The sequence below is a fragment of the Shimia sp. genome (assembly GCF_049116215.1).
Taxonomy (GTDB): domain Bacteria; phylum Pseudomonadota; class Alphaproteobacteria; order Rhodobacterales; family Rhodobacteraceae; genus Shimia.
Genome location: NZ_JAGDZB010000004.1, coordinates 171,873 through 269,082, shown reverse-complemented (window position 1 = coordinate 269,082; position 97,210 = coordinate 171,873). Strand labels below are relative to the sequence as shown.

The 97,210-nt window shown below is 57.6% G+C and carries 93 protein-coding genes (1 of these 93 running past the window's edge); 40 read left to right on the top strand and 53 right to left on the bottom strand.

The features are described from left to right. Nucleotides 1–65: 65 nt before the first annotated feature. On the bottom strand, nucleotides 66–1,364 hold the full coding sequence (locus tag JXR15_RS14700) for a 3-deoxy-D-manno-octulosonic acid transferase (RefSeq protein ID WP_422053958.1): 1,299 nt from the start codon (nucleotides 1,362–1,364) through the stop codon (nucleotides 66–68). 190 nt (nucleotides 1,365–1,554) lie between these two features. Between JXR15_RS14700 and JXR15_RS14695 the strand changes: the two genes are divergently transcribed. Continuing rightward, nucleotides 1,555–4,002: a response regulator gene (locus tag JXR15_RS14695; RefSeq protein ID WP_422053957.1), complete on the top strand. Its 2,448-nt coding sequence runs from the start codon at nucleotides 1,555–1,557 to the stop codon at nucleotides 4,000–4,002. Nucleotides 4,003–4,057: 55 nt separating this feature from the next. Here JXR15_RS14695 and JXR15_RS14690 read toward each other — a convergent pair whose 3' ends face one another. From JXR15_RS14690 to JXR15_RS14680, 3 genes are read right to left on the bottom strand one after another with little or no spacing between them, the layout of a single operon-like run. Then, a complete protein-coding gene (locus JXR15_RS14690) occupies nucleotides 4,058–5,224 on the bottom strand; it encodes a M20 aminoacylase family protein (RefSeq protein WP_422053956.1) in 1,167 nt (388 codons plus the stop codon). 27 nt (nucleotides 5,225–5,251) lie between these two features. Next, the gene (locus tag JXR15_RS14685) at nucleotides 5,252–6,415 is read right to left on the bottom strand and encodes a M20 aminoacylase family protein (protein ID WP_422053955.1); all 1,164 of its coding nucleotides are present in this window, start codon (nucleotides 6,413–6,415) and stop codon (nucleotides 5,252–5,254) included. 22 nt (nucleotides 6,416–6,437) lie between these two features. After that, nucleotides 6,438–7,613: a M20 aminoacylase family protein gene (locus tag JXR15_RS14680; protein ID WP_422053954.1), complete on the bottom strand. Its 1,176-nt coding sequence runs from the start codon at nucleotides 7,611–7,613 to the stop codon at nucleotides 6,438–6,440. Between the two features lie 194 nt (nucleotides 7,614–7,807). Here JXR15_RS14680 and JXR15_RS14675 point away from each other — a divergent pair, with 194 nt between their 5' ends. From JXR15_RS14675 to JXR15_RS14665, 3 genes are read left to right on the top strand one after another with little or no spacing between them, the layout of a single operon-like run. Further along, a complete protein-coding gene (locus JXR15_RS14675; protein ID WP_422053953.1) occupies nucleotides 7,808–9,574 on the top strand; it encodes a sensor histidine kinase in 1,767 nt (588 codons plus the stop codon). After that, on the top strand, nucleotides 9,571–10,797 hold the full coding sequence (locus JXR15_RS14670) for a sigma-54-dependent transcriptional regulator (RefSeq protein ID WP_422053952.1): 1,227 nt from the start codon (nucleotides 9,571–9,573) through the stop codon (nucleotides 10,795–10,797). The genes JXR15_RS14675 and JXR15_RS14670 overlap by 4 nt, the downstream gene beginning before the upstream one ends. Next, a complete protein-coding gene (locus JXR15_RS14665) occupies nucleotides 10,794–11,969 on the top strand; it encodes an MFS transporter (RefSeq protein ID WP_422053951.1) in 1,176 nt (391 codons plus the stop codon). Before JXR15_RS14670 ends, JXR15_RS14665 begins: the two co-directional genes overlap by 4 nt. An 18-nt stretch (nucleotides 11,970–11,987) precedes the next feature. On the opposite strand, the gene JXR15_RS14660 is transcribed toward JXR15_RS14665, so the two are convergent. Both JXR15_RS14660 and JXR15_RS14655 read right to left on the bottom strand, forming a co-directional pair. Beyond that, the gene (locus JXR15_RS14660; RefSeq protein ID WP_422053950.1) at nucleotides 11,988–13,892 is read right to left on the bottom strand and encodes a DUF3604 domain-containing protein; all 1,905 of its coding nucleotides are present in this window, start codon (nucleotides 13,890–13,892) and stop codon (nucleotides 11,988–11,990) included. A 223-nt stretch (nucleotides 13,893–14,115) separates the two neighbouring features. Continuing rightward, nucleotides 14,116–14,577, bottom strand: coding sequence for an Lrp/AsnC family transcriptional regulator (locus JXR15_RS14655; protein ID WP_164644732.1), 462 nt, complete (start codon nucleotides 14,575–14,577; stop codon nucleotides 14,116–14,118). 141 nt (nucleotides 14,578–14,718) lie between these two features. Between JXR15_RS14655 and JXR15_RS14650 the strand changes: the two genes are divergently transcribed. From JXR15_RS14650 to JXR15_RS14630, 5 genes are all read left to right on the top strand, one after another. Then, nucleotides 14,719–15,042 carry a DUF2849 domain-containing protein gene (locus JXR15_RS14650; RefSeq protein WP_299427570.1) on the top strand — a complete coding sequence of 108 codons (324 nt, stop codon included), beginning with the start codon at nucleotides 14,719–14,721 and terminating at the stop codon, nucleotides 15,040–15,042. A gap of 35 nt (nucleotides 15,043–15,077) precedes the next feature. Continuing rightward, nucleotides 15,078–16,745, top strand: a complete 1,668-nt coding sequence (locus JXR15_RS14645; protein WP_422053949.1) for a nitrite/sulfite reductase — start codon at nucleotides 15,078–15,080, stop codon at nucleotides 16,743–16,745. Then, nucleotides 16,735–17,532 (top strand): phosphoadenylyl-sulfate reductase, encoded by a 798-nt coding sequence (locus JXR15_RS14640; protein ID WP_422053948.1) that lies wholly within the window; start codon nucleotides 16,735–16,737, stop codon nucleotides 17,530–17,532. The genes JXR15_RS14645 and JXR15_RS14640 overlap by 11 nt, the downstream gene beginning before the upstream one ends. Further along, nucleotides 17,529–17,936, top strand: a complete 408-nt coding sequence (locus tag JXR15_RS14635; RefSeq protein ID WP_422053947.1) for a DUF934 domain-containing protein — start codon at nucleotides 17,529–17,531, stop codon at nucleotides 17,934–17,936. The genes JXR15_RS14640 and JXR15_RS14635 overlap by 4 nt, the downstream gene beginning before the upstream one ends. Before the next feature lie 117 nt (nucleotides 17,937–18,053). Next, entirely contained in the window at nucleotides 18,054–18,902 is an 849-nt protein-coding gene (locus JXR15_RS14630) for a ferredoxin--NADP reductase (protein ID WP_422053946.1), read from the top strand. A gap of 75 nt (nucleotides 18,903–18,977) precedes the next feature. Here the strand turns inward: JXR15_RS14630 and JXR15_RS14625 are convergent, their stop codons facing one another. Beyond that, nucleotides 18,978–19,646 carry a translation initiation factor 3 gene (locus tag JXR15_RS14625; protein ID WP_422053945.1) on the bottom strand — a complete coding sequence of 223 codons (669 nt, stop codon included), beginning with the start codon at nucleotides 19,644–19,646 and terminating at the stop codon, nucleotides 18,978–18,980. Nucleotides 19,647–19,841: 195 nt separating this feature from the next. On the opposite strand from JXR15_RS14625, the gene infC reads away from it, so the two are divergent. After that, on the top strand, nucleotides 19,842–20,387 hold the full coding sequence (gene infC / locus JXR15_RS14620; protein WP_366140702.1) for a translation initiation factor IF-3: 546 nt from the start codon (nucleotides 19,842–19,844) through the stop codon (nucleotides 20,385–20,387). 124 nt (nucleotides 20,388–20,511) lie between these two features. On the opposite strand, the gene JXR15_RS14615 is transcribed toward infC, so the two are convergent. The 7 genes from JXR15_RS14615 to JXR15_RS14585 form a co-directional block, all read right to left on the bottom strand. Further along, the gene (locus JXR15_RS14615; RefSeq protein WP_422053944.1) at nucleotides 20,512–21,300 is read right to left on the bottom strand and encodes an FAD binding domain-containing protein; all 789 of its coding nucleotides are present in this window, start codon (nucleotides 21,298–21,300) and stop codon (nucleotides 20,512–20,514) included. 14 nt (nucleotides 21,301–21,314) lie between these two features. Further along, nucleotides 21,315–23,678, bottom strand: coding sequence for a xanthine dehydrogenase family protein molybdopterin-binding subunit (locus tag JXR15_RS14610; protein WP_422053943.1), 2,364 nt, complete (start codon nucleotides 23,676–23,678; stop codon nucleotides 21,315–21,317). A 99-nt stretch (nucleotides 23,679–23,777) separates the two neighbouring features. Continuing rightward, a complete protein-coding gene (locus tag JXR15_RS14605; RefSeq protein ID WP_422053942.1) occupies nucleotides 23,778–24,263 on the bottom strand; it encodes a (2Fe-2S)-binding protein in 486 nt (161 codons plus the stop codon). A gap of 140 nt (nucleotides 24,264–24,403) precedes the next feature. After that, nucleotides 24,404–25,390 carry a molybdopterin-binding protein gene (locus tag JXR15_RS14600; protein WP_422053941.1) on the bottom strand — a complete coding sequence of 329 codons (987 nt, stop codon included), beginning with the start codon at nucleotides 25,388–25,390 and terminating at the stop codon, nucleotides 24,404–24,406. Continuing rightward, complete coding sequence (locus JXR15_RS14595) at nucleotides 25,387–26,355, bottom strand: XdhC family protein (protein WP_422053940.1); 969 nt, start codon at nucleotides 26,353–26,355, stop codon at nucleotides 25,387–25,389. Before JXR15_RS14595 ends, JXR15_RS14600 begins: the two co-directional genes overlap by 4 nt. An 89-nt stretch (nucleotides 26,356–26,444) precedes the next feature. After that, entirely contained in the window at nucleotides 26,445–27,701 is a 1,257-nt protein-coding gene (locus JXR15_RS14590) for a vWA domain-containing protein (protein ID WP_422053939.1), read from the bottom strand. A gap of 60 nt (nucleotides 27,702–27,761) precedes the next feature. Next, a complete protein-coding gene (locus JXR15_RS14585; protein WP_422053938.1) occupies nucleotides 27,762–28,670 on the bottom strand; it encodes an AAA family ATPase in 909 nt (302 codons plus the stop codon). Between the two features lie 206 nt (nucleotides 28,671–28,876). On the opposite strand from JXR15_RS14585, the gene JXR15_RS14580 reads away from it, so the two are divergent. From JXR15_RS14580 to JXR15_RS14470, 23 genes are all read left to right on the top strand, one after another. Next, the gene (locus JXR15_RS14580) at nucleotides 28,877–29,821 is read left to right on the top strand and encodes a phosphoadenosine phosphosulfate reductase (RefSeq protein ID WP_422053937.1); all 945 of its coding nucleotides are present in this window, start codon (nucleotides 28,877–28,879) and stop codon (nucleotides 29,819–29,821) included. Between the two features lie 72 nt (nucleotides 29,822–29,893). Beyond that, entirely contained in the window at nucleotides 29,894–30,937 is a 1,044-nt protein-coding gene (gene pyrC, locus JXR15_RS14575; protein ID WP_422053936.1) for a dihydroorotase, read from the top strand. A gap of 27 nt (nucleotides 30,938–30,964) precedes the next feature. Then, the gene (locus JXR15_RS14570) at nucleotides 30,965–31,645 is read left to right on the top strand and encodes an orotate phosphoribosyltransferase (RefSeq protein WP_422053935.1); all 681 of its coding nucleotides are present in this window, start codon (nucleotides 30,965–30,967) and stop codon (nucleotides 31,643–31,645) included. Nucleotides 31,646–31,837: 192 nt separating this feature from the next. Further along, nucleotides 31,838–33,325: a replicative DNA helicase gene (locus JXR15_RS14565; protein WP_422053934.1), complete on the top strand. Its 1,488-nt coding sequence runs from the start codon at nucleotides 31,838–31,840 to the stop codon at nucleotides 33,323–33,325. A 214-nt stretch (nucleotides 33,326–33,539) separates the two neighbouring features. Beyond that, a complete protein-coding gene (gene alr, locus JXR15_RS14560; protein ID WP_422053933.1) occupies nucleotides 33,540–34,577 on the top strand; it encodes an alanine racemase in 1,038 nt (345 codons plus the stop codon). A gap of 38 nt (nucleotides 34,578–34,615) precedes the next feature. Then, nucleotides 34,616–35,359: an MlaE family ABC transporter permease gene (locus tag JXR15_RS14555; protein WP_422053964.1), complete on the top strand. Its 744-nt coding sequence runs from the start codon at nucleotides 34,616–34,618 to the stop codon at nucleotides 35,357–35,359. Beyond that, entirely contained in the window at nucleotides 35,356–36,102 is a 747-nt protein-coding gene (locus JXR15_RS14550) for an ABC transporter ATP-binding protein (RefSeq protein WP_422053932.1), read from the top strand. The genes JXR15_RS14555 and JXR15_RS14550 overlap by 4 nt, the downstream gene beginning before the upstream one ends. Before the next feature lie 114 nt (nucleotides 36,103–36,216). Then, on the top strand, nucleotides 36,217–38,619 hold the full coding sequence (locus tag JXR15_RS14545; RefSeq protein ID WP_422053931.1) for a calcium-binding protein: 2,403 nt from the start codon (nucleotides 36,217–36,219) through the stop codon (nucleotides 38,617–38,619). Between the two features lie 7 nt (nucleotides 38,620–38,626). Continuing rightward, nucleotides 38,627–40,750, top strand: a complete 2,124-nt coding sequence (locus JXR15_RS14540; RefSeq protein WP_422053930.1) for an ATP-binding cassette domain-containing protein — start codon at nucleotides 38,627–38,629, stop codon at nucleotides 40,748–40,750. Nucleotides 40,751–40,767: 17 nt separating this feature from the next. Beyond that, nucleotides 40,768–42,063, top strand: coding sequence for an HlyD family efflux transporter periplasmic adaptor subunit (locus JXR15_RS14535; RefSeq protein ID WP_422053929.1), 1,296 nt, complete (start codon nucleotides 40,768–40,770; stop codon nucleotides 42,061–42,063). Between the two features lie 234 nt (nucleotides 42,064–42,297). After that, the gene (locus JXR15_RS14530) at nucleotides 42,298–42,732 is read left to right on the top strand and encodes a paraquat-inducible protein A (protein WP_422053928.1); all 435 of its coding nucleotides are present in this window, start codon (nucleotides 42,298–42,300) and stop codon (nucleotides 42,730–42,732) included. A gap of 17 nt (nucleotides 42,733–42,749) precedes the next feature. Further along, nucleotides 42,750–44,117: a DNA repair protein RadA gene (gene radA / locus JXR15_RS14525; RefSeq protein WP_422053927.1), complete on the top strand. Its 1,368-nt coding sequence runs from the start codon at nucleotides 42,750–42,752 to the stop codon at nucleotides 44,115–44,117. A 59-nt stretch (nucleotides 44,118–44,176) separates the two neighbouring features. Beyond that, nucleotides 44,177–44,731 carry a CvpA family protein gene (locus JXR15_RS14520; RefSeq protein ID WP_422053926.1) on the top strand — a complete coding sequence of 185 codons (555 nt, stop codon included), beginning with the start codon at nucleotides 44,177–44,179 and terminating at the stop codon, nucleotides 44,729–44,731. Nucleotides 44,732–44,866: 135 nt separating this feature from the next. Next, entirely contained in the window at nucleotides 44,867–46,129 is a 1,263-nt protein-coding gene (locus tag JXR15_RS14515) for a TAXI family TRAP transporter solute-binding subunit (protein ID WP_422053925.1), read from the top strand. Between the two features lie 22 nt (nucleotides 46,130–46,151). Beyond that, nucleotides 46,152–46,427, top strand: coding sequence for a GlsB/YeaQ/YmgE family stress response membrane protein (locus JXR15_RS14510; protein ID WP_422053924.1), 276 nt, complete (start codon nucleotides 46,152–46,154; stop codon nucleotides 46,425–46,427). A gap of 251 nt (nucleotides 46,428–46,678) precedes the next feature. Further along, on the top strand, nucleotides 46,679–48,208 hold the full coding sequence (gene purF / locus JXR15_RS14505; protein WP_422053923.1) for an amidophosphoribosyltransferase: 1,530 nt from the start codon (nucleotides 46,679–46,681) through the stop codon (nucleotides 48,206–48,208). Between the two features lie 4 nt (nucleotides 48,209–48,212). Continuing rightward, nucleotides 48,213–48,776, top strand: a complete 564-nt coding sequence (locus JXR15_RS14500; protein ID WP_422053922.1) for a DUF2199 domain-containing protein — start codon at nucleotides 48,213–48,215, stop codon at nucleotides 48,774–48,776. Nucleotides 48,777–48,914: 138 nt separating this feature from the next. Continuing rightward, nucleotides 48,915–49,172, top strand: a complete 258-nt coding sequence (locus JXR15_RS14495) for a hypothetical protein (RefSeq protein ID WP_422053921.1) — start codon at nucleotides 48,915–48,917, stop codon at nucleotides 49,170–49,172. Nucleotides 49,173–49,274: 102 nt separating this feature from the next. Next, a complete protein-coding gene (locus tag JXR15_RS14490; RefSeq protein WP_422053920.1) occupies nucleotides 49,275–49,949 on the top strand; it encodes an SDR family NAD(P)-dependent oxidoreductase in 675 nt (224 codons plus the stop codon). A gap of 62 nt (nucleotides 49,950–50,011) precedes the next feature. Next, entirely contained in the window at nucleotides 50,012–50,959 is a 948-nt protein-coding gene (locus JXR15_RS14485; RefSeq protein WP_422053919.1) for a hypothetical protein, read from the top strand. A 68-nt stretch (nucleotides 50,960–51,027) separates the two neighbouring features. Further along, nucleotides 51,028–51,810: a 5'/3'-nucleotidase SurE gene (gene surE, locus JXR15_RS14480; protein ID WP_422053918.1), complete on the top strand. Its 783-nt coding sequence runs from the start codon at nucleotides 51,028–51,030 to the stop codon at nucleotides 51,808–51,810. Next, nucleotides 51,807–52,463, top strand: a complete 657-nt coding sequence (locus JXR15_RS14475) for a protein-L-isoaspartate(D-aspartate) O-methyltransferase (RefSeq protein WP_422053917.1) — start codon at nucleotides 51,807–51,809, stop codon at nucleotides 52,461–52,463. The genes surE and JXR15_RS14475 overlap by 4 nt, the downstream gene beginning before the upstream one ends. A 126-nt stretch (nucleotides 52,464–52,589) precedes the next feature. Then, nucleotides 52,590–53,795 carry a LysM peptidoglycan-binding domain-containing protein gene (locus tag JXR15_RS14470; RefSeq protein ID WP_422053916.1) on the top strand — a complete coding sequence of 402 codons (1,206 nt, stop codon included), beginning with the start codon at nucleotides 52,590–52,592 and terminating at the stop codon, nucleotides 53,793–53,795. A gap of 18 nt (nucleotides 53,796–53,813) precedes the next feature. On the opposite strand, the gene JXR15_RS14465 is transcribed toward JXR15_RS14470, so the two are convergent. The 4 genes from JXR15_RS14465 to JXR15_RS14450 form a co-directional block, all read right to left on the bottom strand. Next, nucleotides 53,814–54,656, bottom strand: coding sequence for an ATP-binding protein (locus JXR15_RS14465; RefSeq protein ID WP_422053915.1), 843 nt, complete (start codon nucleotides 54,654–54,656; stop codon nucleotides 53,814–53,816). A gap of 116 nt (nucleotides 54,657–54,772) precedes the next feature. Beyond that, a complete protein-coding gene (gene tatC, locus JXR15_RS14460) occupies nucleotides 54,773–55,699 on the bottom strand; it encodes a twin-arginine translocase subunit TatC (protein ID WP_299427457.1) in 927 nt (308 codons plus the stop codon). Beyond that, on the bottom strand, nucleotides 55,696–56,223 hold the full coding sequence (gene tatB / locus JXR15_RS14455; protein ID WP_422053914.1) for a Sec-independent protein translocase protein TatB: 528 nt from the start codon (nucleotides 56,221–56,223) through the stop codon (nucleotides 55,696–55,698). Before tatB ends, tatC begins: the two co-directional genes overlap by 4 nt. A gap of 16 nt (nucleotides 56,224–56,239) precedes the next feature. Beyond that, entirely contained in the window at nucleotides 56,240–56,455 is a 216-nt protein-coding gene (locus JXR15_RS14450) for a twin-arginine translocase TatA/TatE family subunit (RefSeq protein WP_422053913.1), read from the bottom strand. A gap of 189 nt (nucleotides 56,456–56,644) precedes the next feature. Between JXR15_RS14450 and JXR15_RS14445 the strand changes: the two genes are divergently transcribed. Further along, on the top strand, nucleotides 56,645–57,316 hold the full coding sequence (locus JXR15_RS14445) for a helix-turn-helix transcriptional regulator (protein WP_422053912.1): 672 nt from the start codon (nucleotides 56,645–56,647) through the stop codon (nucleotides 57,314–57,316). Nucleotides 57,317–57,322: 6 nt separating this feature from the next. Here JXR15_RS14445 and JXR15_RS14440 read toward each other — a convergent pair whose 3' ends face one another. The 4 genes from JXR15_RS14440 to JXR15_RS14425 all read right to left on the bottom strand — a co-directional run bounded on the left by JXR15_RS14440 (nucleotide 57,323) and on the right by JXR15_RS14425 (nucleotide 61,902). Further along, a complete protein-coding gene (locus tag JXR15_RS14440) occupies nucleotides 57,323–58,420 on the bottom strand; it encodes an ABC transporter ATP-binding protein (protein ID WP_422053911.1) in 1,098 nt (365 codons plus the stop codon). Between the two features lie 52 nt (nucleotides 58,421–58,472). Further along, on the bottom strand, nucleotides 58,473–59,858 hold the full coding sequence (locus JXR15_RS14435; protein ID WP_422053910.1) for a sodium:proline symporter: 1,386 nt from the start codon (nucleotides 59,856–59,858) through the stop codon (nucleotides 58,473–58,475). 91 nt (nucleotides 59,859–59,949) lie between these two features. Beyond that, the gene (locus JXR15_RS14430) at nucleotides 59,950–61,104 is read right to left on the bottom strand and encodes a hypothetical protein (RefSeq protein ID WP_422053909.1); all 1,155 of its coding nucleotides are present in this window, start codon (nucleotides 61,102–61,104) and stop codon (nucleotides 59,950–59,952) included. A gap of 18 nt (nucleotides 61,105–61,122) precedes the next feature. Continuing rightward, on the bottom strand, nucleotides 61,123–61,902 hold the full coding sequence (locus JXR15_RS14425) for an SDR family oxidoreductase (RefSeq protein ID WP_422053908.1): 780 nt from the start codon (nucleotides 61,900–61,902) through the stop codon (nucleotides 61,123–61,125). A 148-nt stretch (nucleotides 61,903–62,050) separates the two neighbouring features. Here JXR15_RS14425 and JXR15_RS14420 point away from each other — a divergent pair, with 148 nt between their 5' ends. From JXR15_RS14420 to JXR15_RS14395, 6 genes are all read left to right on the top strand, one after another. Beyond that, the gene (locus JXR15_RS14420; protein ID WP_422053907.1) at nucleotides 62,051–63,073 is read left to right on the top strand and encodes a Hint domain-containing protein; all 1,023 of its coding nucleotides are present in this window, start codon (nucleotides 62,051–62,053) and stop codon (nucleotides 63,071–63,073) included. Between the two features lie 52 nt (nucleotides 63,074–63,125). Further along, nucleotides 63,126–64,733: a peptide chain release factor 3 gene (locus JXR15_RS14415; RefSeq protein ID WP_422053906.1), complete on the top strand. Its 1,608-nt coding sequence runs from the start codon at nucleotides 63,126–63,128 to the stop codon at nucleotides 64,731–64,733. A 47-nt stretch (nucleotides 64,734–64,780) separates the two neighbouring features. Continuing rightward, nucleotides 64,781–65,536 (top strand): hypothetical protein, encoded by a 756-nt coding sequence (locus JXR15_RS14410; protein ID WP_422053905.1) that lies wholly within the window; start codon nucleotides 64,781–64,783, stop codon nucleotides 65,534–65,536. Then, nucleotides 65,533–66,486, top strand: coding sequence for a glycosyltransferase family 2 protein (locus JXR15_RS14405; protein WP_422053904.1), 954 nt, complete (start codon nucleotides 65,533–65,535; stop codon nucleotides 66,484–66,486). The genes JXR15_RS14410 and JXR15_RS14405 overlap by 4 nt, the downstream gene beginning before the upstream one ends. A 168-nt stretch (nucleotides 66,487–66,654) precedes the next feature. After that, on the top strand, nucleotides 66,655–68,106 hold the full coding sequence (locus JXR15_RS14400) for a DEAD/DEAH box helicase (RefSeq protein WP_422053903.1): 1,452 nt from the start codon (nucleotides 66,655–66,657) through the stop codon (nucleotides 68,104–68,106). After that, a complete protein-coding gene (locus JXR15_RS14395; RefSeq protein ID WP_422053902.1) occupies nucleotides 68,103–68,330 on the top strand; it encodes a DUF2798 domain-containing protein in 228 nt (75 codons plus the stop codon). The genes JXR15_RS14400 and JXR15_RS14395 overlap by 4 nt, the downstream gene beginning before the upstream one ends. Nucleotides 68,331–68,384: 54 nt before the next feature. Here the strand turns inward: JXR15_RS14395 and JXR15_RS14390 are convergent, their stop codons facing one another. The 31 genes from JXR15_RS14390 to JXR15_RS14240 form a co-directional block, all read right to left on the bottom strand. After that, entirely contained in the window at nucleotides 68,385–70,049 is a 1,665-nt protein-coding gene (locus JXR15_RS14390; RefSeq protein WP_422053901.1) for a ribonuclease J, read from the bottom strand. Further along, the gene (locus JXR15_RS14385) at nucleotides 70,046–70,822 is read right to left on the bottom strand and encodes a type III pantothenate kinase (RefSeq protein WP_299427415.1); all 777 of its coding nucleotides are present in this window, start codon (nucleotides 70,820–70,822) and stop codon (nucleotides 70,046–70,048) included. The genes JXR15_RS14390 and JXR15_RS14385 overlap by 4 nt, the downstream gene beginning before the upstream one ends. A gap of 24 nt (nucleotides 70,823–70,846) precedes the next feature. Further along, nucleotides 70,847–71,599: a biotin--[acetyl-CoA-carboxylase] ligase gene (locus tag JXR15_RS14380; RefSeq protein ID WP_422053900.1), complete on the bottom strand. Its 753-nt coding sequence runs from the start codon at nucleotides 71,597–71,599 to the stop codon at nucleotides 70,847–70,849. A gap of 82 nt (nucleotides 71,600–71,681) precedes the next feature. Next, the gene (gene nuoN / locus JXR15_RS14375) at nucleotides 71,682–73,124 is read right to left on the bottom strand and encodes an NADH-quinone oxidoreductase subunit NuoN (protein ID WP_422053899.1); all 1,443 of its coding nucleotides are present in this window, start codon (nucleotides 73,122–73,124) and stop codon (nucleotides 71,682–71,684) included. Between the two features lie 14 nt (nucleotides 73,125–73,138). Continuing rightward, on the bottom strand, nucleotides 73,139–74,683 hold the full coding sequence (locus JXR15_RS14370) for an NADH-quinone oxidoreductase subunit M (protein ID WP_422053898.1): 1,545 nt from the start codon (nucleotides 74,681–74,683) through the stop codon (nucleotides 73,139–73,141). Continuing rightward, complete coding sequence (gene nuoL, locus JXR15_RS14365; protein ID WP_422053897.1) at nucleotides 74,683–76,788, bottom strand: NADH-quinone oxidoreductase subunit L; 2,106 nt, start codon at nucleotides 76,786–76,788, stop codon at nucleotides 74,683–74,685. Before nuoL ends, JXR15_RS14370 begins: the two co-directional genes overlap by 1 nt. Before the next feature lie 6 nt (nucleotides 76,789–76,794). After that, entirely contained in the window at nucleotides 76,795–77,100 is a 306-nt protein-coding gene (gene nuoK / locus JXR15_RS14360; protein WP_422053896.1) for an NADH-quinone oxidoreductase subunit NuoK, read from the bottom strand. 38 nt (nucleotides 77,101–77,138) lie between these two features. After that, a complete protein-coding gene (locus JXR15_RS14355) occupies nucleotides 77,139–77,747 on the bottom strand; it encodes an NADH-quinone oxidoreductase subunit J (RefSeq protein ID WP_422053895.1) in 609 nt (202 codons plus the stop codon). Continuing rightward, a complete protein-coding gene (locus tag JXR15_RS14350) occupies nucleotides 77,744–78,151 on the bottom strand; it encodes a carboxymuconolactone decarboxylase family protein (RefSeq protein WP_422053894.1) in 408 nt (135 codons plus the stop codon). The genes JXR15_RS14355 and JXR15_RS14350 overlap by 4 nt, the downstream gene beginning before the upstream one ends. Before the next feature lie 17 nt (nucleotides 78,152–78,168). Continuing rightward, nucleotides 78,169–78,663 (bottom strand): NADH-quinone oxidoreductase subunit NuoI, encoded by a 495-nt coding sequence (gene nuoI / locus JXR15_RS14345; protein ID WP_294117382.1) that lies wholly within the window; start codon nucleotides 78,661–78,663, stop codon nucleotides 78,169–78,171. A gap of 1 nt (nucleotide 78,664) precedes the next feature. Then, complete coding sequence (nuoH, locus tag JXR15_RS14340) at nucleotides 78,665–79,705, bottom strand: NADH-quinone oxidoreductase subunit NuoH (protein ID WP_422053893.1); 1,041 nt, start codon at nucleotides 79,703–79,705, stop codon at nucleotides 78,665–78,667. Between the two features lie 6 nt (nucleotides 79,706–79,711). Next, nucleotides 79,712–80,128: a hypothetical protein gene (locus JXR15_RS14335; protein ID WP_422053892.1), complete on the bottom strand. Its 417-nt coding sequence runs from the start codon at nucleotides 80,126–80,128 to the stop codon at nucleotides 79,712–79,714. Between the two features lie 9 nt (nucleotides 80,129–80,137). Next, nucleotides 80,138–82,150 carry an NADH-quinone oxidoreductase subunit NuoG gene (gene nuoG, locus JXR15_RS14330; RefSeq protein WP_422053891.1) on the bottom strand — a complete coding sequence of 671 codons (2,013 nt, stop codon included), beginning with the start codon at nucleotides 82,148–82,150 and terminating at the stop codon, nucleotides 80,138–80,140. A 3-nt stretch (nucleotides 82,151–82,153) separates the two neighbouring features. Next, a complete protein-coding gene (locus JXR15_RS14325) occupies nucleotides 82,154–82,558 on the bottom strand; it encodes a DUF5333 domain-containing protein (RefSeq protein WP_422053890.1) in 405 nt (134 codons plus the stop codon). 103 nt (nucleotides 82,559–82,661) lie between these two features. Then, nucleotides 82,662–83,045 (bottom strand): hypothetical protein, encoded by a 384-nt coding sequence (locus JXR15_RS14320; RefSeq protein ID WP_422053889.1) that lies wholly within the window; start codon nucleotides 83,043–83,045, stop codon nucleotides 82,662–82,664. 9 nt (nucleotides 83,046–83,054) lie between these two features. Beyond that, entirely contained in the window at nucleotides 83,055–84,353 is a 1,299-nt protein-coding gene (gene nuoF, locus JXR15_RS14315; protein ID WP_299427383.1) for an NADH-quinone oxidoreductase subunit NuoF, read from the bottom strand. 4 nt (nucleotides 84,354–84,357) lie between these two features. Then, a complete protein-coding gene (locus JXR15_RS14310) occupies nucleotides 84,358–84,585 on the bottom strand; it encodes a DUF5337 domain-containing protein (protein ID WP_422053888.1) in 228 nt (75 codons plus the stop codon). Between the two features lie 3 nt (nucleotides 84,586–84,588). Further along, nucleotides 84,589–85,743 carry an NADH-quinone oxidoreductase subunit E gene (locus JXR15_RS14305; RefSeq protein WP_422053887.1) on the bottom strand — a complete coding sequence of 385 codons (1,155 nt, stop codon included), beginning with the start codon at nucleotides 85,741–85,743 and terminating at the stop codon, nucleotides 84,589–84,591. Further along, the gene (locus JXR15_RS14300; RefSeq protein WP_422053886.1) at nucleotides 85,743–86,012 is read right to left on the bottom strand and encodes a hypothetical protein; all 270 of its coding nucleotides are present in this window, start codon (nucleotides 86,010–86,012) and stop codon (nucleotides 85,743–85,745) included. The genes JXR15_RS14305 and JXR15_RS14300 overlap by 1 nt, the downstream gene beginning before the upstream one ends. Further along, nucleotides 86,009–87,232 carry an NADH-quinone oxidoreductase subunit D gene (locus JXR15_RS14295; protein ID WP_422053963.1) on the bottom strand — a complete coding sequence of 408 codons (1,224 nt, stop codon included), beginning with the start codon at nucleotides 87,230–87,232 and terminating at the stop codon, nucleotides 86,009–86,011. The genes JXR15_RS14300 and JXR15_RS14295 overlap by 4 nt, the downstream gene beginning before the upstream one ends. Further along, nucleotides 87,232–87,837 (bottom strand): NADH-quinone oxidoreductase subunit C, encoded by a 606-nt coding sequence (locus JXR15_RS14290; protein WP_422053885.1) that lies wholly within the window; start codon nucleotides 87,835–87,837, stop codon nucleotides 87,232–87,234. The genes JXR15_RS14295 and JXR15_RS14290 overlap by 1 nt, the downstream gene beginning before the upstream one ends. Continuing rightward, nucleotides 87,834–88,367, bottom strand: coding sequence for a NuoB/complex I 20 kDa subunit family protein (locus JXR15_RS14285; protein ID WP_164644800.1), 534 nt, complete (start codon nucleotides 88,365–88,367; stop codon nucleotides 87,834–87,836). The genes JXR15_RS14290 and JXR15_RS14285 overlap by 4 nt, the downstream gene beginning before the upstream one ends. Beyond that, nucleotides 88,358–88,723 carry an NADH-quinone oxidoreductase subunit A gene (locus tag JXR15_RS14280; protein WP_283427194.1) on the bottom strand — a complete coding sequence of 122 codons (366 nt, stop codon included), beginning with the start codon at nucleotides 88,721–88,723 and terminating at the stop codon, nucleotides 88,358–88,360. Before JXR15_RS14280 ends, JXR15_RS14285 begins: the two co-directional genes overlap by 10 nt. A gap of 390 nt (nucleotides 88,724–89,113) precedes the next feature. Beyond that, complete coding sequence (locus JXR15_RS14275; protein ID WP_422053884.1) at nucleotides 89,114–89,899, bottom strand: crotonase/enoyl-CoA hydratase family protein; 786 nt, start codon at nucleotides 89,897–89,899, stop codon at nucleotides 89,114–89,116. Continuing rightward, nucleotides 89,896–90,774, bottom strand: a complete 879-nt coding sequence (locus JXR15_RS14270) for a hydroxymethylglutaryl-CoA lyase (protein WP_422053883.1) — start codon at nucleotides 90,772–90,774, stop codon at nucleotides 89,896–89,898. The genes JXR15_RS14275 and JXR15_RS14270 overlap by 4 nt, the downstream gene beginning before the upstream one ends. Before the next feature lie 2 nt (nucleotides 90,775–90,776). Then, nucleotides 90,777–91,448 carry a glutathione S-transferase family protein gene (locus tag JXR15_RS14265; protein WP_422053882.1) on the bottom strand — a complete coding sequence of 224 codons (672 nt, stop codon included), beginning with the start codon at nucleotides 91,446–91,448 and terminating at the stop codon, nucleotides 90,777–90,779. After that, on the bottom strand, nucleotides 91,445–93,397 hold the full coding sequence (locus JXR15_RS14260; RefSeq protein WP_422053881.1) for an acetyl/propionyl/methylcrotonyl-CoA carboxylase subunit alpha: 1,953 nt from the start codon (nucleotides 93,395–93,397) through the stop codon (nucleotides 91,445–91,447). The genes JXR15_RS14265 and JXR15_RS14260 overlap by 4 nt, the downstream gene beginning before the upstream one ends. A gap of 81 nt (nucleotides 93,398–93,478) precedes the next feature. Next, nucleotides 93,479–95,086 carry a carboxyl transferase domain-containing protein gene (locus JXR15_RS14255; RefSeq protein WP_422053880.1) on the bottom strand — a complete coding sequence of 536 codons (1,608 nt, stop codon included), beginning with the start codon at nucleotides 95,084–95,086 and terminating at the stop codon, nucleotides 93,479–93,481. Between the two features lie 39 nt (nucleotides 95,087–95,125). Next, nucleotides 95,126–95,620 carry a lysozyme inhibitor LprI family protein gene (locus JXR15_RS14250; RefSeq protein WP_422053879.1) on the bottom strand — a complete coding sequence of 165 codons (495 nt, stop codon included), beginning with the start codon at nucleotides 95,618–95,620 and terminating at the stop codon, nucleotides 95,126–95,128. Between the two features lie 92 nt (nucleotides 95,621–95,712). Beyond that, nucleotides 95,713–96,876, bottom strand: coding sequence for an isovaleryl-CoA dehydrogenase (locus tag JXR15_RS14245; RefSeq protein ID WP_422053878.1), 1,164 nt, complete (start codon nucleotides 96,874–96,876; stop codon nucleotides 95,713–95,715). A gap of 161 nt (nucleotides 96,877–97,037) precedes the next feature. Continuing rightward, on the bottom strand, nucleotides 97,038–97,210 hold the final stretch of the coding sequence (locus JXR15_RS14240) for an MATE family efflux transporter (RefSeq protein WP_422053877.1). The gene runs 1,162 nt beyond the window's last position; 173 of the gene's 1,335 nt are visible here — the last part of the coding sequence; the start codon falls outside the window, past its right edge; the stop codon is at nucleotides 97,038–97,040.

The following is a 97,210-nucleotide window of genomic DNA, read 5'->3' as shown; positions in this document are numbered from 1 at the left end:
GGGCAGTGGCGCTGGCCTTTCTACCCCCCTACCCCAAAGCACGTAGCCGTTGCGGCTCTCGCGATTTACTGGGACCGCAGAGACAGTAACTGACGTGCCAAAGGCAGAAGAGCCGCCTGGGCATCTGCAACCAATTCGGTCGCGCGGGTGGTTGCGTCGGTGTGCTGCCCGCCACGCACCCAATCAGCCAGCTGGTTTACCGCTTGATCGCCACCAGAAATGCGATGCGCCAGGCCCTCCGCTTCTAACTGACAATAGTCCTGGGCAAAGTTGGCGGTGTTGGGACCGCACGTCACAGGGCAGCTCAACGCAATGGCTTCCCAGGGATTGTGCCCTTCTGTGTCACCAAAGCTGCCACCGATCAACGCCACCTGTGCAAGGCGATACCACAGCCCCAGCTCACCAAGCGTGTCGGCCACATAGGCCTGATGGCACTTCTCGACCATCTGCCCACAACTGCGCTGTGCAAACGACAGCCCCGCCTCCGACAGCGCCTGACAGACCTCTGCCCCCCGCTCCGGCGCGCGTGGTGCAACTATCAGCAGCGCCTCAGGGTCAGATTCCAACACCTCTTTGTGCGCGGCAATGGCCACCGCCTCATCCGGCAGATGGCTGGAGGCCGCCACCCAGCATCGTCGCTCCGCCAACGCGACCTGCATCTCATCCAAGGCTGCGGTATTTACGTTCAAGGGCGCTGCTGCCGGTTTTAGCGACGGCATGAGCTGAGGATCAGCCGCGCCAAGCCGCTTCAAGTAGCCGGCGGAGGTGGATTCCTGCGCCGCCACAAAAGAAAACATCTGCATCAGGTCTTGAAAGCCCGCCCGGACTTTGCGCCGACGCGCAAACCCGGTCGGTGTGATCCGTGCATTGATGTACGCCAAGGGAATACCCCGACGGGCGCTGTCGACAATTGCGCCGGGCCAAAGGTCTTGCTCCGACCAAATCGACAGGTCCGGCTGCCAATGATCCAGAAACCGCGCAACATAGGTGGGGCCGTCCAGCGGCAGAAACTGATGCATCACCCGTGGCGGCAGGTTTTGCCCCAGGACCTGGGCTGAACTGCGTGCGGTTGAGGTGACCAGGAAATGGGCTTCCGGCGCCATCTCCCCCATCACTTGCAACAAAGGCCGCAGCGCCAGGACTTCGCCCAACCCCACCGCATGCAGCCAGATCACTGTACCCTTAGGCCGGCCCAGCCCAGCTTGCCCAAGTTTCTCTTCTGCTCGTGTGGGATCATCTTTGCCTCGTGCCACCCGGCGGGCCACTACAGCGCGCATCACCGGTTGCAACACACCGCGCAGCGCCAGGTAACTGCGCAATTGCCATCCAAGCGACACGCCTGCGCTTTTTTGCTCATTGCCCATACTTAGGTGCCCGTTTGTTGCTGCGGTTCACCGCTTTATATACACTGGCCGAAGCCCAAGACCATGCCCAGACAAAGCGTTGCCCGCAAACAACGCTTACGCGAAAACCCACGTTAATAAGTGGTGAAGGACTTTCTGAAACAGTGCGCCTGACACCACTGTTCGTTACGTATTTGATGCCGGATCCCAAATGTCACTGACAACATCTTTATGGACCTTAAGTCGCTCGCTGGCCCGACGGACTTACCTGCCCTCCTTCATTGCGCTTGCGGTGGTGTTTTCATTGGCTATTTACGCCGAGAAAAACGAGACCGTCATTGCGCAACAAGAGCAACGGGCCCTGATCGGCAGTGAAGCCAGTCGTCTGCGCGCGCAGCTGGAAGGCCACGTCACCGCAGACATTCTGTTGGTACGCGGCATGGTGGCAGCGTTGTCCGCCAATTTGGACATGTCCCAAAAAGACTACAGTGCGCTTGCGAGCCAGGTGATGGGCAGCCATTACGAATTTCTCAATATCGCACTGGCGCCGGATTTGGTTGTCAACCGGGTCTATCCTTATGAGCCAAACAAAGCGGCGCTTGGGCTGGACTACAACAAAAATGAAGCCCAACGCGCGGCCGCCTATCGGGTGCGTGACAGCGGCGAAGTGGTTCTTGCCGGACCGTTAAATCTGGTTCAGGGCGGCACGGGCTTTGTTGGGCGGTTCCCGGTTTGGGACACACGCAACGGGCAACGGAGGTTTTGGGGGCTGGTCGCTGCAGTCATAGATGCGGATGTCCTTTACAAAGAAGCTGGCCTTTTGGATCCGTCTCTGGCCATCGACATCGCCCTCATAGGCAAAGATGGCACCGGCGCTCAGGGTGAGCTCTTTTTTGGCGACAGCACCATTCTGGACGACACGCCCATCCTGATGGACATTCAATTGCCAAGTGGGTCCTGGCAAATGGCCGTGCGCCCCAAAATAGGATGGGCCACAGCCGCTGACGACGTTTGGGGAATCCGGGTCTTCTTCCTCTTTGTGGGGTTGCTTATTTTTATACCAACCTTCGCTGCCGGACGCCTGTCCGAGACCCGTAGACACGCCATCGATGCCTTGAAGCGCCGCGAGGCCGAGCTTGAACGCCTGTCCCTGGTGGCCAAACACGCCTCCGACAGCATCATCCTGAGCACGCCAGATGGCATAATTCAGTGGGTGAATGCCGGCTTCACCCGCATGATGGGCTACAGCTCAGAAGAGGCCGTCGGCCAACACGTTGCCCAGTTGCTGAATTCAGAGAACACCAATCCCGACACAGTCCAGGCCATGATCGAGCAACGGATTCAGGGCAACCGGTTCCATTGTCAGATTGTCAACAAAACCAAAGACGGCCGGGACATTTGGGTAGGCACCAATATCTTCCCGATCAAAGACGACGACGGCAACGTCACGATGAACATCGGGATCGAGCGCGACATCACCCGCACCAAAAATTACGAGAAAGATCTGGCCGAAGCCAAACTTGTGGCGGAAAAGGCCGATCGCGCCAAATCTGAGTTCCTCGCCAATATGAGCCATGAAATCCGCACCCCGATGAATGGCATTCTGGGCATGGCGGATGTGCTTAGCGAAAGTGATCTTTCGATCGACGATCGGCAATGTGTCGAAACCCTGCGTGACAGTGGCCATGCGCTGCTTAAAATCATCAACGACATTTTGGACCTGTCACGCCTGGAAAGTGGTAAGTTGGAGGTGTCCGAGGTTGATTTCAACCTACGCCGCTGCATCAACAGCGCTGTCGAGCTGCTGCGCCACAAAGCAGAGAAAAAAGGCATTTTTCTCACCGTGGACTATGCCGAGGATCTGCCTCAAGACGTGCGATCCGACGATGGCCGGCTGCGCCAGATTGTTGTGAATCTGGTTGGCAACGCTGTGAAATTCACCTCCGAAGGCGGTGTGCGGGTTAAGGTGAGCCGGGACGATGACGCGGAGCACGGCATCAAAATTGGCGTATATGACACCGGTATTGGCATCACGTCTGAGCAGGCAAAGCACATATTTGACCGCTTCGCACAAGCGGATGCCGCAACCACACGGGCCTTTGGCGGCACCGGGCTTGGCTTGACAATCTCTGCCATGCTTGCCCGCCGTATGGGCGGCAATATTATCCTCTGTGAAGACTATTACGAAGGAGCTTGTTTTGTCGCCACCATCGACACCAAACCTGCGTCCGGAAACACGGCACCAGACGCTGCCCCCACAGTGTTTGCCTCAGAGCACCTGGATGGCGCGCGCATTCTTCTGGCCGAAGACAACAAAACAAACCGCCTACTGGTGCAAAAATACCTGTCCGCTTTTGACGTGGAACTGATTGAGGTGGAAAACGGGCTGCAGGCAGTCGAGTTCTGCAAAGCTTACAATCCAGATGTGGTTCTGATGGACATGTCGATGCCGGAACTGGACGGGGTGGAAGCCACCCGCATCATCCGGTCCTTGCCCATTCATCAGCCGCCCATTGTGGCGCTGACAGCCAATGCGTTTGACAGTGACAAAGACGCGTGTCTGGAAGCAGGCATGGACTACTTCCTGTCCAAGCCGATCAACAAGGCCCACCTTCTGCAGGCGCTGTCGACCCAGTTGGAACACCGCAAGGCCTCCTGACCCTGCTGTATTACGGGACCGGCGGCGCTGATTACCGCGCCGCCGTCCGCATCACTTAGGCAGCAGGCATCCGCTGCTCAACAATTTCTGCCCACCAGGAACAGCCCGCCGGAATGGCCTCGTCGTTGAAGTTGTATTCCGGGTGGTGCACCATCGCGCCGTCTTCGCCGTTGCCAACAAGAATATAGGCCCCTGGGCGCTCTTCCAGCATGAAAGCAAAGTCCTCGCCGCCCATCACCAGCGGCGCTTCATCACACTGGCCGGAAATCGACTTGGCCACTTCGGCGGCAAACTCGGTCTGTGTTTCAGAGTTCACCATCACCGGATAGCCGCGGTGATACTTCACCTCAACTGTGCCACCAAAGGTCGCAGCGATACCGTTGCAGATCTCGTTGATGCGCTCTTCCGCCAAGGCACGCATGTCTTTGGACATGGTGCGCACGGTGCCTTTGATGTGCACCTTCTGCGGGATCACGTTGAACGCTTTGGACGAGGTCTCAAAGCTGGTCACAGACACAACCACCTGATCCACTGGATCAGCATTGCGGCTGGCAATGGTTTGCAGTGCCAGCACCGCCTGCGCGGACATCACTGTGGTATCAACAGTGTCATGTGGCTTGGCTGCGTGACCGCCCCTGCCTTCAAAGTGGATCTCGAACTGGTCGGTTGCAGCAAAAAACGACCCCGGACGGATCGCAAAAGTGCCCAATGGCACGCCCGGCCAGTTGTGCATGCCGTAGACTTCCTGAATGCCCCAACGCTCCATAAGACCGTCTTCACACATCTCGCGACCACCGCCGCCACCTTCTTCGGCAGGCTGGAAGATCACCACAACGGTGCCGTCAAAGTTTCGGGTCTCCGCCAGATACTTCGCCGCACCAAGCAACATCGCAGTATGCCCATCATGGCCGCAAGCGTGCATCGCCCCCGGTGTCTTAGAGGCATACTCCAGACCGGTCTGCTCATGGATCGGCAGCGCATCCATGTCAGCGCGCAGACCAATCACCTTACCAGATCCGGTCTCTTTGCCTTTGATCACGCCAACAACACCAGTGCGGCCAATGCCGGTGGTCACTTCATCCAGACCAAACTCTTCCAGTTTCTCCGCCACAAGCGCGCTGGTGCGGTGGGTTTCAAACAGGATCTCTGGGTTCTCATGCAAATCACGGCGCCAGGCGGTGATTTCGTCATGCAGCTCTGCAAAACGGTTCTTGGTGGGCATAATTGTTCCTCGCTCAATAGTACGTTCTTAAACCGCAGGCATGCGGCGTTCGATCACTTCCGACAGAAAGCTGCTCCCGTGCGGGATTGCCTCGTCGTTAAAGTTATATTCTGGGTGGTGCAACGCCGCGCTGTCGCCGTTACCGACCATGATGAAGGCCCCGGGCCGCGCTTGCAACATGTAGGAGAAGTCCTCTCCCCCCATCTTCAAAGGCGCTTCATGACAGCTGCCTGACACCGCGGTCGCAACCTCTTGTGCAAACGCTGCTTGCTCATCCCAGTTGATTGTCGCAGGCGTGATCCGTTGATAGTCGACCTTGGCCGTGCCGCCAAAGGTCGCCGCAACGCCAGCCACAACCTCTTTCATGCGCGCCTCAACCATATCCTGCGTGTCCGGGTTAAACGTGCGCACGGTGCCTTTCAGCGTCGCGGTGTGCGGGATCACATTGTAGACGTCGGATCCGGTCTGAAACGAGGTCACCGACAGCACGGCACGGTCCACCGGATCAGCGTTGCGGCTGACAATGGATTGCAGGGCCAGATGGATCTGACTGCCCATCATGGTTGGGTCGATGGTCTTATTCGGCTGCGCCGCATGGCCGCCCTTGCCTTCAATCTCGATGGTGAAGAAATCCACCGCCGCCAGCAACGGTCCTTTGCGCAAGGCAAACTCTCCAACTGGCAGGCCGGGATAGTTGTGCATGCCATAGACCTCTTTGATGCCAAAGCGCTCCATCATGCCGTCTTCCACCATGGCCAAAGCGCCATTACCGCCTTCTTCGGCAGGCTGGAAAATCACCGCCACCGCGCCATCAAAGTTGCGTGTCTCACTAAGATACTTCGCGGCACCGAGCAACATCGCCGTGTGCCCATCATGGCCACAGGCATGCATCGCACCTTCATGCTTGGAGGCGTAGTCCAACCCGGTCTGCTCCGCCATTGGCAGCGCATCCATGTCCGCCCGCAGGCCAATCACGTTGCCTTTGGTGTCACTCTTGCCTTTGATCAGCCCAACCACACCAGTGCGACCTATGCCGGTGACAACTTCGTCACATCCAAACGCCTTGAGCTTTTCTGCCACCAAAGCGGATGTACGATGGGTTTCATAAAGCACCTCTGGATGGGCATGAATATCCCGCCGCCAATCAGTGATTTCGGCGTGCAACTCCGCAAAACGGTTCTTAACCGGCATGTCTCTCTCCCCTACCTCGGCTTCAGTCTGCGCTCGGCATGCGCCGCTCGATCATTTCGACAAACCAACTGCTCCCAACAGGAATCGCCTCGTCGTTGAAGTTGTAGGCTGGATGGTGGCACTGTGCGCTGTCGCCATTACCTAAGAAAATATACGCGCCGGGGCGCTCTTCCAGCATGAAGGAAAAATCCTCCGCTGGCATGATCGGCTGCACATTAGCGTCGACATTTGCCTCACCCGCCACGGCCTGAGCCGCTTCCACGGCAAACGCGGTCTCACGGTCATGGTTCACCGTGACCGGATAGCCCTCTTCCCAGATTACCTCTGCTGTTGCGCCAAACGCCAACGCAGTATGGGTGGCCACTTCGCGAATACGTTTCTCCGCCAATGCCCGATTGTTGTTGTCCAAGGTACGCACGGTGCCTTTCATGCGCACCGTATGCGCAATCACGTTAGACGCGCTGCTGTCGGTCTCCAATGTCCCCACGGTCAGCACCACGCGCTCAATTGGCTTCACATTGCGTGACACAATGCTTTGCAAGGAGACCAGGATCTGCGCCGCCACAAGGGTTGTGTCGACCGCCTCCTGAGGCTCCGCCGCGTGGCCACCTTTGCCCGTGACCACGATCTCAAACTCATCCGCCGATGCCAGAAGCGCCCCGGGACGGATGCCAAATTCACCAATCGGCGTACCCGGTCCGTTGTGCAGACCGTAGACTTCCTGAATGTTCCAACGGTCCATCATCCCGTCGCGGCACATCTCACGGCCACCGCCGCCGCCCTCTTCGGCAGGCTGGAAAATCATCACCGCCGTGCCGTCAAAATTGCGGGTTTCAGCCAGATACTTCGCCGCGCCTAACAGCATCGCGGTGTGCCCGTCATGGCCGCAGGCGTGCATTTTTCCATCCACTTTGGAGGCATAGTCCAACCCGGTGGCCTCATGAATCGGCAGCGCGTCCATATCCGCACGCAGGCCGATCACGCGACCTTTGGTGTCACTTTTGCCTTTGATCACCGCCACAACACCGGTCTGCCCAATGCCCGGCGTGATCTCATCCACGCCAAATTCCTTCAGGCGCGCCTGCACAAAGGCCGCTGTTTCATGCACATCAAACAACAGTTCAGGGTTCTCATGCAGGTGGCGCCGCCAACCGGTGATCTCTTCGTGCATCTGCGCAATACGATTGCGGATAGGCATGGGCACTTCCTCCAAAATGGCGTGAATTTCTGATCGCTTGGTGAGACTGAACGATTGTTCAATGGCTGGCAAGAGCCGCCGCAAAAATAATTCACTTATCAAGCAAACCTCCGCCTGCGCATGCGTCAACGTGAGTCAGCCCAACCCGCTTTGGAACGCTCGCGCCGCCAGGCACAACGCGCTAAGCTGAACCCATGCGAACTTGGATACGCCACCGGGCCACGATTCTCCTCCTCTTCTTCATCCTGCTCGTGGCACTCGCCAGCGGCGTCTGGCGCTACGGCTATGTGCAAGCGCTGGATCAGCTGGCGCGACGAGGCGAGGCGGATCTCGCACTGGCCGCCGACAGGCTCACGGCGCAATTGCAGCGTTATCAGGAGCTTGCTGTCCTAATGGCGGAGCATCCAACTCTGCTGGCGCTGAGCAAAGATCAGTCCAACGCCCAGCCCAGCGCCGACCTGCTTCTGGAAGTGGCCGACAAAACCGCTGCGCTCGACCTGATTTATGCCAGCGCAGACGGCACCATCCTGGCCACCGCACAGGAAGACGCCATTCCCTCCCAAAACCTGACCGGCGCCCCTTATTTCACTCGCGCTCTACACGGCGCCATTGGCACCCACCACGCCGTGGACGCGCGCTTCAACCAACGCGCCTTTTACTTCTCCGCCCCAAGTTTTGGCGCCGACGGCAAAGTCGCCGCCGTCCTGACTGTGGTGGTGGACATGGCCGATGTGGAAGGCAACTGGCGCGGCGATGGCCCTGCCGTCTACTTTGTGGATGACGCCAAAGAGGTCTTCATCACCAACCGCTCCGAACTCCTGTTTTGGCAGCGCCCTACTGGCAGCACCGGCCTCGCCCCTTCTGACGCCCCTGCCCCGGCTTTCACCAGCCACATAACGGCAGGTTACGAAATCTGGCACATGGATTGGGGGCCTTACATCCCGGAACGCGGCCTGCACATCATAAAAGACCTGCCGATCATCGACCTCGTGGCTGAGGCCATTGTCGACGTCAGTTTCGCCCGCCGCATTGCAGGCCTGCAAGCGGGCGCCATTGCTGCCGTGGTCATGGTGTTTGGCCTGATCCTACTGCAAGTATTGGAACGCCGCCGCGTGCTCGCCCAAGCCAACGCCGAATTGGAAGAACGCGTGACCATTCGCACCAAAGCCCTGTCCTCCACCAACGAGGCCCTTCGCCGCGAGATCACCGAACGCGAAGAGGCCGAAGCCGCTCTCAAGAAAGCGCAAGCCGACCTAGTGCAGGCTGGCAAACTCTCCGCCCTTGGCCAAATGAGCGCCGGCATCAGCCACGAACTCAATCAGCCGCTTCAGGCCATTCAGACCTTTGCTGACAACGGCACACGGTTCCTGGACCGCGACAACACCGAGAAAGCGGGGGAAAACCTCACCCGCATCTCGCAAATGGCTACCCGCATGGCCCGCATCATCAAAAACCTGCGTGCCTTTGCCCGCAACGAAAACGAGCCCATGGGCAAGGTCGATCTGGTCGCCACCATCAGCCAGGCCGTGGAGCTCACCGAGCTGCGGCTCAATCAGGACAACATCAACCTGAGCTGGGCGGCCCATTCCTATAACATGCCCATCTACGCTTTGGGTGGCGAAGTCCGCCTCGCGCAGGTGTTTGTGAACCTGATCAACAACGCCGCCGACGCCATGTCCGACAGCGAGGAACGTCAGATCGACATTTCAATTGTCACCGCCCCACGCCTCTGCGTGAACATCCGCGACACTGGCCCTGGCATCGACGCCCCTGATAAGATTTTTGATCCGTTTTACACCACCAAAGAGGTGGGCAGCTCAGAAGGCATGGGCCTCGGCCTCTCCATCAGCTATGGCTTGGTGCAAAGCTTTGGCGGCAACATCCGCGGCACCAACCTACCCTCTGGCGGCGCCCTGTTCACCGTCGAGCTGGACCAATGGCAAGAGGAGAGCCAATCATGACGGCTCCTGTTTTGGTGGTCGATGACGACCCCATCGTGCGCGAAGCCCTGACCCAGACGCTGGAGCTCGAAGAGTTTCCGGTGGTCTCCGCGGGCTCCTTTGTCGAAGCCAAAGACCACATCACAGCATCCTTCACCGGCGTGATCCTCTCTGACATGCGCATGCCCGGCCGCGATGGCTTTCACCTCTTGCAGTTCACCCGCGACACCGACGCGGAACTGCCCGTGATCCTGCTGACTGGCGAAGGCGACATCCCCATGGCCGTACGTGCCATGACCCAGGGCGCCTTTGGCTTCTTGGAAAAGCCCTGCGCCCCGGCGGAACTCATCGCCGTCATCGAACGCGCCCAAAAAGCCCGCGCCATGGCGCTGGAAAACCGCCATCTCAAAGCGCAGCTCGAAACTGGCGACGCCGCCGCTCGAATCATCTACGGCACTTCGCCCCAAGCCGAAACGCTGCGCCACCGCGCCCGCTCGGTCGCCCACATCAACGCCGAAGTGCTGATTTCCGGCCCGCCCGGCGCGGGCATCTCCAAAGTGGCCGAAGTCATCCACCTCTGCGGCGCGCATCCCGAAGGTCCCTTTGCCAAACACACCGCCACCGACATGGACCCGGCCACTTTTGCCACTCTGATCGAGGACACCCAAGGCGGCAGTCTCTTCTTGGACGAAGTGCAATCCATGCCGATGCAGACGCAATTTGCCCTGCTGACCCTGCTGGAAACCGGCGAACACCCGCGCCTGATCTTTGGCAGCGCCGCGCCGCTTGATGACGCCGTACAATCCGGCGCCCTGCACGCCGACTTGTTTTATCGCCTTGAAGCGTTGCAAGTCCGCATCCCGGCCCTGTCCGAGCGCCCCGAAGACATCCCCGTGCTGTTCCGCCATTACGTGGCCCAAGCCGCCGAACAGGCGGGCGTCGACGCTCCGGAGATCACCTCCGATGTGATCTCGTCGCTGATCGCACAGGACTGGCCCGGCAACGCCCGCGCCCTGATGAGTGCCGCCATGCGCTTCACTCTGGGACTGCCCGGCGAGGAAACCCAAACCGCTGGCTTGGGACTGGCCGACCAAATGGCACAAGTCGAACGATCCCTGCTTGCAGAAGCGCTGCGCAAGCACCAAGGTCGGGCGGCAGCGGCGGCCGAAGCGCTTAAGCTGCCGCGCAAAACCATGTATGACAAACTCGCCAAATACGGCCTCAAGCCCGAAAGCTTCCGATGACCGCCACCGACGCCCCATCGCACGCCCCGGCCCCCGCGCATCTCACGCACCGCGCCGGATGGCTGGCCATTGCCGCCATGTTTGCCATCAACGGCTCCATCTTTGGATTGTGGGCCAGCCGCATCCCCGCCTTCAAAGCCACCCATGATCTCAATCACGCTGAACTGGGCGGTCTACTGCTCCTGCTGGCCGGTGGCGCGATCTGTGCTTTCCCGCTGGCGGGCCGTCTCGCAGACCACTTTGGCGCGGCCCGCGTGACCAAGGCATTTGTCTTTGCCAATTTGATCCTTGTGTTAGCGCTCGCACTCACGCCCAACGTCTGGCTGTTTGGCGCGGTTCTTTTCCTGTTTGGCGCAGCGCATGGCGGCATGGACGTCACTATGAATGCCTGGGGCGCTGAGGTTGAACGCTGGGCCAAACGCCCGCAAATGTCATCTTATCACGCGATGTGGAGCCTCGGCGCAGGCATCGGCGCCGCCTCCGGTTTTGCCGCCATCAGCCTCAACGCCCCCCCCCTCACGCACTACGCCATTGTCGGCATCCCCTTGACCGCACTGCTGTTCTGGCTTGGCAACATCGAATGGACCTCGCCCGTCAACCGCGACAGTAAAGCGCCCATTTTCTCAATCCCCAAAGGCCAGCTTGTGCTGGTCGGCTTGCTCGCGCTTGGCGCCTCCATGGGCGAAGGCGCCATGGCCGATTGGAGCGCCGTCTATCTTGTGGACATCGGCGGCGCGCCAGAAAACTGGGCCGCCATGGGCTACGCGATCTTCTCCGTAACCATGGTGATTATGCGTCTCCTGGGTGACTGGATCACCCACCACACGTCACCCCATTTGGCCGCCCGCGTCAGTGGCCTTGTAGCCGCCACCGGCGCGGCTCTCACCGTGCTGTTCCCAGTGCCACAAGTGATGCTGGTGGGCTTTGTGATGATGGGCGTCGGCTACGCCCTGATCTTCCCGCTCGCCTTCAGCCGCGCCGCCAACGACCCGCATGAAAGCCCCGGCAAAGCCCTCGCGGGCACCGCCACCTTCGGCTACGGCGGCATGTTGTTAGGGCCACCAGTGATTGGCTTCATCGCCAACGCGACCTCGCTCAGAGTGTCCTTTGGCGTGCTGGCAGTACTGGCACTGATGATTGCGGTGTTGAGTGGGGCGCTAAAGCGTGAGTAGTTGTCGCCGCCACTCACCTTATTTTCGTTTTAATGGAGAGTACCAGATTGGAGACGTATAGGCCCGCTCTTGATGGCTGTCCTCTATCCAGTCCGGAACAATCGCGCCAAACACCAATCGATCGTAAGTCGTCCACCGAGGCGTTGGAATTTCAATTACCCGCGCATAATAGAATGCACTTTGATCTTGAGAGAATTCGGGATCACGCCAGAAGCCCGCAAGCACAGCCGCACCGATATCATTTCGCCATGTAGCGGTTTCCGGATCAACCGTGTTCTCCACTGGCGGTAATTTACCATCCTCACCCGGAACCCGATTGTCGGACCACGCGACGTCAAAGACGCGCTCTCGCAATGTACCGTTTGCTTCGCGCCAGCCTTTCACCACCTGTACCCGATCTAGATTAGCCCCGTCAGGATCACGCAGAGCTCGTATCATCACGGTCGGCACACCATCTCCTGAACATGCGTCCAGGTTCCCTCCCATTGGTACCCCATTATTATAACCGTAACTGTCAAAGTCGGACCTCACGAGATCACTTTCCTCAAATTCACACCCCGCAAAAACCCTTACGCGAATTCGCGTCCCAGTTGTCGCGTAAACCTCCTTGCGTTTCAGCGCATCCCAAATCGCTTCGCGCGTGTTCTCTCCGGCCCATACAGCAGCCAACCCTGCGGCAAGCCCGTCGGCGTGCAACAGATCATCCGCTGAATCGTTTGGCGTAAAACGCCCCGTGATACGCTCTTCAAGCCTAATGGGGTCCGCGGTTGGCTCGACAACAGCAACCTTTCCAAAGAAGTTATCTTCCTGCGCAGAAGACAGTGCGGTGTGCGAGTCTGTAGATCCCAGTACGCCAAACTGGAATGGGTTGACCCCAAGTGTCGCCTCATAGGCCATTCCACGCTTCCAAGCCTCCCGCGCATATTCTCGTGGCAGCATTTCGGGCGTTTTCGGTTCCGGCCCAAAGCTACCTTTGTCCCATGTGCCGTAGTCCGCAAACTCGTCGTTTGGAGACAGCATCGGATGTGTCTCGCCATCACCCTTAATCTGCGTGATCTCGTAAACCGGCTCCCATCTTGCTCGGCGCGCCGCATAATCCGCCCCGATCGGCTCCCCTTGAAGTGTCACATCGTCAAACATCAAACCATTGGACAAGTTACCATTGTGTGGGATTGCCAAAACATTGCCGCCGGTGTTTGTTTCATAGGCCTCCATCCAATCCCACAGAGCTTCCGGGTCCTCGGAATCGTAGGCACTGAAAGGCAAAACCAGGTCTGCGCGTTCCTTCCCATCTCGGAATACCACGTTACGGTGCAGGTTGTTGCCATTGGGTCCTGAGGTCCATTCGTAACCAATGAGTGCCGTGAACGCACCTGGGGCATTATGGCGCTCTGCAGCTTCAGTGACCCGTGGCCACATCACGTCCGCAAAAGCGACATCACCCAGCGGATCCGTCACGACGTTTAGCCCGTCGGTCATCCATGTGTCATACGACTTTTGCGCAGACTCCACTGTTCGCGGCGCGTAGATCTGGCTAATTTTCTGCCCCCAAGAGCTCTCTTTTAATAGGGGGCTGTCTTCTTCCAAGGCTATTGGCAACCCCAAGTTCTCGGCGTGATCGGTCACCACAAGCCAATCTAGGGGGCGCTGCAATCTCGCCGGAACGCCCATTGACGACACCACCTTTTCACCCTTAGCAAACCGATAGGCATCGTCAGGTGTTAGCGTCGCGCCAACCAACCCCGCATCCGCAGAATAAGCTGTGTGAAGGTGCGTGTCTCCAAATAGGACTAGGTTTGGATAGCTGTCAGCCAGGTATGGAGAGTATTCGGTCGATGGATCCGGCGCAGAATTTGGGGCGTCCTGCCCATAGGCGGCTGAAACCACAAATCCAAAACAAACAAAGGGAACAGTAACTCTCATAAAATGACTCCAAATGCATCAACCCAATCTCATTTGACCAAACACGAATTGGCGGGCGAAATTTCGCTTGGCTCTACAGTGCAATACCTCGCGCAACTACCCAAGCTAGAAACACCCATTAACCTCCCGCCCCCCAAAACGCACCTCTGCAAAACAGCCGCGATACCGACGTGATACCGACGTGATTTTTGCCGCAAACAGCCCGTCGACCAAAGCTTAACGCTCAGAGCGGCAGCATGCTGGTAGACTTGATTTCTTCCATAGATAACAAGGCGGTAACATTGTGCACCTTCACCTCTGAAATCAAAGCTTGATAAAACGTGTCATAGGCGCGCGCATTCTGCACCTGAACTTTCAGAATGTAGTCTATGTCCCCTGCCAGCCGATGCGCCTCCAAAACCTCAGGGCGCTCGCGCAGGGCTTTCAGGAACTTCTGCTGCCAGTCCGCCTCATGCTCGCTGGTACGGATCAGAACAAAGAAACAAGCCTCAAAACCAAGCGCTTCCGCATCGAGCAAAACCGTCTGCTGCCGGATCACCCCGGCCTCTTTGAGCTTGCGAATGCGATTCCACACCGGCGTCTTGGAAGAGCCGACACGTTTGGCAATTTCATCCAAGGATTGCGCCGCATCGCGTTGCAACTCCCCGAGAATTTTCTTATCCATATCGTCGATACGCAACGCCATCCCATTTCCCCTGCACTTTGCGGAACATCGGCGTATTTCCCCAAACACACCAGAACACATGTTTCTATTTCCGCCAGCATCTGGCGGTTAAGGGGAACAATTTCCTATATTGCTTCTGAAGTCAAACCCCGGGAGAACCTTATGCCACGCGCATTCACACCCAAAGTCATCACCGCCAACGCCCTGATCGAAGGCGACGTGATTTATTTCACCAAAGACGACACTTGGACCCGTGATCTGGCCTGCGCAGAGTATCTCACGGATGAAGCCCACGCACAGGTGCGTTTGCTGGACGCAGAACAGCAAGTTGACCAGGTTGTTGGCGCTTACCTGGCGGACACCGCAGAGGGCGAAAATGGCTTGGAGCCAACCCACTTTCGGGAAGAATTCCGCCGCACCGGGCCGTCGAACTATTTCCACGGCAAACAAGCAGACAGCAAGCAACAGGATGGTCAGGCCGCCTGATCGGCCTCTCCTGCAGCAAACAAAAGGGTCCACCCATGTATCACTACAACGACTTTGACAAAGCCTTTCTGGCCGAGCGCAATCGTCAGTTCCGTGCACAGGTAGAACGCCGCGTCGCTGGCAATCTGACCGAAGAAGAATTCCGCCCTCTCCGCCTGATGAACGGCCTGTACCTGCAATTGCACGCCTATATGCTGCGGGTTGCCATTCCTTATGGCACGCTGAGCTCGGCTCAGATGGACACGCTCGCGCTGCTGGCAGAGAAGTGGGACAAAGGCTATGGCCACTTCACCACACGCCAGAACATTCAATACAACTGGCCCAAGCTGACGGATGTGCCGGATATGCTCGACGCGTTGGGCGAAGTTGGCATGCACGCCATCCAAACTTCCGGCAACACCATTCGCAACGTGACTGCGGACCACTTTGCTGGCGCTGCCGCTGACGAGTTGGAAGACCCCCGTCCGGTGGCTGAATTGATCCGGCAGTGGTCCACCGACCACCCGGAATTCCAATTCATGGGCCGTAAATTCAAAATCGCTGTGAGCGCAGGGGCGCAGGACCGGGCTGTTCTGAAAGCCCACGACCTGGCTGTGCGCATCGTTCAAAACGACGCGGGTGAGATTGGCTACCAAATCCTTGTTGGTGGTGGCCTTGGCCGCACGCCAATGGTGGGTAAGGTGCTCAATGACTTCCTGCCGCGCGAAGACCTGCTGCCGTATATCGAGAGCACCGTTTCGGTCTGGAACCAAATTGGGCGCCGCGACAACAAATACAAAGCGCGCATCAAAATCACCGTGCATGAAACTGGTCTTGAAGAGTTCCGCGCAAAAGTGGAGGAGCGCTACGCAACCGTACGCCCAACTTTCTCTGGCGTGGATCAAGACCTGTTTGAGGACATCAAAGCCCACTTTGCACCTCCGGCATTCCGCAACGCGCCCACCGTCGAGTTTGACAGTGCCTACGATGCCAATCCCCTGTTTCGCAGCTGGGTTGATACCAACCTGACAACGCACCGCGCGCCGGGGTATTCGGTTGTTACGGTTTCGATCAAAAAGCACGGCGACACGCCGGGCGATGCCACCGCAGGCCAAATGCGCGCACTCGCAGAGATCGCGCGTCAGTATGGTCACGATGAGCTGCGCATCAGCCACGAGCAAAACGTGATCCTGCCGCATGTGCACAAGTCCGACTTGCCAGCGGTCTATGCCGCCCTGCGGGAAGCAGACTTGCACACCGCCAACATTGGCCTCGTGAGCGACATCATCGCCTGCCCGGGCATGGACTACTGCGCCTTGGCGACGGCCCGTTCCATTCCGGTGGCGCAGCAGATCGCAACCCGCTTTGACGAGCTGAAGCTCGAGCACGACATCGGTCACCTTCAGATCAAAATCTCTGGCTGCATCAACGCCTGTGGGCACCACCATGTAGGCCACATCGGCATCCTTGGTCTTGATCGCGCTGGCGTTGAGAACTACCAGATCACCCTCGGTGGCGACGCCACATGGAACGCAGAAATTGGTCAGCGCGCTGGCCCAGGCTTTGCCTATGATGAGATTGTGCCTGCCATCGAACGTCTTGTGAAAGGCTATCTGGAGCTGCGCGAGGGACCAGAAGAAACCTTCCTCGAGGCCTACCGTCGCCTTGGCCTCGCGCCATTCAAGGCACATCTCTATCCAGAGACTCAGGCCAATGCAGCATAATGGCATCACCCCTTTGACCTCCCCTCTGACGTCGGCGATTTCGCCCACGTCAGAGCGGCAGGACCCGTTGCAGGCCAAGGTGGACGTGCTCAACGCCCGCTATCGGCATCACTCTGCGACCTCGGTCATGGAGGCCGCGCTGAAAGACCCGCAGGCTGGCAAACTTGCCTTGGTGTCTTCGTTTGGTGCTGAGTCTGTTGTGCTTCTGCATATGGCCGCGGTTGTGGATCGCAACATTCCGGTGATCTTTGTCGACACCGAAATGTTGTTCACGGAGACGCTTGTGTATCAGCAAGAGGTGGCGGAACGTCTGCATCTGGACAATGTCCAGGTCATCCGTGCAAGTGACGCCACCTTGGCGGCGGAAGACCCGGACGGCACGCTGCATCAGTTTGACACCGATGCCTGCTGCTCCCTGCGCAAGACACGACCGTTGCAAAAGGCGCTGCGCGGCTATGACGGCTGGATCACCGGCCGTAAGCGGTTCCAATCCGGCACGCGCGCGGCCTTGGATTTCTTTGAAGTTGAAGACTTCACCGGCCGCATCAAAGTGAACCCGCTGGCCCATTGGGCGCCAGAAGACGTGCGGGCGTATATGGAAGAAAACCGCCTACCCCGCCACCCGCTTGTGGCACAGGGCTACCCGTCGATTGGCTGTGCCCCTTGCACATCCAAGGTTGCGGAAGGCGAAGACCCGCGCTCCGGTCGGTGGCGTGGTCAGGACAAAGACGAATGTGGCATCCATTTTGTGGACGGCAAAATGGTGCGAGCAGGAGAAAAGGTATGACTGTGATTGTGACGGACAGTGGCTTTACCGCCGACAACTGGACTTTGGGCTTTGTGCCTTTGGACGAAGCGGCCAATGACGTTGCCGCTCTTGATGTGCCTTCCTCTGCCGATCCAGCAGAAGTCATTGCACAGCTGGCAGGAGTGGAGATGGTCCGCGTTGACTTCCCCAGCTTTGCTGACGGCCGTGGCTTCACCATCGCGCGTCAACTGCGTTTGGCTGGCTTCAAAGGCCGCCTGCGCGCCAAAGGCCACGTGATTTCCGACCAATACGCCATGGCGCGCCGCTGTGGTTTTGACGAAGTGGAGATCTCCGAAGAGCTCGCCACCCGCCAACCAGAAGGGGAATGGAAATTCCGCTCCGACTGGCAAGCCAACAACTACCAAGCGCGCATGCGCGGCTAACACATAGCAAAAAAGCGATGCGAGCTTGCGTTATGTCAAAGCCGCATCGCTGCTATCCCTTCAAAACCTCACCAGAGATGTTACATGAGGAGCGGGCAGTCCCGCCCAGTATTTGATATGACCGAGCAAAAACCCGTGACCGAATCCACCGCCCAAAAAGTGCCCGCCCTTCCTGACGCCCAGACCGTCACCGAAGTGAAGCACTACACCGACCGTTTGTTTTCCTTCAAATGCACCCGTCCCGCCTCGCTGCGGTTCCGTTCCGGTGAGTTTGTGATGATTGGCCTGATGGGTGATGTGAACCCCAAGACCGGCAAGCAAAAACCACTCCTGCGCGCCTACTCCATTGCGTCGCCAAGCTGGGACGAAGAGATGGAGTTTTACTCCATCAAGGTACAAGACGGCCCACTGACGTCCAAATTGCAGCACATTCAGCCGGGGGACGAGGTGATCCTGCGTCCCAAGCCAGTAGGCACATTGGTGCATGACGCCCTGATCCCGGGCAAGCGCATCTGGTTCTTTGCCACCGGCACTGGCTTTGCCCCGTTTGCCTCCCTGCTGCGTGAACCGCAAACCTATCAGGATTATGACGAAGTCATCATCACCCACACATGCCGTGAAGCGGGTGAGCTGACCTATGGCCGCGACCTGATCGAGGCCCTCAAAGATGACGAGCTTCTCAATGAAGTGATCGGCGATGGCTTCTGGAAGAAGATCAAATACTACCCGACCACCACCCGTGAAGAGAGCGCCAAGATGGGCCGCATCACCGACCTGATCCGGTCTGGCGAAGCCTATACTGATCTGGATGTTGAGCCGCTCAACCCAGAAAGCGACCGCGCCATGATCTGTGGCAACATGGCGTTCAACCTAGAGCTCAAAGATATGCTGGAGGAAGCTGGTCTGGAAGAAGGTGCCAACTCAAAGCCTGCACAGTATGTGGTTGAGAAAGCTTTCTTGGACTAAAGCCCAAACAATCCCCCAAAAAGAAAACGCCCCAATCAAAGTTGGGGCGTTTTGCGTTTTAGCCTTAGATTCAGCTTACATACCGAGTGCTTGCTTTGCTGCGTCCAATGCCTGTGTCAGCATTTCTGGGTTGTTGGTGGCGCTTTCGATGGCAGTTTTGAGCGTGGTTTTCTCAATCACACCCAGCGACGATCCGTCGATCACCTCGGACACTTTCGCCATATCAAAACCGTCAGCCGTAAACACGCTGGCCAAGTCCGCCATACTTGTGGTCGCGGCGTCGGTCGCTTGCTCAGCGGTTTCAGTTACCGCCGCAGTCGCGTCAGCAGCGGCGTCGGTTGCCGCGTCTGTGGCCCCAGTGGCTGTGTCTGTTACAGCTGTCACGGCTTCTTCAGCAGCTTCTGTTGCTGCAGCGGCAGTATCCGCCGCCGCGTCTGTCGCAGCCTCCACAGCCTCGGTTACAGCAGCCTCAGCTTCTTCAGCGGCAGCTTCAACTTGGTCTGTTGCCGCTTCAACAGCGTCTTCCGCTGCATCCTGAACAGCTTCTGCCGCCGCTGCAGCACTATCGGTTGCCTCTTCTACAGCTTCTTCGGCGGCCTGCTTCGCCTCTTCAACAGCTTCAACTGCTGGCGAAGTCTCAACAACCGGCGCTTCAGTCACAGCATCTTTGCCGCCTTGCCCCAATACAAAATAGGCCACCACCGCAATGGCACCTGCAATCACTACAAAAATCAGATTCTTCATGGAATTCTCCACCTCAAACTCTCCCACCCGAACAGCTCGGGCCCTTCGCCTTCTCTATTTCTGCCGCTCAGCGCCCACTCTCAAGGGGGAAACCTGCCAGATTTGCATCATCGCCCTAGATTCGGCGGTTGTATCGTCGGAAAAGGACGAATAAATTAGGCGCCCAAAGGCATTCACCATTGAAGGAAGAAAACCATAGCCCGCAGACCTCATAACGCACCGCCTCAGCGTGACACCGGACCTCGCGTCAACGGACGCATCCGCGCTACCGAAATCCGCTTGATTGGCGCAGACGGCGAAAACGTCGGAGTCGTGACCCCATCGCGGGCCATGGTAATGGCTGACGAGGCAGGTTTGGATCTTGTTGAGATTTCTCCAAACGCAAACCCACCTGTGTGTAAGATCATGGATTTCGGCAAGTTCAAATATGAACAGCAGAAACGTGAATCCGAAGCGCGCAAAAAGCAAAAGACCATCGAGATCAAAGAGGTCAAGTTCCGCCCCAACACGGACACGCATGACTACGAAGTCAAAATGCGCAACGTGTACAAGTTCCTGGAGAATGGCGACAAAGTCAAAGTGACCTTGCGCTTCCGTGGACGCGAAATGGCGCACCAAAACTTGGGCCGCGAGCTTCTTGAACGTGTGGCAGCGGACACCAAAGAAATGGGCAAAGTTGAAAACATGCCCAAGATGGAAGGCCGTCAAATGATTATGCTGATCGGCCCGCTGCCTAAGTAACTCCGGCAGACCATTGAATTCTAAAAACCCCGCCATCGCGCGGGGTTTTTTATTGGTGACATACCGAAGGCAACAAAAAAGCCCCAATCTCAGGATCGGGGCTTTTCTATTTTAATATTGCCACTTAGCTGGCGGTGGTCACCGCGCGGCGGGTCAGAACCCCAACCAAGTGGGCCCGGTATGCCGCTGTGCCATGCAGATCAGAGATCATGCCATCTTCGCCTGGCGCCATATCGGCAATGGCGTCAGCGGAGAAGTTGCCCGAAAGCGCGGCCTCTGCCTCTGTCCAGCGGAACACGCCCTCTTCAGACGCGCCGGTTACCGCGACACGCACACCGTCGGCATATTTGGCCACAAACACGCCCACCAAGGCAAACCGAGAGGCTGGCTGTTCAAACTTCTGATAGTTCGACACCTCCGGCACAGGGAACCGCACCTCAGTGAGGATCTCCCCCTCATCCAAGGCCGTTGTGAACATGCCTTGGAAATAGTCGTCCGCCGCAATCTCACGCGCATTGGTGACAAAGGTCGCGCCTGATGCCAAGGCTCCGGCTGGGTAACAGGCAGATGGATCGTTGTTGGCCAAAGAGCCGCCAATCGTCCCGCGTGCCCGCACTGCCGGATCTCCAATGCCTCCAGCAAGAGCCGCAAGTCCGGGATAAGCACCTGCCCCCGCGGCCACATCCGCGTGCGTGGTTGCCCCACCGATGCACAGCGCACCATCATCACCGGTGCAAATGCCCTGCATCTCGGCAATGCCCTTGAGGCTCACCAGCTTAGACGGGCTGGCCAGACGCTGCTTCATTGTCGGGAGCAATGTCTGCCCGCCGCCCAATGCTTTCGCATCCTCGGCACCCAGCGCAGAGACAGCATCCGCGATCGTGGAGGGTTTTTCGAAGTCGAAATTATACATGATATTTCCTCCGCTTATCCGTTCATCGCCTGCCAGACGCGCGACGGCGACACAGGCATATCGATATGGTGAATGTCATGCCCACCGGAGCGCAACGCGTCAACAACTGCGTTGATCACCGCTGGAGGAGACCCAATGGCGCCGGCCTCACCACAACCCTTCACACCTAGCGGATTGTGAGTACAAGGCGTTTGGCTAGAATGGTCCACGCCGTAGAAAGGCACATCACTGGCACGTGGCATTGCGTAGTCCATATAAGACGCGCTCAGCAACTGGCCGTTCTCATCATACGCTGCGTTTTCAAGCAACGCTTGGCCAATGCCTTGCCCAATACCGCCGTGCACCTGACCGTCGACAATCATCGGGTTAACGATGTTGCCAAAGTCATCTGCTGCGTTGAACGCTTCAATGGTGACCTTGCCGGTGTCAGGATCCACCTCCACTTCACAGGCATAAGCACCGGAAGGATAGGTGAAGTTTGCAGGGTCATAAAACGCGGTCTCTTCCAAGCCCGGTTCGATGTCCTCAAGCGGGTAATTGTGCGGCACATAGGCGGCCAGCGTTACATCGCCCCAAGCCACCGATTTGTCGGTGCCAGCCACGGAAAATGCACCATCTTTGAGTTCGATGTCCGCGTCAGCCGCTTCCATCAGGTGCGCGGCAATCTTCTTGGCTTTGGCAATGATCTTCTCAGTTGCCCGAACCATAGCAGAGCCGCCAACCGCCAACGAACGCGAGCCATAGGTGCCCATGCCCATTGGGGTATTGGCCGTATCGCCGTGCACAATCTCGACCATGCTTTCGTCAATGCCAATCATCTCGGCAATCACTTGTGGGAAAGAGGTCTCGTGGCCTTGGCCATGGCTGTGTGAGCCGGTCATTACAACCAGGCCACCAGTCGCGTTTACCCGAACTGTTGCGCTTTCATACAATCCAGCGCGCGCGCCGAGCTGCCCGACGAGATTTGAGGGCGCGATACCGCAAGCCTCAATGTAGCAGTTCACACCGAAGCCACGCAGTTTACCGCGAGCTTCACTGGCCTTACGACGGGCCTCAAACCCCGACAGATCCGCCATCTTTTCAAGCGCATCCATGGTGCCGTGGTAGTCGCCGGTGTCATATTCCACCGCCACAGGGGTGGCATAGGGGAACTCGGTGATAAAGTTCTGACGACGTAGGGCAATTGGGTCCACACCCAGTTCGCGCGCCGCTTTGTCCACCACGCGCTCAAGCTGGAATGTCGCTTCCGGCCGACCAGCGCCACGGTAGGCATCCACTGGCACTGTGTTGGTGAAGACCGCTTTGACGTTCACATAGATCAATGGCGTCTTGTAGTTGCCCGCCATCAGCGTGCCATGTAGCCAGGTTGGAACCGACGGCGCAAATGTCGACAAATACGCGCCCATGTTTGCGTAAGTGTCAGTCCGCAACGCTGTAAAGTTGTTGTCCGCGTCCAGCGCCAGCTCGATTTTGGTTACGTGGTCTCGCCCATGGGCATCCGAAATGAACGCTTCAGACCGTGTTGAGGTCCACTTCACCGCACGGTTCAGGGCTTTGGCCGCAAAGGTACAGAAGGCTTCCTCGGCATAGTGGAAAATCTTTGTGCCAAAGCCACCGCCAACGTCCGGAGCAACAACCCGTAGTTTGTGTTCCGGAATGCCCAGAACAAACGCGCCCATCAAAAGGCGGATCACGTGTGGGTTTTGACTGGTTGTGTAGAGCGTGCTGTCACCGGTTGCGCGGTTAAAATCGCCAATCGCGACACGTGGTTCCATTGGGTTTGCCACCAGACGGTTGTTGCGCAACTCGAGCGTTGTGACATGTGCCGCCGACTCAAACGCGGCGTCCACCGCAGGCTTATTCTCTTCAACAAAGCCCCAGTCGTAACACAGGTTGCTGGTCAGATCGTCGTGCACCTTTGTGGCGCCGTCCTCCAAGGCGGCTTTCATATCAACCACAGCCGGCAGCTCTTCGAGATCGACCTCGATCGCCTCCGCTGCGTCGCGGGCCTGCTCTACGGTTTCGGCCACAACGGCGGCGATCTGGTCCCCCACGTAACGTACCTTGCCTTGCGCCAGAACCGGGTGCGCCGGCTCTTGCATCGGCTCGCCATGTCGGTCTGTCACTTGCCAGCCACAGGGAATGCCACCCACACCTTCAAAATCCGCACCGGTGAAAATCTTGATCACCCCCGGCATAGCCGACGCCGCGTCCAGATTGATGCCATTGATTTTGGCGTGGGCAATGTCAGAGCGCAAAAAATGTACGTAGGCCTGACCGTTGACTTGAATGTCGTCTGTATAATTGCCGGTTCCACTTAGAAACCGGACATCTTCGCGCCGCTTGGGGCTGGCGCCAATGCCATTGTCCTTAGGCATGTTTATCCTCCCTAAAATCAGAGCGGGCCAAAGCCTCTCACATCCGATTTGAAATCAAAATCACACAAATCCGCGCCTCCTCAAACGCGGGACTGTGGATCACTCGGCTGCAATGCTGCTCACATCTTGACCACTCGCCGCCAGGATCGCTTTCACGATGTTGTGGTAGCCGGTGCAGCGGCAAATATTGCCTTCAAGATGGTGACGCACTTCCGCTTCGGTAGGTTGCGGGTTGCTTTTCAAAAGATCCGCCGCAGACATGATCATACCTGGCGTGCAGAACCCACATTGAAGGCCGTGATGATCTTGGAACGCCTGTTGCAACGCATTCAGCGTACCGTCCGGCGCCGCTTGACCTTCAATTGTGTCAACCGATGCGCCTTCCGCTTCCATCGCCAACATAGTGCAGGACTTGACTGCGACACCATCAACATGCACCACGCAGGCGCCGCATTGGCTGGTATCACATCCAACGTGCGTGCCAGTCAGGCCAAGGGTTTCTCGAAGAAATTGACTGAGCAAAGTGCGTCCTTCGGCATCGCCGGACATTTCTTTGCCATTCACGGTCATGGTGACCTGTGACATTGGCTCCTCCCAATTTAGCTATTGTCATTGAGCAAGAGTAAAGCAGCCACCATGCAACTTGAGAAGCCGCTTTTTTTAACAATTTAATTAGGCGGCGTAGACATTGGTCGTAGCTGCAAGCGCAGCACAAAGCGACTTTTTTAGATGCCTTTCTCGCGAGGCATGGGACGGATTGGGATTTCCTTTAGCAATCCCCCCACCCCCAGGGCCGCAATATCATTATGTGACACCTCAATTCCGCAGATCACACGCTCCAAAACCCAATCCGCACCATTGAGAGCGGGAGACCTGGCACAGCCGGGCAAACCAATCACGGGCTTGCCGTCAATTCCCCCCAGAAACAGAAGATTTCCGGGGTCAACTGGCATGCCAAACCGCTCAACCTGACCACCTGCATCCCGCAGAGCCTGCGGTGCGACATCCAGCGGATCTGACGTTGCGGAGGCTGTTAGGACAAAGATCATGTCCCCGGGGGCTGAGCGGATCGCCTGCGCCAATGGTTCTTCCTGGTGCGGCACCAAGACCCTGTCCGACAGCATCATGCCCATCCGCTCGACACGCCCGGCCATCGCGCGACGGCCTTTGTCTGATGGAACATCTCCAATGGTGGTTTCAATCAGAGTTGCAGTTTCAAAAACAGGCGGCCGTAAAGACACCGCTCCGCGCGCAATTTTTTTCGCCTCCGCCAGTGCAGAAGATGGTACAGCATAAGCAATAATCTTGATGGTCGCGACCATGCCATCCGAATCAACCCGATGAAAATCTGGCACGGTTGCAACCGTGATCATCGGGTCAATCGAGTTAATCTGCTGCACGATCTCAGCGTTGATGCGGATCACGCCACAGCCCTCAGCGTAGAGGTTTACGCGCCCAGCGCCTGCACCTGTGGCTCGGACGCCTTCAACTCCAACAAGCATAGCCTCCGCCAATTTGGCTGCCGCCACATCCTCGGGCACATCGCCATGGTCCAATTGGGCCACGACAACAGTTTCAAACCCTGCGTTGACTAGGGCTTGCAGGTGCATTTCTTGCAGGACCGTTCCTTTGGGGATCCTTTTACCAGCAACCAAGGAGTGCGCCAACACGGCGTCCAGAGCCGCTTCAACTGGCACGGCACCAAACTTCATGTGCTTTTCCTCAACACCGTCAGCATCTCCGCCAGGATCGACACTGCGATTTCGGACGGGCTTGCCGCGCCAATGTCCAATCCAACCGGACCGTGTATGCGGACAATGGCTTGATCCGAATGCCCGGCGTCCTGAAGCCGCTCAACCCGCTTGGCATGGGTTCTCTTGCTGCCAAGGGCACCGATATAAAAAACGCCTGACTTCAAAGCGATGTGCAGCGCTGGATCATCCAGCTTGGGGTCATGGGTTAATAAAACAATCGCGGTGCGGGCATCAATGCCAACATTCTGCAAAGCCTCATCCGGCCACTCCTCCACAACAGTCTCCCCAGGAAACCGCGCCTCTGAGCCAAACGCAGCTCGTGGATCAACGATTATGGGATCAAAACCAGCAAGGCGTGCCATTGGGACCAAAGCCTGCGCGATGTGCACAGCCCCCACAACAACCAACCTCAGTGGTGGATTGTGAATCGCAACAAAGCGGCCGTCTTCTTCCACGCCAGAACGGTCCATGCGAAAGCGGTCCGCAAATCCGGTTTCCGTCAATGTGCCGCCGCCAGTGTCGACATTGGCAATATAGGCCACCGCTTTGCGCGCGGCGCGGGCCTCAACCAATTCCGACAGCACGTCTTCGGTGAGAACGGCTCCCACAGGCTCGACCAGAACCTTGATAGTGCCACCGCAGGCCAAGCCAACAGCGAAGGCATCGCCGTCGCTTACGCCAAATTCCAACAAGGTGCCTTTGCCGCTTTCAATCGCGTCCATGGCTTCGACCATCACCGCACCTTCGACACAACCGCCAGACACCGAGCCTTCAATCTGGCCATCACCGGACACAACCATTTGCGCCCCCGTTCGACGTGGTGCAGAGCCCCAGGTTTCAACCACAGTGGCCAAGGCCGCCCCACGTCCTGCGCGAAACCAATCCAGCGCCAGTTCCGGCGCACCTTCAAGTTCTTGGCGCATTCCACCCTCCCTCAGAGCAAAAAACATGGGGCTCGTTCGACCAAACAGCAAGGTCCACTTTTTCCTTATGTTTCACAGGCTCAGGACCATCAACGCAGCTCCCCTAGGAGCCGTGCCTTTTCCCCTATATCGTCGGGACGTGACAAAGCCTCCGCCAACGCTTCAATGGAAGCAATGGAATGGCCGGCGCGGAAACTGTCAACATGTGGCAACATCGCCCGAATGCCTTGTGCTTTGGCGGCAAACCCTTCCCACCGCAGGAGCGGATTCAGCCAAATCAAACGTCGCGAAGACAGGTGCAACCGCTGCATCTCTTTGGTCAGCGCTTCGGGCGCACCACGGTCCAACCCATCGGTGATCAATAAAACAACGGCGCCCTGCCCCATAACGCGACGCGACCAATCTCGGTTAAAACTGTGCAGGCACTCCCCAATCCGCGTGCCGCCTTCCCAATCCTGCGCTTCCGCCCCAGCCGCCGCCAGCGCGGCGTCTACGTCCCGGGTTACCAAATGACGGGTGATGTTGGTTAGGCGTGTGCCAAAAGTGAAGCCGTGAACCTTTGCCCATCCGGCGCCTTTTTGATTGGCAACCGCGTGTAAGAAATGCAGCACCATGCGGCTGTATTGGCTCATGGAGCCGGAGATGTCGCAAATCACCACAAGGTTGGGCCAACGGATACGCGGACTTTTATGGGCCAAGCCAGACAAGTCTCCTCCTTGGCGCATGGAGTGCCGCATAGTGGCGCGCCAATCAATTTTGCGCCCAAGCGGATCCGATTTGGTGCGCCGAGACAAAATAGGTTTGACCGGCAAGCTCAGGCGCGACAGCATGCGCTTCGCCTGCGCAATTTCCTCCGTGCTCATTTGTTCAAAATCAAGTGAGCGCAGCTTCTCCTCTGAAGACATGGTTAGAGAAGCGTCAATTTCGATTTCGGTACCAGCCTCCTCCTGATCAATATCTTCGGGAAGGTCTTGAGTGGCGCCATCAAGGAGCGCCTCAGCCGCACGTTTTTCACCAGCTTGTCCCGCGCGTTCCTCTTGCACGCCGCGCACCGCTGGCAACATCATCGCCATCATGTGCTCCAGATAGCGTGGATCACGCCAGTAGAGCCGGAAAACCTGCGAGAAAACGGTGCGATGTTCAGGTCGAGACACGAAACAAGCGTGCAAGGTCCAATAGAAATCCTGCTTGCTGGTGAACCCCGCTGCCTCGACGGCTCGAATTGCATCAATCACGCGTCCCGGACCAATGGGCAATCCAGCCTTGCGCAAAGCGCGCGCAAACCACGTGATGTTTTGCGTCAGTTTTGGATCGTCAGGGACCTCGAGTGGAAGGTATTCAGCCATCCAGCGCACCGGGGGGGCAGCCCCCAGTAACCTCCGAGATATTTTGGGTCAAATGAAGCATCACGCAGGTTCCAGAGAAGCGCGCGCCTCGTCCAAGAGACGTTTGGCTTCTGAGCCTTGCAGCTTTGCAATGTCGTCCTGGTATTTAAGCACCGCGCCCAAAGTATCGGCAATCACCTCCGGACTAAGCGTCAAAACATCCAAAGCCAACAAACACTTGGCCCAATCGATGGTCTCGGCCACACCGGGTTTTTTAAAGAGGTCCTCGGTGCGCAAACGCTGCACAAAGGCCACCACTTCCCGGCTAAGACTCTCCGCGGCTTCCGGAGCGCGGGCGCGCAAAATTGCCATTTCCCGATCAAAATCTGGATAGTCGACCCAATGATACAGGCACCGACGCTTCAGCGCGTCATGCACCTCTCGCGTCCGATTGGAGGTGACAATCACAATTGGAGGTTCAGGCGCTTTGATGGTGCCGATTTCCGGGATCGTAACCTGAAAATCGCTGAGCGCCTCCAATAGGAAGGCCTCAAACGGCTCATCCGTGCGATCAAGCTCATCTATTAGCAGTACTGGCGCACCGGCGGAGTCTGCTCGCATTGCCTTTAGCAAAGGGCGCTCGACAAGGTACTCCGGGCCAAACAGCTCTTCCTGTAATACGGAGCGATCCGCCACACCGCTGGCTTCAGCAGTGCGGATGGCCACCATCTGAGCAGCGAAATTCCATTCATACACCGCGCTGGAGGCATCAAGGCCTTCGTAACATTGCAATCGGATCAGGCTGCGCCCCAAAGCAGCGGAAAGCGCCTTGGCAATTTCAGTTTTTCCAACCCCGGCTTCGCCTTCTAGGAAAATCGGTCGCCCCAAGCGCAGTGCCAGAAAAACAACCGTCGCCAGCGGCCGACCACATACGTAGCCTTCTTCTGCCAGAAGCCGTTGAATATTGTCGATGCTCTCGATGTCCTGCATAGGGGCGCCTTTGGCTAAAAATGCTCCGGTCACGCTGCATTGGAGCTTAGCCCACGTCAAGCGTTTGCCCCCGCGACAAAAGTTGTAGAAAACGCAAAGCGCTCCCAATTTTCGCCGCAAATGGTCTATATCTTTCCCGCAAAGGCCACCAAACAGGGCCAGATCATCAGGCCATAAAGGCCAGGGGCGTAAGGAAAAACATCGAGATGCAGGACACCGCAAACGGCTTTGACACGCCGATGCTTGGATTGTCACGGGATGAATGGCTCGCGCAATTGGAGCACGTTGCAGATTCGCATGGGCACTTTCAACCGCTGGGAAAACGCCACTGGGCAACCTTAGTGGAGGACAAACCTGTCCTTCTGGTCACCTTTGAAACCATTGAGAGTATTCAAAAACGCAAGGACACGGGCCATCCGTTGGGGTGGGAACTGGTACGCGAGTTGGGGTGGTCGCACCTTTGTGTCTTGAGCGATGGCGACACCTGGTTTCGCGATCCCGAGGTGATTGCCTATTTTGATCGCCTGTCTGATGACGGCTTCTTTGACGAGTTTGATGAGGTGGTGTTTTACGGTGCCGGATCCTGTGGCTATGCCGCCGCCGCCTATTCGATTGTGGCAACCGATGCGCAGGTTGTGACGGTGCGACCACAAGCCACCCTTTCACCGCGATTGGCGGGCTGGGACAAGCGTTTTCCAAACTCTCGCAAAATTGCTTTTGACGGACAGTATGGCTTTGCACCTGATATGGCCGCCACGGCGGACCGCTGTTTTGTGATTTACGACCCAACCCAAGCCATGGACGCCGTTCATGCCGCTCTTTTTGCGCGCGAAAATACGGTTTTGCTACCAACGCCACATTTGGGCACCACTCCGGAGGAAGACCTGTTGGAGATGCAGATTTTGTATCGGGTGTTGGTGAAAGCAGGCGCGGGCACATTGAGTCGGGCGGCCTTTTACAAGCTATACCGAGCGCGGAGAGCCCATGTGCCGTATCTGGATCGTCTCTTGCAAAAGGTGTCACAAAGGAAACGTCCATTTGTCACCGCCTTGCTCTGTGCCAACGTCGCGCGGCGCCTGAAAGAACCGCGATACCTGCGCCACTTAAACGCGCTTGTACAAGATGCCGATCAAGGGCGCTTGGCGAGCTAAAACCGGCGCAAAACCGCTAAGTTTTGCGTACAAAGACTAGCCACTGGTCGCGGCTTTGTGTAAGCCGCGCCTATGACCCAAAATCTGACCATTGCCCGCCCCGATGACTGGCATCTGCATCTGCGCGATGGCGCGATGCTGGAAGCTGTCCTGCCAGAAACAGCCCGCCATTTTGCCCGTGCGATCATCATGCCCAACCTGGTGCCGCCGGTTGTGACCGGTGCGCAGGCCGCTGCCTATAAAGATCGTATTATGGCCGCTCTGCCAGATGGCATGGGCTTTGAGCCATTGATGACGCTGTATCTCACTGAAGACAGCGATCCAGAAGACATTGCGGCGGCCCATGCGACCGGACTGATCAAAGCAGTCAAACTTTACCCGGCCGGCGCGACCACCAACTCCGCCAGCGGCGTTGCAGATTTCAAAAACGTGCGCGCATCGCTGGAAAAAATGGCCGAGATCGGCCTTCCACTGTGTGTTCATGGCGAGGTCACAGACCACGACATCGATATTTTTGACCGCGAGGCGATTTTTATCGACCGCGTGTTAGATCCGATCCGCAAAGCCACGCCGGGCTTGCGCGTGATTATGGAGCATATCACAACCAAAGACGGTGTTGCCTATGTGCAGGATCATGCGACCGATCTGGGCGCAACAATCACCACGCACCACCTGATCATCAACCGCAACCACATCCTCGTGGGCGGCATCAAACCGCATTATTATTGCCTGCCTGTGGCCAAGCGCGAAGAGCACCGTTTGGCACTGCGTGCGGCGGCAACCTCTGGCGATGCGCGTTTCTTCCTCGGCACCGACAGCGCACCGCATCTGGATGGCGACAAAGAAAGCGCCTGTGGCTGCGCCGGTTGTTTCACTGCGACCAACACTATGGCGCTTTTGGCACATGTGTTTGAAGAAGACGACGCGCTGGACAAGCTGGACGGGTTTGCCAGCCGTAATGGTCCCAACTTCTATGGCCTGCCTGTGAACGACGAAACCATCACGCTTGTGAAGAACGACCAAGCCACTGTCTTCCCAGACAAAATCGAGAGCGCCAATGGGCCGGTCACCGTGTTTGATCCGGGCTATGACGTGTTCTGGACTGTTGCCGACTAAGAATTTCCGCTGCCAAAGGATACCAAAATGATCCCAACCGCCTTCCCGCCCAAAGAAGAAATTGCCCGCCTGACAGCCCGTATGCTGCTGGAAATTGGTGCGGTGAACTTCAACACCGATGAGCCGTACACGCTGGCCTCTGGCCTGCCGAGCCCAAGCTACATTGACTGTCGCAAGCTGATCTCCTTCCCGCGCATTCGTGCGACCTTGATGGATTTCATGACTGTCACCGTGATGCGTGAAGCGGGTTTTGAGGCGTTTGACAACATCGCCGGTGGTGAAACCGCAGGTATTCCGTTTGCCGCGTTGGTCGCGGAGCGCATGGCGCTGCCAATGACCTATGTGCGCAAAAAACCAAAGGGTTACGGCAAAAACGCCCGGATTGAAGGCGCGATGAGCGAAGGCGAGCGTGTGCTGCTGGTGGAAGACCTGACCACCGATGGCGGTTCCAAATTGTCCTTTGTCGATGCGATCCGCGAAACCGGCGCAACCTGTAGCAACACAGCGGTGATTTTCTACTACGACATCTTCCCGGAAACCGAGAAGACACTGGGCGATCACGGCGTTGCGCTGCACTACCTCTGCACCTGGTGGGACGTGCTGGCGGAAGCCAAAGCGCAAGGCGCATTCTCGGAAGAGACGCTGAACGAAGTGGAGTCCTTCCTCAAAGACCCGCGCGCGTGGCAAGAAGCTCGCAAGGGCTCCTGAGCCTTTCGGCGGAAAACCGACCATGTTGACGCTCTGATCAGCCTCAACAGCACAAGATGTTGACGCATCGACGCCCGCCCTGACAATATCGGGGCGGGCGAAGTTATCCACAGGCGATCCACAAAAACATACAAGTTGCTCAGTCTGGGACCGCTGTTTAGAACCGGTCGGGTGGGGCAATTGGGGGCAGAGATGAACGAAATCGCGAGCATCAACACGGGTGAAACTGAAGCTGCGGGCCTTGATGTTTTGCCGCATTCCATTGAGGCTGAGCAACAGCTTCTGGGTGCCATTCTGACCAACAATGACATTTTTGATCGCGTGGCGTCCGTGATCAACTCGACCCATTTCTATGAGCCTGTGCACTCGCGTATTTACGAGATTGCCGCCGCCCGAATTGCAAAGAACAATCTTGCCTCTCCGGTGACGCTGAAAGCCTTTCTGGAAGACGATCCCGGGTTGATTGAACTGGGTGGCCCTGCCTACCTTGTCCGCCTGGCTGGATCGGCAATTTCTTCTTTTGCTGCAGCGGATTACGCGCAGATGATCTACGACATGGCGATGCGCCGTGAGTTGATTGATCTGGGCAACAACATTGCATCCAAAGCCAAGAAAGCGGACATCAAGCTGGAGCCAAAAGAGCAGATTGTTGAGGCGGAACAGGCGCTTTATAAGCTGTCCGAACAAGGCACCTCTGAGCGTGGGTATGTCAGCTTTTTGAAAGCGGTGACCCAAGCGGTGAACACCGCCAACGCAGCCTACCAGCGAGATGGCGGTTTGGCGGGGATTTCAACCGGCCTGACGGATTTGGATAAGAAGCTTGGCGGCCTGCACCCTTCGGACCTTTTGATCCTCGCGGGACGTCCGTCGATGGGGAAAACATCGCTTGCGACCAACCTCGCGTTTAACGTGGCAAAGGCTTATAAAAAAGGCGTCAAACCGGATGGCAGCGAAGGCGCGGTTGAAGGCGGCGTGGTGGCCTTCTGTAGCCTCGAAATGTCGGCGGAACAGCTGGCGGCGCGTATTCTGTCTGAGGCGGCGGAAATCCCGTCTGAGCAGATCCGTAAAGGGGACATGACCGAAGAGGAGTTTCGGCGATTTGTTCAAGCGGCAAAGGACCTTGAGGCCTGTCCGCTGTTCATCGATGACACCCCTGCCCTGCCGATTGCGCAGCTTGCAGCCCGGGCGCGACGCCTGAAACGGACCCATGGTCTGGACCTGCTGATCATCGACTATTTGCAGCTGTGTCGCGGTACCGCCGACAACCGGGTGCAGGAGATTGGTGAGATTTCCATGGGTATGAAGGCGATTGCCAAGGAGCTCAATATTCCGGTGATTGGCCTCTCCCAGCTGTCGCGTACGGTGGAAAGCCGGGACGATAAACGCCCACAACTCAGCGACTTGCGGGAATCTGGTTCGATTGAGCAGGATGCGGACGTGGTGATGTTTGTGTTCCGCGAAGAGTACTATGTTGAACGGGAAAAGCCGTCTGATGACCGGTTGGATGAGATGGCCGCATGGCAAGAACGCATGGAGCGCTTGCACGGCAAAGCCGAGGTGATCCTTGGTAAGCAGCGCCACGGTCCAATTGGCACAGTGGAGCTGTCCTTTGAGGGACAATATACCCGTTTTGGCAATCTTGTGCAGCCTTGGCAGCAAGGCGGCGGCGACGAGTTTTAAGCCCCACCCAAGACAATTCGAATCGCCGCGTTAACCTGAGGTTTTGGCGGCAATTTGCACGTAGGTATATTGTCGGTATCGCGACTGTTTTGCGGAGGTGCGTATTTCGGATGCGCCGCAATCGTCTATTGTTAAGCCACAGTTCGCGGCAACGGGGAAAAACGCACCGCCTTTGGCCTTGACCTCGCAGGGTCAGGCGTCAACAAACACCGTCATGGCTACTGCAACTTTGACAATCGACCTCGACGCCCTGATCAACAACTGGCGGGCGTTGGATGCACAGACGGAAGTGACCACCGCAGCGGTGGTGAAAGCGGACGGATACGGGCTTGGCGCGGACCGCGTGGCGCGGGCTTTGATGCGCGCCGGTGTGACCCGCTTCTTTGTCGCCGCCGCCGAAGAAGGCGCAAGCCTGCGTCAGGCTGTCGGCCCGGACCCTGAGATCAACATCTTTGGCGGTCACATGCGCGGCGACACCGATATGATCAGCGACATGCACCTGACTCCGATGCTGAACTCGGTGGATCAGATTGTGCGCCATGTCGAGGCGCTGCCAGCGCATCCGTTTGGCGTGCAGCTGGACACTGGCATGAACCGTTTGGGTCTGGAAGCGCCGGAATGGGAAGCGGTGAAAGAGCTGGTGTTGCAGCGCGGGCCAACTTTGATCATGTCGCATCTGGCCTGTGCTGATGAACCCGAACATCCGATGAACCCGCAGCAGCTCGCCGCGTTTAAAGAGATGACCGATGGGCTGGATGTGCCACGCTCGCTTGCAGCAACCGGTGGTATCCTGCTGGGTGACGACTATCACTTTGATCTGACCCGTCCGGGAGTGGGGCTTTATGGCGGCATGCCGTTTGTGGACGCCACACCGGTGGCCAGCCTGCGCCTCCCAGTGATTCAGGTGCGCGACGTGGCCGAAGGTGAAAGCGTGGGCTATGGCAATGCCTGGATTGCAGAGCGTGACAGCAAAGTGGCCACGCTTGCGGCGGGTTATGCCGACGGCATTTTGCGGGCGATGAGCGGTAAGGTTGCCACTTTTGCTGGCGAAGATCGCTGCCCGTTGATTGGCCGGATTTCCATGGACCTGATTGGCATCGACGTGACTGACCTGTCCGACATTCCACGTGAGGTCGAGCTGCTTGGGCAACACCAAACCGTCGACACATTGGCGGATGCGGCCGGCACCATTGGCTATGAAATTCTGACCTCAATGGGCCAACGCTATCAGCGGCGGTACAAATCTTCATGAAGCTGATTGTGGCTCCTTTAAATGCCATTGGGCGCAGCATGATCGCACTGTTCACCTCTTTTGGGGAGGTGGTGCTGTTTGTCTGGGGCGCGTTGAGTCATATTTTCCGCCCGCCGTTTTATGGCCGAGAGTTTCTCAGCGCATTATTCAACATTGGCTGGCTGAGCCTGCCGGTGGTCGGCTTGACCGCGATTTTCACCGGTGGCGCGTTGGCCTTGCAGATCTATGACGGCAGTTCGCGGTTTTCCGTGGAAAGCGTTGTGCCACAGATTGTGGCGATTGGCATGGTGCGTGAGCTCGGCCCGGTTTTGGTGGGCCTGATGGTGGCCGCGCGGGTCACAAGCTCGATTGCCGCCGAGATTGCCACCATGAAGGTAACCGAGCAGATTGATGCTCTGGTGACGTTATCAACCCACCCGATGAAATACCTTGTCGCCCCGCGTGTGATGGCTGCCGTTCTGGTGGTGCCTGCGTTGGTCGGCATTGGCGACGTCATCGGCATCTACGGCGGCTTTCTGGTGTCCACCGAAACGCTGGGGTTCAATCCCGCAACCTATATTCGCAACACCGCCGACTTCCTGCAGCTCAACGATATTGTGTCGAGCCTTGTAAAAGGCTCGGTGTTTGGCGGGATTGCCGCCGTGATGGGCTGCTACGCGGGCATGCACTCTGGCCGTGGCGCGCAGGGCGTTGGTCGGGCCACCAAAAGCTCCGTGCAAGCCGCGGCGGTGATGATCCTGGCGGCCAACTTCATCCTCACCAGTCTGTTTTTTGCCTCATGATCCAGTTTGACAACGTGCATAAACGCTTTGGCCCCAAACGGGTGCTGCAAGGGGTGAACCTGAAGATTGCCAAGGGCAGTTCGATGGTGATCATTGGCGGGTCCGGCACCGGGAAATCGGTGATGTTGAAGTCGGTGCTCGGTTTGATCACGCCGGACAGCGGCACGATCACTGTGGATGGGCAGAACGCCACCCAAGGCGACCGTGATGCCTTTCTGGCGCGCTTTGGCATGTTGTTTCAGGGCGGCGCGCTGTTTGACAGTATGACGGTTTGGCAAAACGTGGCATTTCGCCTGCTGCGGGGCAGCTTGAAACGTCCCAAAGACGAGGCCCGTGAGATCGCCATTGAGAAGCTGCGGCGGGTGGGTTTGACGCCTGATGTGGCCGACCTCTACCCGTCTGAACTCTCCGGCGGGATGCAGAAACGTGTCGGCCTGGCCCGCGCCATTGCGGCGGAGCCAGAGATCATCTTTTTTGACGAGCCGACCACTGGTCTTGATCCCATTATGTCCGGTGTGATCAATGACTTGATCCGCGAGATTGTGGTGGAGATGGGCGCGACAGCGATGACCATCACCCATGACATGAGCTCGGTGCGCGCAATTGCCGACAACGTGGCGATGCTGCACGGCGGGGTGATCCAATGGACCGGCCCGGTGAGCCAGATGGACGCCAGCGGCGATCCCTATCTGACGCAGTTTATTTCCGGCTCAGCAGAGGGGCCGATTGAGGCGGTGCGCTAGCGACATCACCACAGTTTTAGCGAAATTTCGCAACTCTGTCCTAGGCTGATTTACCTTTCCCTAACCTTTTGTTCTCACAATGTTCGCTGTGTTTTGGTAAAAGGTAGTTCGGGTATGTCAGAGAACGAGCCGCAGCCGCCGGTCACTTCAGTTGTGGGCACAACCAGCGACGACAGCATCACCACGGGCGACGGCGTTGACAGTGTCAACGGCCACGCGGGCAGCGACACGCTGACCTCCGGGGATGGCAATGACCTTGTTGCAGGCGACATGGTTGGACGCGAGTGGGTCTTTGTTGACGGGCGCTGGGTGTATAACCCGGACGCCATTGTCAGCAACGGCGATGCCGAAAACCGCGCCTATGATGATGTGATCAGCACAGGCGCAGGGGATGACGTGGTGTTGGGCAACGGCGGCAATGACAGTCTGATGTCCGGGGCTGGCGTGGATACCGTGAACGCGGGCACCGGGCGCGACTCGGTGGACGGCGGCGCGGGCAATGATGTGCTCAATCTGGAATCTGGTGATGATCTGGCCCTGGGTGGTCTGGGCGCAGATACGGTGAATGCGGGAAGCGGCGATGATCTGGTCTATGGCGACCTGCAAGACGGCAATCTGCTAGCTGGTGGCGCAAAAGGCGCCGCAACATTGGGGCAACTCGCCGAGGCTGGTTGGCATGCGGGTGCCGAGGGCGCGCTGTCCCAATCCGTCGCCACGCAGGCAGGTGAGACTTACACCATCAGCTTCGAATTGGCGGCCAATTTGGCGGGGGGGGCCACCAGTGGCAGCGTCGAGGTGCTGTGGAATGGCGAGGTGATTGGCACCGTTTCCACCACCTCCGGTGTGTTTGAAACCCATACCTTTGACGTGAGTGGCAACGGCGATGCCGGAGGATTAACCCTGCGGGAGGTGCCGCCGGAAAACAGTGGACCTGACATCAATATGGACGGGCCAATCTTCAGCTATCTCAAGGACGTCAGCCTTGGCGGCGATACGGTAGAAGTGGCGGCCTTTGCGCCTGGGCAATCCAAATTGTTCCAGATGATCGACGGGCAATTGAACGTCTTTGATCCGGAATCCGAGCAATATGAACTCGCAGGAGACCCAACCGGCTTGCGCATCAATGCCATTGGCTTCAACACCGAGGACGATCTGATCTATGGTATCGCCAAGGCCAACGGAGTGGATGCACTTGGCAATCCTGTCTCGATCCGCGACCTTGTCATGGTGGATGCCGAGGATCACGCCTATCGGGTGGGGGAAACCCCGGTGGCGGACTATGTTGGCGATTTTGATGACGCAGGCAATCTCTGGACTTTCCAGAGCAGCTTGAACCGTGTCACCATGATTGATGTGAATTCTCTGGATGCCAGTGGCAATCCGGTATCGACAAGTTTTGACCTGCCCAATGGCCTGTTTGGCGGCCGCACTTATGATGTGGCCTTTAATGCCAAGGACGGTGCCTTTTACGCGGTGGAATCTCCGGGGCGCAATGGCGAGGCGGGGGCCGTGCATCGCATCGACCTGTCAGATGTGCCCAATGGCGGCGCCCCCCAAATCACCAGCATCGACATCACTGCCACGCTTTACGATGACGGGATGACAGCCGGCATGCCCAAAGGGGCCTATGGCGCAGTTTTTTTGGATGGGGACGGCAATCTCTACTTTGGCCTGAACCGCGGCGACCATGATCTGGATGGGAGCACCGGAGCCTCAGGCGCTATTTACCGTGTAGAAGTTGATTGGGCCGATGGCGCCGCCTATGCCGAGTTTATGGCGGAGGCACAAAGCACAGGCAGCAACGACGGTGCGGTGGATCCGCGCGCGCCCGATCCCTTTGCACCGGTTGATCCGGACGGCACAGTGCTCATCCGCGACCCTGCCATCACCGGCACCGAGGGTGGCAACGACAAGCTGCGCGGTGGTGACGGGGACGACACCCTTCATGGCGGCGGCGGCGACGACACTTTGCAAGGGGGCAAAGATGACGACTTGCTGTATGGCGACAGTGGCAACGACAAGGTGTTTGGCGGCTCCGGGGATGACACGGCCTCAGGCGGCAGCGGTGACGATAAGGTCATCCTTGGTGCCGGCGATGATGTGGGCCATGGCGATGCCGGGCGGGATTTTCTGCACGGGCGCCTTGGAGACGACTCGCTTGATGGCGGGTCCGGGACCGACAAGCTGGTGGGCGGCACCGGTGCCGACACGCTTCACGGAGGCAGCGGCAACGATCATCTTTGGGGCGGCAATTGGTGGAAAGACGGCAATGCCGACACTTTTGTCACCCAGGCTGGCGGCGGCCGCGACATGATCCATGACTTTGAGGTGGACCACGACGTCATCGATCTCAGTAGCTACGGCCTTCAATACAGCGATCTAGCCGCCCACATCCAGGATCAGGGATGGGCCACCGTCATCGATCTCAGCAGTCTGACCGGCGGGGATAGCGGCGACAGGCTGATCCTCAATTCCGTTGATCCCAGCGATCTGGATGAAAGCAACTTCCTGCTGTGAGGTGACCATGACCAAGTCAACACATGTCGCCCCCACCGACGGACCTGCGCCGGGACCCACGAGCGCGCCCCTGCATGAAATCACCCGGCTGATCACGCCGTTGCTTGTGCTGAGTGCAATTTCGAACCTGGCTATCTTGGTCAGCCCGATTTTTATGATGCAGGTGCTGGACCGAGTCTTGCCCACCGGAAACTTGCAAACTTTACTTTTGCTGCTGAGCATCGCCGCAACGGCACTTATGCTCCAGTCCTTCGTGGATGGGCTGCGCGACACCAGCCTGCAACGCACGGCCCGCTGGTGCGAACGGCTCTGCGCGCCGATGGTCCTCGCCCAACCGCTCAATCATCGACAGCCACTGTTGGCACAGGTCAACGACATCAACACCGCTTTAGAAGGTCCGGCGGCCCGCGCGGTACTCAGCCTGCCGTGGTTGCCGGTGTTCACCTTGGTTCTGTGGCTGATCCATCCCTGGTTTGCGGCCCTTGCTGCGGCGCTGATCGCGCTGGCCGCAGCCATTCGATTGACGTCGCACATCACGGGTGCCGGCCTGCGCTCTTCCTTGCGTGCGGCCCAAGACCACGAATCCTGCGCAATGCGCGACGCGCAGAAAGTGTCAGCCCACCCCGCCCTCTCCGGCCTGAGCCAAAACCTGTTCCAGCGCTTCTTTGCCGCCAAAAAAAACCGCAGCCACCTACAGGATCAAATGACCCCGAGGCGTGTCGCGACCACCAGTCTGGAGACTTATTTGCGTAGCTTGACACAGCTCTTGGCACTGAGCCTTGGGGCCGCATTGGTGGTGGAAGGCGCATTGAGCGCAGGGGGCATGATTGCTGCCAGTTTGATCCTCACCAAAACTGTTGGCAGTTTTGAGGCGGTTTTTGCCAGCATACATGACCTGAAACACGCCAGACAAAGCATGGCTTCTTTGCGCGAATTGCCAGTGTGCCTGCCCCCGGCCGGCACAGAAATTGACGGGTTGGGCGGTGCCTTAAAATGTGAAGGACTGATCTCGCCCAGAGGCGGCGGCGCACTGCCGCGCCTCGATCGGATCAGCTTTTCCCTCTCTCCAGGCAGCTGCCTTGCCATTGTTGGCGCCTCCGGCAGTGGCAAATCCACGCTTTTAGAGGCACTTGCCGGGGTGACGCCCTGCCCCATTGGCACCGTCTGGCTGGACGAAACAGCAGTCGATACGCTGCCGACAGACAGCCAAACCGCTCATATTGGCTATCTGCCGCAACGGGCACAGCTGTTTCACGGCACCCTCGCAGACAACATCTGTGGCTTTGCCACTGATCCAAACGACAAGCGGGTGATCGCGGCGGCACAGACAGCCGGGGTGCATGGCTTAATTTCGGCTCTGCCACAGTCTTATGACACAGATATTGGCGCCTCACCGTTTGTGTTGTCAGCGGGGCAAAAGCAACGCGTGGCACTGGCCCGGGCGATCTTTCATCAACCGCGCTACCTGTTTTTGGATGAACCCAACGCTTTGTTAGATGCGGCCGGTGAGAGGCAATTGTGCGCGGTTCTTGCCCGTCTCAAAAAGCAGCGCACCACTATTGTGATGGTCATCCACCGATCAGGGCTCATGGGCCTGGCCGATCACGTGTTGGCGCTCGACAAGGGGCGTTTGGCAGACTTTGGCCCGCGGAGCGACGTTTTGGGCCGGATGAGCAGCGGTCGCCGCCGGCTGGAAGTGCCGATTTTGAGTGCCAGTTTGCAAGACGTCACCGATTGGGTTGGGGCACAGTTTTCCCGTAGCAATGATGCCACGCTGTCACAGCGGGCAGAACTGATTGCCAGCGAACTGTTTAATCTGGCTCTGGAGGATGGCCCGCGTGACACGCAACGCACGGCGGTGTTTCTGTTTCGATTCCTCAACGACCACCGGTGTGAAATCTCATTGACGGAAAACCGAACAACACAGGCAGATAAAACTGTGCAGCGAGTCGCACACCTGATGCGGCAACCGGAGGCCAACATGTCAAACCTTCCACGTGACGAAGCCGCAATTGCCATGCTCTCCCAGTTAAGCGAGGACTTTGACGTGCAAAACCGAGACGGGCAATCGGTTTACCGCGCCGCACTTTCCACAGCCGTCAAACCGCTCAATGGGATGACGGCACATTGAGTACAGAGATGGCCCACATGTCCCCCAGGTCTGATGGAGGTCTGCCACCTCAGGTCACCCAACCGCTCCGGATCGGGCTCTACACCATTGTGTGTGTCCTGGCCATTTGGGGTCTTTGGGCCTGTCTTGTGCCGCTTGCGACGTCGGTCTCGGCAAGTGGCCACTTGCACACACGTAAGCCCAGCCTGGACATTCAGCACCGCTTTGGCGGCAAGATCGCCAAGGTTCTTGTTGCGCCTCATGACACAGTCACCAAAGGCCAAATTCTCATGCAACTGGACATATCGGACGCTGAAGCCGAGCTAGGTGAGATGCAGGCCACTTTGGCGCCGATGCAAGAAGAGCGCACCGCGCTGCGGTCGGCTTTAGACGGCGACTTGACGGCGCAACAGGCTGGTCTGTTGGCGCCTCAAACGCAGCTGGCCTTACAGCGCATGCAGGTCAGGCGGGACGTTTTGACTTTGCGCACCGATATGACACATCAATTGGAGATTTCCTTACGGCAGCGCGCAGAGCGCCATCACGCCAGCCTGCAACACCTCACAAACCGGCAGACCTCGATGCAGGCCTGTCTGGACCGCTACACAACTTTGGCAAATCGGGGCGCCCTGCGCACAGCCGAAACCGACGCCCTTAAGGAGAGCATTCTCGACATCCAAGCCAGTCTTGCCCGAGAACAGGCGGAGATAGCGTCTTTGGACAGCCAAGCCACACAGGCCAAGCTGCAGCTGGCCCGTGACAAGTTGGAGTTCCGCCAGAATATTCTGGACCGGCAGGCGCAACTGGAGGAGGCGATCCCGCGCCTACGGCTTCAGATGTTGCGGCTGTCTGCGCAGATCGATCAGGCAGATATCCGTGCACCGGATGATGGCATCGTGGCGTCTCTGCCCTATGACACAGCGGCCATGGTGATTGCGCAAGGCGACACAGTTATGACGTTGGCGCGCGCGTCGGACACATTGGATGTGGCCTTCCTTGCCCATCCGCAGACCATCGACCAACTCCGGGTTGGGATGCAGGGCTATTTGACCGTGACCGGCCTGCCGCAGCGCAACCATCCTAAGGTGCGCGTCACGCTGACATCCCTGTCACCGGAAGCCCGGCGCGATCAGAACAACGCGGTTGTGGGCTATGACGGGGTCGCGGTGATGAACGCGCAGGACCAAAATCACCTGCGTCAGGAAATGGGGGATTACCTGAACTTGACCAACGACATGCCGGTGCACCTTGTTTTTACGGGTCGAGAGATGACATTGGCGGATTATTTGATCGGACCGTTTGTGCAGTTTCTGAACTTGGCTCTGCAAGATTAGGAGCGCGCAGGTGTCGCAACCAAAGACTTTCACCGCTGTGCTGCGTTAGAAACGGAAATGGCGCAAATCGGGTTCAGGAAAGTTCGGTGCCGCACGCCTAAACGGATCGGCCATCGTGTGGTTTTGCGGCGGTGAGGCAACCTCCAAGAATAGGATGTCGGCGGGAAGCGAGGTACAAAATTCCCCGAAGGTCACAGCTTGCGTTGACCAAAGGTTGCGCATAGCTCTAACGCCATGACCCACGCTTTGCGCCTGTGCAATCTGTCTTTGCTGATCCTTTTTCCCATCGCTTGGTTTGCACCATTGATGCGGGCCGGGCTGTTGCCACTGTTTGGGTTGAGCGAGATTTCGATTGTGTCCGGCCTACAGTCGTTGTGGGACACGGACGTCGCGCTGGCGTTGCTTGTAACCTTTCTGGCCATTTTTGCGCCGTATATGAAGGTGATCGGGCTTGCGCTGATTCAATTTGGCATGATGCGGCGCAAGGTGCTGCCGGCGCTGGAATGGCTGGGCAAACTGGCCATGGCAGATGTGTTTTTGATCGCACTATATGTTGTGATTGTGAAAGGCGCCGGTCGGGTCACAGTGGAAACCGGGTGGGGATTGTACCTATTTTCCGCCTGCGTTTTGGCCTCGCTGGCGATTAGTCATTTGACCCGCAAGCGGTAGTGGTCCAAAACGAGAACATGGCAAAAAGCAAAACCCAATTCAATTGCTCCAGTTGTGGCGCACAGTTTTCCAAATGGTCCGGTCGATGCGAAGGCTGCGGCGAATGGAACACCATTGTGGAAGAGGCGCCGTTTGGCGCTGGCCCATCAGGATCATCGCTGGGCACGGGAAAAGGGCGGCGCATTGAACTGTCCGATCTGCGCACCGAGGAGGCCCCTCCCCCGCGCACCTTAAGTGGCGTGAAAGAACTTGATCGTGTTTTGGGCGGCGGGCTGGTGCCCGCAAGCGCCATTCTGGTAGGCGGTGATCCGGGGATTGGTAAATCCACGTTGCTGCTTCAAGCGGCGGCCCGATTTGCACGGCAAGGCGTAAAAACCATTTACGTAAGCGGCGAAGAAGCCAGTGCACAAGTGCGGATGCGGGCGCAGCGTTTGGGGTTGACCGAAAGTCCGGTTTTGTTGGCTGCCGACACAAACCTGCGCGATATCCTGACCACGTTGGAAGCTGAAAAGCCGCAATTGGCGATCATCGATTCCATTCAAACCATGTGGAGCGACTCTGTTGCCAGCGCGCCCGGCTCTGTCAGTCAGGTGCGCGCAGCCGCACATGAGTTGACCGCTTTTGCCAAACGCAAAGGCATGGCGATTGTTCTGGTCGGGCACGTGACCAAAGAAGGGCAGATCGCCGGTCCCCGCGTGGTGGAACACATGGTGGATACAGTGCTCTATTTTGAAGGCGAGCGCGGACATCAGTTCCGGATTCTGCGCGCTGTGAAAAACCGCTTTGGTCCGGCGGATGAAATTGGCGTGTTTGAAATGACCGGTCGTGGTCTGGCCGAAGTGGCCAACCCAAGTGCACTGTTCCTGGCAGATCGCGGTGCGCCAAGCCCCGGCAGCGTGGTGTTTGCTGGCATTGAAGGCACACGCCCCGTGTTGATCGAGTTGCAGGCTTTGGTCGCACCCTCGCCGCACAGCCAGTCCCGCCGCACGGTTGTGGGCTGGGACAGCGGACGGTTGGCGATGATTCTCGCGGTGCTAGAATCACGCTGCGGAATTCCCTTTGCCGGGTTGGATGTGTATCTGAACGTGGCTGGCGGCATGAAAATTTCCGAACCGGCAGCGGATCTCGCGGTGGCCTGTGCGCTGATCTCCGCGCGCGAGGACAGCGCCCTACCCGCCGAGACCGTGGTTTTTGGCGAAATCAGCCTCTCCGGGGCCCTCAGATCGGTCAGTCAGACGGAAAATAGGTTGAAAGAAGCCCAAAAACTTGGTTTCACGTCCGCAATCGCTCCGAAAGGTGGCAAATCCGCGAAAGTTGAAGGTATCAATCTCAACCGCATTGGGGATTTGGCAAGCTTTGTGGGAGAGGTATTCGGAGCGGGCTGACAGGCCGAGAGTTAAAAAGTGAAAATCTGGCCGGGGGCGGTCAAAGGGGACGAGAATACATGGAAGGCTTCACAATTATCGATGCCGTGGTCGCAGGTGTGATCATCGTTTCAGCGCTGCTGGCCTATAGCCGAGGTGTTGTGCGCGAAGGCATGGCCATCGCAGGGTGGATCGCCGCCGCGATTTTGGCCTTTATGTTTGCCGGCACATTACAACCGATGGTCAAAGAAATTCCGGTTTTGGGGCAATATTTGTCCGACAGCTGTGAATTGTCGATCATCGCCGCCTTTGCCGGTGTGTTTGCACTGGCGCTGATTGTGGTTTCGCTGTTCACACCGCTGTTTTCCTCCATCGTGCAGCGATCTGCGCTTGGCGGCATTGACCAGGGGCTTGGTTTTATCTTTGGTGTTTTGCGCGGCATCCTGTTGGTAGCCATTGCCTTCTTTGTGTATGAAACCGTGATCACCAGCCAATCTGTGGCGATGGTGGACGACAGCCGCTCTGCCGCTGTGTTCAGCCGCATCACGCGCCGGATTGACGACCGCGACCCACAGCAAGCGCTGGGTTGGATCACCACACAATATGAAGAACTTGTGGGCGTCTGCGAACAGTAAGCGCCACCACATCAGTAAGACATGAGCCCGCGCCACATGGTTGCGGGCTTTTTGCTGCGCGACGGTCTGGGCACTTGTTTGCCACGCGATGGGGGGATACCGTCGCAAAAATCGGAATGTTTTGGCAGCTTTACCATGCGACTTTGGATATTCATCACCACCTTGAGCCTCGCCGTTTGTGTGTCCTTGGTGCTGTTTATGTTACTCCCTCCAAACACGGTAAGACTGGCGGCAGGGACACAAGGCGGTGCCTACACGCTTATGGCGGAACGGTATCAGGAGGTGCTGGCCCGTGACGGCATTGATGTGCAGATTGTGCACACCAATGGCTCCGTGGACAACGCGGAGATGATGTCTGGCAATCTGGTTGATGCGGCGTTTTTGCAAGCTGGTGTGGGTGTGGTTGATGGCACCGCAGAATCGATTGGTGGCGTGTTTTATGAGCCGATGATTTTCCTGGCGCATAGCGGTCATGATATTCCGTCAAACCCGGCTTTGTGGCGCGATCTCACAATTGCCGCCGGCAAAACAGGCTCAGGGACAGCGGTGGCTTTTTCTGACTTCCAATCCGCTGTTGGCATGGCAAAGGGGGCAAACACTCTGGTTGATCTGGGCTTCTCGCAAGCCATATTTGCGTTGCGGGCCGGTGACATCGACATGGCGTTTTTTGTCAGCAGCATCGAAGCGCCGTACCTACGACAGGCCTTTGGGTATGACGACATCGACATTTTACACCTGTCCTACACCAATGCGATTGCCCGGCATTTGGACTATGCAGACCTGGTGGAAGTGCCCACGGGAGGGGTCTCACTGAACCCGGTACAACCCACTGAGACGCGGCAATTGCTGGCCCTTAAAGCGCAGCTGGTGATTGACCCCAATTTGCATCCGGCATTGGTCAACCGGCTGACCATGGCGGCTAAAGAACTGCATCGCGGGCATGATGTGCTGACTCCGCGTGGCACTTTCCCGGAGCCACGTGGCATTGGCATCCCGGAAAACAGCGTGGCGCGACAGTTGATCGAAGACGGGCCAAGCACCTGGCACAGCCTGTTGCCCTATTGGATGGCGGCGCAGGTCAATCGATTGTTCCTGCTAACCTTGCCCATCCTGTTCTTGCTGCTACCGCTTCTGCGGGTGTTGCCAATGATTTACGCCTATTTCCGCGGCTGGCAGGTGTGGAAGCACTACGGGCGCATCCGTGAAATTGAGGCACAGATGGGGCCGAAATGCACAGCAGAGGAATTGACGGGCATGTCCGAAGAGCTGGAAGAAGTAGATCACCGGATTTCGCAGTTAAAATTGCCTCCGGCCTATCGCCAAACGGCCTATCACGCCCGCATGCACATTGATCTGGTTCAGAAACGCATCAAACATTTGGAAACGCAGCTGAGTTGAGCTGTTCCTAAGGAGAGACACTATGGAAGGCACCACAGACGCACAGCTGTTTTCAGGCATTTTCAGTGCGGTGATCATTGGCGGCTTGGCCGGTTGGCTGGCTGGAAAACTTGTGCGGGGTGGTGGTTTCGGCTTGGTTGGCAATGTGATCCTCGGCATCGGCGGAGCGATTTTGGCCAATTTTGCCTTGCCCTTACTTGGGTTTTCCTTTGGCGGAGGCTTCATCAGTTCGGTGTTTCAATCGATGCTCGGCGCGGCGGTGGTTCTGGTGTTGATCCGCATGGCAAAACAAACCTGAGCGCAGATTGTCACAGCTTTTGTGATCCTTTCGTGACATGCCACTCATGAGCCCTTAAGAGGAGCCTAGCACGAGAACAGGATTCGGAGCTTCCCTGTGGACAGTGGTTATGACCACCCTTTCAGCTGGCGCAGACCGCGCATGGAAAAGGCTTGTCTGCCCGCGACTCTGACGGATCTGACTTGTACCATTGGTGCCTCGGTGCGCAGCCTCACTCAACCTAGCCTAACCTGACGAAGGGAGCCCTGCCTGTGTGCGGAATTTTGGGGATCGCCAACCGAAACCATGACGTCTTTGGAGAGATCTATGATGGTCTCTTGATGTTGCAGCACCGTGGGCAAGATGCCTCGGGTGTGGTGACCTACACTGGGGGCTTCTTTCGCGAGCGCAAGGCCAATGGTTTGGTCAAAGATGTGTTCCAGCCGTCTGATGCCGAGACCCTGACCGGGCGTATTGGCATGGGGCATGTGCGCTACCCGACCGCGGGCAGCCTGTCAGCTTCGGAAGCGCAGCCGTTTTTTGTGAATGCGCCTTATGGCATTTACCTTGTGCACAACGGCAATATCACCAACACCGAGGCGCAGCGCGAAAAGGTGACAGGGAAATATAGCCGCCATCTGCGCACCACCTCTGACAGTGAAATCCTGCTGAACGTGCTGGCGGACAAGGTGGCTGACGCCATCAAAGTGAACGGCAGCGCGGATGCCATCCGCAACATCTTTGCGGGTGTAAAAATGTCCATGGAACGGGTGCAAGGCGCCTATTCCGTTGTGTGCTTGATCGCTGGTGTGGGCATGTTGGCGTTCCGCGACCCGCATGGCATCCGCCCGTTGTCAGTGGCGCGACGCGATGCGGAAGGCGAAGGGGACGACTATGCGTTTGCCTCTGAAGATGTGGCGTTTGGCATCAATGGCTTTGACAAAATGCGTGACCTGAAGCCGGGCGAAGCCATGCTGGTGGACCTAGAGGGCAACCTGCACGAGTTCCAGGCGGTGGAAGGCAAGCTGACGCCTTGTATCTTTGAGTATGTCTACCTGGCGCGCCCGGACAGTGTGCTGGACGGTGTTTCCGTCTATCAGGCGCAAATCCGCATGGGCAAAACGCTGGCAAAACAGATTTCCGCAAGTGGGCTGGACATTGACGCAATCATTCCGGTGCCAGACAGTGCCCGCCCTGTGGCTTTGGAAGTGAGCAACATCACCGGCATCCGCTACCGCGAAGCGCTGGTGAAGAACCGCTATGTCGGGCGGACGTTTATTATGCCGGGTCAGGAAGAGCGGCAAAAATCCGTGCGCCGCAAACTGAACGCCATTCCGCGCGAAATGGAAGGCCGCAACATCCTGTTGATTGACGACAGCATTGTGCGTGGCAACACCATCAAGAAGATCGTGCAGATGTGTCGCGAAGCTGGGGCCAAAAAGGTTTACATCGCCTCCGCGTCACCTCCTGTGGCCAATCCAAACGTCTATGGCATTGATATGCCGACCAAACACGAGCTGATTGCAAACGGCAAAACCACGGATGAAATTCGCGAAGAGCTGGGTGCGGATGCGCTGTTTTATCAGGAGCTTGAGGACCTGATTTGGGCGGCCAAAGAAGGCAACCCGGAGATCGAGCAATTTGATTGTTCCTGCTTTGACGGCAACTACATCACCGGTGGTGTGACGCCTGAGTATCTTGCGGCGCTGGAAGGCAGCAGCCGTGTGAGCAAGAAGATCGAAGAGGCCCCTTCCCCCGGTGCAAGCTGGAACAGCGCCTCCGTGGCGCCGTCGCAGGGCTGACTTTATGAACCTGCTGGCGCTCGACAGCCGCTGGCAGCGGTTTAATGATCCAGACTACGCCTGCAAATGTTGCGGGCGTAGTTTTGGCGGGATCGTTGACGTTGGATTTGGCCAACCGGATTGCTGGCCCCATGGCGAGATGAAAGACGGCGACACGTTGACGGTGGGCGACGATGTGTTGACCGCCGACCTTTGCGTGGTGGTTGAGCTACGTTTCCTTCACTGTGTGCTGCCCTTGCCGATCCGGGGCAGTGACGAGGTGTTTTTGTTTGGTGTTTGGGCGAGTGTCACCAAAGACCAATTTAAGGCCTATGTGTTGGACGCCACCGGTGAGGCGCCTGGGTTTGACGGCTGTGACGCCTGGCTGATGAATGACCTGCCGCTGTTTGAGTGCGACGAACCAATGGCCTGCGCCTTGAAACCGGCAGAATCAGCAGCTGAAAGACCCCATCTCACGGCCAAAAATGGTCCTCTGGCACAAGCGCAAGCAGAGGGTATTTCCTTCGATCAACTGCTGGATATCTACGCAGCCAGTGGCGAAGACCTGCGCCCGCATCTGTTGGGCTGATTTCCGCCACATCTGCCTTTTTTCTTAGGCAATCGACCGCCTGTTCAGCGGTCCTTAACCATAAATGCCCTATGCCTGTCTGGCGGCACCTAACCCTCCCCTATATAGCCGCCATCACTCACAGACACAGGCAGTATCATGTCCTCCAAGACTCCTTCTCACGTGGCCGCGCAGGCCACGCAAACCGGTGTGCTGAAAAACCGGTCCCGCCTCACCTTGATTGGCGTGATGGGCAGCCCCAAAAGTCCACGCGCGCTGTTGATGACAGCCGGCGGAAAAACACTGCGCGTTGAACTGGGCGACCGCACGCCGTCCGGCAAAGTGGTTGCCATTGGCGAAGACAGCGTTGTGCTCAATGCCGGCCACGGCACCACCCGCTTGTCGATGCCAAACTAGTCCTCCCCCGGCCCAAAAGAGGTGTGCAAACACAGGCCTGGGTTTGCCTGCGACGCGCTTGCCCCTTGACCTCATGCCACTTTGGACGCATTTCATCGGCCTATGAGCGATACGTCCAACACCCCCGACGCCTCCGGCGAGAAAATCGCGCTGATCACCGGCGCATCCCGCGGCCTTGGCGCTGCTTTTGCAGAGGCCCTGGTGCCCGCATACCACGTGGTGGCGGTCGCCCGCACCACCGGTGCCCTGGAAGACCTGGACGATCGCATTCAGGCCAAAGGTGGCAAAGCCACATTGGCGCCAATGGACATCACCAATGCGGACGCGATGGCACAGCTGTGCCGGTCAATCCATGACCGCTGGGGCAAGGTGGATTTGTGGATCCATACCGCCGCCCACGGCGCGCCCTTGACCCCAACCGATCACATTGACGCCAAAGATTGGCAAAAATCCTTGTCAATCAATGTGGACGCAGTCGGTCGGTTGATCCCCTTTATGAGCCCGCTTTTGGGTGACACCGGACATGCGGTGTTCTTTGACGACAACCACGCCGGTGAGAAGTTCTTTGGCTCTTATGGCGCTACCAAAGCCGCGCAGATCGCGCTGGCCAAAAGCTGGCAAGCCGAGACCACCAACATCGGCCCTACCGTGTCAGTGGTCAGCCCACGCGGCATGCCCACCGGTACACGTGCGCGGTTCTTCCCGGGCGAAGACAAAGACAGCCTTGTGCATCCGCGCGACGAAGCCGCACGTTTGATGGCTGAAATAGGCCTTTGATCTCCAAACTTGGTGCATATCAGGCCTTCTGATAGACTCCTCTTAGTTGAGGAGTTTTTATGATGTGTGTTTTTACGCGAACTATTCAAAGCGTTCTTCGAACTTCGTTGACGCTGGCGTTGATCTCAACTCCAGTATTTGCGGGTGATAGCCCTGCAGCTGTCCAGCTCGATGTTAACAGTAATGATTTTTGCGGTTTTTGGCGACTGGCCCCTGCAGAAACACCAGACCAGACCTCATTGCCGGGCACGGTGCCAACCACCTGCAGCACTGAGGAGCATGACAATCGCCAATATTTCTTTGGAGATTGCTCAAGTTATGCTTTGCCGGCTGGAGACTATGTCTTTCAATCTAGAGGCATGCATGGGCAAGCCAGTGCAGTAACTTTGGACCCTGCTTCAGGGGGCAGCGTCACCAACATGCCACGTGGCGGGCACGAGCTATCCTTTGCACCCTATTCGGGCAATGCGATCGATATGGCGCTGACCGTGAGACAACTAACACTGGCACTCAATGGCTATACGGGCCCGGCAGGTACGGAAAAGCAGCGCGCACCGTTAAAGGGCTGCTCGCGCAACACCGTACAGGTGCTCGGCGGCAGCCAATGGTTTCTTGTGACAGGAACACATGCCGTAACTTGGCTCATCGACACGCCTTGGGGACAGGTCTGGCCACAGCAAACCAGCAGTATTATCAAAAAACAAAAGTCAGGCGATGCTGACCTGACTTATGTGACTTATGACGTGACCATCGAACCTATACCAGTCGAAGATGGCACACTGTGGCAAATCCAGGAGCAAGACGACTGGCACAAAGAGGCGGCGACGCTGAGACTGCCTTCCGTTGGAACCTTCAGTATTCGCGCTAAGAATTCGAACAGTGGCGTCAGCGGTGGCGCGTTGTTTCGATTTACCGACGGGTGCCGTCTCTCCAACGACGTCGTTGGTATTTCCGGTATTGGCGCGTTCAAAGTAAGTGTGGATTGTGCATCGCGCCTTCCAGAACTTTAAACCAGCGTAGCTTGCCCCCCTTGCACACCTCCACTAGACAGGACGTCAGAAAATATTGGGGCAGGCACATGCGTATTCTCATCACAAATGACGACGGTATCAACGCACCGGGACTGACCGTTCTGGAACAGATTGCTGCCGAGTTGGCTGGCCCAGATGGCGAAGTCTGGTGTGTGGCCCCTGCGTTTGAGCAATCTGGCGTGGGCCACTGCATCAGCTACACCCATCCAACTATGATTGCGCAGATGGGGGAGCGTCGGTTTGCGGCGGAGGGCAGCCCTGCGGATTGTGTGCTTGCTGGTGTGCACGACGTGATGAAAGATGCGCCGCCAGAGCTGATCCTGTCCGGCGTGAACCGCGGCAACAATTCGGCTGAGAACGCGCTCTATTCCGGCACTTTGGGCGCGGCAATTGAAGGCGCCTTGCAGGGCATTCCGTCGTTTGCGCTCTCTCAGTTTTTGGGTCCCAAGAACTTCCACGCAGATGATCCGTTTGAGGCGGCAGGTGCCTATGGTGCAGATATGGTGCGCAAGGTGCTCGACGCAAACCCAATCAACGATCATGCCTATGGGCTGTTTTACAACGTGAATTTCCCGCCCGTGCTGGCGGCAGAGGTGCAAGGGGTGCGGGCTGTGGCCCAAGGCCTGCGCGCCGGAACCCGGTTCTCAGTTGAGCCGCACAACGCGCCGTCCGGTCGTCGGTTCCTCTGGGCCAAGGGTGGGGACCAAACGGTGATAACCGCTGAGGGGACGGACGCGGCCGCAAATCTCGACGGCTATATCTCCGTCACCCCCATGCGCGCTGACCTCACCGCACATGATACGCTGGCCGCGTTGAAAGGCATTGAATGACCGACCCGGACGCGCTTGCACAACGCAAAATGCAGTTTCTGTTTGCCTTGCGCTCGCGTGGGGTAACCGATCCGGCTGTACTCACCGCCATGGAAGACGTGGACCGCGGGTTGTTTGTGCGTGGTCTGTTTGCCGAGCGGGCTTATGAGGATACGCCGCTCCCCATTGCCTGTGGACAGACCATTTCCCAGCCGTCCGTTGTTGGGTTGATGACCCAGGCGTTGGAAGTGACATCCCGCGACAAGGTGCTCGAAGTGGGCACAGGCTCCGGCTATCAAGCGGCCATTCTCAGCCATCTGTCACGGCGGGTGTATACGGTGGATCGTCACAAGCGGCTGGTGCAGGAAGCGCGGGGCATTTTTGACCAGTTGGGGATTGTGAACATCACCTCGCTGATTTCGGATGGCAGCTTTGGCCTGCCTGATCAGGCGCCGTTTGATAAGATCATCGTCACAGCCGCCGCAGAGGACCCGCCAGGCCCCCTCTTGGCGCAACTCAAGATCGGCGGTATCATGGTGGTGCCCGTGGGGCAGTCGGATGCGGTACAAAGCCTCATTCGGGTGCGTAAAACCGAAAACGGGTTGGACTATGACGAATTGCGCTCGGTACGGTTTGTGCCATTGCTTGAGGGCGTAGCACGCGAAAATGATTGATTGGAAAGGGCTTTCCTCTTGGCAAATGAGGAGAGTTCACCCATTTGGAAGCTTAACGTAGCGAATAACAAAGCGGCCGTGGCACCAGACCCCCAACAATAGGGCGCCGCATGTGAGGACATCGAGATGGCAGTATTCTCGTCAAAAAACACCCGATGGATTGGCGCAGGCTTTGCGCTCACCGTCATGAGTGGGTGTTTGGACACATTGGATTACGACTTACGCGGCGATATTGGCGGCGGATTGGACACCACCACTGCGGCGCAAACCGCCACCGCCACACGCCCCGAACCAGACGATCGCGGTGTGATCTCTTACCCAAGCTATCAGGTGGCTGTGGCCAAACGCGGCGACACGTTGGCCGACGTATCGGAACGTGTCGGCATTCCGGCAGAGGAGTTAAGCCGCACCAATGGTATCGCGCTGGATGCGCAGCTGCGCGAAGGCGAAGTGGTCACCCTGCCCCGTCGTGTGGCGGAGCCATCAGCAGCCACTGGCGGCACTGGCATGGTCACTGCGCCGGGTGGTGTAGACATTGCCTCGCTGGCTGGCGGCGCGATCAACAATGCCGACACCGGCGTTGAAACAGAGACATTGCAACCAGCCACGGCGTCCACCTCAAAGGTGCAGTCAGGTGTGGAACCTGTGCGCCACAAGGTGAAACGTGGCGAGACCGCCTTTACCATCGCGCGGCTTTACAACGTCTCGGTGCGTTCGCTGGCGGAATGGAACGGTTTGGGCAGCGATTTCACCATTCGTGAGAACCAGATCCTGCTGATCCCACCGGTTGACCCGCAGGCGGAAGCCCAACGCAAGGCGGCTGCAGCCGCGGCGGCCACAACCACCACAAAGCCAGGCGAAGGCTCGCCAACGCCAACACCTCCAAGCGCCTCCAAGCCGCTGCCGGAAGACAATACCGTTGCAGCAGCCACACCGGTTGCCAAACCGGAAAGCCCAAACCTGAACGAGCAGCAGAGCGCCAGCAAAGCGGCCATGAGCTATCCGGTGACCGGCAAGGTGATCCGCCCCTACTCCAAGGGGAAAAACAATGGCATTGATATTGCGGCAGCGGCTGGCACGCCCGTGACTGCTGCGGCGAACGGCACGGTGGCGGCGATCACCAAAGATGCGGATGACGTGACCATTCTTGTCGTGCGCCATCCCAACAACTTGATGACGGTCTACTACAACGTAGACGGCGTGAAGGTGAAAAAGGGCGCCAGCGTGAAGCGTGGGCAAAGCATGGCTGTGCTGCCCGCGGAAAACAGCTTTGTGCACTTTGAAGTGCGTGAAGGTTTTGACAGCGTCGATCCGGCCCCTTACCTGAAATAAGGCACAGAGGCGTCTGCGTTAGGACAACGCGACGCCTTCGCGGCCTGCCAAATCCACAAAAAACTGCCACGCCACACGGCCGGAACGCGCGCCACGTGTGGCTTGCCATTCGATGGCTTCAGCCCGCAGCCTGTCTGCGTCAACGCTCACGCCATGCGCTGCACAGTAGCCGTCGATCATGGCGAGGTATTGATCCTGGGAGCACGGGTGGAAGCCCAGCCAGAGACCAAAGCGGTCGGATAGGGAGACTTTCTCTTCCACTGCCTCAGACGGGTTGATCGCAGAGCTGCGCTCGTTTTCGATCATGTCGCGCGGCATCAGGTGGCGGCGGTTGGAAGTGGCGTAGAACACCACATTTTCGGGACGGCCTTCGATGCCGCCATCCAGCACCGCTTTGAGCGATTTGTAATGCTGGTCATCGTGGCTGAAGCTGAGGTCATCACAGAACAGCAGGAAGCGTTCCTCACTGGCGCGCAAGAGGTTCAGGAGACGTGCCACGGACGGCAGGTCTTCGCGCTGTAGCTCGACAATTTTCAGCGGCAGGCCTTCGGCAAGAATTTGAGCATGAACCGCCTTCACGATGGAGGATTTCCCCATGCCACGCGCGCCCCAAAGCAATGCGTTGTTGGCAGGCAGGCCACGGGCAAATTGTCGGGTGTTTTCCAGCAACGTGTCGCGAGAGCGGTCGATGCCTACGAGCAAATCGAGAGACACGCGGTTGATGTTGACCACCGGCTCCAGACGGTCAGGATCTACATGCCAGACAAACCCATCCGCCGCGGCAAAATCAGGGGCGGCCATGGGGGCCGGTGCCATGCGTTCAAGCGCTTCGGCGATGCGGGTCAAAGTGGTGTCATCCATGGCGGGCCTCCGGTCGTTTGAGCGATAGAAACCACGTTCCATAGCCAACAACAAGTGCCGCAAAAGAAAAGCGCGCCCCAATTGGGACGCGCTTAGATCTTAACTTCAGTTGACGACTACTTATGGCTTTCCGCGTCCGCGATATCAGCTTCGTCTTCGCCTTCTTCGTCGTCCTCAAAATAGACGCCTTCGGCTTTGAGCTTGGCCACGCGTTGACGATCGACACGGCGCACCAGGAAAATCGATACTTCGTAGAGGCCATAGACCACCACAAACAGGATCAGCTGTGTGGTGACATCTGGTGGTGTGACCAATGCGGCCAGAACCAGAATGCCCACCATGGCGTATTTGCGCACGCGGCCGAGGCCTTCGGCGTTCACCAAACCGGCTTTGCCCATCAGCGTCAGCAGAACTGGCAACTGGAAGCAGAGGCCAAAAGCCATGATGAACTTCAGCGAGATATCCAGGCTTTCGTTCACCTTGCCAAAGAAGGTGATCTTGATGCCGCTGTCAGTTTCAGGAACCACGGCTGTGCCGGTTGGCATTTCGCTCGTGGTGCTGGCCAACAGGTTGGCAAAGATCGAACTCACGTCAGTGAAGCCCAAGAAGAACGCCATCGCCAGAGGTGTCACCACAAAGTGCGCAAAGGCTGCGCCCAACAGGAACATAAACGGCGACGCGATCATAAAGGGCAGAAAAGCACCACGCTCGTTTTTGTAGAGCCCAGGAGCCACAAAGCGCCACAGCTGAAACGCAATCACAGGGAAGGCCAACACAAAGCCGCCCACCATGGAGATGCGGAACAAGGTGAACAGGTATTCCTGTGGCGAGGTATATTGCATCGTTGGGGACGGATCGCCCAGCGCCCGCAGGGTTTCCTCAATCGGCCCCAGCAAGAACTGCAAAGTTGGCTCCGCAATCACAAACGCCAAAATCATACCAACCAAGAAAGCCAGCACAGAGCGGATGAGCCGCGTGCGCAGCTCCGCCAAATGCTCGATCAGCGGCGCGGAGCTGTCTTCCATGTCGTCAGTTGAGCTCATGCCTCATCCTTCTTTGCCGCGGTCTTGGCCGGAGGTGTCGGCGCGGGATCATAGCTGCGTGCCGCTTTGCGAGCAGCCTTGGCCGCATCCTCTTCGCTGGCAGCGGCTTTTTCCGCGGCTTCTCGGTCCAGACGTTCTTGCGCCATTTCCGCAGACTTCTGGCGAATTTTCTCCGCCGCCTCGGCGCGTTCCTTGGACAACGTGGTGGTTTCCGCACCTGGCTCATAAGACATGGAGCGTTTCACTTCGTCGACGGAGTCATTCAACGCGTTTGTGGCAGATTTCAAAGGGTTGGTGACTTTGTCCAACCCATCGGTGGCCCCTTTGATGGTGTCGGTGACGTCTTTGACGCCCGCCTGATCAGCCGCCTGATTCATCGCAGAGGAAAACTCCCGTGCCATGCCTTTGGCCTTGCCCACAAAGCGGCCCACCGTGCGAAACATCACCGGCAGGTCTTTGGGGCCCACAACGATGAGCGCCACGATGCCAACAAGCAGAAGCTCGGTCCAACCCAGATCAAACATCTTGGATCAGCCCGCCTTACGCTTTGTCTTTTTCGTCTTCCGGCGTCACGTCCTTGGCCGCGTCCACCGCTTCTTCCTCAAGCTCTTTGGTGCCTTCGTTCACGCCCTTTTTGAACGAGGTGATGCCTTTGCCAACTTCGCCCATGATGCCGCTGATTTTGCCGCGTCCAAACAGGACAAGAACCACAACAGCGATCAGAAGGATGCCGGGCAGGCCGATATTGTTCAACATGACTTTGTCTCCCTTGGTCGGAGGCACAATGGCCGCCTAAGTCTCATGGCAAAGTCCTACCGCGCCGGGCGCAGGGGCAAAAGGCGGATTTGCGGAGGAGTGACAGGATATTTGGGGTTTTTCCCGTCACTTTTGCCATTATTATGTCAGTTGTCATTATTTTGGCAGGAAGTCGGAGAATCATGCGTTATGGCCAGCTCTCAAAACCGGTCGGATCGGCTCTATAGACTGATGGAGATTCTGAAGGACGGCGGCTTACATCGGGCTGAAGATTTGGCTGCTGTGATGCGAGTGTCCTTGCGCACGATCTATCGCGACATGCAAACCCTGGCGAACAGCGGCGTGGCCATCGAGGGCGAGCGCGGCACGGGCTATCGCGCAAAGGCAGTTTTGACATTGCCGCCACTGAACCTGACCGAAGAGGAGCTGGAGGCGCTCCACATTGGATTGGAAGTGGTGGGCACCGGCATGGAAGGGCCATTGCGGGCGGCCGCAGAAAGTCTGAGCGCGAAGATCGACGCGGTGTTGCCGGAGGAAATTGGCGGAGTGAGCCAAGGCTTTGGGTTTGCGGCCTATCCATTTGCCGAGACAACGCAGGCCCTGCAATACCTTGAACCGCTGCGGGAAGCCATTCGGGCACGACAAAAATTGCGGATCACGGGAGCGGATGAGGTGGCGCGGGACGTGCGGCCGCTGAAGCTCGACTATTGGGGGCGTGTGTGGACGTTGGGGGTCTGGGACGAAACCCATGGAAGCTTTACAAAAATCCGGGTGGACCAGATTGCCGAGCTTACTGTGTTGCCAGGCCTGTTTGTGGAGGAGCCGGGCAAGAGCCTGAAGGATTTTCTCGCACAGAGCTAAGACGCTTCAGGTCTCAGCAGGGAAAACAAAACAGCGGTCGCGGCGGATTGTGAGCCAGAGCGGTGTGCCTTCTTTGGGCAGGAACACATTCGGCACGGTGACCTTAAGTGCAGAGCCATCATGGTCCATTTTGAACTCCACAAGGCTCTCGTTGCCCATGAAGCGGGCGCGGGTCACGATGCCACGCGCGGCAACCCCGTCTGACGGGGTTGGCAACGGGCCCTTGCCCTGACGGTCAAAGTCGAGCTTGAGGTGCTGCGGACGAATGACAATTTCGACCGGCGCGCCGTCCGCAAGACCGGGTGTCAGGAACTGGCCAAAAGGCGTTTCGGTCAACGCACCGTTGCTGACCGATCGGATCACATTGATATCGCTGAAAAACGCCACCGCCTGTTTGTCTTTGGGGGCGTTGTAGATGTTGTACGGAGCGCCCTGTTGCACGATGACGCCATCACGCATCAGGGCAATTTCGTCAGCCATGCGCATGGCCTCTTCCGGCTCATGCGTGACCAGCAACACAGCGGTGTCTTCCTCTTTGAGCACCGCCAAGGTCTCGTCCCGGATGCCGTCACGCAGACGGTTGTCGAGGCCGGAGAATGGCTCGTCCATCAGCATGATCCGTGGGCGTGGTGCCAAGGCGCGGGCCAATGCGATGCGTTGTTGCTCACCGCCCGAAAGCAGGTGCGGGTATTTGTCGATGGCCCAGCCGAGGTTCACCTTGGCCAGAAGTTCCTCAACACGGGCGCGTTTTTCGTCTTTGCTGCCCTTGAGCCCAAAGGCCACGTTGTCGCTTACCGAGAGGTGCGGAAAAAGTGCAAAGTCTTGAAACATCAGACCAATCTGGCGACGTTCCGGCGGGATGCGGAACACGGTGTCACAGATTAGCTTGCCATCAACATAGATTTCGCCGCTATCCTGCATGTCGACACCGGCGATCATGCGCAGAGTGGTGGACTTGCCACAGCCAGACGGGCCAAGCAGGCAGGTGACCTTGCCCGATTGCAGAGTCAGAGACACATCATCCACCACCTGCCGGTTGCCAAATCGGCGGCGCAGGTTGCGGATTTCCAAACGTGGTGGCGTCGAAGTAGATGTCGGCTGCACGGGAGGCCTCTTGCAATCCCCGATGTTTTTCATCGGGTTTCGCAGTGGTGTATCAGCCCCCTACCCTTGCTTCAACCCTGCGGCTCCCGATCAGGACTGCGGCAAATCCAACCACCAAAACGATCACACAGATCTGCAGAAGTTGCTCGTATTTGTGCCCGTCATAGAGGAACTGGGACACAAAATCCGTGTCGCGGAACATGTAGGCGGCGGCGCCGTAAAGGGCAGCAAAGAAACAGGCCATGTAGGACCAGAGAGGGACATCCCGTCCGCCGATCAGGCTGGCAACCAACACGGGTGTGAGGAACATCGAGGCGGTGCCGGACACAGCGACGGCGTCAAACAAGGTTTGATTGCCCCAAAGCGTCAGCGCGGCACCTACGAGAGCAAAGACCAACATGGCAATGCGGCCTCCGGCCAACGTACGCGGGGCGAGTTTGAGTTCCTCGACCACAAGGCGGGCGGCGGAGCTCAGCGCGGAGTCCAATGTGGACAGCGCAGACACCAGTAGCGAGAGGATCAGCAAGGTGAAAACCCAGGTTGGGAACATTGTACTCCAGGTACCAATCAACTGACCTTCATAGGCTGCACCTTCAAGAGAGGCCTGAATGCCAAAGAAGCCAAAAGCGATGATGCAAAGCGTGGACAGCCAGAAAGCATGCAGGAAGCTTTTGCGGGTGGTGTTGCGGTCTGCGAGGAAGCCGCGGTCCATCATGACTGGATCATGTACCGGATAGGAAAACACCTGAAGCGCGGCCACCACCAGAAGCACCAAGCCGTTGTGCGGGCCAGAGGCACCAGGCGCTGTTAGGACAGCGCCGAAGTCAAATTCAGGGCGCAGCACCAGTGCAACAAAGGCGATACCAAACACCACAAGGAACAGCAGCATCTGCACAACGTCGGTGCGCAAGGCGGCGGATAATCCGCCCCAGGCGGAATAGGCCAGCGCAACCACGCCGACGATCAGGATAGAAATGGTGCCCGCATTGGCAACCTCCGGCAGCGCGGCGCTGAAGATCAGGCCAACCACCAGCAGGTTGGCGAAGACCTCAGACAGCAGACGCAGGGCGATCACCACGTTGTAGGCGGTGGTGCCGGGGGTGCCAAAGCGTAAGGTGAGCCAGTCTTGAACCGAGCCAGCGCCCTGCACGCGCATACGGTTCACAATGTAGCCGCCGGTCAGGAACGACGCATAGTAAGCCGCGTAGGCCAATGTGCCGGCGATGCCATAGTAGAAACCAAGGATGGCAGCGTTCATCAAGGAGCGGGCGAAGATCCAGGTGGTGACCTGCGACAGCACCAAGGTCCAAAGCGACGGCGCCTGCCCTTCTGCGGTCTGCCCGCCAAAGAAGCCCACAACTGTGGCCCGTTTCGGGGCGACAACAAGGCTGAGCAAAAGAATGGCGGCGAAGATCGTGATGAGTGTGGCGGCGTGCATGGTCATGTCCCGTTCAGAATTGGGACCGGCCTAACAGGCGGCCAGTTGTCGGGCTAGCCGCCCCACAGAAACGTGATGAAGCGTCAGAGGGTTACGTGGGTTCTGTCAAATCAAACGCCACATCTCCAAGCACACGGCCGTTGACCTGAATGGCCAGCTTGTGCGGACCAGGGTGGAGCTGAAACGTGCTGGCGTTGGCTTTGAGCGGATGCTTTTTGGCCAGTGTGAGCGGCTTTCCAGCAGGGATTTTGCCTTGCTTGAGCTTGAAGACCTTGTCACTGCCACGCCCGTTAGGGCGATGGAAACTCAACACATAGTCGACCATCACCGGCACGGGGGATGTGCCATCCGTGGTCAGCGTTGTTTCGACCTGTAGCGCGTCGCCGATCTGGATACTGTCGCCGCCAACAGACAGGCTGTCCAAAGTGATGGGGGCGCCTGGGTGGAATCCCAACATCGACAGCGCGCCGGAATGGCCTGCCTTGACGGCTGTGCGCAAAGAGTGACGCGTCATCCAGTCCAACTCTTTGGTGGCTTGCTTGCCCTGCTCTTTCCAGTCGGCCAATTGGCTGACCACCGTATCGGTGGAGAGTTTGGAAATGTCATTAAGGTGGTTGGACACCGAGCGGGTCACGTAGCGCGTTGGATCGGCGTGCAGTTTTGCCAGGAGAGGCAACGTGGACATCGGATCGATGTCGATCTTTTTCGCCCAGGGCAGCTTAGGTCGTGTGCCTTCGCTCACCAGACGGCGGACGTGGTAATTATCATCCTCGGCCCAGTCATGCAGGCGGCCAAAGGTTTCATCGGGCCAGCGATTGATGAAGGCACGGATGTAGAATTCCATGGAGAAGCGCTTGGTGGCCTCTTCCAGCAGATCAAGCGCCCGGTCCCGATGGTCTTCAACCCCATGGCGGGTGGCAAGAATGCCGGGCACCGCATGGATGAAGCGGCCGAAGTCATCGTCCTTCAGAGTTGGATCAAGCGCAGGCGGCATGGCCGCTTCAAGTTGATCCGCCATTTCGGGAAAGTCTGGCGCGAGGCGTTTTTCGATGCAGTCGGCTATCCATTCCATGCGCTCCATGAGCTCGCGCCCCTGAAGTCCTGCCACAACTTCGTGATGAAAACCCTCGCCATCAAACCCCGGCACTCCGGCGGCAAATTCTGCCGCCAGATCGCCGAGACTATCTGCGTTAAACAACTCATCTTTCAGTGAAAACCCTTGGGACACACCCACACCTCGCGCCATTTAGTTACCTACTCGCGCTTACATAGCAGATGCAAAGGCACCGCCGTCCAGCAGAACATTCTGCCCGACGATAAAGCCTGCGTGATGGGAACACAGGAAGGCACATGTGGCGCCAAACTCATCCGATGTGCCGTAGCGGCCAGCGGGAATGGTGGCGGCGCGTTGGGCCTGAGCTTCTTCCATGGAGATGCCTTGCTGCTCGGTCACGGCCTTGTCCAAGGACACGGCGCGGTCGGTGGCATGGATGCCCGGCAGGATATTGTTGATGGTCACGCCTTTGCCCGCCACCTGACGCGCAGTGCCGGCGACGTAGCCGGTGAGGCCTGCGCGGGCGGCGTTGGACAAGCCCAGTACCGGAATCGGGGATTTGACCGAGACTGAGGTGATGTTCACCACACGGCCCCATCCCCGGTCCATCATGCCGGGCACAAGCGCTTTGATCAGAGCAATTGGGGCCAGCATATTGGCGTCCAACGCAGAAATGAAATCGTCGCGGTCCCAATCGGTCCACATACCGGGAGGCGGGCCGCCAGCGTTGTTGACCAGAATATCCACGCCCTGCGCCGCTTCGATCAGCTTGGCTTGGCCCTCGGCGGTGGTCACATCACAGGCAATCGCCTGCACATGCACACCAAACTCGGACCGGATGTCGGCTGCGGCGGCCTCAAGTGCCTCAACGCCGCGCGCGTTCATGATCAGGTCCACACCTTCCGCAGCCAGAGCGCGAGCGCACCCCAAACCAAGACCTTTTGAGGACGCACAAACCAGCGCGCGTTTACCTTTAATTCCCAATTCCATGCGATTCTCCCCGTTGTTGTGGGGGTAAGAAATACCCAAATTAGGAATGATGCCAGTATAATGCCGAAGCCATGGCATTGTGCTGCCACATTTGCGTGTCACTTCACGTGTTCAAAGAAAGCGTGCAGTACACTAAAATAGGTAAGTTATGACGTCTCAAGTTCAAGACAGCTCCCAGCCCTCCCAACGTCTACCGGTGTATCCGGCGGGTGCCTTTGTGGTGACGGATGGGGCCAACCTTGGTGATTCGCTGTCTTTTGCGGAAGAACTTGTCTTTGATGATATTTACACCTTGGCTCAGGACGCAGAGGAAAAGAGCCTCGCGTTGCGTACGGATAGCGAAGGTCAGCACTTCATTGCCAGCGAATACAGCCTCGGCACCAAGGGCGCTCGTGTCTATCTCGACTGCGTTGCCACCTTCATGCCGCCAAGCGGAGACACAATTGAAGTGTTGGTATTGGTCGAAGTCGACGACGACGGCGGTGTGGTAGAGGTTTATGGGGCCCCCTTGGCGCCACTCACCCCCAAAGGCGACTATGTCTTGGTCGGTGTTGATCGCGGCGCGGCCTCGACAAAACTGGCACAACTGGCCTGCGTGAGCTTTACCGGCGGCACCCGTATCACTATGGCCACGGGCGAACAGCGCCGTGTAGAAGATTTGACTGTGGGTGATCGTGTCCTGACGCGGGACGATGGCCCGCAGGAAGTGCGCTGGATTGGCCATGCCGTGCAGCGCGCAAGCGGCGAGTTTGCCCCTATTGTGATAACAGCGGGCACGCTCAATAACACACAGGATCTGCGGGTGAGCCCGGATCACCGGCTGTTTGTCTATCAGCGCCATGACCATATTGGCGTCGGGCGCAGCGAGCTGCTGATCAAAGCGCGGCATCTGGTGAATGGAGACACGGTCTACGCCGACGAAGGTGGGTTTGTGGACTACTACCAGATCATGTTTGACACCCATCAGATCATTTTTGCGGAAGGTATATCGGCAGAAACCATGCAGATGGACACCCGCACCCGCCCTGCGGTGCCAGAAGAGGTGAAAGAGCGTCTGCGTCCGGCGTCCAACGCGACGCGCGGCATGCCGCAGGCGCATCTGGAAGTGCATGAAAGCCTGCTGGATCGTCCAGATGCGGTGGAGCTGTTGAAGCGGGCGTCCTCGAAGTAGGACCCGCCGCTTTTCCTTGCGAATTGGCACTTTGCGACCTATACGCGCGGACATGTTGGACACGCAGACAAACCGCCCCGAATTGCCGCCCGAGATTGCGCGCCGTCGCACCTTTGCGATCATCTCGCACCCGGACGCCGGTAAGACCACGCTGACCGAAAAGTTCCTCCTTTATGGTGGCGCGATTCAGATGGCGGGTCAGGTGCGGGCCAAAGGGGAGGCACGCCGCACGCGATCCGACTTCATGCAGATGGAAAAAGACCGCGGGATTTCCGTGTCGGCCTCTGCCATGTCGTTTGATTTTGGAAATTTCCGCTTCAATCTGGTGGACACGCCGGGCCACAGTGACTTCTCTGAGGACACCTATCGCACGCTGACCGCTGTGGACGCTGCGGTGATGGTGATTGACGGCGCCAAAGGTGTGGAAAGCCAGACGCAGAAACTGTTTGAAGTGTGCCGCCTGCGCGACCTGCCCATTTTGACCTTCTGTAACAAAATGGACCGCGAAAGTCGCGATACCTTCGACATTATTGACGAAATCCAAGAAAACCTCGCGATTGACGTGACCCCGGCCAGCTGGCCGATTGGTGTGGGCCGTGAGTTCATGGGCACCTATGACATGCTCAATGACCGGCTGGAGCTGATGGATCGGGCCGACCGGAATGTGGTCGCCGAAAGCGTTCAGATTGAAAGCCTGGCTGACCCCAAGCTGGCGGACCACATTCCTGAGCACCTGCTGGAACAGCTGCGAGAAGAAGTTGAGATGGCCAAAGAGCTGTTGCCAACGCTTGACCCGCAGGCGGTGCTGGAAGGGCACATGACGCCGATCTGGTTTGGCTCTGCGATCAACTCCTTTGGCGTAAAAGAACTGATGGATGGCATTGGCACCTACGGGCCAGAGCCGCAGATTCAGACCGCGGAACCGCGCAAAATTTCGCCCGAAGAGAAAAAGGTCGCTGGGTTTGTGTTTAAGGTTCAAGCCAACATGGACCCAAAACACCGTGACCGCGTGGCGTTTGTGCGGATGGCATCCGGCCACTTCAAACGTGGTATGAAGCTGACCCATGTGCGCACCAAAAAGCCGATGGCGATTTCCAACCCAGTGCTGTTCCTGGCGTCTGATCGCGAATTGGCTGAAGAGGCCTGGGCGGGCGACATCATTGGCATTCCCAACCACGGGCAGCTGCGCATTGGCGACACGCTGACCGAAGGCGAAGCACTGCGGGTGTCTGGCATTCCGAGCTTTGCGCCGGAACTGCTGCAAGGCGTGCGTGCCGGCGATCCATTGAAAGCCAAGCACCTTGAAAAGGCACTGATGCAGTTTGCAGAAGAAGGTGCAGCGAAGGTGTTCAAGCCAATGATTGGCTCAGGCTTCATTGTGGGCGTGGTTGGTCAGCTTCAGTTTGAAGTGCTCGCCAGCCGGATTGAGATGGAATACGGCTTGCCCGTGCGCTTTGACCAGAGCCAGTTCACCTCGGCACGTTGGGTGCACGGTGAACGTCAAGCTGTTGAAAAGTTTGCGGATATGAACAAACAGCACATCAGCTACGACAACGATGGCGATGTGGTATTCCTGACGCGTTTGCAATGGGACATTGACCGCGTTGCGCGCGACTATCCGGATGTCACGCTGAGCGCGACCAAGGAAATGATGGTCTGATACACTCTGCGATTGCACGGGGTTTCCCCCCGTGCAAACATCACGCCATGTCTGAAAAAAACCTCACCTATCCGGGCGGTTACGCCTATATGATGGAGCGCTATGACGGGCGGCGCGAGCCGTTTGATTTTGGCCCCGAAGACCTGCCGCCCTTGGATGTGAACCTGACGGTGCTGAGGAATGCGGTTGTGCCGGAGCGCGCAACGCAAAAAGGACCTGCCGACCCAAACACTAGTTGGGCCCGCAAACGGGGGCAGATTGCAGAAGAGTTCATTGGTGCCAGCGAACTGGCCTTTTTGAATGCCCAGTTGATTTCCAACCTGCGCAAACGAGAGCATCCCCCACAAACCCCAGCACTGTTTTGTCGGCTTTGGGGCGAAGAGGCCGAACATCTGATTTCCGAGTTGAGTCTGCGGTGGCTGGTGAGTTCGGTGCAAACTTTTGCGGACCACGGGGAAACAGCGGCGCAGCGTGAGGTTGGCCAAGGGCTGCGCATGTTGTTTGGCATGATGAAGCTTTATGAATTTGAGCGCAGCTTCAGCGGGTTGGAGCCCAGCAAGGCGTATGGGTTTGGCAAACGTGTAAAGACACGGTTGCCACTCGACATGGAGCCGTTTTCGCTGATCCACGGGGGGCTGGACATCAACGTGATCACGCCAATTTGGGAGCTGGGAAAATCTGATCCGGTGATCGCGCCCTTGGTGGACCACCTCTTGCAGGAGCTGATCGAAGAACCCGGCGGTGTATTCCGTCGGTTGGCACAGATGCGGGCCAAGAAAGAGCGCCAGCAGGGGCGCAAATGAGCACCGAGGCACCGACCTGGGGTGTGGTAGCAACCATCAAGGCGCCCGCCGCTGATATTTTGAATTTTGTCGCCCACCACCTCGATCTGGGTGCAACACATGTGTGGATCTATTTGGACGCGGCCAATCCGGAGGCCAAAGAGCATCTCAAGCCGCATCCGCAGCTGACCGTGGTGCGCACCGGCGACAACTATTGGACGAAGACGCGCGGGAAAAAGCCGCCGATGCACCAGCCCCGCCAATCCTTCAATGTGCGACACGCCTACAGTCGCGCCAAGAAAGTTGATTGGCTGCTGCATATCGATGTTGATGAGTTTTTGTGGCCGGATCGTCCCATCACAGACCAGCTGGCCGCGCTTCCGCAAGACTGCTTGGTTGCGCGGGTCCGACCCGCCGAGGCGATGGCATCCGTTGGAACAAGCGACGTTGTGCATTTCAAAAGCTTCATTTCCGACAAGTCCACGCGCGATCAGATCGTTGCGGAGGTGTATCCGAACTTTGCGCCTTACCTGAAAAACGGCTTTGTCAGCCATGTCGCTGGGAAGATGTTTCTACGTACTGGGCAGAAAGACATGGCGATCAAGATCCACAATGTGGTGCAGAACGGCCGCCATAACCCTGGTCAGATTGAACTGACGGACGTTGCCCTGCTGCATTTGCACACGACCAGCTGGGATCATTGGATGGAGAGTTTTGCCTATCGCCACAAGAAAGGCTCTTATCGCGATGAGTTGGGCTCGGCCGTGCCAGAAGACCAAGGCGGCCTAAATCTCCACAGATTGTTTGCGCATTTGGCGGAGGAACCGGACGGGTTGCGGCAGTTTTATCAGGAAGTGTGTGTGGCGACGCCGGAGCTACAAGCGAAGCTCGATGCGCGGGGCCTTCTGCGCAGCCATGACTTGGACCTGGACGCCAAAAGACAGAAACACTTCCCACGGTTTGAGGTCTAATGTTTCCGCATTGCGCCAAGTCTTTGGTACATATTCGGTTACATTGACCTGAAGCCACAGGTGCGATAGAAGGCCCCGTGGATCAAAAACGCCATAGACGCGGGGTCAGACGGACCCGATCCAAAGCGCCGCTACGGGCCAAAAAGTGTCCGTAAACCACGGATACAAATGACAAAATTTTCTGACCTGAACCTCAACCCGAAGGTACTCAAAGCGATTACCGAAGCGGGCTATGAAACCCCAACCCCAATTCAGGCAGGGGCGATTCCTTCTGCATTGGACGGTCGCGATGTGCTTGGCATTGCTCAAACCGGCACCGGTAAGACGGCCAGCTTCACGCTGCCAATGCTGTCTCTGCTTGCCCGTGGACGCGCCCGCGCACGGATGCCACGCAGCTTGGTGCTGTGCCCAACCCGCGAGTTGGCGGCTCAGGTAGCTGAGAACTTTGACACCTATTCCAAACACTTGAAGCTGACCAAAGCGCTGCTGATTGGCGGGGTGAGCTTCAAGGAGCAAGAGACCATCATCGACAAAGGCGTCGACGTTCTGATTGCCACACCTGGCCGGTTGCTGGACCATTTTGAGCGCGGAAAGCTGATCTTGTCTGACGTGAAAGTCATGGTTGTCGACGAAGCGGACCGGATGCTGGATATGGGCTTTATTCCCGATATCGAACGCATTTTTGGCCTGACGCCTTTCACACGGCAAACGCTGTTTTTCTCTGCCACCATGGCCCCGGAAATCGAGCGCATCACCAACACCTTCCTGTCCAACCCGGAGCGTGTCGAAGTGGCGCGCCAGGCAACCGCCAGCGAAACCATTGAGCAAGGCGTTGTGATGTTCAAAGCATCCCGTCGGGACCGCGAAGGCAGCGAGAAGCGGAAAGTTTTGCGGGCATTGATTGACGCGGAAGCTGACAAATGCACCAACGCGATCATCTTCTGTAACCGTAAAACCGACGTGGATATCTGTGCCAAGTCATTGAAGAAATACGGCTATGACGCTGCGCCTATTCATGGCGACCTGGATCAGTCACAACGGACACGCACGCTGGAAAGCTTCCGCAATGGCGAGTTGCGCATTCTGGTGGCGTCTGATGTGGCTGCCCGTGGTTTGGACGTGCCAAGCGTGAGCCACGTGTTCAACTTTGATGTTCCCGGTCATGCCGAAGACTATGTGCACCGCATTGGCCGCACAGGGCGCGCGGGCCGTGAAGGCAAAGCTATCACCATTTGCAGCCCACGTGATGAGAAGCAATATGACGCGGTTGAGGCGCTAATCCAGAAAGAGATCCCGCGCATTGAAAACCCAGTGAAAATTGAGCCGCGCAAACCTCGCAAAGCCAAAGAAGATGCCACGCCGAAGGTGGAAGCAAATCCAGAGGCGGTTGAAACCGTTGAGGCACCGGCAAAAGACGACAAGCGCAAGCGCGATGACAGCCGTGGACGTGACCGGGAAGACAACAATCGCAGCGGTCGGGACGACAACAACCGTCGTGGACGGAGTCGTGGTCGCAACGACCGGCGGGATGACGGCAACAAAGTTGTCGGCATGGGTGATCACATGCCCAGCTTTATCGCGATGAGTTTTGACGAGCGCCGCGAACAAGGAACCCAATGATCCCGGCGCGATTTGCCCCCATCCTTTTTGGCCTGATCCTGTCCGGGATGATGACCAATGTGGTCACCTTTATCTCAACTTGGCATGTGAGTGGGTTTGCCCAGAACTTTGTGGCCACATGGCTTGGCGCCTGGGTCACAAGCTGGATGGTGGCGTTTCCGCTTGTGCTCGTGCTCGCACCACTGACACGCAAGCTTGTACAGCTTTTGGTCCGCGCGCCTTAAACCCGCGGACCGTAGCTTTCTATCAATTCTAAGAGGCGATGCTGCCGCTTGAGCTTAACTCAAGCGGCTGACAATCACCGTGACCTCAGGCTTTTTGCCAATCTCGTCACGGGCAGAATTGCGCACGATACGGCGGATATCGCCTTCGATCTTGTCGTCATCACGCAGCGTTTTCTCTTTGGCACGTCCAAGGAACTGCGTGACGTCTTCTTCGAGAACATCCACCAGCGGCGCTTGGGACCGGCCCAGTTCTGGCAAGCCCATCAGCTCACACCAGGCATCGCCCAGTGGCTCGTCGTCTTCATCGAGCAGAACGGTGACGATCACATGGCCATTCAGCGCCATGCGGATACGGTCCCGGATGATGCCATCCATCGCCCCGATCTGGGTGTTGCCATCCAGATAGGTGCGCCCGGTTTCCACATAGCCCGCAATCGACGGCTGCTCGCCGGAGAGATCCAGCATGGTGCCGTTTACGGCCACGATGGACGCCCGACCGTTGTCATTGGCCAGCTTGGCATGTTCGCGCAGGTGACGGTGCTCGCCGTGGTTGGGGATCACCATGGTTGGGTTCACGATGTCATGCAGACGCAACAAGTCCGGACGGTTGGCGTGGCCGGAGACGTGGTATTTCCCGGAGCTGTCATCCACCACATCCACCCCCATTTCGGAGAATTGGTTGATGATGCGGAACACACCTTTTTCGTTGCCCGGAATGGTTTTTGAACTGAACAGGAAGAGGTCGCCCTCTTTCAGCGTGATGCCATTGTACTTGCCGCGTGCCAGTTGGGCACTGGCGGCACGGCGTTCCCCTTGAGAGCCGGTGACCAGTAGCATGAGGTTTTCACGCGGAATGGACGCGGCGTCTTCCGGGCTGACCACTTTGGGGAAGTCTGACAACACGCCTGTCTGCATCGCGGCTTCGATCATGCGGCGCATGGCGCGGCCCATCAAACAGATGGAGCGCCCTGCCCGTTCGCCAGCTTGGGCCAGGGTTTTTACACGGGCGACGTTAGACGCAAAGGTCGTCGCGACAACCATGTTGGATGCTTCCGAGACCAGTTTTTCAATCTCCGGACCAACAGAGGCCTCGGAGCGGCCTGCATGGGGAGAGAAGACGTTGGTGGAGTCACAGATCAGCGCTTTGACACCGTCTTTGGACACCTCGGCCCAGAGTTCCGGATCAAACGGTTCCCCCACCAGAGGGGTTTCGTCCAGCTTGAAGTCGCCGGAATGGATCACGCGACCCGCAGGTGTGTCGATCACCAAAGCAGCGCTTTCTGGAATGGAGTGGCTGATAGGCAGGAAACCCACTTTGAAGGGCCCTGCATCAGTGGTTTCCGGCCATGCGGACACAGTGCGGATCATCTCTTCCGGCTGACCGCGGTCCGCCATCTTGTGACGGGCCAAATTGGCGGTGAAGGCGCGGGCGTATACCGGAACCTCAAGACGGTCCCAATAATGGCCAATAGCGCCGATGTGGTCTTCGTGGCCGTGGGTGATAAACACCGCCTCAAGCCGGTGTTTGTTCTCTTCCAGCCATTTGATGTCGGCAAAAATCAGATCGACGCCGGGGCTGGTTTCCATGTCAGAAAACGCCACGCCAATGTCGACCAGGATAAGCCGTTCGTTGTCGGCGGGCCCGTAGCCATAAACATAGGCGTTCATGCCAATTTCGCCGGAGCCGCCAAGCGGCAAATAGATCAAGCGGTCGCTCATGCGCCCTGCTCCTTGTTGTGTGTATGGATCACGGTCAGGCCGTGCATCGTCAAATCGTCTTCGATGGTGTCAAACAGGCTGTCGCCTTGTTCAAACAGCGGCGCAAGACCGCCTGTGCCCACCACTTTCATAGGGGCGCCGTATTCCGCTTTAATGCGGGCAATGATGCCTTCAATCAGTCCGGTGTAACCCCAGAACACCCCGGACTGGATACAACCGACCGTGTTCGTTCCGATCACTTTTTCAGGTTGGCTGATGTCCACATGCGGCAAGGCAGCCGCCCCGGAGTGCAGCGCTTCCAGTGACAGGTTCACGCCAGGGGCAATCACGCCGCCTACATATGCGCCGTCCTCGGCCACCACGTCAAAGTTGGTTGCGGTGCCAAAATCGACAACCACCACATTGCCGCCGTGACGTTCATAGGCCGCCACAGCATTGGCCAAGCGGTCTGGACCGGGCTGGGTGCCTTGATCCACGCGCGGTGCTACGGGCAATTTGCAGTCCGGTTTACCCACCACCAGCGGGCGGCAATTGAAAAATCTGTCCGCAAAAACGCGCAGGTTAAAGACCACGCGCGGCACGGTGGAGGAAATGATCACGTCGGTGATATCCGCGTCGATGCCGTAGTGATTGATCAGCGTAGAGTACCACGTGAAATAGGCATCCGCCGTCCGCGCGTGGTGGGTAGATGTGCGCAGGGTGCAGAGAAACTTTTCCCCGTCCCAAATGGAGAACACGGTGTTGGTATTGCCGCAGTCAATGGCGAGAAGCATGGGTAAGATCCCCTTTCACGCGGATCAGAAAAAGATATCTGCCGCGGGAATGGCCACGCGGTCTTTTGCGGTCTTCAACACGAGATTGCCCGCGCTGTCCACCGTTTCAAAGGTTCCGGTCGTTTCGTCACGGGTGGTACGTGCGGTGATGACCTCTCCAATACGTGCCGCGCGGGCAAGCCAGGCGGTGCGGATGGGTTCGAAACCATAGGTGACAAACTGGGTTTCCCATCGGGCATAGACCGGGGCAAGCGCATCAAGGAACTCTTCCGGCGACACCGACGCACCGGTTTCACTCAACAGAGAAACCGGACGTGTGGCCTGGCTTTCTACAGCGCCCGTGTCAGGCGCATGGGCCAGATTTACGCCGATGCCGATGGCAATATGGCTTACAGCACCGCCAACCATGCCCGTGCTTTCCAAAAGGATGCCTGCGACCTTACCGCCGTTCAGAAGCACGTCATTGGGCCATTTCAGCGCCAGGCCATCAGGACGGCCAGTGACCGCGACAAAGGCGTCATAGAGCGCGAGAGAGGCCACAAAAGAACGCAGCGCCACTTGGTCTGGTGTTTCGGCGGGACGCATCACCAATGTGCCGGCGAAATTGCCAATTGGATCAACCCACGCTCTGCCGCGACGGCCACGACCTTGGGTTTGACGCAGGCCCAATATCCACTCCGGCCCAGGCAAATCTGGCGCGATGCGCGCTGCCTCGGCATTGGTGCTGTCCACTTCGGCCAGCACGCGGCGACCGTATCCTTCAGGCCAAGTGTTCATGTCCGCGGTGTCTTTCAACAGTTGTCAAAAACAGCAACGCGCCCCGGTGGGGCGCGTCACGTTCAATTGCATATTTCTGCGATCAATGTGGCATCAGAGCGGCTGCGGCAGCCTGAGCAGCTGCATCCACACCAAAGAAGTTGACGATGCCAAGCAGCATGATCGCGGCACTGGCCATCAGCAACACTTGCTGAACCATGGAGCGCGGCGCGTCCAGAGCGTCTCCCTCTTCGCCAAAGTACATGTAGAACACGATGCGCAGGTAGTAGAACGCGCCAATGACAGAAGCCACGACACCGGCAATTGCCAGCCATGCCAGCCCACCTTCATAGGCGGCGCGCAGCACGTAAAGTTTGCCAAAGAAGCCAAGGAACGGCGGCACACCTGCCAGCGAGAACAGCAGGAACAACAGCGCCAGCGCCCGACCGGATGACTGCTTGCTGTACATGTTCAGCGAGGCGATATCGGTGACCGGCTGGCCGTCTTTTTCCATCGACAGGATGAAGGCAAAGGTGCCCACGTTCATGGTCACATAGATCGTCATGTAGACCAACATTGCTTCGACACCCAGTGCCGTGCCAGCTGCAAGGCCCATCAGAGCGTAGCCCATATGGGCGATAGACGAGTACGCCATCAGCCGTTTGATGTTGGTTTGGCCAATCGCGGCCACGGCACCGAGGAACATCGACAAAACAGACAGCAGCGCAATGATCTGTTGCCAGTCACCAACCACACCACCAAAGGCGTCAAACAGCACGCGGGCAAAGAGGCCCATGGCCGCCAGTTTAGGGGCTGTAGCAAAAAACGCAGTGATCGGGGTTGGCGCTCCTTCATAGACGTCCGGTGTCCACATGTGGAATGGCACTGCGGACACTTTGAACGCGAGGCCGGAGATCACGAAGGTCAGACCAAACAGAAGACCCAACGGAGTGTGGCCGTGGCCAACCGCTTCGATGATGCCTGCAAATGTGGTGGTGCCCGCAAAGCCGTAGACCAGCGAGGAGCCGTAGAGCAGCAGACCGGAGGACAAAGCACCAAGCAGGAAGTATTTCATGCCTGCTTCTGTGGATTTCACACCATCGCGGCGCAGCGTAGCCACCACGTAGAGCGCCAAGGATTGTAGCTCGAGCCCCATGTAGAGCGTCATCAGATCGCCTGCGGATACCATGGTCATCATACCCACCATGGCCAGTGCCACGAGGATTGGATACTCAAATCGCAACATATTGCGGCGCTGCATGTAGTCCGCGCCCATCACGAGCACTGCAGCACCTGCCAGCAACATCGCCACTTTGGCAAAGCGGGAGAACGCGTCGTCATGGAACATGCCGCTAAACGCGACATTGTCGCCGGAACCGGACACGCCAATCCACACAGCCAGCAATGCAAACACACCGGCGGTGAGCCATGTCAGCATCGGCGCCATTTTGTCTTTGCCGGTGTAGACCACTGCAAGCAGCGCCAGCATGGCGTAAATCGCCAGCAGAATTTCCGGCAAGATGATATTCAGGTCAGCCTGGATCATATCTCAAGCGCTCCTTAGTGCGATGCCGTCTGGCTGGCGGAAGCGCCATTGGCCAGTGCGGTGTCATAGTTGGAAATCAGGTTCTCGACAGAGGGCCCAATGATGTCGGTGACCAGTGATGGGTAGACACCCAGAATCAGTGTCATGGCAACCAAAGGCGCAAAGATCATCTTTTCGCGGCGGGTCATGTCGTTGATGGTCTTCAGGCTTTCCTTGATCAGATCGCCCATCACAACGCGGCGGTAGAGCCACAACGCATAGGCTGCAGAAAGGATCACACCGGATGTGGCGATCAGTGCCACCCAAGTGTTGACCTGGAACACACCCATCAGGGTCAGGAATTCGCCGACAAAGCCGGAGGTGCCTGGCAGGCCGACGTTGGCCATGGTGAAGAACATGAAGATCAGCGCATAGGCTGGCATACGGTTCACAAGACCACCGTAAGCGTCGATTTCACGGGTGTGCATGCGGTCATAGATTACGCCCACACAAAGGAAGAGCGCGCCGGAGATGAAGCCGTGGCTGATCATCTGGAAGATCGCGCCATCAATGCCTTGTTGGTTGGCGGCAAAGATGCCCATGGTCACGTAGCCCATGTGAGCCACCGAAGAATAGGCAATCAGCTTCTTCATGTCTTCTTGCACAAAGGCGACCAGCGATGTGTAGACAATCGCAATTGCCGACATCCACATCACCAGAGGGGTCATGACCTCTGCGCCAATTGGGAACATCGGCAGAGAGAAACGCAGGAAGCCATAGCCACCCATCTTCAATAGGATGGCCGCAAGCACAACGGAACCAGCTGTTGGTGCCTGAACGTGGGCATCCGGCAACCAGGTGTGCACCGGCCACATTGGCATCTTCACGGCGAAGGACGCGAAGAAGGCCAGGAACAAGATGGTCTGCATGCCACCGATTATAGTGATGCCCATGACACTCATGGTTTCAGAGGCAAACTCATGTGCCATCAATGTTGGAATGTCGGTGGTGCCCGCGTTCACAAACATCGCGACCATCGCCACCAGCATCAGCACGGAACCAAGGAAGGTGTAGAGGAAGAACTTAAACGATGCGTAGATGCGGTTAGCGCCACCCCAAATCCCGATGATCAGGAACATTGGGATCAGCCCTGCTTCGAAGAACAGATAGAACAGCACCAGATCCAGCGCCATGAACACGCCAAGCATCAGCGTTTCCAGCAGCAGGAAGGCAATCATGTATTCCTTCACGCGAGATTTCACATCCCAAGAGGCCCAGATCACCAATGGCATCATGAAGGTGGTAAGCATGACAAACAGGATCGAAATGCCATCGACACCCAGTTTGTATTTCAGCCCCATCAGCCAGTCGCGTTCTTCGACAAATTGGAAGCCGGTGTCGTCGGGATCAAAGCCCGCGAGCACAAAGAGGGACATCAAGAAGGTGATGATGGTCGCAGTCAAAGCAACGCGTTTGGCGTTGCGCTGAGCCATATCATCCTCACCGCGCAGAAAGACCAGAAGGATCAGAGCTGCAAAGGTCGGGATAAACGTGACCAGGGAGAGCAAGCTGTCGTTCATTAGTGCGCTCCTCCGCTGAGCGTCATCAGGGTGATGAGGGCAACGATGCCGATCACCATGGCTAGGGCATAGGTAAAGACGTAACCGGTTTGGGCACGGCCCGCGAGACGGGTGAGCATCGGCACAAAGCCCATCGCAATCCCATTAAGAGAACCATCAATCACGTCACCGTCCCCACGTTTCCACAGGAAGCGGCCAATGGCGGCGGCAGGGCGTACAAATAGGAAGTTGTAGGCTTCGTCAAAGTACCACTTGTTCAACAGGAACAGGTAGAGTGGACGCTGCGCCTCAGCGGCACGTGCCGGCATGGATGGGTTCCAAATATAGAACCACAGGGCAAACACCAGACCAATGACCATAGCGATGAAGGGGCTCACCTTGACCCATTTTGGGGCATGGTGCGCGTCGTCCATCACATGGTTGTCTGGATGGGTGAAGATCGCGCCTTTTGGTGCTTCGCCGTGATGCGCATCTTTCGCAGCGGCGTGATCATCGCCATGCGTCTCGTCTTTGGCATGGTCATCACCATGGGCAGCCTCTTCGCCGTGACCTTCGCTGCTTTCCGCATGGTGCGATGGTACGCCGTAGAATTTGTTCACCGTTTCATGGTCGCCAAAGAAGGAGCCAAACCAAATCATCCCGGCAAAGATCGCACCCAAGGACAGAACGCCCAGAGGGATCAACATGACCATCGGGCTTTCATGCGCGTGATCATGCGTGTGTTTGTTGCCGCGCGCCTCACCAAAGAAGGTCAAAAAGATCAATCGCCAGCTGTAGAAGCTGGTGAGCATGGCTGCGATGACCAGCATCCAGAAGCCGTAGCCCCCTGCGGTGCCGGCCCAGGCGCTTTCAATTATTGCGTCTTTGGACAGGAAGCCAGCAAAACCAATGTGGGTCAGCGGGATGCCAACGCCGGTGATCGCCAGCGTACCGATCATCATCGCCCAGAAGGTATAGGGGATCTTCTTGCGCAGACCACCGTAGTTGCGCATGTCCTGCTCGTGGTGCATCGCGTGGATCACCGAGCCCGCGCCCAGGAACAACATCGCCTTGAAGAAAGCGTGCGTGAACAGGTGGAACATCGCGGCGGAGTAAACACCAACGCCGGCAGCCACAAACATGTAGCCCAGCTGAGACATGGTTGAGTAAGCAATCACGCGTTTGATGTCGTTCTGCACGAGGCCAATGGTGGCCGCCACAAAGGCAGTTGAAGCGCCGATGAAGACGATGAACGCTTTGGTGTCACCTGCGTATTCGATCAGCGGCGACATACGAGACACAAGGAAGACACCCGCGGTCACCATGGTTGCGGCGTGGATCAGCGCGGACACAGGCGTCGGACCTTCCATCGCGTCGGGCAACCAAGTGTGCAGGAACAGCTGTGCCGATTTGCCCATTGCGCCGATGAACAGCAAGAACGCAATCAGGTTGGCCGCATTCCAATCCCGCCACAGGAAGTGCAATTCCATTTCCGCCAGCGCAGGTGCCGCGGCAAAGATGTCGTCAAAATTGATGCTGTCGGTCAGCATGTAAATGGCAAAGATGCCCAGCAAGAAGCCGAAGTCACCGACACGGTTGACCACAAAGGCTTTGATCGCGGCAGCGTTGGCGGACGGTTTTTTGTAGTAGAACCCAATGAGCAAGTAAGACGCGACGCCCACACCTTCCCAGCCGAAGAACATCTGTAACAGGTTGTCGGCAGTCACCAGCATCAGCATGGTGAAGGTAAAGAAAGACAGATACGCGAAGAAACGTGCTTTGTAGTTCTCGTCTTCGGTCCAATGCTCGTCATGCGCCATGTAGCCAATGGAGTAGAGGTGCACGAGGGCAGAAACCGAAGTCACAACAATCAACATGATCGCGGTCAGGCGATCGACGCGGATGGACCAAGCGGTGTCGAGGTGGCCCGATTGGATGAAGTCCAACACATGGATTTGTTTGACCTGCGAGGCGTCAAGGCCGAGGAACACAATCCAGCTCAGCAAACAGGCCCAGAACAAGATCGCGGTTGTCAGGTATTGTGCGGCTTTTTCACCGATCAACCGCCAACCGAAGCCAGCGATCAGGGCGCCAACCAGCGGCCCAAAGAGAATAAACGTTTCCATGATCGCTTAGCCTTTCATCACGTTGACGTCTTCGACCGCGATGGTGCCACGGTTGCGGAAGAAGGAGACCAGGATCGCCAGGCCAATGGCTGCTTCTGCAGCCGCCACGGTCATCACGAAGAGCGCGAAAACCTGTCCAGTGAGGTCACCCAAGAAGGATGAGAACGCCACCAGGTTGATGTTCACAGACAGCAGGATGAGTTCAATCGACATCAACAGAATGATGATGTTCTTCCGGTTCAGGAAGAGGCCGAAAATGCCGATGACGAAGAGCGTCGCCGCCACGCCTAGGTAGTGTTCCAAACCAATCATATTTGGTCCCTCGGTTCTTTTTATCTCTTCAGGCGGGCTTAGAGCCCCTGCCCCGGTTTTACGTCTTTCAATTCCATCGAGTCGGCTGGGTCACGCCACATCTGCTCCAGCACGTTCTGGCGCTTCACGTCTTTGCGGTGGCGCAGGGTCAGCACAATTGCGCCGATCATCGCGACCAGCAGGATCAGGCCGGACAGTTGGAACAGCAGGAAGTACTGATCGTAAAGGATCAGACCCAGCGCTGCGGTGTTGTGGGTGTCAGTAGGTGTTGGGGCTGCGCGCAGGCTTTGCGCGGTGTCGGCAAACTCCCAAGGCCCAAAAACGATCCCCAGTTGCATCAAAAGGATCGCACCAATCAGGAGAGAGAGTGGCAAATATTGCGCCATGCCTGCCTTGAGTTCGGCAAAGTCGACATCCAGCATCATCACCACAAACAGGAAGAGCACGGCGACCGCCCCGACATAGACGATGATCAGCAGCATCGCGACAAACTCTGCGCCCAGCAGCACAAACAGGCCCGCGGCGCTAAGAAACGCCATGATCAACCACAGCACCGAGTGCACCGGGTTGCGGCTGATGACGGTGCAAAAGCCGCCGACGATCACACAGATCGAAAACAACCAAAATGCATAATCCGCGATGGTCATGTGTCACTTCCCTCTTTGTCCGCCAGGACCTCCTGCACCAGTTCCATGGCGCGGGTGGTGGCGGGAATACCGGCGAACATCGACATTTGGCCGATGGTCTCCACGATTTCTTGTTTTGTGGCCCCGACTTCCACCAGATGGCGGAGTGTGAGGCGGATTTGTGCGTCTGCCTGGGCACCCAACATGGTGAGCGCGCCAAGTGTCAGCAGCAGGCGGGTTTTGGCATCCAAGCCGCCTTTGTTCATCGAGTTGCCAAAGAACATCTCCATGACGTCCTTGGGCATGGTGGGCCAGAGCGCCTCAAACCCTTTGGGCGTGAAGCTTTCCAGCGCAGGATTGAAGGACTTCGCCATCTCCTGATACTGGGCGAACATCGCCTGATATGGGTTTTTGCTGTCGCTCATGGTCCTAGGTTCCTAACTCAGCGATACGGCGCGTCGATTTCGAGATTACGTGCAATCTCGGCTTCCCAACGGGCGCCGTTTTCCAGCAGCTTCTCTTTGTCGTAGAACAGCTCTTCGCGGGTTTCGGTGGCAAATTCAAAGTTTGGCCCTTCGACAATCGCGTCCACCGGGCAGGCCTCTTGGCAGAAACCACAGTAGATGCATTTGGTCATGTCGATGTCATAGCGCGTGGTGCGACGGGAGCCATCTTCGCGCGGTTCGGCGTCAATGGTAATCGCTTGTGCCGGGCAGATCGCTTCGCACAGCTTACAGGCAATGCAACGCTCTTCGCCGTTGGGATAACGGCGCAGCGCGTGCTCACCGCGGAAACGTGGCGACAGCGGACCTTTTTCGTGTGGGTAGTTCACGGTGGCCTTGGGTTTGAAGAAGTACTTCATGCCCAGTTTGAAACCGCCCAAGAAGTCCTTCAGCAGGAAGTAGCCAGCGGCGCGTTTATAGTCGATTGCCGTCATATCAGCCTCCGATGGCCCAGCGGGCGTAGGCACCGCCGAAGAGTTCAAATTTCGCAAGGAACGACACCAGCACCACCCAGATCAGGGACATGGGCAGGAAGACTTTCCAACCGATGCGCATCAGCTGGTCGTAGCGGTAGCGCGGGGAGATGGCTTTCACCATCGAGAAGATGAAGAACACAAAGCAGATCTTCAGCAGCATCCAGATAATGCCGTCTGGCAGACCCGGGATTGGGGAGAGCCAACCGCCGAGGAACAGCAGAGACACTAGCGCGCACATCAGCACGATGGCGACATATTCACCGATCATAAACAGCAGGAACGGTGTGGAGGAGTATTCCACCTGATAGCCTGCAACGAGTTCGGATTCCGCTTCGGGAAGGTCAAACGGTGGGCGGTTGGTTTCCGCCATAGCCGAGATCAGGAAGAGGAACATCATTGGGAAGTGTGGCAGCCAGTACCAGCTGAAAATGCCGTAGTTGCCGTCCTGTGCGTTCACAATGTCTCCGAAGTTCATCGAACCGGTGGTGATGATCACACCAATGATGATCAGGCCAAGAGAGACTTCGTAAGAGATCATCTGCGCGGCAGAGCGCAGCGAGCCCAAGAACGGGTATTTGGAGTTGGACGCCCAACCGCCCATGATCACGCCGTAAACTTCCAACGAGCTGACCGCCATCACGTAGAGAATGGCGACGTTGATGTCTGACACCACCCAGCCGTCGTTGAACGGGATCACAGCCCAGGCGATCAGCGCCATGACCAAGCTGACCATCGGTGCGAGCAGGAAGACCACCTTGTCCGAGCCTGCCGGATAGACGATCTCTTTCACCGCGTATTTGATGAAATCCGCAAAGCTTTGCAGCAGGCCAAAAACACCCACGACGTTTGGCCCCCGGCGCAGTTGCACAGCAGCCCAGATTTTCCGGTCGGCATACAGCAGGAATGCCAGCGCCACCAAAAGCGGCACGACAACCGCCAGCACCTGCCCCAAAGTCAGGAGCAAGATGCCGAGGTTCGTGGTGGTAAAGAATTCAGTCATGGGTCCTCACACCGTAGGTATTCCGTTGTCTTCGCAGTTCGCGACAATGACTTCAGCGTCAATTGTTTTGAGACCACGGGGCAGCGCGGCAGAGATGGTGTAAACCGCATCCCCTGACCACAGGTCGCCCTGATTATCTGTTGTTGTACGCACATGCCGCGCAAAGCCAAAGCCGCGAATGAGCGCATATTGGGCCGCTGCACATGCCGCGTAGGCATGCACGTCTTTCTCATCGCGCGCGCCGGTCATGGCGACGTGAAAGTTCACCAAATCGCCTTCCAGCAGTCGGGTGTCCACGCCTGCATACTTTGGCTCAAACGCCATATCCTCACGCATCACATCCGTCTCGGGGTGCGGCGTGCAGGCCGAAAGCCCAGCCAAAGCGGCCGAAGCAAGCAAGATATGAGGACGCGTGAAAGTCATGTGTTTGGCTTATTCCGCAGCGATTTTGGCGTTGTTGCGCGCTTTGGCAGCGGCAGAAAGCTCTGCCATCAGCGTGCTGGCGCGGGCGATGGGGTTGGTCAGGTAGAAGTCGGTTACGACCGCCGGGAAGCGGCCATTTTTCAACTCGATAGGCGCGATTGGTTGCCACTCGTTTTCGACAACTTGGTCGATCTGTTTCAGGTGCGGCACCGCGGCCACGAGCGCCTGACGCAGCTGAGCAAGGCTATCATAGGCCAATGGCGCATCCAGTTCGGCGCTCAGCGCCCGCAAGATCGCCCAGTTTTCCTTAGCTTGGCCCGGTGCAAACCCGGCGCGCATAGACAACTGAGGACGACCTTCGGTGTTCACAAACAGGCCGTTTTCTTCGGTGTAAGCCGCCGCGGGCAGGATCACGTCTGCGCGATGTGCGCCACGATCTCCATGGCTCCCCTGATAAATCACGATCGGACCGTCGGCGATTTCGACTTCGTCGGCGCCTAGATTGAAAACCACCTCAGCACCCTCTAGCGCCTTGGTCATCCCGCCTTCGGTCACCGCGCCCACATCCAGTGCACCCACGCGCGACGCGGCGGTGTGCAACACCAGCATTTTGCCACCCATCTTCTCGGTGACTGCCATACATTGGCTCAGCACGGCCACGGCATCGCCTTCTCCAAGCGCCCCTTGGCCGACGATCACCACCACACCGTCTTTTGGTTCTGCAGTGGCGACCAACTTGGCCAGCGGCGCACGGCCGGGGCCGGCAACGGCATAGTCATAGGTCAGATCCATGTCGGACTGGCCGATCACGGTAACGTTGGCACCTTTGGTCCAAGCCTTGCGAATGCGGGCATTCAGCACCGGCGCCTCGTCGCGCGGGTTGGTGCCAACCAGGTAGATTTCTTTTGCGGTCTCGATGTCTTCGATAGAGGCGTTGCCCACATAGGCCGAACGGTTGTCCGTAGGCAGTGGCGCGCCGTTGGTGCGGCATTCGATGGAGCCGTCAAGACCTTCGACCAACTGCTTGAGCGCAAAGACCGCCTCGGTTGGGGCAAGATCCCCGACCAGCGCGGCAACCTTTTTGCCTTTCATCACGTCAGCGGTGGCGGCAAGCGCCTCCCCCCACGTGGCCGGTTTCAGCTTGCCGTCCACACGCACGTAAGGCTGATCCAGACGCTGGCGGCGCAGGCCGTCCCAGACAAAGCGGGTTTTGTCCGAAATCCACTCTTCGTTCACGCCATCGTGGTTGCGCGGCAGGATCCGCATCACTTCCCGGCCTTTTGTGTCCACACGGATGTTGGAGCCAAGCGCATCCATCACGTCGATGGTTTCTGTCTTGGTCAGTTCCCAAGGACGGGCGGTGAAGCTGTACGGCTTGGAGGTCAACGCGCCTACCGGGCACAGGTCAATGATGTTGCCTTGAAGGTTGCTGTCCAAAGTCTGGTTAAGATAGCTGGTGATTTCTGCGTCTTCGCCACGGCCGGTCTGGCCCATCTGAGTGATGCCCGCAACTTCGGTGGTGAAGCGTACACAGCGGGTGCACGAAATGCACCGCGTCATAGTGGTGGACACAAGCGGACCGAGGTCCAGATCGTCCACGGCGCGCTTGCCTTCTTTGAAGCGGTTTTCGCTGATGCCATAGGCCATGGCCTGATCCTGCAGATCACACTCGCCGCCCTGATCGCAGATCGGGCAATCCAGCGGGTGGTTGATCAGCATGAATTCCATCACACCTTCGCGCGCCTTTTTCACCATTGGCGAGTTGGTTTTCACCACCGGCGGCTGGCCTTCCGGACCTGGGCGCAGATCACGCACTTGCATAGCGCAGGAGGCGGCAGGCTTGGGCGGGCCGCCCACAACCTCGACAAGACACATGCGGCAGTTGCCGGCAATCGAGAGACGTTCGTGATAGCAGAAGCGCGGGATTTCCACGCCTGCTTCTTCACAGGCCTGGATCAGGGTCATTGCGCCCTCTACCTCGACTTCGGTCTCGTCGATGATGATCTTGCGGAGGTCAGACATCGCTTATTTCGCCCTCAAATACACGCCGATCGCGCTGTTTCTTTCGATTTCCGCGCGACCAAGCGCACAGACAGATTCCGGATTCTCCAAAGAGACACCTTTGTGTTTCAAAAACGCATCACCACGCTGGCGCATGCGTTCTTTCTCTTCGTCCGACTTAATGAATGCTTTGATTTCGTCATCCGTGTAGCCAAGTTTGCGTGCTTTGCGCACCAATCCCCAGCCATCAGCCACACCCTTGAGCTTACGCGGCTCAATAGTGTCGCAGTGTTCACTGATCTCAAAAGCCACCAACGCCCAATACAACGGGTCATTGATTTCCTTCACTTCACGCAGAGGTGGCTTGGCGACGGCAGCGCCACTCAAAGCCAGAGTTGCGGCCACAAAAACAGATGTCAGTCGGATCATCTTCTCACTCCTTTAGCATCGGCAAAGATACCCTTTGCCAAGGAGGACAGAGGCAAAAGCCGCTGTGATAGGCAATAACAGCCGGGATATGACGGATAACCGATCACGGGCGGCAGTATCCTTCGAGTCTGATTTTGTCATCCACAGGGATGATTGTTTCTGTTTCCGGGCCGATCACCCAATCCATTTTGGATGTGCCGTATTCTTTGATGCAGTATTTCACCGCCTCGTAGCCACCGGCCTGCCGCGCACCGTCCAAACTTTGGTTGGCACGGGAGACAATCACCTCAAAATGATCACGTTCTTCTTTGGACACCTGATCGGCCTTCGCTTTGTACTCAAAGCCGTCAAAGGCAATGCGCTCACGCTTGCTCTTAAAGCTCGCACGCCAGTTGCCGCTACAGCCCGATAGTGCCGTGGCTGCAATAAGCATCCCGACAATGATGGCTGGCGTCTTCCGCTGGCAAGTGAACTTGGTCTTGAGCATTCTTCGTCTTTACTCCGCAGCAAAGGCGCCCATGCGCCCGGTATTGTTGGCTTTGATGCGATCTTCGATTTCCTCGCGGAAATTGCGGATCAAACCTTGGATTGGCCACGCAGCTGCGTCGCCCAAAGCACAGATTGTGTGGCCTTCGACCTGCTTGGTCACGTCCCAGAGCATGTCGATCTCGTCGATCTGCGCTTCGCCACGCACCAGGCGGTCCATCACACGCATCATCCAGCCGGTGCCTTCGCGACACGGGGTACACTGGCCACAGCTCTCGTGTTTGTAGAATTTGGACAGGCGCCAGATCGCTTTGATGATGTCGGTCTGCTTGTCCATGACGATCACTGCTGCGGTACCAAGACCGGAGCCCAAATCGTTACGCAAGTAATCAAAATCCATGATCGCATCACGCATATTCTCGCCACGCACGCAAGGCACGGAAGAGCCACCCGGAATCACAGCCAGCAGATTGTCCCAGCCGCCACGGATGCCGCCGCAGTGTTTGTCGATCAGCTCTTCAAAAGAGATCGACATCTCTTCTTCAACCACACAAGGGTTATTCACGTGACCGGAGATGCCAAACAGCTTGGTGCCCGCGTTGTTGGGGCGACCAAAACCAGCAAACCACTCGCCGCCACGGCGCAGGATGGTTGGCACAACAGCGATGGATTCCACGTTATTCACCGTGGTTGGACAGCCATACAGACCGGCCCCTGCTGGGAACGGCGGTTTCATGCGCGGCATGCCTTTTTTGCCTTCGAGGCTTTCCAGCAGCGCGGTTTCTTCGCCGCAGATATAGGCGCCGGCCCCGTGGTGCAGGAACAGGTCAAAGTCCCAACCAGAGCCCGCTGCGTTTTTGCCCAGAAGGCCCGCGTCATAAGCTTCGTCAATCGCCGCCTGCAGCGCTTCACGCTCGCGGATGTATTCGCCGCGAATATAGATGTAGCAGGTGTGCGCGTTCATGGCGAAAGAGGCGATCAACGCCCCTTCGATCAGCGTATGCGGATCATGGCGCATGATTTCGCGGTCTTTACAGGTGCCTGGCTCGGATTCATCCGCATTGATCACCAGATAGGCCGGACGACCGTCGCTTTCCTTAGGCATGAAGGACCACTTCAGACCGGTTGGGAAGCCCGCGCCGCCGCGGCCACGCAGGCCAGACGCCTTCATGGTATCGATGATCGAATCCCGCCCCTGCTGGATCAGCTTTGCGGTGCCATCCCAGTGACCACGCGCCTTGGCGCCTGCCAGTGTGCGGTCATGCATACCGTAGAGGTTGGTAAAGATACGGTCTTGATCTTTGAGCATCCCGTTACCCTTTGTCTGCCTGACGCGCGCGCCAGATCTGATAGATGTTGACCAACGCCCAGATCAGCGCAGCCATTGCAGCAAAATCAAACAGCAGCGCAAAGCGCCCTGGCAATCCCGCCATCTTTCCAATCACGTTGAGAGCCAGCCAAATCAGAATGGTTCCGGCGATCACCACCGACACCATGCGGCTTTTGCGCGCCACGTCCTGATCCGATTGTCTCTCAGTCATTTATCAATCCTCGTAGATGTCGCCTTTGGCGACTTTCTTGGAGAATTCGGTGGCTTCACCGGCGGCCAGTAGCTTGGCCTGATCGACCCAACCGTCACGCTCGATGCGGCCTTTGAACGACAGTTTGTCATCCATGTCAGCGATCTCTTCGGCACCCCACGCTGCGATCTGCGCAAAGGTGGTCACACCATTGGCATGCAGCTTCTTCTCCAGTGCCGGGCCAACGCCCTTGAGCTGTTTCAGATCGTCAGCACCGGCAGAAGCTGCGGCTTTTTTGGCAGCGGGCTTTTTCGCCTTAGGCTTCTCAGCCTTAGCTTTTGGCTTTTCTGCTTTCTCTGCCTTCGGCTTCTCGGCTTTCTTGGCCTCTTCCGCCTGCTTCGCGGCTGGCTTGGGCGTCGGCGCGGGTTTGGGAGGCTGACCTTCGGCGGCGCGACCAGCGACAACGCCATCTTTGCCAACCCAGGGCGTCAGAATTGGCGCTTCGGTGCCGTCAATGCGCTTGATGGAGTCGCCAATATCCGTCGCCAACTGCGCGGACGCGTTGTATTGCGTCTTGCCGCTGTCGTATTCTTTTAGGCTGGTTAGACCGGACAGCGGCTCCGAGGAATAGCGTCCGTTTTGTGGACCCGGTGTTGGCACTTTGCCAGCGGCCAGATCGTCCAACATCTTGGCAAAACCTTCCGCAGTCAGGTCTTCGAAATAGTCTTTGCCAATTTGCGCCATTGGCGCGTTGGTGCAGGCACCAAGGCATTCAACTTCTTCCCAAGAAAACTTGCCGTCCGCGCTCAGCTGATGCGGTTTTGCGGCGATCTTTTCTTGGCACACAGCGATCAGGTCTTCGGCGCCGCAGATCATGCAGGACGTGGTGCCGCAAATCTGGATGTGTGCGACGGAGCCAACCGGCTGCATCTGGAACATAAAATAGAAGGACGCCACTTCGAGCACACGAATGTAGGCCATGTCGAGCATGTCTGCGACGGTCTCAATCGCTGGCTTAGACAGCCAGCCTTCCTGTTCCTGCGCGCGCCACAGAAGTGGGATCACGGCAGAGGCTTGGCGGCCTTCCGGGTATTTCGTGATCTGAGCCTCGGCCCAGGTCTGGTTTGCCTCAGTGAAAGCAAAGCTTTCGGGCTGGTCATGATACAGACGACGGAGCATTAGTTGTCAAACTCCTCAAGCGGGATGCATGTCGCGGAAGCCGCGTCATCCGCGATGTCTTCGCCCTTAACCTGGGCATCAAAAGCCGCGTCGGTGATATTCAGTCGGCACACATAGCTGCCGTCATCCGTCTCTACGAGGACGACGTTGTCACGGATGTTCAGATAGCCGTTGGAGTCTGAAATCATTTCTGGGAAGGTCGGGTTAGCCAAGGCGGCCTGGCCGCTCAAAACCAAAAACGATGCGGCAATAAAGCTGCGGGTTTTCATCGGTCGATCTCCCCAAAAACGATATCCATGGTGCCGATGATGGCGGCCACGTCGGCCAGCTGGTGACCGGTTGCGATGTGATCCATCGCCTGCAAGTGCAGATATCCCGGCGCGCGCAGTTTGGCACGGTAAGGTTTGTTGGTGCCATCCGCCACCATGTAGACGCCAAACTCGCCTTTGGGCGCTTCGACCGCGGCATAGACCTCACCGGCGGGCACGTGGAAGCCTTCGGTGTAAAGCTTGAAGTGGTGGATCAGGCTTTCCATCGAGGTTTTCATGTCGCCGCGTTTGGGCGGGGTCAGCTTGCCTCGGGACAAAACGTCACCCGTGGCTTCGCGCAGTTTCACAATCGCCTGACGCATGATCGACAAAGACTGGCGCATTTCTTCCATGCGCATCAGGTAGCGGTCGTAACAGTCGCCATTTTTGCCAACTGGAATTTGGAACTCAAACTCGTCGTAGCATTCATATGGTTGCGCGCGACGCAGGTCCCAAGCAAGGCCGGCAGAGCGTGCCATGACACCGGACATGGCAAAGTCCAGCACTTCTTGCTCGTTCACCACACCGATATCAACGTTGCGCTGTTTGAAAACCCGGTTCTCGGTCAGCAATCCGTCAATGTCGGCAATCACTTCCGGAAACTCGATGGCCCATTCTTCGATATCATCCACCAGCTGGTCCGGCAGATCCTGATGCACACCGCCGGGGCGGAAGTAGTTGGCGTGCAGACGCGCGCCACAGGCACGCTCATAAAACACCATCAACTTCTCGCGCTCTTCAAAGCCCCACAGCGGTGGGGTCAGCGCGCCAACGTCCATCGCCTGTGTGGTGATGTTCATCAGGTGGTTCAGAATACGGCCAATTTCACAGAACAACACACGAATGAGCTGCGCACGACGCGGCACTTCGGTGCCGGTTAGCTTTTCAATCGCCAGACACCATGCGTGTTCCTGGTTCATCGGCGCCACGTAATCGAGGCGGTCGAGATACGGCAGGTTCTGCAGGTAGGTGCGGCTTTCCATCAGTTTTTCGGTGCCACGGTGCAGCAAACCAACGTGCGGGTCGCAGCGTTCGACAATCTCGCCGTCCAGTTCCAGCACCAGACGCAGCACGCCGTGGGCCGCAGGGTGCTGCGGGCCGAAGTTGATGTTGAAGTTCCTGATTTGCTGTTCGCCGCTCAGCGCATCTACGCTGCCGTCGTCAAATTTGGAGCCGTCCATCATTTCGCGTCCCCTTTTTCGTCACCGGGCAAGATGTATTCAGCCCCTTCCCATGGAGACATGAAATCAAACTGGCGGTAATCCTGTGTCAGCTGCACAGGCTCATATACCACGCGCTTTTGCACTTCGTCGTAACGCACTTCGGTGTAGCCGGTGGTCGGAAAGTCTTTGCGCAGCGGGTGACCACGGAAGCCATAATCCGTCAACAGGCGGCGCAAGTCCGGGTGGTCGGAGAAGATGATGCCAAACATGTCGAACACTTCACGCTCAAACCAGTTGGCCGACGGGTGCACCGGCACAATCGAGGGCACCATTTCATCTTCGCGCACCGAGACACGCAGACGCACGCGGTGGTTCTGATACATGCTCAGGAAGTGATAGACGACATCAAAGCGTTTGGCGCGCTCTGGATAGTCCACAGCAGTGATATCCACGAGAGTGGAGAAGCGACAGGTCGCATCCGCGCGCAGGAATTCTACAAAAGCTGCGATATTGGCTGGAGCCACATCGATGGTCAGCTCGTCAAACGCGACGTCCCAGCCAATCACACAATCCGGGCGTTTGAGCTCGATGTGAGCGCCAAGTTCATTCAGGGCTTCGGTCATCGTTCAATTGTCCCCGTGCGGCGGATTTTGCGTTGCAGCTGCAACAGACCATAAAGCAGCGCTTCGGCGGTTGGCGGGCAGCCTGGGACGTAGATGTCGACCGGTACAATACGGTCACAGCCACGCACCACAGAATAGCTGTAGTGGTAGTAGCCGCCACCATTGGCACAGGAGCCCATGGAGATTACGTAACGTGGCTCTGGCATCTGGTCGTAGACTTTGCGCAGAGCGGGCGCCATTTTGTTGGTCAGCGTGCCCGCCACAATCATCACGTCGGACTGACGCGGGGAGGCGCGCGGCGCAATGCCAAAACGTTCGGCATCATAGCGCGGCATGGAAGTGTGCATCATCTCAACCGCGCAACAGGCCAGACCAAAGGTCATCCAGTGCAAAGAGCCGGTGCGGCCCCAATTGATCAGATCTTCCGCGTTGGTCAGCAGGAAGCCTTTGTCCTGAAGCTCGGAATTCAGCGCCTGAGTGACAACTTCTTTGTCGACACCAGCGGTGTTTGCACCTGTCATCACTCCCATTCCAGAGCTCCTTTTTTCCACTCATAGGCAAAGCCGATGGTCAGAACCGCAAGGAATACCATCATCGACCAGAACCCCACCATCGAGACATCCTTGAAGGCGACCGCCCAAGGAAAAAGGAAGGCGATTTCCAAATCAAAGATGATGAAAAGGATTGAGACGAGGTAAAACCGAACGTCAAATTTCATACGCGCGTCATCAAAGGCGTTGAAACCACATTCATAGGCCGAAACTTTTTCCGGGTCCGGGTTGCGGACGGCCAAAACAACGGCTGCGAGAATGAAAACAAGACCGAGACCGATGGCAACGGCTGCGAAGATGAGGATGGGAAAATATTCCCGAAGCATCTCTTCCAAGGGTAGCTCCTTTCATGCACGCCAGCACGGTGCAGTCAGATGGCTGTATAGACTCTCTGCGGGGTTTACCCCTGCCCCATGGCGGGGTCAACATTTAGCGCAAGTTTTGAGGAGGACGTGACTTTACTGTTATCTGAATAAAATCAATAGCCTAACACCAATTCACAAGGACGTGCGGCATTAAGCCGGTGCCATTTTTTCCCTCCCACCTCTTGAAACGGGACAATTTGACCGTTGATTCCGAAACCCGACAAAATCACTCGGAAAGTTCAGGGGATGCGCGGCAAGGTGCTGTTTCCGCCAGCGTTCGCAAAAATCGTGATGTGTCGGTTATTTACAGGACACCGCACGCGGAGGCTTTCGCGCGCCTCCACATGTGGTGTGGGGTGTTCAGACTGCCCAACTTGGCTTTTGCTTGGCAAAAAAGGCGCCAATGCCGTCTTTGGCCTCTTCACCTTCCCAACAGGCGACCAACTCGCCAATTGTGTGATCAATCACGTCGTCGTCAATTGTTGGTCCAAGTTTGCGGGCCAATGCTTTAGCGCGGGCCACCGCCCCCGGCGCGCAGGCCAGGTAAGGCGTGACCTCCGCCTCCACCGCGACATCCAGATCATTCGCTGGCACGGCTTTGGCCAACAATCCCAGCGTGACCGCCTCTGGCGCTTTAAAAAGGCGTGCTGACATAAAGACCCTGCGTGCCATTGCTTCCCCCATGCGCGACAGCACATAGGGGCCGATGGTCGCCGGGATCAGCCCCAGCTTGGTTTCCGTCAGCCCCATGGTCAGCGTATCCACGCCAATCGCCACGTCGCACACCGATGCCATGCCGACACCGCCGCCAAAAGCATTGCCCTGAAGGCGGCCAATCAGCGGCTTGGGCATAGTGTTGAGCGCTTGCAACGCTTCGGCCAGCTTACGTGCCTCTACAAAGCGGGTGTTCGGATCAGCCGCCATTTGCGCCTGCATCCAGCCGAGGTCCCCCCCGGCACAGAAACTTTTGCCGGCACCGGTCAACACGACAACGCGCACTGCGTCGTTCGCGCCCAGCGCCTCAGCCGCCTGTTTGAGCTCGACAATCATTTGCCCGGACATCGCGTTGTGCTTTTCCGGACGGTTCAGAGTGAGTGTCGCAACACCGCGCGCGTCGGTGTCGATGGTGAGGGTTTCGTAGGTCATTTTGCGTCCTCTGCCTTTTCGTTCGCTGCACGCATGGCCCGCGCCATCTCTGCGGCTTGCGCCAAAACTTCCGCATTTAGCCCCGTCTCAAAGCCCAGCGCCAACAAGCGCGCGTTTACGGCTTCGGTGGCCACGTTGCCTTTTGCCCCCGGCGCATAAGGGCAGCCACCGAGGCCGCCAACAGCGGCATCGAACACGCGTATGCCTAGCGCCAGAGATGCTTCGATATTGGCAAGCGCCCGCCCGGCGGTGTCGTGGTAGTGCCCCGCCACCAAATCGGCGGGCACCACCTCCAAAACGGCTTCTAGCATCGCCGTGATGCTCTCAGGCGTGCCTTGACCAATGGTGTCACCCAGACTGACTTCATAACAGCCCGCGTCAAACAGGTGTTTCGCAACCTCTGCCACCTTCTCTGGCGGTGTGGCGCCATCATAAGGACAATCAGTGACGCAACTCACATAGCCACGCACCGGCAGGCCAATTTCTTTGGCTGCCGCCACCACAGGCGCGAAGCGTTCTAGACTTTCCGCGATTGTGGCGTTGATATTGGCTTTGGAAAACCCTTCTGAGGCAGAGCCAAAAATTGCAATCTCATTCGCTTTGGCCGCGACCGCGCCTTCAAAGCCGCGAATGTTTGGCGTGAGGGCCGCGTAGCTAACGCTGTCGGCACGAGTGATGCCTGCGAGCACTTCCGCCGAGTCCGCCATCTGCGGCACCCATTTGGGGCTGACAAAGCTGGCAACCTCGATGCGTTTGAACCCCGCCTTGGACAGGCAATCCACCAGCGCAATTTTTTCGGATGTCGGGATTTGGCGCTTTTCGTTTTGCAATCCGTCGCGCGGGCCCATTTCGAAAATTTCAACGGTTTTGGACATGGTTACGCCCCCTGCTTCGGCAAATCATAGAAGTCTTGCGTGTAAAACTGTTGTGGCCCTTCGGCGGCCTGCGCCGCCTTATAGGCCGGACGCGCTTCGATGCGGCGTAGGTAGGCCGTGGTCAAGGAATAGCCGTCAAATCGCACATAACGGCTGGCGCTTTCTAGCGTGAAGCCCATCATCACATCCGCAGCCGAAAACCCGCTCGCCAACAAAAAGTCCCGTCCATCAGTCAGGGCGCTCTCTACGGCTTTCAAAGCAATTGCCAGCCGTTTGGTCTCAATCCCCATTACAGTGGGCGACTTCATCCAATCTTTGGGCAAGAACAGATGCTGCATGTTGAGGTTTTGAATGCCTGCCGCGATGGTCTCTGCGTAGTGCAGCCATTGCAGCCAGTCGGCACGCTCATCGCTGGCCACCTCTGGCATCAGGATATGTCCCTCGCGGGTTTCGCAGAGGTACTGCACAATCGCACCGCTTTCATAGAGCACCCGCCCGTCGATCTCCAACGCCGGCACGCGCCGCGCCGGGGACAAGGACTTAAAGTCAGGCTGTTGCAAAGAGCCATCCATAATCTGATACGGCACAATCTGCACCGCTTCGCCCAGCTCGTGCAGCAGCCAGTTCACCCGAAAGGACCGGCTGCCCGCAATGGAGTGTAAAACCGCACTCATGAGTCTTCATCTTCTTCCAAGACAATCAGCGCGGTGCCGTCTTCAACCTGAGCGCCTGCGCTTGCCAGAACATCCGCCACCACACCATCGCGCGGCGCAAGCAGAGAGTGCTCCATTTTCATTGCTTCCAGAATGGCCAGGCGATCGCCCTCGCTTACCTCTTGTCCGGCCTCCGCAAAAATCGCTTTCACCAAGCCTGGCATCGGTGCGGCAATCACGTTACCGCCAGCCCCGCCTTCGTCTTCGCGGTCCAGCGGGTCCACGACGGTGAAGCGATAGCCGTTGCCCCAAAACACAGTCAGCTCGTCGCCGTTCTGCGCGGTGCGCGCGGGCACTTTGGTGGTGTCGACCCACCAGCTGCCACCTTTGTATGTGACGGTGTGCTCCGTCTCACCAACCAGAACGCTGTAGTTGCCGGTGTCGTTTACACGTACATCCACATCAATGCGCTCTTCATTGTGGATCAGGGACACGCTGTGCGTCAGCGGAGACCACAGAACCAGCGTTTCGGCCGGCGCAGATCCATCCAATGGCCGCAAGCCCAAAGTTGTCAGCGCCGCCACCGAGCGCGCCTTGGTGCAGGCCGACGGCTGAACGGCGAGCGCATCAATGTGGCGCTCGATCAAGCCTGTGTCCACATCACCCGCCACAAAGTTGGGTTGCGCCGCCAGCAAGGCCAGAAAGCTCACGTTGGTCACAGTGCCGCCAACGTCCGTCCAGCGCAGGGCGCGCTCCAACTGCTTTAGCGCAATCTCGCGTGTTGATCCATGCACCACCAGCTTGGCAATCATCGGATCATACCACGGGCTGATTGTGTCCCCTGCCCGCACACCGCTGTCGATACGGGTCTCATTTGGGAACGAAAGATGTGAGAGTGTGCCAGTGGCAGGCAGGAAGCCTTTGGGCACATCCTCAGCATAGATGCGTGCTTCAAATGAGTGGCCGGCGATGGTCAGTTCATCTTGCTGTTTCGGCAGCGTTTCACCGGAAGCGACCCGCAATTGCCATTCCACCAGATCAACGCCGGTAATGGCTTCGGTGACAGGATGCTCCACTTGCAGGCGGGTGTTCATTTCCATGAACCAGAAGCCGTCCGGGCGCAGACCATCAGAGCCATCCACGATAAATTCGATGGTGCCTGCGCCTTTGTAGTTGATCGCCTCTGCAGCGCGCACAGCGGCATCGCCCATTGCCGCGCGCATCTCTTCGGTCATACCCGGCGCGGGCGCTTCCTCGATAACCTTTTGGTGGCGGCGTTGCAGTGAACAGTCACGCTCAAACAGATGCACAGCCTTTTCACCGTCACCAAAGACCTGCAGCTCAATGTGGCGTGGGCTTGTGACATATTTTTCGATCAGCACATCGGGGTTGCCAAAGGCCGTAGTGGCCTCGCCCTGCGCGGATGCCAGTGCATCCGCGAAGTCTGCAGATTTCCCAACAAGGCGCATGCCCTTGCCACCGCCGCCAGCGACAGCCTTGATTAGCACCGGATAGCCAATTTCCTCAGCCTGCTGAGCCAAGAATGCCGCGTCCTGATTGTCACCATGGTAGCCTGGCACCACCGGCACATTGGCCTCTTCCATCAGCACCTTGGCGGCGTCTTTTAGGCCCATGGCGCGGATGGCTTTCGCTGATGGACCGATGAAAGTCAGGCCAGCGGCCTCGACCGCCTCAACAAACTCAGGGTTTTCCGAGAGAAAGCCATAGCCGGGGTGGATGCCCTGCGCGCCGGTGTCCAGAGCGGCCTGGATGATCACGTCGCCTTTGAGATAGCTGTCTGCTGGCGCGGCCCCACCAATGTGCACGGCTTGATCTGCCAGCGCGACGTGTTTCGCCGTCGCGTCCGCATCGGAATACACAGCAACGGTTTTCACACCCATTGAGCGAGCGCTTTCCATCACACGACAGGCGATCTCACCACGGTTGGCGATTAGAATTTTTTCAAACATCGGGTGGTCCTTTGTGTTGAGACGTCGGACCGGGGGCTGCCTGCCCCCGGACCCCCGGGGATATTTTGGGCCAAGAGAAGATTACATCCGGAACACACCGAACTTGGTCTCCTCAATTGGCGCGTTGAGAGAGGCTGTAAGGCTCAGGTGCAGCACGTCGCGGGTTTTGCGCGGGTCGACAATGCCGTCATCCCATAGGCGCGCGGAGGCGTAGAGCGGGTGGCTTTGTTCCTCAAACATGTCGAGCGTGGGCTTTTTGAAGGCGGTCTCTTCATCCGCAGACCATTCGCCTCCTTGGCGTTCGATGGCATCCCGCTTCACCGTTGCGAGAACACCTGCGGCCTGTTCGCCGCCCATCACCGAAATGCGGCTGTTGGGCCAGCTCCACAGGAACCGCGGAGAGTAAGCACGCCCAGCCATGCCATAGTTGCCTGCGCCAAATGAACCACCTACCAGCATTGTGATTTTAGGCACTTTGGTGGTGGCCACGGCGGTCACCATTTTGGCGCCATGTCGGGCGATGCCTTCGGCTTCATATTTCTGGCCAACCATGAAGCCGGTGATGTTTTGCAGGAACACCAACGGAATACCGCGTTGGGAGCACAGCTCGACAAAATGCGCCCCTTTGGCCGCGCTTTCCGAGTAGAGCACGCCATTGTTGGCGATGATGCCGACCGGGCAGCCTTTCACATGAGCAAAGCCACAGACCAAGGTTTCGCCAAAGCGTTTCTTAAATTCATCAAACCGGGAGCCGTCTACTACCCGGGCAATGACCTCGCGGATGTCATACGGGGTGCGCAAGCCGCCCGGCACCACACCGAGGATTTCCTCAGGGTCGTAAGCGGGTTCCTCAGGCGTTTGCCAATCGACGGTTTGTGGCTTGGTGCGGTTGAGGTGCTTGAGTGCGTCACGGGCTAAGGCCAGCGCGTGCGCATCATCATCCGCCAGATAGTCGGCCACGCCAGACAAGCGAGTGTGTACGTCGCCGCCGCCAAGATCTTCGGCACTCACAACTTCACCCGTTGCTGCCTTCACAAGTGGCGGACCTGCAAGGAAGATGGTGCCCTGCTCTTTCACAATGATGGTCACGTCGGACATGGCGGGCACATAGGCACCACCGGCGGTGCAAGAACCCATCACCACGGCGATCTGCGGAATGCCTTTGGCGGACATGTTCGCCTGGTTGAAGAAGATACGGCCAAAGTGGTCGCGATCCGGAAAGACCTCGTCTTGCTGCGGCAGGTTCGCACCGCCGCTGTCCACCAAGTACACACATGGCAGATTGTTCTGCTCGGCAATTTCTTGGGCACGCAGGTGTTTCTTGACGGTCATCGGGTAATAGGTGCCGCCCTTAACGGTAGCGTCGTTGCACACCACCATGACCTCTTGCCCGTGCACCCGGCCAATCCCTGCCACAACACCGGCGCAGGGCGCGGCGCCGTCATACATGTTATGTGCTGCCGTCGCGCCAACTTCAAGAAATGGCGAGCCGGGATCTAGCAGCCCAGCTACACGCCGGCGCGGCAGCATTTTGCCACGGCTTTCGTGACGTGCACGGGACTTCTCGCCACCGCCCAACCGGGCCGCTTCTGCCACCTGACGCACATCATTAATCATCTGAAGATGCGCCGCGCGATTGGCGGCAAAATCTTCAGACGAGGTGATCACTTTGGATTGCAACTTACTCATTGTCGTATCCCATTTCCTCGAACGGCCTCATGGAGTGTCTCACTCCACCTGCGCGTCCACTTCCAAATAAAGCGCCTGATTGGCGGTTTCATACATCAGGCAGCTGATCGCGGCTGGGCCACCGCCGGTGCCCCCAAACCAATGCGAGCGTTCATAGGCGCATTTGGCATCGCGGTAGGTGATCCACGCACGCTGCATCTGTTTAAGCGCCTCTACCTGAGAGGGCGCTTGGGTTTCGATGGCGTCACTGCGCTTGCGTTTTGCGCGCACGTCTTTGTAAGCCGCGTTCAGGCGAGCATCCCAGTAGTTTAACTCTTGCTCCCAGCACCGGCTCATACCGATGGTGGACCAGCCGCCTTCGGTGGTTTCCATACAGACCGTCGCCGAATGGCCGATACAGGTGTTTGGCCATTGGTTTTCCGACATGGATGCAAGGCACTGCTCGGTTGCCGCCGGGGTGAATCCTGTCAGCCCTTCCGCCAACACGGTTGTGCCAAAGGTCAGAGCTGCCGAGATCGCCAAAACAAAACGCATATCCATTGCCTTTCAAAACGCTGATTTTTGCCGAGGATAAGCAGGAACGAAGTCCCGCTCTACCCCCAGTTCAATCACGCTTTGCAGAGCTCTTACGCCTGCGCCGCCATCAATTCGCGACCAATCAGCATGCGGCGAATTTCACTGGTGCCTGCGCCAATTTCCATCAGCTTTGCGTCACGGAAAATCCGGCCCACTGGGTTGTCGGACAGGTAGCCCGCGCCACCCATGGCCTGCACCGCTTGGTGCGCTTGCGTCATCGCCACTTCAGAGGCGTAAAGACAACACGCCGCGGCGTCCTGACGGGTGATGCGGCCTTCGTCACAGGCTTTGGCACATTCATACACATAGGCGCGCGCAGAGTTCATTGCCGTGTACATATCCGCGATTTTGCCCTGCATCAGTTGGAAGTTGCCGATGGATTGACCGAACTGTTTGCGCTCCACCATGTAGGGCATGATTTCGTCCAAGCATGCTGCAATGATGCCGGTGCCGATGCCTGCCAGAACCACACGTTCATAGTCCAGTCCGGACATCAGAACAGCAACACCTTTGCCCTCTTCGCCGAGAATATTTTCAAATGGCACTTCCACGTCTTCGAAGATCAGTTCGGCGGTGTTGGAGCCGCGCATGCCAAGCTTGTCAAAATGCGGAGATGTGGTGAAACCCTTCATCTCTTTCTCGATCAGGAAGGCGGTGATGCCACGTGGACCAGCGTCGGGATCGGTTTTCGCATAAACCACCAGCGTGTCAGCGTCCGGACCGTTGGTGATCCAGTATTTGTTGCCGTTCAGAACAAAGCGATCGTTGCGCTTTTCCGCCCGCAGCTTCATCGACACAACGTCGGAGCCCGCAGAAGGTTCAGACATGGCCAATGCGCCAACATGTTCTCCGGACAACAGTCGCGGCAGATACTTGGCTTTTTGCTCGTCGGTGCCGTTGAGCTTGATCTGATTCACGCAGAGGTTGGAGTGCGCGCCGTAGGACAGCGACACAGAGGCAGAGGCACGGGCGATTTCTTCCACCACAATCACATGTGCCAGATAGGACATGCCCGCCCCGCCAAATTCTTCTGGGACTGTCACGCCCAGCAGACCCAAGTCGCCAAACTCTTTCCAAAGCTCATTGGGGAATTCGTTTTTGAGATCGATGTCCGCAGCCATCGGCTTGATGCGCTCTTGCGCAAAGCGGTGCACCATCTCGCGCAGCGCGTTGACGTCTTCACCCAGATCAAAATTCATCGTGTGCATGAACATGGGGCACCCCCTCCAGTTATTGAACAGTTGTTCAATAACTAGACCGAGTCGCACCACGGATCAAGAAAATTTCGCGCGACCTGCCCTGCGGCTACGCAAAAGGGCGACATGAAACCATGCCGCCCTGCAAAATCTAATAAATGTCTCAGAGAGTTAAATTGTCACCGCGCTGCACGTGCCTCCAAGGCAGGATAGCGTATGGCCAAAGTTGCCCCCCGAGCGACAAAGCTCACCATCAAGGCCAACCACAGCCCGTGATTGCCCCAAACCGGCACCAACAGCGCTACGGCGGCAAAATATGTGATAGTCGAAAGCACCATCATGTTGCGCATGT

What these genes read in the sequence shown, in the direction of transcription:
- JXR15_RS14700 (WP_422053958.1), bottom strand. Translation starts at nt 1,364, where the DNA reads ATGGGCAATGAGCAAAAAAGCGCAGGCGTGTCGCTTGGATGGCAATTG.
- JXR15_RS14695 (WP_422053957.1), top strand. Translation starts at nt 1,555, where the DNA reads ATGTCACTGACAACATCTTTATGGACCTTAAGTCGCTCGCTGGCCCGA.
- JXR15_RS14690 (WP_422053956.1), bottom strand. Translation starts at nt 5,224, where the DNA reads ATGCCCACCAAGAACCGTTTTGCAGAGCTGCATGACGAAATCACCGCC.
- JXR15_RS14685 (WP_422053955.1), bottom strand. Translation starts at nt 6,415, where the DNA reads ATGCCGGTTAAGAACCGTTTTGCGGAGTTGCACGCCGAAATCACTGAT.
- JXR15_RS14680 (WP_422053954.1), bottom strand. Translation starts at nt 7,613, where the DNA reads ATGCCTATCCGCAATCGTATTGCGCAGATGCACGAAGAGATCACCGGT.
- JXR15_RS14675 (WP_422053953.1), top strand. Translation starts at nt 7,808, where the DNA reads ATGCGAACTTGGATACGCCACCGGGCCACGATTCTCCTCCTCTTCTTC.
- JXR15_RS14670 (WP_422053952.1), top strand. Translation starts at nt 9,571, where the DNA reads ATGACGGCTCCTGTTTTGGTGGTCGATGACGACCCCATCGTGCGCGAA.
- JXR15_RS14665 (WP_422053951.1), top strand. Translation starts at nt 10,794, where the DNA reads ATGACCGCCACCGACGCCCCATCGCACGCCCCGGCCCCCGCGCATCTC.
- JXR15_RS14660 (WP_422053950.1), bottom strand. Translation starts at nt 13,892, where the DNA reads ATGAGAGTTACTGTTCCCTTTGTTTGTTTTGGATTTGTGGTTTCAGCC.
- JXR15_RS14655 (WP_164644732.1), bottom strand. Translation starts at nt 14,577, where the DNA reads ATGGCGTTGCGTATCGACGATATGGATAAGAAAATTCTCGGGGAGTTG.
- JXR15_RS14650 (WP_299427570.1), top strand. Translation starts at nt 14,719, where the DNA reads ATGCCACGCGCATTCACACCCAAAGTCATCACCGCCAACGCCCTGATC.
- JXR15_RS14645 (WP_422053949.1), top strand. Translation starts at nt 15,078, where the DNA reads ATGTATCACTACAACGACTTTGACAAAGCCTTTCTGGCCGAGCGCAAT.
- JXR15_RS14640 (WP_422053948.1), top strand. Translation starts at nt 16,735, where the DNA reads ATGCAGCATAATGGCATCACCCCTTTGACCTCCCCTCTGACGTCGGCG.
- JXR15_RS14635 (WP_422053947.1), top strand. Translation starts at nt 17,529, where the DNA reads ATGACTGTGATTGTGACGGACAGTGGCTTTACCGCCGACAACTGGACT.
- JXR15_RS14630 (WP_422053946.1), top strand. Translation starts at nt 18,054, where the DNA reads ATGACCGAGCAAAAACCCGTGACCGAATCCACCGCCCAAAAAGTGCCC.
- JXR15_RS14625 (WP_422053945.1), bottom strand. Translation starts at nt 19,646, where the DNA reads ATGAAGAATCTGATTTTTGTAGTGATTGCAGGTGCCATTGCGGTGGTG.
- JXR15_RS14615 (WP_422053944.1), bottom strand. Translation starts at nt 21,300, where the DNA reads ATGTATAATTTCGACTTCGAAAAACCCTCCACGATCGCGGATGCTGTC.
- JXR15_RS14610 (WP_422053943.1), bottom strand. Translation starts at nt 23,678, where the DNA reads ATGCCTAAGGACAATGGCATTGGCGCCAGCCCCAAGCGGCGCGAAGAT.
- JXR15_RS14605 (WP_422053942.1), bottom strand. Translation starts at nt 24,263, where the DNA reads ATGTCACAGGTCACCATGACCGTGAATGGCAAAGAAATGTCCGGCGAT.
- JXR15_RS14600 (WP_422053941.1), bottom strand. Translation starts at nt 25,390, where the DNA reads ATGAAGTTTGGTGCCGTGCCAGTTGAAGCGGCTCTGGACGCCGTGTTG.
- JXR15_RS14595 (WP_422053940.1), bottom strand. Translation starts at nt 26,355, where the DNA reads ATGCGCCAAGAACTTGAAGGTGCGCCGGAACTGGCGCTGGATTGGTTT.
- JXR15_RS14590 (WP_422053939.1), bottom strand. Translation starts at nt 27,701, where the DNA reads ATGGCTGAATACCTTCCACTCGAGGTCCCTGACGATCCAAAACTGACG.
- JXR15_RS14585 (WP_422053938.1), bottom strand. Translation starts at nt 28,670, where the DNA reads ATGCAGGACATCGAGAGCATCGACAATATTCAACGGCTTCTGGCAGAA.
- JXR15_RS14580 (WP_422053937.1), top strand. Translation starts at nt 28,877, where the DNA reads ATGCAGGACACCGCAAACGGCTTTGACACGCCGATGCTTGGATTGTCA.
- pyrC (WP_422053936.1), top strand. Translation starts at nt 29,894, where the DNA reads ATGACCCAAAATCTGACCATTGCCCGCCCCGATGACTGGCATCTGCAT.
- JXR15_RS14570 (WP_422053935.1), top strand. Translation starts at nt 30,965, where the DNA reads ATGATCCCAACCGCCTTCCCGCCCAAAGAAGAAATTGCCCGCCTGACA.
- JXR15_RS14565 (WP_422053934.1), top strand. Translation starts at nt 31,838, where the DNA reads ATGAACGAAATCGCGAGCATCAACACGGGTGAAACTGAAGCTGCGGGC.
- alr (WP_422053933.1), top strand. Translation starts at nt 33,540, where the DNA reads ATGGCTACTGCAACTTTGACAATCGACCTCGACGCCCTGATCAACAAC.
- JXR15_RS14555 (WP_422053964.1), top strand. Translation starts at nt 34,616, where the DNA reads ATGATCGCACTGTTCACCTCTTTTGGGGAGGTGGTGCTGTTTGTCTGG.
- JXR15_RS14550 (WP_422053932.1), top strand. Translation starts at nt 35,356, where the DNA reads ATGATCCAGTTTGACAACGTGCATAAACGCTTTGGCCCCAAACGGGTG.
- JXR15_RS14545 (WP_422053931.1), top strand. Translation starts at nt 36,217, where the DNA reads ATGTCAGAGAACGAGCCGCAGCCGCCGGTCACTTCAGTTGTGGGCACA.
- JXR15_RS14540 (WP_422053930.1), top strand. Translation starts at nt 38,627, where the DNA reads ATGACCAAGTCAACACATGTCGCCCCCACCGACGGACCTGCGCCGGGA.
- JXR15_RS14535 (WP_422053929.1), top strand. Translation starts at nt 40,768, where the DNA reads ATGTCCCCCAGGTCTGATGGAGGTCTGCCACCTCAGGTCACCCAACCG.
- JXR15_RS14530 (WP_422053928.1), top strand. Translation starts at nt 42,298, where the DNA reads ATGACCCACGCTTTGCGCCTGTGCAATCTGTCTTTGCTGATCCTTTTT.
- radA (WP_422053927.1), top strand. Translation starts at nt 42,750, where the DNA reads ATGGCAAAAAGCAAAACCCAATTCAATTGCTCCAGTTGTGGCGCACAG.
- JXR15_RS14520 (WP_422053926.1), top strand. Translation starts at nt 44,177, where the DNA reads ATGGAAGGCTTCACAATTATCGATGCCGTGGTCGCAGGTGTGATCATC.
- JXR15_RS14515 (WP_422053925.1), top strand. Translation starts at nt 44,867, where the DNA reads ATGCGACTTTGGATATTCATCACCACCTTGAGCCTCGCCGTTTGTGTG.
- JXR15_RS14510 (WP_422053924.1), top strand. Translation starts at nt 46,152, where the DNA reads ATGGAAGGCACCACAGACGCACAGCTGTTTTCAGGCATTTTCAGTGCG.
- JXR15_RS14500 (WP_422053922.1), top strand. Translation starts at nt 48,213, where the DNA reads ATGAACCTGCTGGCGCTCGACAGCCGCTGGCAGCGGTTTAATGATCCA.
- JXR15_RS14495 (WP_422053921.1), top strand. Translation starts at nt 48,915, where the DNA reads ATGTCCTCCAAGACTCCTTCTCACGTGGCCGCGCAGGCCACGCAAACC.
- JXR15_RS14490 (WP_422053920.1), top strand. Translation starts at nt 49,275, where the DNA reads ATGAGCGATACGTCCAACACCCCCGACGCCTCCGGCGAGAAAATCGCG.
- JXR15_RS14485 (WP_422053919.1), top strand. Translation starts at nt 50,012, where the DNA reads ATGTGTGTTTTTACGCGAACTATTCAAAGCGTTCTTCGAACTTCGTTG.
- surE (WP_422053918.1), top strand. Translation starts at nt 51,028, where the DNA reads ATGCGTATTCTCATCACAAATGACGACGGTATCAACGCACCGGGACTG.
- JXR15_RS14475 (WP_422053917.1), top strand. Translation starts at nt 51,807, where the DNA reads ATGACCGACCCGGACGCGCTTGCACAACGCAAAATGCAGTTTCTGTTT.
- JXR15_RS14470 (WP_422053916.1), top strand. Translation starts at nt 52,590, where the DNA reads ATGGCAGTATTCTCGTCAAAAAACACCCGATGGATTGGCGCAGGCTTT.
- JXR15_RS14465 (WP_422053915.1), bottom strand. Translation starts at nt 54,656, where the DNA reads ATGGATGACACCACTTTGACCCGCATCGCCGAAGCGCTTGAACGCATG.
- tatC (WP_299427457.1), bottom strand. Translation starts at nt 55,699, where the DNA reads ATGAGCTCAACTGACGACATGGAAGACAGCTCCGCGCCGCTGATCGAG.
- tatB (WP_422053914.1), bottom strand. Translation starts at nt 56,223, where the DNA reads ATGTTTGATCTGGGTTGGACCGAGCTTCTGCTTGTTGGCATCGTGGCG.
- JXR15_RS14450 (WP_422053913.1), bottom strand. Translation starts at nt 56,455, where the DNA reads ATGTTGAACAATATCGGCCTGCCCGGCATCCTTCTGATCGCTGTTGTG.
- JXR15_RS14445 (WP_422053912.1), top strand. Translation starts at nt 56,645, where the DNA reads ATGGCCAGCTCTCAAAACCGGTCGGATCGGCTCTATAGACTGATGGAG.
- JXR15_RS14435 (WP_422053910.1), bottom strand. Translation starts at nt 59,858, where the DNA reads ATGCACGCCGCCACACTCATCACGATCTTCGCCGCCATTCTTTTGCTC.
- JXR15_RS14430 (WP_422053909.1), bottom strand. Translation starts at nt 61,104, where the DNA reads ATGGCGCGAGGTGTGGGTGTGTCCCAAGGGTTTTCACTGAAAGATGAG.
- JXR15_RS14425 (WP_422053908.1), bottom strand. Translation starts at nt 61,902, where the DNA reads ATGGAATTGGGAATTAAAGGTAAACGCGCGCTGGTTTGTGCGTCCTCA.
- JXR15_RS14420 (WP_422053907.1), top strand. Translation starts at nt 62,051, where the DNA reads ATGACGTCTCAAGTTCAAGACAGCTCCCAGCCCTCCCAACGTCTACCG.
- JXR15_RS14415 (WP_422053906.1), top strand. Translation starts at nt 63,126, where the DNA reads ATGTTGGACACGCAGACAAACCGCCCCGAATTGCCGCCCGAGATTGCG.
- JXR15_RS14410 (WP_422053905.1), top strand. Translation starts at nt 64,781, where the DNA reads ATGTCTGAAAAAAACCTCACCTATCCGGGCGGTTACGCCTATATGATG.
- JXR15_RS14405 (WP_422053904.1), top strand. Translation starts at nt 65,533, where the DNA reads ATGAGCACCGAGGCACCGACCTGGGGTGTGGTAGCAACCATCAAGGCG.
- JXR15_RS14400 (WP_422053903.1), top strand. Translation starts at nt 66,655, where the DNA reads ATGACAAAATTTTCTGACCTGAACCTCAACCCGAAGGTACTCAAAGCG.
- JXR15_RS14395 (WP_422053902.1), top strand. Translation starts at nt 68,103, where the DNA reads ATGATCCCGGCGCGATTTGCCCCCATCCTTTTTGGCCTGATCCTGTCC.
- JXR15_RS14390 (WP_422053901.1), bottom strand. Translation starts at nt 70,049, where the DNA reads ATGAGCGACCGCTTGATCTATTTGCCGCTTGGCGGCTCCGGCGAAATT.
- JXR15_RS14385 (WP_299427415.1), bottom strand. Translation starts at nt 70,822, where the DNA reads ATGCTTCTCGCCATTGACTGCGGCAATACCAACACCGTGTTCTCCATT.
- JXR15_RS14380 (WP_422053900.1), bottom strand. Translation starts at nt 71,599, where the DNA reads ATGAACACTTGGCCTGAAGGATACGGTCGCCGCGTGCTGGCCGAAGTG.
- nuoN (WP_422053899.1), bottom strand. Translation starts at nt 73,124, where the DNA reads ATGATCCAGGCTGACCTGAATATCATCTTGCCGGAAATTCTGCTGGCG.
- JXR15_RS14370 (WP_422053898.1), bottom strand. Translation starts at nt 74,683, where the DNA reads ATGAACGACAGCTTGCTCTCCCTGGTCACGTTTATCCCGACCTTTGCA.
- nuoL (WP_422053897.1), bottom strand. Translation starts at nt 76,788, where the DNA reads ATGGAAACGTTTATTCTCTTTGGGCCGCTGGTTGGCGCCCTGATCGCT.
- nuoK (WP_422053896.1), bottom strand. Translation starts at nt 77,100, where the DNA reads ATGATTGGTTTGGAACACTACCTAGGCGTGGCGGCGACGCTCTTCGTC.
- JXR15_RS14355 (WP_422053895.1), bottom strand. Translation starts at nt 77,747, where the DNA reads ATGACCATCGCGGATTATGCATTTTGGTTGTTTTCGATCTGTGTGATC.
- JXR15_RS14350 (WP_422053894.1), bottom strand. Translation starts at nt 78,151, where the DNA reads ATGAGCGACAGCAAAAACCCATATCAGGCGATGTTCGCCCAGTATCAG.
- nuoI (WP_294117382.1), bottom strand. Translation starts at nt 78,663, where the DNA reads ATGACGGCAATCGACTATAAACGCGCCGCTGGCTACTTCCTGCTGAAG.
- nuoH (WP_422053893.1), bottom strand. Translation starts at nt 79,705, where the DNA reads ATGACTGAATTCTTTACCACCACGAACCTCGGCATCTTGCTCCTGACT.
- JXR15_RS14335 (WP_422053892.1), bottom strand. Translation starts at nt 80,128, where the DNA reads ATGACTTTCACGCGTCCTCATATCTTGCTTGCTTCGGCCGCTTTGGCT.
- nuoG (WP_422053891.1), bottom strand. Translation starts at nt 82,150, where the DNA reads ATGTCTGACCTCCGCAAGATCATCATCGACGAGACCGAAGTCGAGGTA.
- JXR15_RS14325 (WP_422053890.1), bottom strand. Translation starts at nt 82,558, where the DNA reads ATGATCCGACTGACATCTGTTTTTGTGGCCGCAACTCTGGCTTTGAGT.
- JXR15_RS14320 (WP_422053889.1), bottom strand. Translation starts at nt 83,045, where the DNA reads ATGCTCAAGACCAAGTTCACTTGCCAGCGGAAGACGCCAGCCATCATT.
- nuoF (WP_299427383.1), bottom strand. Translation starts at nt 84,353, where the DNA reads ATGCTCAAAGATCAAGACCGTATCTTTACCAACCTCTACGGTATGCAT.
- JXR15_RS14310 (WP_422053888.1), bottom strand. Translation starts at nt 84,585, where the DNA reads ATGACTGAGAGACAATCGGATCAGGACGTGGCGCGCAAAAGCCGCATG.
- JXR15_RS14305 (WP_422053887.1), bottom strand. Translation starts at nt 85,743, where the DNA reads ATGCTCCGTCGTCTGTATCATGACCAGCCCGAAAGCTTTGCTTTCACT.
- JXR15_RS14300 (WP_422053886.1), bottom strand. Translation starts at nt 86,012, where the DNA reads ATGAAAACCCGCAGCTTTATTGCCGCATCGTTTTTGGTTTTGAGCGGC.
- JXR15_RS14295 (WP_422053963.1), bottom strand. Translation starts at nt 87,232, where the DNA reads ATGGACGGCTCCAAATTTGACGACGGCAGCGTAGATGCGCTGAGCGGC.
- JXR15_RS14290 (WP_422053885.1), bottom strand. Translation starts at nt 87,837, where the DNA reads ATGACCGAAGCCCTGAATGAACTTGGCGCTCACATCGAGCTCAAACGC.
- JXR15_RS14285 (WP_164644800.1), bottom strand. Translation starts at nt 88,367, where the DNA reads ATGGGAGTGATGACAGGTGCAAACACCGCTGGTGTCGACAAAGAAGTT.
- JXR15_RS14275 (WP_422053884.1), bottom strand. Translation starts at nt 89,899, where the DNA reads ATGACCTACGAAACCCTCACCATCGACACCGACGCGCGCGGTGTTGCG.
- JXR15_RS14270 (WP_422053883.1), bottom strand. Translation starts at nt 90,774, where the DNA reads ATGTCCAAAACCGTTGAAATTTTCGAAATGGGCCCGCGCGACGGATTG.
- JXR15_RS14265 (WP_422053882.1), bottom strand. Translation starts at nt 91,448, where the DNA reads ATGAGTGCGGTTTTACACTCCATTGCGGGCAGCCGGTCCTTTCGGGTG.
- JXR15_RS14260 (WP_422053881.1), bottom strand. Translation starts at nt 93,397, where the DNA reads ATGTTTGAAAAAATTCTAATCGCCAACCGTGGTGAGATCGCCTGTCGT.
- JXR15_RS14255 (WP_422053880.1), bottom strand. Translation starts at nt 95,086, where the DNA reads ATGAGTAAGTTGCAATCCAAAGTGATCACCTCGTCTGAAGATTTTGCC.
- JXR15_RS14250 (WP_422053879.1), bottom strand. Translation starts at nt 95,620, where the DNA reads ATGCGTTTTGTTTTGGCGATCTCGGCAGCTCTGACCTTTGGCACAACC.
- JXR15_RS14245 (WP_422053878.1), bottom strand. Translation starts at nt 96,876, where the DNA reads ATGTTCATGCACACGATGAATTTTGATCTGGGTGAAGACGTCAACGCG.